The organism is Dactylosporangium sp. NBC_01737 (assembly GCF_035963215.1).
Taxonomy (GTDB): Bacteria; Actinomycetota; Actinomycetes; order Mycobacteriales; family Micromonosporaceae; genus Dactylosporangium.
Genome location: NZ_CP109153.1, coordinates 12298257 through 12413599 on the forward strand (window position 1 = coordinate 12298257; position 115343 = coordinate 12413599).

Genomic DNA, 115343 nt, shown 5'->3' on the forward strand with positions numbered 1-115343 from the left:
CGTCATGCTCGTGGAGAAGGCGTTCTCCGAGGGCACTCTGCTCGATCGCATCCGGGCCGCACGCAGCACGGTCTGACTGAACCGCCTGACCCTGCATGCCGAGATCCGCAGCGACCGTCACGCACCCGAGCGCCACGCGCCTGACGACGGCTGCGCCCGCCGACCCAGCTCCCACGCGCTGAAGCAGCCGCACTGATCCTCGGCGTGGTGAGCCACCGTGTGCAACGGCAGGGGCCCAACGGCACGACATCATGAGTCCAATGCCTCCTGCCCACCGGACGTCGCAGCGACGACGCTGAATGCTGGCCATTCCGGCGCCCGACATTCAGGAGGCGGTCCATGGTGACGCGACGCATCATCGTGGGGTATGACGGTTCCGCGGCCGCCAACGCCGCCATGACCGCCGGGCCGCTGCTGATCCCCGACGCCCACGCGTGGGTCGCCCATCTATGGCAGCCGCCGTTCGCCGACGGCCAACTGCGCAAGCGCCTGTGGAGCGACCCCGGTCTCCTTGACGCGTTCGTCGACGCCGTCCGGCGGGAGGGTGCGTGGCGTGCCGATCAGCTGGCCACGACCGGAGTGACGCTCGCCCGGGCAGCCGGCTGGGACGCCGAGACGCTGGTCCAACCGGTGGACGGTGCGCGGGGCTACGGGCTGGCACAGCTCGCTCAGGCGATGGATCCGGATGTGGTGCTGGTCGGCACTCGTGGCCTCAGCAGTGTCCCCACCGTCACGGCGGTGCTCGGCGGTGTCTCCGGCGCACTTGTGCGCCACAGCCCGAAACCGGTCCTGATCCTGCCGTATCCGCTGTTCAGGTGTGAGCACGCTGCCCTGCAGGCCGGCCCGGTGGTGGTCGGTTGGGACGGATCACCCGGTTCGGAGGCCGCGCTCGTGGCGGCGAACCGGCTCCTGCCAGATCGGGACCTGCTGCTGGCATCGGTGCGCCGAGGCGGGGTCGAGCATGCCACCGCCGGTCTCTCCCCGGGCGGCGGCCGGAGCGTGGTCCCGGTGCGGGTCCGGCCCGGTCACGGGCCCCACGGCCGGACGGTTGCCGAGGCGCTCGCCGGATGCGCCCGGGACAATGCGGCGGCGCTGCTGGTCGTCGGTTCGAGGGGACGTTCGACCGCCCGGGAGATCCTGCTCGGCAGCGTCGCGATGGCCGCCCTGCACCACGCCCACCGCCCGGTCCTGATCGTGCCCCAGGAGGTCCCTGGGCGGGCGGAACACATGTCGCTAAAGGCTGGAGGTGACCGGCGATGACCCTGCGACCGGACGACGAAACCACCGGTACCTGGCTCGGTGCAGCGGTAGCCGCACCGTCGATCCACAACACCCAGCCCTGGCACTTCAACGTCCACGACGGTGGCATCGATGTGCGCGTCGACCCCGCCCGCAGGCTGCGGGTCATCGACCGCGACCACCGCTCGATGCTGCTCAGCGTCGGGGCCTGCGTCTTCAACCTTCGCCTCGCCATCGCGCTGGACGGGCGGCTGCCGGTGTTGCGGCCGTTCCCCGCCGACGGCCTGACCGTCGCCAGGGTCGAACCCGGTCGCCCCGGCAGACCGGGGCCCGGCCTGCAAATGCTCGGCACGGCACTGTTCCGGCGGCACACGAACCGCGGACCCTTCGCGCGGGCCGTCGTCCCGGCCCGCATTCTCGATGAGTTGCGGGCCGCGGCTGCCGCAGAGGGCGCCGAGCTGACAGCACTGGACCGGGTACGACGCGACGCACTGCTGGCACTCATGGCGACGGCGGACGCGGCACAGCGCCGCGACCCGGCCTACCGGCGCGAGCTTGCGACCTGGACGGCCGCAGACCCCTACCGCCTCGACGGGATACCCGCGGAGCTCATCGGTCCACGCGACGAGGAAGGCCGGCTGCCGTTACGCGACTTCGGCCTGGTGTCGGCCCGGCCCGACCGTCCCGCCGGACGGTTCGAGCCGCATCCGCAGCTGGTCGTGTTGAGCAGCCGCGCCGACAACCGTGCTGCGCGGGTGCGGGCGGGTCAGGCGATGCAACGGGTCCTGCTCACCGCCACGGTGCGGGGCCTGTCCGCCCAGCCGATGACCCAGGTGCTGGAGATCCCGCGGCTGCGACGGGCGATCGCCGACCCGGCGGATCCGTGGTTCCCGCAGATGATCCTGCGAATCGGCTACGGCATGCCCGTGCCGGGGAGCCCGCGAAGGGACTGGTCGGAGATGACGACGGTGTGAGCGCCTCCTCAGGCCACCGGCCGGCCGGTGGCCTCTTCGTCGACGGCTTTGGGCTGCACGTGGGCGTCGGGCCCGGGGAAGACGAGCGCCTCGTGTCCGTTGTCGAGCCACCGGACCGTGTACGGCGGCGTGTGGTCGCTGTGGTTGACCTCGGTGATGACACCGACCCGCCGGCCGTCGCCCACCCGGTTACCCTCGACGATAAGCCTGTCTCCGACATTCGCCTGCATGGCTGTTCCTCCTGCACTCGTTGCCCGCCGGTGGTCACCGCCGGGGCCTGGTGTTTCGTCAAATCGTGCGCAGGTGGCAGGGCCCGTACAAAGCCGCCCGCCCGGTCGTTGGACCGGATGGCTCTCGTGGTTGTCAGCCCGGTGTCAGACGTCGTGCTGCCGGTCGTCCGGATGCACCACTGCGACCGGGCACTCGCTGCGATGGGCCAACGCGTACGCCGCCGAGCCCAGAAGCACCCCGTGCAGGTCGCTGCGACGGTGTGAGCCGACGATGACGAGACCGGCGGACGCCGACGCTTCAACGAGGGTCCGGGCCACATCGAGGGTGTGCTCGACGTCCGCCAGGACTTTGACGGTCGGGAACTGCGCGGACCAGCCCGCGAGGACCTCGGCGAGGGCACGCTGCGCCTCCTCCCGTCCGGCCTCGAAGTCGTCGACGAACGGCCGGAACGGGTCGCCGTGTGGGTGATGGCGCAGCGTGGTCCAGCCGAACAGCGCTCGTAGTGGCACCGCCCGCAGCGCTGCCTCACGGAACGCGAAGCTCAGCACCGTGTCCGCCGGTTGCAACGCGTCGACTGCGGCGAGCACCTCCCCGCCTGGTTCGGGCACGCCGCGGACGATCATGACGGGGCAGCGGGCGTGGGACGCGACCTGTGAACTGGTGGATCCGAGCAGCAGGCCTGCGAACCCACCGAGGCCGCGGCTGCCGACCACCAGAAGACATGCCTCGGCCGAGATGCCGAGCAGCGTGATCGCCGGCGGCCCGTACCTGACCTGGGTGTCGACCAGCAGACCGGGTCGTTGTTCGGACGCGACGCCGGCGGCGTCACTGAGCACACGCCTCGGGTCCGGCGGCTGCCGGACCGGCGGGATGGGAACCCCCGCCAAAGCCGGATCCGCGCGGTCGACGACGTGGACGATCCGCAGCGGCCTGTGCCGTTCCGCTGCCTCGGCTGCGGCGACGACGACGGCTCCCATGCCGCCGACCGCACCGTCGACACCGACGACCACGGGCAGGTTCGTGTTCGCCATCACAAGCCTCCTCTGCTGTCTCCCATCATCAGCCTTGCCCGGTCGTGGCCGTTCCAGCAGGGCCGAAGGTCCCGGACCGGCCGGTTCGGGTCTGCCGGCGCAGGACGGCAAGGTCAGGTCCTTCGATCCGCCCCGGCGGGTCCAATGCCCTGCCTGCCACCGACCGCGGCGTGCTCTGCTGGAACAGGAGGAGAAGGAGGGCAATCATGCTGACCACCAGACTGCGCGCCACCCCGCTCATGTCGTTCGATCTCAACGGCCCGTCCTGGTTCCCGTTCACGGAGCCGGCGATCCGGATCGAGGACGACCTCGACGAGGACCGCTACACGGTGCGGGCGGAACTGCCGGGCATCGACCCCGCCAAGGACGTCGACATCACCTACGCCGACGGGACGCTGCGTCTGGCCGTCACCCGGATGGAGTCCCAGCGGGACAAGGGGCACTCCGAGTTCCGGTACGGCACGTTCCACCGCGCGATCCCGCTGCCCCCCGGCGCCAAGGACGAGACGCTGTCCGCGGTGTACAAGGACGGCATCCTCGAGATCACCGTCGCGGTCGGCGAGGCGCACCCCGTCGGCCGGCACATCCCGGTCGCCGTCGACACCGGCAAGCCCGTGAAGAAGACCAGCTGAGCGAACCCGCCCGGGCCCCGGCACCTGACCGGGGCCCGAACCGTGCCGTGCCGTAGTAGCGGCGCAGCGCTTCCCCCAGCGCCGTCGGGCCGCTTGGCCGTGTCTGGCGGGACCTTTGCCCTGACCGTCTGCGCCCGTCCGGCGGGATGGTGGAGATGAGGCCTCCGGGTCCGGACGGCGCTCGCGGCACGACGGAGGAGGTCGACGGCGATGGCCGAGGTGGAGCTCAACCATGTGAGCAAGCTGTTCGGTGCGGTACCGGCAGTCGACGACGTGTCGCTCCGCGTGCTCGACGGTGAGTTTCTCGTCCTGGTCGGACCGTCCGGTTGCGGCAAGTCCACGATCCTGCGCATCATCGCCGGCCTGGAGGAGGAGACCTCCGGGACGGTGTCGATCGGTGGTGCAGTGGTCAACGGCCTGCCGCCGAAGCTCCGCGACATCGCGATGGTGTTCCAGAACTACGCCCTCTACCCGCACATGAGCGTCGCAGAGAACCTCGGGTTCGCGCTGCGGTTGCGCAAGGTGCCGCGGGAGGACCGCGACCGCCTCGTCCTGGAGACGTCGCGGATGCTGGAGTTGGACGAGTTCCTCGACCGCAAGCCCAAGGCGCTGTCCGGCGGCCAGCGGCAGCGGGTCGCCATGGGCCGGGCGATCGTGCGCCATCCCCGGGTGTTCCTGATGGACGAGCCGCTGTCCAATCTCGACGCGAAGCTGCGGGTGTCCATGCGGGCCGAACTGCGCCGGCTGCACGGCCAGCACGCGAGCACCACCGTCTACGTGACCCACGACCAGATCGAGGCGATGACGCTCGGCGACCGGATCGCCGTTGTCGACCACGGCCGACTGCAGCAGATCGGCACGCCGCACGAACTGTACGAACGACCGGCGAACGTCTTCGTCGCCGGGTTCATCGGCTCCCCCAGCATGAACTTCACGCCCGCGCGGCTGCTGCCGGGCACTCCGCGGGTGCTCGCCGCCGGGCCGCTGCGCTGGCCGGTCGACGGCGACCTGGCGCACCGGCAGCCAGACCTCGCCGACGCCGGCGCAGGTGGCGCCGTCACACTCGGGCTGCGACCCGACGCCTTCGTCTGGCCGGCACCGACCGGCATGCCGAGCATCGAGGTGACCGCCGCCGGCGTGGAGGCGCTCGGGCATGAGAGCCACGTGCTGTTCACCCCGCCGGACGGCATGCCCGCATTCGACCCCGTCGACCCGCGCGGCGGCGAGGTGGCGCCGCTGTGGAATGCCAAGATCCGTGGACGGTGTGACATCCGGGTCGGCGACAGCGTCGTGCTCGGCGTCGACCTCGCCGGAGCGCACTTCTTCGACTCGACCTTCGGTGTCTCGCTCCGACCGGCGACCGGTGACCTGCCGGCCGGTGATCCGCTGCCGGCGCTGGCATCGTGACCAGGGACGGAGGACGGTCATGGGAACGCCACAACGGCCGGCGCGGCAAGCGCCGGCCGACCGGATCGGGGTCGGGTTCGCGGGTACGCCGGGTGGCCGCGCCGCGCTGGCTTGGGCGGTCGAGGAAACAGCCGCACGCAGCGCGACGCTGACGATCTGCCACGCCGGCAACGACGGGCACCCACACGTCGCCGCGACCGATCTCGTCGACCTCGAACTGCGCCGACCGGTGCTGGCGCGACAGCTCCGCGCCGCGCGGCAACGCCTCCACAGCCGCTCGTTCGTCGAGCTTCCGGCCGGTGACACGGCGGAAGCGCTGCTTGACCTTTCCCGGCGGGTGGACCTGCTCGTCGTCGGCGGCCACGACGGCGGCGATCCGCTGCACCACGCGGTGCCCACACGGCTCGCCGCACAGGCGTCATGCCCGGTCGTCGTCGTGCGCCCGGCGGTCGGACGTGGCCCGTTCGCCGGTCACGTCGTCGTCGGCGCCGACGGGTCCACCGCGGCCGCGGCCGCGCTGCGCGCCGGGTTCGCCCACGCTGAGCTGCACCACGTGCCGCTGGTCGTGGTCGAGGTCGACGGCCGCCGTCCCGGCGGCGACTTCTGGTTCGACGACCGCTTCCTCGAGACGCACTTCGCCACGGTGCCAGCATCGCTGGAAACACTGGCCGAGCAGGTCGAGCCACTGCTCACACGGCACCCCTCAGTCGCCGTGAAACGCGCGGTGTACGGCGGTGAACCGGTGACGGGGCTGCGCCGAGCCGCGGCGGGCGCCCGGCTGCTGGTCCTCGGGCGGCACGGCCGCAGGCTGCCCGCGGTGCTCCGGCTGGGCTCGGTGAGCAGAGCATTCGCCGAGCACGCCGACGGTGTCGTGGAGATCGTTCCCGACGACACCGCATGAGACCGGCTGACACCGCCTGCCCGCTCGACGCGCTCGCGCCGGAGTTCCTCGCAGGGCTCCGGCGCGCCGGTACATGATCAGCGTGGATGCTCGTCAAGGACCTCACGCAACCGGGCGGCGAACTTCAGCGACTCGCCGTGCTCGCGCTGCCAGATGTTCCGGCCGAAGATGAGGCCGGTGGCACCCGCCTGCATCGACTGCCTGGCCTTGTCGAGCATCGCCTCGTCGCCGGCCTTCTCGCCGCCGGAGATGAGCACGAGGGTCCGGTTGGCGGACCTGACCACGCCGTCGATCGCCTCCTGACTGGTGAAGGTGCCCTCGTAGGGCTTCTTGACCCCGTCGCGCTTCTCCGGGTGCGGGAAGTTGACCTTCACGATGTCCGCGCCGAGCTCGCTGGCGACCCGCGCGGCGTAGTCGACGGCGTAGAAGGAGTCCTTGCCGCCCTTCGCCTCGATCGCCGCACCCCGGGGGTAGGCCCACACGATGAGCGGCATCCCGAGACGCTGGGCGGCGCGCCGGACGCTCAGGTACTGCTCCAGGTCGCGGTCCTGCGCGGGGGTGCCGACGTACAGCGTGTAGCCGACGGCGTCCGCGCCGAGCCGGACCGCCTCCTCGACCTGCGCGTTCAACGGCGACAGCGCCGCCTCGTCGGACGGGATGTCGGTCTTGCCGTTGAGCTTGAGGATGAGCGGGACCTCCCCGGCGTACTCCCAGTAGAACTTCTCCGCCAGGCCGATCTGCACGGCGATGCCGTTGAACCCGCCCTCAACGGCCAGCCGCAGGATGTAGGACGGTGAGCCGGCCGAGGGGTTGGCGAAGAAGTCGCGGGGGCCGTGTTCCAGCCCCTGGTCGTAGGGCAGGAACAGCGCGGTGCCGTTGCGCGAGCCGTGCTGGTACAGGATCCGGTGCAGGCGCGCCTTCTTGCCCGTGCTCAGCCCCAGGTCACGTAGTGCGGTAGTCATGTCGGACTCCTTTCAGTCCGTGGTTCCGGCGGCCCGGGACCGGGCCGCCACGAGTACACCGGCCAGCGTCCAGACCGCCAGGACACCGAGATGGGTCCAGGCGACGCCGCCGCCGTCCGGTCCCAGGGCATCGAGCATCGCCCGGGACAGGTGCTTGAGGGGGAACACGTCCGCCGTGTACCGCAGAGCCGCCGGCAGCGGACCGCCGTTGCCGACGACGAACACGTCGGAGATGAAGCTCAGCGGCAGCAGCGTTCCCAGCGCGACCGCCGGCACGTACTGGCCGGCGCGCAGCGACGCCGCGAGTGCGAAGCCCAGGGCGGAGCAGCAGGCGACACCGGCGGTGAACGCGAGCACCGCGGCCGGCAGCCGTGCCGGATCGGGCCGGTAGCCGTTGGCGAGGGCGCCGGCCGCGACCAGCAGCACGGCGGTGCCGGCGGCGGTCACCGCGGCCGCGACGGCCCGGCCGGCGTAAAACGTCCACAGCGGAGCCGGGCTGCCGCGCAGCCGGTCCAGGACGCCGTGGTCACGCGCCTGCGCCACCGCCGCAGGCAGGTTGACATACGTCGCGACCGCGATCGAATAGGCGATCATCGACGGCACCATGAACTCGCCGAGCGGGACGCCCTCGAACCCGGCATCCGGGAACACCGCCGGGAACAGCAGCAGGAGCAGGACGGGGAACACCGCGGCGAAGAACACGGCCAGGGTGTCGCGCCGCATGGCGATGAACGCGGCCCGCGCCTGCACGCCGACCATCCGGGCCGGGCCCGGCTCGACGGGTCGCACGACGGCCGCCGTCAGACCGTACGCAGCCCCCGTAGCCGCGGCGACGCCGTGCCGTGCCTGCGGCGTATGGGCGCCGCGGCGTGGCTCCCAGCCGAACCACCGCACTGCCACCACCGCACCCGCGGCTCCCCAGGCCGCCATAACCGCCAGGTCGGCTGGCCGGAACCCGGATCCGGCGGCGGCCGGGTCGAACGTGGTGGCCACGGCGTCGGCGAAGTGCCGCAGCGGCAGGACGCGCCCCGCCCACGCCAGCGGTGCGGGCAGGTCGGCGCCGACGATGAAGACGTTGGAGACGAATGCCAGCGGGATGAGCAGGCCGTTGCTCAACGTCTGCGCCGCGAGCACGCTGCGGGTCAGCCCGACCAGCGCCAGGCCGAGCGCCGCGAAGCAGGCGACGCCCACGAGCAGCGCCACCACCGCTGCCGGCACCTTCCGCCACACGATCTGCACGTCGTAGGCCAGCACGCCGACCGCGACCAGCAGGGCCACGGACGACAGGGCCACCAGGACGGCGGCGCAGACCCGGGCGGCCAGCACGCTCCATGCCGGGACTGGGCTGCCCCGCAGCCGTTTGAGGACGCCGCCTTCGCGCAGGACAGCCAGGTCGATCGCCAGGACGCAGAAGACGGCCTCGACGGTGCCGAAGACCGCGAACGGCGCCACGAGGAACTGGCTGACCCGCACCGCACCGTCCTGGTCCACCGGCGCGTCCCCGACGATCGTGTTGACGATGAGGAAGAACGACAGCGGGAACGCGACGGTGAAGAACGCCGACATGGGGCTGCGGGTGAACGCGCGCAGCGCGTGGAGGGTCAGCGCGGCGGTCGTCCCCGCGCCGGAGCGGTCCCGGGAGGGGGCCAGTCGTGCCGGCGACAGTTCAGCTGTCGTCATCGTCGCCGCCGGTGAGCTTGAGATAGACGTCCTCGAGCGTGGGCCGGGTCAATGTCAGCTGCGGCAGCGCCACCCCGTGCTCGATCGCCCACCCGGTCACGGTGTGCGTGTCGCGCAGCGGGTCACGAGTGTGCACGACCACCGCCGCGTCGTGCCGCTGCACTCGTCCCGACAGCGTCGGCAGGTCACTCCATACCGTGCCTGCCGGCAGGGCGAAGCGCAGCACGTGCTCCGCAGCAGCGCCTCCGAGCTCGTCGGGCCGGCCCAGCGCCACCAGCCGTCCGGCCTTGATGACCGCGACCCGGTCCGCGAGGTGCTCGGCCTCGTCCATGTAGTGGGTGGTGAGCAGCACCGTCGTGCCGAGCTCGCGCAGCCGCCGGATGAGCGCCCACGCGTGGTGCCGTGCCGCAGGGTCGAACCCGGTCGTCGGCTCGTCGAGGAACAGCAGGTCCGGCGCGCCGATAATGCCGAGCGCGAGGTCGAGCCGGCGCCGCTGGCCGCCGGAGAGGACCTTCACCCGTGCGTCGCACTTGTCGGTCAGGCCGACGAGCTCGATGACCGCGTCGGTGTCGTGGACCCGCGGGTACAGTCTGCGTTGCAGGCCGACAAGCTCGCGCACGGTGAAGTCTTCCTCGAACCCGGCACTCTGCAACACGACACCGATGCGCCGGCGGTACGCGCGGCCACCGGTCTGCGGGTCGAAGCCGAGGACCCGGACGTCACCCGAGGTGCGGCGCCGGTGGCCGGTCAGGATCTCCACGGTGGTGGTCTTGCCCGCACCGTTGGGACCGAGCAACGCGAACAGCTCGCCCTCGGCGACGTCGAAACTGAGCCCGTCGACCGCTGCCAGGGCACCGTACTCGCGGCGGAGGTCCTGCACGACGATGGCGGCCATGACCCCACGCTGCACCTACCAGCATCGATGTCCCAGGGTCGGACGGCACAGTCGGGCAGGACCTTCTCCCCTGCCGTCAGCCGGGTAGGGCGGCAAAGGTAGGTGATGCGACACCCGCTGCACGGCGCAGGGGTCACGGCGAGCGGAACACCCGGGCGGCGGGTCGGGCCGCCAGGTTCACCATCACCAAGATGGTCACCGCACCGGGCTCCCCCTCGCGGCGGGTGTCGCTCTGCCGGCCGCACCGCAGACCGGGCGCGGCACGGCCGACCGACCGACCGACGGGAGACGTGATGCAGCACCGGGTGGGAGTCCTCCGCGAGTCCGCGGCCGCCGAACGTCGGGTGGCGCTGCCACCAGGCCTGGTCGGCAAGGTCCGCGCGCTCGGGCTGGCCGTCGCCGTCGAACGCGGGGCCGGCGAACGGGCGTGGTTCTCCGACAGCGCCTACCGGGAGGCCGGCGCTGCGGTGCTGACCGCCGAGGAAGTCATCGACAGCTGCGACACGCTGCTGTGCGTCGGTCCACCGGCGGTCAGCCGGCTCCGGCCGGGGCGGCTGCTGATCGGGCTGCTCGACCCGCTCCGCAACACCGATCTGGTCGCGGTGTGCGCCGCCCGCGGCGTGACCGCGGTCAGCCTCGACCTGCTCCCCCGGACACTGAGTCGGGCCCAGCCGATGGACGCGCTCACGTCGCAGGCGGCGATCGCCGGGTACAAGGCCGCCGTGCTGGCCGCCGACACGTACGGCGGCTACTTCCCGATGCTGGTCACCGCGGCCGGCACGGTGCGGCCCGCGACAGTCCTGGTCCTCGGCACCGGGGTGGCGGGGCTCGCCGCCATCGGCACGGCACGGCGGATCGGCGCGATCGTGACCGGCTACGACATCCGCCCGGAGGCCGCCGATGAGGTGCGCTCGCTCGGCGCCCACTTCCTCGACCTCGGCCCGGCCCCGCACGGCGGCGGCACCGGCGGCTACGCCCGGGCGCTGTCCGCCGGTGAACGCGCCGCGCAGCAGGACGCCCTGCAGGAGCGGGTCGTCGGCTTCGACATCATCATCACCACGGCACGGGTGCCTGGACGCACACCGCCGCTGCTCGTCACAGCCGAGGCGGTCAAAGGCATGCGGCCCGGCTCCGTCGTCATCGACCTGGCCGCCGGCGCCGACGGTGGCAACGTCGAGGGATCGGTGCCCGACACGAGCCTCATCGTCGGCGACGGCGTCACGGTGATCGGTGCCGGGAACCTGCCGTCGGCGATGGCGCCCGCCGCGACGGCGGCGTACGGCCGCAACATCCTCGCCGTCCTCACCCATCTCATGCAGGACGGAGCGCCGGTCATCGACCGCTCCGACGAGATCCAGGCGGCCATCGTCGTGCACGGTGCCGCGACCACCGATCGGGAGATCACCGCATGAGCACCCAGCTGATGTTCGCAGTGACCGTGTTCGTCCTCGGCGTCCTCGTCGGGTTCGAGGTCATCAGCAAGGTCCCGGCGACGCTGCACACGCCGCTGATGTCGGCCACCAACGCCGTGCACGGCATCATCCTCATCGGCGCCATGCTGCTGGCCGGGACCGTGCAAACCTGGCCCGGGTACGCGCTGGCATTCACCGCCGTAGCGTTCGCCACCGCGAATGTCGTCGGCGGGTACGCGGTCACCGGCCGCATGCTGAAGATGTTCCGGCGCCGCACCCCGGACGCCGGACACGCCCCGCCGCGGGCGGGACGACCGTCATGAGCACCTGGCAGACCGTCGAATGGGCCGCGTACCTACTGTCCACCGTCGCGTTCGTGGCAGGGCTGCACCTGATGAACGCCCCGGCGACCGCGCGCCGCGGCAACGTGGTCTCCGGCGCCGGCATGTCGCTCGCCGTCGCCGTCACCGCCGTGCACCTCGGCCGGGCGTCGACCATCACCGCCACCGGCGTCGTGGTGCTGGTCGCCGGTGCGCTGACCGGCGCCGGAGTCGGGCTGTACGCGGCCCGGCACGTGGCGATGACGGCGATGCCGCAGCTGGTCAGCGTGTTCAACGCGGTCGGCGGCGGTGCGGCGGCGATGGTGGCCGTCAACGAGTTCGCCGGACACGGCGCGGCACTGCCCGTCAACGGGGCCGTGACCGGCGCGGTCGACGTGCTCATCGGCGCGCTCACCTTCTCCGGCTCCCTGATCGCGGCCGGCAAGCTCCATGGGCTGGTCCCGGGCGGTCCCGTCGCCGTCCCCGGCGGCCGGTTCCTTGCCGCCGCGTCCGCCGGGTGCGCGGTGGGCGCCGGTGGCTGGCTCGTCGCCGCACCGTCCAGCGCCGGTCCGCTGGTCATGCTGGCCGTCTCGGCGCTCGCCTTCGGGACGCTTGCGGTGCTGCCGATCGGCGGCGCCGACATGCCAGTCGTGATCTCCATGCTCAACGCGCTCACCGGTACTGCGGTCGCAATGGCCGGATTCGTGCTGAGCAGCCTGCCGCTCATCGTCGCTGGGGCGCTGGTCGGGGCGTCCGGTGCGATCCTGACCCGGCTCATGGCAGTCGCGATGCACCGTTCGGTCGGCGCGATCCTGGCCGGCGGCTACGGCTCGGACGGCGCTGGTCCCGTCCTCGCCGGCGGGCCGGTCCGCGAGGTCGGCGCCGACGACGTCGCGATGCAGCTCGCCTACGCGTCCAGCGTCGTCATCGTCCCGGGCTACGGGCTCGCCGCCGCCCAGGCGCAGCGCCAGGCCGCAGAGCTCGGCGAACTGCTGCGGCAACGCGGCACCGCCGTGTCCTATGCCATCCACCCGGTCGCCGGCCGGATGCCCGGACACATGAACGTACTCCTCGCCGAGGCCGACGTACCATACCCGCAGATGCGCGAACTCTCCGACGGCAACGCCGACCTCGCACACGCGGACGTCGCGCTCGTCGTCGGCGCGAACGACGTCACGAACCCAGCCGCCCGCCGGCCCGGCAACGCCGTGTCCGGCATGCCAATCCTCGACGTCGACACCGCCCGCAGCGTCGTCGTCATCAAACGGTCCATGGGCCACGGCTACGCCGGCATCGACAATCCCCTCTACCACGATCCGCGCACCGGCATGCTGTTCGCCGACGCCAAGCAGGGCCTCACCGACATCATCGCCTCGGTGCGCTCGTTCGTCGGCTGAGCGTCCGGCCACCGCCCCGGAACACCGGGACCATCGGCCCTGCTCACCTCGACCCCGGAGGACGACGCTGGGGGACACAAGCAGCGCGGCGCCGACGGCGCACCGACCCCTGGAGGCATCGACATGACGAATCAGCGGTACGCCGGGCGGGTCGCCCTGGTCACCGGAGCAGGCTCCGGCATCGGGCAGGCAACCGTCCTGAGACTGGCGGCGGAAGGCGCGATCATCATCGGCTGCGACATCGACGCGGCCGGCCTCGAAGCGACCGCGAAGCTGCTCGACGCGGACGGGCACGACGCCGCACTGCTCACCGCGGACATCACGGTCCAGGCCGACGTCGACCGGGTCGTCGCGGCGCTGCAGGGCGCACCGGTCGACCTGCTGGCGAACGTCGCCGGCATCATGGACTACTTCCTACCCGTCACCGACCTCGACGACGCCGTGTGGGACCGGGTCATCGCCGTGAACCTGACCGCCCCGATGCGGCTGTGCCGAGCGGTCATCCCGGCGATGCGCACGGCCGGCACCGGCGCCGTGGTGAACGTGTCGTCGGTCGGTGGGCTCACCGGATCCGTCGCCGGCACCGCGTACACGTCGGCCAAGCATGGCCTCATCGGACTGACCAGGTCGCTGGCCTTCCTGTACGGACCGGACGGCATCCGCGCCAACACGGTCTGCCCCGGCGGTGTGCACACCAACATCGGCAAGACCGCGTTCGCCAGGTCGCAGTGGGCGTACGACCGGCTGGAGAAGTCCTTCCACCGGGCAACCCGGATGGCCGAACCGGACGAGATCGCCACCCTGATCGCTTGGCTGGGATCCACGGAGGCCAGCAACGTCAACGGCGCGATCGTCACCGCCGACGGTGGCTGGATGTCATGACCACCGTCGAACGCCCCCGCCGCGACAACCGCCCGGTGCTGCGGCTGCTCGCCTCACCCCTGCACCCCCTGCTGAGCAGCCGGGTCTGCACATTGTCATACCTGGGTCCCCGCACCGGCACCCGGCACGTGCTGCCGGTCGAGTACGCCCGGGACGGCGACCGGATCGTCGTCCTGGCCGCGGACGCCTCAACGAAACGCTGGTGGCGCAACTTCACCGGCGCCGGACGCACCCTCACGGTCACCGTCCGCCGGCACGCACACGCCGCCCACGCCGTGGCGCTCTCCCCGGGCGACCCCGGCTACGCCGATTCCCTGACCGCCTACCAGCGCCGCCACCGTGCCCCGCAGAACGCCGATCACCGCCTGGTGGTCCTCTATCTGCTGGGCGTTTGAGGGCCACCGCCGATCGGGCGATCTGCCGGAGTCGCGTTGCCGCTTCGGCAGGCCGCCCCGAACCTGTCCCCCTGGGCCGTTTGGCCCTGCCGACCTTGGACTACACAGGCGCAACCTGGATTTGATCGACTGCTTCCGATGCCACCGTCACAGTCATCTTCGCGTTGCGCGGCGGCGAACCGGCCAGGCACGCGCCTGCACCGTCGGCGTCGGCACCCGAGACCACCGTCGCGGCCGGCGACCTGGCGCTCGACCCTGCGGTCGACGGATTCCTGCACGGCACCGTCGCGGTGAAGTTCACGTATGTCCGAGATGCCCGGCCGGTCAGGATCGCGTTGAGCATCACCCACCCGCCCGGCCTCGAGCGCGACGGAACCGCATGGCCTCCGGTACGCGGCGACGCGCACACCGCATACATCGTCGATCTCGCTGCGCCACCTGCCCGCACCATGGTGTCGTACACCTTCGCCTTCAAGGGACCCGCGACGACCGACGGCCGATCACTGCAGCTGGACATCACTGCCCTGCGCGCCGACGGCGTCGGACTGAGCGGGGCCAACCCGTTCGACAACAGCATTGCTGTCGCCATCAGGACGGTCCAGTAGACCTGCCAGTGCAGCACGGTTGATGTCGTCCGCCGGCTACGGAACAGGGGCTTTCGGCTCTCGCCGTGATCAGCCCAGTCGCAGGACGCTGGACGTGTGGAGACGAGGGGAGGGACCATGGGATACCGATACGGTCCCGTCGTCGTCGGCATCGACGGATCGCCGACAGTATCGGCGCGCTGCGCTGGGCCACGGACGAGGCCCGCCGGCACGCCAGGGAACTTCACGCCGTGCACGTGCTGCATCCAGGCGCGCCTCCGGACGAGACCTCACGCGGCATTGCGGGCAGCGCCGCAGCAGAGGCCAGCCGATGGCTGCCTGGCGTGTACGCGACCGGTGTGACTGACACCGGTGACACCGTCGAAGTGCTGCGGCGTCACTCGCAAACGGCCCGCCTGATGGTGATCGGCAGCCACGGCACCGGCGGGGTCGACGGGAAACCGGTGGGTGCTGTCGCTGAAGCGCTGTGCCGTGCGGCGCACTGCCCGGTGCTGATCGTCCAGGCCGGAGGGCGGTGGGCCGATCCGTTCTCGGCGCTGCCCCGCACCGGGCCCGTCCTGGTCGGGTTCGACGGCTCCGACCCGGCCCGGCGCGCGCTGCGGCTGGGCTTCGAGGAGGCCGCCAGCCGGCGCAGCCGGCTCGTCGTCATCCAGGTCTGGCAGCACCCGGGCATGTGGCGACCCGGACATCACCGACACGGTCTCGACCTAGCCGCCGAACAGTCCGCCATTCATGCGGCGCTGCTTGAGACCGCCAGGCCGTTGCAGGCCAGGAATCCGCTTGTCGAAATGGAATTGCGCAGCGACCCGGGCGAACCGGCCGACGCATTGAGCGTCGCCTCGCAGTGGGCCACACTCCTGGTCCTCGGCCCCGGCCGGGCCGGAGACCCCGTCCGCGCGGCCGACCCGTCGGTGCTGCGCCAGGTGCTCAGGCACATGGCCTGCCCAGCACTCATCGCCCACGATCCCGGCCGGATGCCGACCGCACGGCCATCGATGCCACACACACCGCCGGATCAGTCACCCGTCCACCCGTTGCAGGAGGTCCGTCATGGAGAACCAGTTTGACGTCGTCGTCGGTGTGGACGGCTCAACGGAGAGCATGGCGGCCGTGGAGTGGGCCGCCTCAGACGCCGCACGACGGCACCGCCGGCTCCAGATCGTCCACGCCTACGCATGGCCGGTCGTCTACCCGCCGCTCGGCGCCCACCCGACGCCCGCACTGGACCAGGCGGCCCGGCAGGCCGCGGAGCGCATCGTGAACAGTGCGGTGGCGCATGCCCGCGCGGTCTCGGCCGAGTTGTCGATCACGACCGCCACCCCGATCCAACTGGCCGCCGCCGCACTGCTCGACGCGTCGCAACGGGCCGACACCGTCGTGGTCGGCAGCCGTGGACTTGGCGGCTTCAGCGGCCTGCTGCTCGGATCCGTCGGCGTGCAGCTGGCCGCCCACGCCGGCTGCCCGGTCGTCGTGGTCCGCCGGGACGCACGCGCCGGCGGACCTGAGGCGGGCCGCGTCATCGCCGGCGTGGACGGATCCCACGACGCCGACCGGGCCATGCGGTTCGCGTTCGAGCAGGCGTCGTTCCGTGGCGCCGGACTGACCGCGGTCCACACGTACCTGTGGCCCGACGCCACCGGTCCGGGCGACACGCTGCCACTCGTCTACGACGAGGACGACCTGCGCGACGACGAACAGCGGCTGCTCGCCGAGTCCGTCGCCGGCTGGACCGACAAATTCCCAGACGTCAACGTACGCCGGCGCATCGTACGCGGCACCCCCGCGGGGGTCCTCACCCGCCTGTCGCACGATGCCGAACTGCTGGTCGTCGGATCCCGCGGGCGCGGCGGCTTCACCGGGCTGTTGCTGGGCTCGGTCAGCCAGGCGTTGATCCACCACGCCGCGTGCCCGGTCGCGATCGTGCGGTAGCCCCCGGGCCGGTGGCTGGCCTCGGCTGCCACCCGCCCATACGAGGAGACGGTGACCTGCAGCGGGTGCTCCCGCGCGAATGCCAGCTCGTCGTGGCGAGTGGTCGCGGTATCGCTGCGCACGGACCGTTCCTGGAAGATGCGGTCGGCGTAGCTCAGCATCGGGATGTCGGTGAGGCGGATGCCGGCCACCGCACGCGTGCCGCTCCAGAGCCGGCAGCGCGACCGGCACCAGGTCACCCACGGAAGCGAGCAGGATCGCGGCGTCCCGCGGCTCCGGAGCCGCGGCCGCCACGTTGCCGGCCGACGCGGCCCCGAGATCCATCAGGGGCTCCTGCCCTGCAGTTGCGCGCCCCACACCGCACCGCGGGACGTTGGTCCTGCATGGTCTCGTGCTTTGTACCTTAGCAACGCTCCCACGCAGCGAGCACGATGGATGCGAGAGGAGCTGTCATGAACACCTCGTCCATCGCCGCCACCGCCGTAGTCGTCGGTGTCGACGGCTCAGCCGACAGCCTGCGGGCAGTTCGGTGGGCCGCCGGCGACGCCGCACGCCGGCACCGGCCGCTGCACCTGCTCCACGCACACAACTGGCCGGAGTTCGCATACCCACCCGCGGGCCTGGCGTTGCCGGTCGCCTACGAGAGCGACGCGCAGGAGACCGTGACTCGGATGCTCACGGACGCCGCCGCGCAGGCCCGCGACGTGAGCGAAGACCTGCAGATCAGTACCGAGTCGACCACCCGGCTGTGCGTGCCGGCGCTGCTCGCCGCCTCGCGGCGGGCCGCGCTCGTGGTGGTCGGCAGCCGCGGCCTCGGCGGTTTCACCGCGCTGCTGGTCGGCTCGACCGGCGCCGAGCTCGCCGCGCATGCCGCGTGCCCGGTGGTGATCGTCCGAGACGTGGACCGGACCGACGGACCGAACATCGGGCGGGTCGTCGTCGGCGTGGACGAATCCCACGACGCCGACCTGGCCCTCGCCGTCGCGTTCGAGCAGGCTGCGTTCCGGTCGACCGGACTGACCGCGGTCAACGCCTGTCAGTGGCAGGTCGCCGGTCAGCGGGACGGCGTCGCCTCGCCCATCTACGGCGAGCAGGACGCGCTCGCCGGCGCGCAGCGGGCACTGGCTGAGTCGCTCGCCGGCTGGCAGGAGAAGTACCCGCAGGTCGACGTCCGGCTGGACGTCGTCCCGGGCCGTGCCAGCAGCGTGCTTGTCGACGCCTCAGCCGGTGCGGAACTGCTCGTCGTCGGCGCTCGAGGTCACGGCGGATTCGCTGGGCTTCTGCTTGGTTCGGTCAGTCAAGCCGCGCTCCATCACGCCCACTGCCCGGTCGTCATCGCCCGCCGGCCGAGCTGAGGTACCACCCGGACCCGGCGCCAGCAACGGTTCGCAGCGCCGGGTCCGTACGACGTCTCAGCTTGACTTTTAACCTGCCAGGTCGACGATCTTCGATCATCGGTGCGGATCTGGCGTGTCGTAAGAGACACGGGTACGGCCACCCGTGATCCTTCGGAGTGCTGAAGCTTCGAGGGAGGGTGGCCGTGGGGCCTACTATGCCAGGTTTGCGTGCTGTGTCGGTGCCGGACCCGGTGGCGTGTCGTGGGACGTTGATCGATTTCCGGCGGAGTCTGTACCGGTGTTTCGGGCGTCGGGCGGACGCGTTGTTCGAGTTGGTGGACGCGGTCCTGACCGCGGATGCTCCGGTGTCGTCGTTGGTGGAGTTGTCGCTGGAGAAGGCGTTCCGGCGTGGTCATGGCGCGTTGTATGACGCGTTGGCGTGCGGCGAGGTCGATGTGGTGGCTGTGGCCGGGTTGCTCGCCGAGTCGTGGGAGCCGGTCGATGACGGGCCGGTGAAGATCGCGGTGGATGTGTCGCCGTGGCCTCGGCCGGACGCGGTCACGTCGGCGGGGCGGTGTCATTGCTACACGTCGTGCCGGCGGGGCGGTGTCATTGCTACACGTCGTGCCGGTGTGACGGGGTGCGGAAGACGATCCCGGGTTGGCCGTTCTCGTTCGCTGCAGGGCTGGAATGGGGTGCCTCGTCGTGGACGGCGTTGCTCGACGCGGTCCGGGTCGGTCCGGACGACGACGCCACGGTCGTGAGCGTGACGCAGATCGGTGCGGTGGTCGCTCGGCTGGCGGCGGCCGGGAGGCCGGCACCGGTGTTCGTGTTCGACGCCGGCTACGACCTGACCAGGATCACCTACCTGGCTGCCGATCACGGGGTGCAGGTCCTGGGCCGGGTCCGCAGCGATCGGGTGTTCTACGCGCCGGCGCCGAAGCGGCTGCGTGACGGCCGCCCGGGCCGGCCGAGGATCCACGGCAACCGGTTCGAGTTGTCGAAACCGGTGTCGCTGCCGTCGGCCGAGGAGCAGTTGTCCGCGGACAGTCCGCGCTACGGCGCCGTCGTGGTCAGTGCCTGGCACGGGCTGCACCAGCGGTTGTCCAAGCAGAGTGGCTGGGCCGGGTTTGTCGGCCCGGTGCCGGTCGTGCCCGGCACCGTGATCCGGATCCAGGTCGAGCGGCTGCCCGGTGACCGAGCCGCACCGCCCGGTGCGGTCTTCGACCTGGACCTGTTGTGGAAGACCTACCTGCGCCGGTTCGACCTGGAGCACACGTTCCGGCTCCTCAAGCAGGTGCGGGACAGCGTTTCGAGCGCCGCGTCCAAGTCGCCGCTCATGGCGAGCAGCCGCACAGCCGCCGGGCCGACGCATCGCCGCGCCATCGCATGAGCTCGCACCGCACCTGCTACGTAGGAGACTCCGCTGCCCCTCGTCATGACTGCACCCTCCCGGCGGCAGCACCGGCGTGGCAGGACTGAAGGGCCCGCCCGCACGGGCCCAACGGCCCTGCCCGCAGGGCACGGCGCCGCCTAGCGTCGCACATGCAGGATCCGATCGGTGGAGGTGGATACCATGGTGCCGACGATGATCTTTACCGCCCTTCTCGCGCTGACGTACGTCGTGTTGATCGCCCGCCAGCTGCGCTCACTGGGCGACGGCGGCGAACAGGCCGCAGGTGCGGCACCCCGACGAACGGTCTGGCTCGCCGCACGTTTCGGGCAGATGCCGGAGGCCGTGCCCGTCGACCGACGCCGGGCCCGCGCCGAGAGCGACGCCGTGCAACTGCTGGTGCGGGGTGAACTCAGCCAGAGCGGGTACCTGGCCGCGATGGCCGAACTGGCCGCCCGCGACGCCGTCGAACACCCGCTGGACGTGCCCACGTCCCGGTAGCGAACCACGACTGGACCGCCCGACGTCGACCTGCCGGCGCCGCCACCGGAGCGCGCGCCCGCCGGCGGCGCGGCACTGGTCGAGCCACCGCGGCCTACCGTGAGGCGACGCTCGCGGCGGCACGCCACGCGGCGGCCGCTGCGGCGCTGCGGGCGCTCGACACCGAGTTGGCCACCACCAGACAACGGGTCCGGGCGATCGAGCGGCATTGGATCCCCCGAGTGGAATTGGCCCTCGCGACGGTGTCGCTGCAGCTGGCCGAGCTCGAGGATGGCGACGCGGCCAGCAGACGGGCGGCTCGGTGACGCCCGGTGTCGCAGCGCACAGTACTGAGCCATCGTCCGCCGTGCAGGGGTTCGGCCAGGCAGGCGGGACCTCCGGCCCTATCCGGGGTGAGCGTGCGTGGACGAGAGTGATCGCAGACGTGCACCAAGGAAAGGTCGGGGTGTCCCTGATGAGCGGACCACTGACGGACCGGTCGATCGCGACCGGTCTGAGCGCCGCGATCGCTGCGCCGTCCATCCACAACACCCAGCCGTGGCGGTTCCGGATCCGCGACGGCGGGTTCGACGTGCTGGCAGATCACGACAAGGGCCTGGACGTGATCGACCCGGACCGGCGGGCGATGTACCTGAGCCTCGGCGCAGCCGTGTTCAATCTGCGGCTGGCGCTGGCGGCCGCGGGCCACACACCGCTGACGGTGCCGGTGCCGGTTGACGACCATCGGGTCGCCCGGGTCGAATTCGGCTCCCGCAAGATGCCCGCGCAGGGCACCCGGCTGCTGGCGGCCGCGATCCCGCGCAGGCGAACCAACCGGCTGCCGTACCAGGGTGCGCTGGTCCCGGCCGGGACCGTCGAGGAGCTGTGCGCCGCCGCGGCCGGCGCCGGCGCCGGCGCCGGCGCACAGCTGGCCGCCCTGGACCCGGTCGGGCGCAACGCCGTGCTCGGACTGACCTGGACCGCCGACGCGCGGCAGCGCAGTGATCCGGCGTACCGGCGGGAGATCGTGGCCTGGACGGCGCCGACCGGCGTCCGGCACGACGGAGTGTCCTCGGAGGCGTTCGGGCCGCGGCCGGCGATGTCAGCCGTCTCCGTGCGGGACTTCGGGCTGGGCCTGCCACCGGACGAACGTCCAACCGCCCGGTTCGAGACCGACCCGCAGCTGCTGATCCTGCGAAGCCTCGGCGACGACCGTGCCGCATGGCTGCGCAGCGGCCAGGCGCTGCAGCGCGTGCTGCTGACGGCCACCGTCCGCGGCGTCGCGGTCCAACCCATGACGCAGGCCCTGGAAATGCCGGACCTGCGCAGGACCCTCATCGGTCCGGACGGCCGCTGGTGGCCCCAGATGATCCTGCGGATCGGATACGGCCAGAGCGTGCCGAACAGTCCTCGACGCCCGATCTCCGCGTGTGTGGAGCCACGGCCGTGGCAACGCCGCCGGGTGTCCGCCGTCGCGGGGTGATCCAGTGCTCTCCGAGGTGACCGAGACCGTCCTGCAGCGCCCCGCCGCCGGGCCGGAGGTCCCCGTCGGGGCGGATCGTCCGCCTCTGTTCCGTCGGCAGGCATGGTCGCACGCTGACGTCGGATCCCCGAGGAGGATGCGATGGACGCACAGCGGATCATTGTCGGATACGACGGATCGGTCGAGGCCCGTGACGCGGTCGACTGGGCCGCCGCGGAGGCCGAGCGGACGACGTCCCGGCTGCACATCGTGTACGCCTACCAGCTGACCTGGCTCGGCACGCAGTACGACGGACCGGTCGCGGACCTGGCGGCCGAGGCGCAGGAGCGCGGCGACCGTCTTGTCGCCGGCATCGTCGAGCAGGTCCGCCGGCGGGGCACCGGCATCGATGTCGTCGGCACGGCCCTGCACGCGGCGCCCGCGCCGACCCTGATCGGCCTCGGCGATGCCGGGGCGAACCTGCTCGTCGTCGGCAACCGAGGCGGCGGCGGGATCACCAACCTGCTGGTCGGGTCGGTCAGCCAGCAGGTCGCCACCCACGCCCACGTACCCGTCGTCGTGGTCCGCGGACGGCACGACGCCGCGGCCGGCCCGGTCGTCGTCGGCGTCGACGGCTCCGCCAGTTCCGACGCCGCGCTCGGCATCGCGTTCGAGGCCGCGCGGCTACGCGGCACCGGCGTCGTCGCCGTGCGCGCCTTCGTCCCCGCCGCCGTCACCGCCCTGCCGTACAGCGTGATCGAGACATCCGAACGGGCATTGCTGGACGCGTCGGTGACCGGATGGCAGGAGAAGTATCCGTCGGTCAAGGTCGAGGCGCTGCTCGCGGACGGCCGCACGGCCGAGGTGCTGGTCGGCGCCTCGCACACCGCCCAACTGGTGGTCGTCGGCAGCCGGGGCCACGGCGGCTTCACGGGGCTGCTGCTGGGCTCGGTCGGTCAGCAGCTCATGCACCACGCCGAGTGCCCGGTGCTGATCGTGCACACGCCGAAGTCCGCCTGACCTCGGCGCCGGCGCAGGGCCTCACCGCCCTGCGCGTCGCGGAAACGGAGCAGCACATGACCAGCATGACCACCGCCGGGTCCGGCGCGATGGCGGCCCAGGACCCCCGCGAACCTCTGGACCTGCTCACGCGCGACCTGCGCTGCGGGCTGAATGGGCTGTCCTCACGGGAGGCGTCGCGCCGGCTTGTGGTGTACGGACCGAACGAACTGACCCGCCACGACGGCCGGCGCTGGTGGCGTGAACTCGCCACGCAACTGGTCCATCCGCTCGCGCTGCTGCTGTGGCTCGCCGCGGCCCTCGCCCTGGTGTCCGGCAGCACCGCGCTCGGTATCGCGATCGTGGCAGTGGTCGTGGTCAACGCGCTCTTCGCGTTCGTGCAGGAGCAGCAGGCCGAACGTGCCGTCGAGGCGCTCGCCGCGTACCTGCCGCAGCACGCGAACGTCATCCGCGACGGACGGCACACCGCCGTGGCCGCCAGGGATCTGGTGCCCGGCGACGTGCTGGTCGTCGAGGAGGGCGAACGCGTCTGCGCCGACGCCCGGTTGATCTCCGGCGCCGTCGAGGTCGACCTGTCCACGCTCACCGGCGAGTCGTTGCCGGCGTACCGATCGACGGACCAGGCGCCCGCCGCCGGGCCGGTCCTGGATGCACGAGACCTGCTGTTCAGCGGCACCACCTGCACCGGTGGTGAGGCACGGACACTGGTGGTCGCCACCGGGATGCGCACCGAACTCGGCCGGATCGCCGCCTTGTCCCAGCGCGTCGGCCGCGAGGAGAGTCCTCTCGAGACGCAGGTCAAACGGGTCGCATGGTTGATCGCGCTCGTCGCGGTGACCGTCGGAATCGCGTTCCTGCCGCTCGGCACCCTGGCAGCGCATCTCAGTCTCGCCGCGGCGTTCAGCTTCGCCATCGGGCTGCTGGTCGCCAACGTACCCGAAGGCCTGCTGCCGACGATCACCCTGGCCCTGGGCATGGGCGTGCGGGAGCTGGCCCGCGGCGGCGCGGTCGTGAAGCGGCTCAGCGCGGTGGAAACCCTCGGCTCCACCAGCGTCATCTGCACCGACAAGACCGGCACCCTGACCATGAACCGGATGCGGGTCACCACCGTCTGGACCCTGCCACAGGTGATCGACCTCGAGCCGGACGGTATCGTCACGGCGTTGCCCGTCGCGGCGAGGCTGGCGTTGGCCTGCTGGGCCTGTAACAACGCGACCCTGGACCTGCAAGACCCGGAAACCGCCACTGGTGACCCGACCGAACTCGCCCTGCTGCACGCCGTCGCCGCGCTCGGCGGACCGGACCGCGGCGGCGACCGTGGCCGGGATCAGCGCCGCCAGTTCCACTTCGACCCGGCCCTGCGCCGGATGTCCACGGTGGACGTCCGCAACGGTGCGCTGTGGCTGCACACCAAAGGAGCACCCGAGGAACTGTTGCCGCTCTGTACGCGCGTCGCGGACGCGGCCGGCGACCGGATCATCGAACCCGCGGACCGGGATCGCGTTGCCGCGACCGTGGAGGAGCTGGCCGGGCGCGGGCTGCGGGTGCTGGCCGTCGCGGAGCGGCGGTTGCCCGGTGACGCGGTCCCGGACCGCCGCGAGGAGGCCGAGCAGGAGCTGACCCTGCTCGGTGTTGTAGCGATGTTCGATCCGCCGCGGCCCGAGGTCGCCGGCGCCGTCGCGCGGTGCCACACCGCCGGGATTCGGCTCATGGTCGTCACCGGCGACCACGCGCTCACCGCGGCTGAGATCGCCCGGCGAGTCGGCATCGGCGGCGTGGCGCCGACCGTCGTCACCGGCACCGAGCTCGACGCGATGAGCGAGCAGCAACTGGACCGGATGCTCGCCGACCATCGGGAGCTCGTCTTCGCCCGCAGCTCACCGGAGGCCAAACTGCGCATCGCCGACGCGCTGCGCGCGCAGGGCCACGTTGTGGCCATGACCGGCGACGGCGTCAACGACGCGCCGGCCCTGCGCCGCGCCGACATCGGCATCGCGATGGGCCTGGCCGGCACCGACGTCGCCCGCGAGGCGGCCACCATGGTCCTCACCGACGACAACTTCGCCACGATCGTCACCGCCGTGCAGGCGGGACGGCGGGTCTACGACAACGTCCGCAAATTCATCCTGTACATCTTCGCCCACGCCACACCGGAAATCGTGCCGTTCCTCGTCTTCGCGCTGTCCGGCGGGGCCGTGCCGCTCCCGCTCACCGTCCTGCAGATCCTCGCCATCGACCTCGGCACCGAAACCCTGCCAGCACTCGCCCTCGGTCGCGAGCCGGCCGAACCGGGCCTGATGGACCGCCCGCCCCGCACCCGCGGCCAGAACGTCATCCACGGGCGCATGCTGTGGCGGGCCTGGGGGCTGCTCGGGCTCGTCTCGGCCGCGCTCGTCATGGCCGGATTCTTCGCCACCCTGCAGTCCGGCGGGTGGCACCTCGGCGCCCCCACCGGCCCCGGCACGCCGCTGCACCACGTGTGGCAGCAGGCGACCACCATGTCGTTCCTCGGCATCGTCGCCTGCCAGATCGGCACCGCCTTCGCCGCCCGCACCCAGACCGCGTCACTGCGGGCGGTCGGCGTCCTGACCAACCGGCTCCTGCTGTGGGGGGTCGCCTTCGAGGTCGCGTTCTCCGCCGCCGTGGTCACGCTGCCAGTTCTGCAGGACCTGTTCGGCACCGCGCTGCCGGACTGGCGGCAGCTGCTGATGCTCCTGCCGTTCCCGCTCGTTGTCTGGGGCGCCGACGAGTCCTGGCGGGCGTGGATGCGCCACCGCGACGCCCGACGGTGACACCGTGATCACGTCGATGCACGACCGTGTTGTCGACTTGCCCACCCGGAGCGTCACAGGGCCGTAAGTCCCGGGCTTGCATGGCCCAAGCCTCTACCCAGATGCGGATCAGGCCGGTTGGCTGGACGCAGGCACCACGACACCAGGCGGAGGTGAGTTCGATGATCACCGCACACGATCTGCTCTCGGCGCATCCGTTCATGGCCGGTGTTCCGGACCGGTTCCTGGAGCGAATGGCGCACTACTCGCATCGTGTCACGTTCCACGCCGGCACCCGCGTCTTCAACGAGGGTGGCCGGGCCGACCGGTTCTGGCTCATCCGTGACGGACTCGTCAACCTCGACACGCACCTGCCCGGCCGGGGCGACGTCGTGCTGGAGACGATCGGGCCCGGGCAGGTGCTCGGCTGGTCGTGGATGTTCCCGCCGTACCGCTGGCATTTCGGCGCCACGGCCGAGACCCCCGTCCCCGCGATCAGCTTCGACGGTGCCGGCATCCGCGCGATGTGCGCCGCGGAACCGGAGCTCGGCTACGAGCTGACCAGGCGGCTCATCGAGGTGGTCGTCGAACGCATGCAGGCAACCCGGATGCGGATGCTCGACCTGGACGCCGAAACGGGATGACCGTCACGACGACACCAGGTCCGCGACCGTCAGGTGAGCGTACCGGTGAGGAACGCGACGACTCGCTGCTCCCACTCGTCCGGGTGCGTGCTCAGCGCCTTGGTGTGCCCGGTGTTCGGGACCTCCCAGAGCTGCACGTTGGCGTTCCCCCGTTGAATGTGGCGGGCCGCGTGCGCCTCGTCGGGCACGTCGCCGGCCGTGATGAGCAGGAACTGCCGTGGGGCCGCGGCGGATGCGGCTGCGCGGAGCGTCACTGGCGGGCCAGCGTCGGTGAGCTGGTCCGTGCACACCGTCGTCAAAGCGTCGACGCGCTGCTGGATCCAGCCGTTGACGCCGTACACGTCGGGCAGGAACGCCTTGTCCGCGGCGATCCTGGTGGTGGCGCCCTCGGCGATGACGGCGCGGATGCCGGTGTTGGTCGCGGCCGCGCCGATCGCCTCCTCGCCGCCCATCGACATGCCGATCGCGGCGATCCGGTCGCTGTCGACGTCCGCCCGGGACTGCAGGAACGCCACCGCGCCGGCCAGGTCCTCGTCGCCGTACCAGCCGAAGTCCATCGCCCGGCCGCCGCTGCGTCCGTGTCCCCTCGCGTCGAAGAGCAGCACCCCATATCCGTGCCCGCTCAGCACGACGGCGTGGGCGAGCACGTCGGAGCGGGTGGACCCGGCGCCGTGGACGAGCAGGACCGCGGCCCGGTTGGTCGACGGGAGGTACCAGCCCGACAGGCGGACCCCGTCTGGCGTCTGGAGCCGCACGTCCTGATAGGTGCGACCCCGGTCCGCTGGCGTGGCCGAGCCGATGGCGGTGGCTGGCACATTCGTCGCGGCCACCGCCTGGACGCCTGACCACAACGACACGTACACGACGGCGAGCAGTGCCGGCGCCACCAGCAGTCGCCACCACCGGTGCGTGCGGCGCACGACGATGCCCGCGCCGGCGACCAGGAGGACCGCACCTGCACCGAGCGCGGCCAGACCGGCGAGCGTGACTGCTGACCAGCCGGTCTTGGCGAGGTGCGGCAGGCCGAACCCTGCCCCCGTCGCGGCGGCGGCCACGCCGGTGAGGAATGCAATGAGGCCGCACAGCCAGTCGGCTCCGCGGCGGATGACGCAGATCGCCGCCGCGGTGGCCGCGACGGTGATCAGGACTCGCACACCCTGCCAGATCGGCGTCCCGTCCCGGCCGGTCAGTACCCCGATGGACCCGCCCACGGCTACGACGGCGACCGTCAGCACGTCTCGCATCCGAAGCCGCTGAGCCGCGGGCATTCCCGTGCCCGCCGATGAGGTCATGATGGCCTCCTGCCCTACCCCTGTGCCAACCAGTCCCGGCATCGACGCTGCGCCCGGAAGGCGCGCTTGCGCAAGGCCGAAGGTCCCAGCCGCTGGATGCCATCAGCCGCAGCCGGACTGAGATCGCGACGCCACGGACTCGCGCATGCAGAACGAGTCAACCGGCCCTGGTACCGCCGGGATCTGCGGGGGACGCTCAGCACGGGACGTGAGACGCCCCGGCGTCCGCGAGGTCCGGCAGCCCAATGGATACACGCACGAGAGGAGTACCGCCATGACGTCCGAAGCACGGGGCCGGCGGCCGGGCATCGCTGCGCGACGGTTCGGCTACGCCGTCGCCGTCATCGTCAACCTCGTCATCATGTACCTGCTCGATGTCCGCCCGGGGTGGCAGGCCGCTTCGCCGCTGACCGATGCGACGACACAGGTGATCGGACTGGTGAACCTCTCGCTGCTGGCCGGCATCGTCGCCAACACCGTGTACGTCTTCGCCGACGGACCGGGGGTGAAACACCTCGGCGACCTCACCACGACGACGATCAGCATCGTCGTGCTCGTCCGGATCTGGCAGGTGTTCCCCTTCGACTTCGGCGCCTCGACACTGCCCTGGGGCGCCGCCACACGGGCCCTGCTGGTCGTGGCACTGGCCGGCAGCGGCATCGCCGTGCCCGTGCACGCCGTGACGCTGGTTCGCCTCGCGGTCGAACGGCTCGGTCACCCTGGTCCCGGTGGCTCCGGTCAGCACGCGCTCCGGTGACCGGCCGGGACCTTCGCCTCTGGGCCGGCCGGCCGCGGCGGTGGACGCTGGTGCCATGGTCATCCTCGCGTCCACCGGTTCGGTACCGATCGCGGCCCTGGCCCCGATCGCGATCGTCGCGATCGGCTTCGCCGGATACTGCCTGTACGACCTGAGCCGGTCCACTGTGCGCTATCTGCCGAAGTGGGTGTGGGCACTCATCTGCGTCGCGTCGATTCCGGTCGGCGGAATCGTGTACCTGCTGATCGGCAGGGATCAACGATGATCCTGACGACTGCCGGGCTGTCCAAGCGATACGGCGGCCATGTCGCCCTCGACGCGGTCGACCTCGCTGTGCCGGAAGGCGCCGTCTACGGCCTGGTCGGGCCGAATGGGGCTGGCAAGACCACGCTGCTGGCCATCCTGGCGGGCCTGCGCCGCCCGACCGCAGGCACCGTGTACTGTGGACGGTCGCGCCGGCGGGTCGCGCTGTTGCCCGACACGCCGCAGTTCGACCCATGGCTCACCGGCCGGGAGGTGGTCGCCCTCGCCCGGCACCTCGTTGCCCCGGAGGGGCCCGCGTCCCGCGTCGACGTGGTGCTGCGCGACACCGGCCTGGCCGACGCTGCCGACCGGCGGGTCGGCGGCTACTCCCGCGGCATGCTGCAACGCCTCGGCCTCGCCGCCACCGTGGTCGGCGACCCGGAGCTGTTGCTGCTCGACGAGCCGGCGTCCGCGCTCGACCCGGCCGGACGGCGCGAGGTGCTCGACCTCATCGGGCAGCTGCGGGTGCGGGCGACCACGCTGCTGTCCAGCCACATCCTGGCCGACGTGCAGGAGGTCTGCGACACCGTCGGGATCCTCCGCGCGGGCCGGCTGCTGTACCAGGGCACCCTCGACGCTCTGCTCGTCGGCCGGGCCGTTCCGGCGTACCACGTGCGCCTGCGCGACCCGGTGCGTCCGGTGGTCGACCGGCTGCGCCGCGAGGTGTGGGTCACCGGCGTCGACGAGCACGCCGGACCGTCCCTGCTCGTCGGGGTGCGGTCACTGGCCGAGGCCGAACTGCGGCTGCCGCAGGTCCTTGCCGCCTGCGACGCACGGGTGATCAGCCTCGCGCCCCGGGCCGCCGACCTCGAGGACGTGTTCCTGGAGTTGACCTCATGAGCCTCTGGCACCTCGAATGGCTGCGCCTGACCCGGACCCGCCGGCTGGTCGCGCTGCTGGGCGTGTACGTGTTCTTCGGCCTCACCGGGCCGCTGACCGCGCGGTACCTCAGCGAGATCCTCGGCTCGTTGAACACCGACGGCGTACGCGTCGAGCTGCCCGACCCCACACCGGCCGACGGGATCGCCCAGTTCGCCGGCAACGCCTCCCAGATCGGCGTGCTCGTGGTCGTCCTCATTGCCGCCTCCGCACTCGCCTTCGACGCGCGCCGGGAGATGGCGGTGTTCCTGCGCACCCGCATCACCGGTGTACGGGCAGTCATCATCCCCGCGTACACGGTTACCACCGGCGCGGCCGTGGCGGCGCTACTGCTCGGCACGCTCGCCGCCTGGTACGAAACGGAGGTGCTGCTCGGTCCGCTGCCGGTGGCCAGAGTGCTGGCCGGGATCGGGTTCGGCGCGGTGTTCCTCGCCTTCGCGGTCGCCGCGGTCGCCCTGGCCACTGCCGTCGTCCGCGGTGTCCTCGCCGCCAGCGGCGTCACGCTGGCCGTCCTGCTGTCCATGGCGATCGTCGGTGGTGTCGACGGCGTCGGACGGTGGCTGCCGACGACACTCTCCGGCGCGCTGGCCGGCATTGTCGGCGGCGCGGCACCGAGCTCCTACCTGCCGGCAACCGCAGTTACCGTCGCGTGCACCGCTGCAGCCCTCACCGGTGCGATCGTCCTTGGCGGGCGCCGCGAACTCTGAACTGCCAAGGTTCGCGGAATGACATGACGAACCGGCCGACCGATGGCCGGCCGCAGCGCCGCCACTGCGGTCGGGGAGCGAGAAGGTTCGGCATCCTGCGCGGCCTCGGGCGCTGGATGCGTGGGGCTACGTGGCGAGCGGTGGCCAAACCCCCCGACGTCCTACTGGAGCGTGGTCACACGCGGCTCACGGACGGCACAGGGTTCAGCACTGCCACCGGACACGCAGCACCGAGCATCGCGAACCGGGTGACAGGGCCGAGGAGCAGGTCGCTGCGAGCCTCGGACGACCGTGCGCCGACCACGAGCACGGCGGCACCCGCCGCCTGCCGGACCAGCTCCTCGCCCACGTTGGCGGCCAGCACCACTCGCCGCTCGACCAGGACGTCGGGAAACTTCTCCGACCAACCGGCGAGCCCTTCTGCAGGCACCCGGTCCGCCTCTGACCGCGCCACGGCGAGGTCGTACGCGAACGGATCGACGGTCGACAGCCCAGTGGCGGGCAATCCCGTCCAGACGTGCACGGCGACCAGCGGTACGCCGCGCAGCGCCGCCTCCGCGTAGGCAAAGTCCGCCGCTGCTGCTGAAAGGGTCACCCCGTCGACGCCGAGAACGACCGGCCCGCCGGCCTGGTAGCCGTGCCGGACCAGCACGACCGGCGCGAGGCAATGGCCCGCTATGCGCTGCCAGGCGTTGGTCGGGCCGCCTTCGGCGACGACCACGAGGGCGGCGTTACCGGAGCGGGCGATCAGCGTGTCAGCAAGGTCGCCCATCACCAGCGCCGTCTGGACCGACAACTGCGAGTGCCCGACCCTCACCGCGGCGACGGCGTCGACGAGCCGGCGGTGCGCGGCGGGTGCGCGGCGTCCAAGCCGCCGCCCGGCGCACATCGTCGGGTGCGGCCGGAAAGCGGCCACCAACTCAACAGGGTTGCCGCGCAACACAGCCTCCGCGCCGGCGAACCGCACAGCAGCCAAACCGGCTTCGGACCCATCGACTCCAACAATCACAGCACGGTCACGATGTCGCATCATGGCAGCCTCGCAATCAGGTCTCGACCTCAACTGGTGGGAGTGGCGCCGACCATGTCCACCCCAGCGCGCACTCGCACTCCGTCGTGAGACGGCGGCCTACCGCGCAGACCCGTGGCACTGAACCAGTCGTCACACATTGAGACTTGCCGAGGCAGCGCAGACCTGCCAGGGCCGAACGGCCCGGACGAAGCGGATGGCCTCGTCAACGGCAGGACGAGCAGCGTCGCAGCCGCCACGGGACTCGTCCATGCGCGCGAATTCCTGACCTCCAACCTTCTGATGGCGCCGGCGGGCGGGCATGTCCGGGGTGATGCGGACGCCACGCGATCAGTACGTATCAGACCTCGAGGAGCACCACGGAGAACACCGCGATGTAGACACCGACCGGACACGTAGAGACCCAGGCCGGCCATGTCCGAGACGATCGGCTTGCCTCTCCTGTCCGGCGACTACACGTTGTTCGGCGTAGCGGTCGTTGTCGCCGGGACCGCAATCATCAGCGCCGGCACGGATCTCTTGCTCCACAGCTACACCGTGCTCGGCGCAGCGGGCGTTGTCGGTGGGATTGCCGTTATCTGCGGCGGCATCACCATCCCGTATCGCATCGGTGCTATCGCCAAGGCCCGAGACGGCTGAGCGCGCTTACCCGGGAACCGACGAACGGCACCACGCCGCCCGCACGCGCTGTGCCACTGGGACCTCATCGCCGGGGCGGCCGACTGGCTGCGTGCAGGCCGTCGTTGGCGGCCTGCACGCGTCTTTTCGCGGTACCACGTGAACTGAACTGCCCTGCGCTGCCACCCGATCGGTGGTGCTTCGAAACTCAGGCCGGGCGACAGCTGCGGTGTCACCCGGTAAGGTCGGCGCGCGCCTGGGCGCCGCCGTTGGCGGTGACCGTCTTGGCCGTGGGCGGGGTGATGGCGGGGACCGGCCGGGAGGCGGCGGCCGCTTCGCGGGCGAGGAAGGTGCCGAGTTCGCCGATGGTGCTCATCAACGGTGCGGGGAACACGACCGTGGTGTTCTTGTCCACACCGATCTCGACGAGGCTCTGCAGGTTGCGAAGTTGCAAGGCGAGGGGGTGGGCCATCATCGTGTCGGAGGCGTCGCCGAGGGCCGCGGCGGCGAGGGACTCGCCTTCGGCGTTGATGATCTTCGCTCGCTTCTCGCGCTCGGCTTCGGCCTGCCGGGCCATCGCGCGTTTCATGCTGTCGGGCAGCTGGATGTCTTTGAGCTCGACCAGCGTGACCTCGACGCCCCAGTCGACGGTGGTGATGTCGAGGATCTCGCGGATGTCGACGTTGATCCGGTCGGTCTCGGACAGGGTTTCGTCGAGGGTGTGCTGGCCGACGACCTTGCGCAGGGTGGTCTGGGCGATCTGGTTGATCGCGGCGTGGACGTTCTCGATCGCCACGACGGACTTGGTCGCGTCCACGACGCGGAAGTAGGCGACGGCGGAGACGTCGACGCTGACGTTGTCGCGGGTGATGATGCCTTGGGACTGGATCGGCATGGTGACGATCCGCAGCGAGACGCGGTGCAGTTGGTCGACGATCGGGATGAGCAGCCGCAGCCCAGGCTCCCGCGCGCCGATCACCCGGCCGAGCCGGAACAGCACACCCCGCTCGTACTGCTTGACGATTCGGACCGCGAGGGCCAGCACCAGCAAGGCCACGACCGCCGCGATCACGAGGACGGTGACGAAGGTGTTCATTGACGCGCTCCACTTCGGTGTTCGCGTCCGGTCCGCGACCTGCGGGCACGGTAGGTGTGCGGCGCGGTGACCGGCGAGCGGGCCGTCCGCCAACGGTCCGGCCGCACGGTCAGCGCGCGCCGCTGCGACGTCCGGCACCGCGCCGCCTATGGGCGTCCTGTTCGCCGGACCTGCAGCCGGAGGGATCGACGTCTGACGGTCCTTCCAGGCCTCTACCGTCACTCGTGAGGACCAGTTCCGGCAGAGGCGAAGGTCCCGAGGCGACGGCTCACCTGACCGCCGCCCTCGGCCCGGGGCGGACAGCGCCGAACTGCCGCTTGTCGCACGTCGCGGCCGTCCGATCGGGCGCGTCCAGGCGCGCAGGCGGTAGCGTGGGAGTGCTGCCCCAGCCTTTGGCAGTCCGTCGGGAGCCCTGTCGCCTGCCCGGTGGAGTTTGAATTTGCCAGACTTGTGCGCGGCTCGCCGGCGTCGATGCCGGCGGTCAGGATGTGTCCGTCATGCGCGACTTCGGGATCGATGACCAGCACCACCCAAGCGCCGAGCAATTCGATGAGGATGCCGTAGGTGCGGTGACGTTCTCACAGGACGCCCGGCTGGAGCTGGATGATCTGCTGGAGGAGTTGATGCTGCGGGCGCGCGACGTGCAGGACACCCAGGGCCGGTTGCGTGGCCTGTTGCGCGCGTTCCTGGCTGTGGCTCGCGCCGACAGTCTCGACTCTGTCCTGCGGCACGTGGTCGAGGCCGCGCGGGAGCTGGTCGACGCCCGCTGTGCCGCCCTCGGCGTGGTCGACCGCGGCAGACTGACCCGATTCGTGCACACCGGCATGGACACCGACGTGGTGAGCAATGTCGGCCACCTGCCGGACGGCAAAGGACTGCTCGGCCTGCTGGTCGCCGCCGGACAGGACCGATGTCTCTCGATGGTGCCGCCGGTCACGGCGATGTTGGCGGGGGAGGGTCCCGAGGACAAGGAGGGCACGATGAAGCGAAGTGCTGCCGGCTGGTTCCTGGCTGAGTTCGGCATCGCGTTCGTCGCCGGCGTCGTCGGCGCGATGATCGCGGCACATCGGCACGCTGGAGCGGACGGTGCCGAGCATCACGGCACCAGGGCACTCGCGCAGGAGGCGGAGCCGGACCTGCTGCTGGTGTCCTGAGGCGCAACCGCCCGCGTTGCCCCGACAATGGCACCGGGCCCTGTTCGACGGCGTCTGTCCGGTGGCGGCCCGGCGAGGCAGCAGCAGCCGGCTGACGCTGTCATCGGATCAACGCCGGCTTGCTCCGCTCGCCGGCCGACCAGCCACGTCCCATTGGGGGGCGCGCCGTGTCGGCGGCGGCTCGTGGGTGTCGTCGTTTGCGTACGCGATCCGGTCGACGACGCCGACGACACCCGGCACCGCACGGGCGAGTTCCGACACCATCTCCGCCGTGCTACGCCGATCAGTCGAGCCTGTCAGCGTGACGACGCCATCGTTCACGTCGACCCGGACCTGCGGCGCCGTGTGCGCCAGGACCCTGCGCAGGACCGGCCCGGCCAGTTCGTCACGGCCAGCCCGGTCCGGCGCCGACCATGACTGCCGGACCTGATGACGGGTCAGGGTGCCGACAAACTTCCCGTCGCTGGTGACGACCGGCAGCAGTTCGAGTCGCGTCGCGTCCATGAGCCGGGCGGCGGAGAGCACTGACATCTCCGGAGCGACCGTCACCGGCACCGTGCGAGTCATCACGTCCCGCACTGTAAGCGCAGCCATCTCACCATCCCCGGGGCAATCCTCGACAAGTCAGCCTAATGTCCAATGTGGACGATATGACGCGAGCGTGCGGAGATAGTTGGCGCGCTCGTATGCCGCGGGGTCGCTCGTCCGGTCGCGCCGCGCAAGACCTCGCAGGCCGTCCACCGAGTCGTATCCGCGCTGAAGCATCCAGGCGGTCAGTTCGGCCTCCACCGTGCCGATGTATGCGGGGCCGTGGCGCAGGAGCGCGGAGGCCATCATCACCACGTCCGCACCCGCCAGCAGCACCTTTGCCGCGTCCTGCCCGGAGTGCACGCCGGTGGTGGCCGCGAACGACGTTGCCGGCAGGACCGGGGTGAGCAGAGCCAGCCAGCGCAGCGGAAGCCGCAGTTCACTGGGGTCGGACAATGCCACCCGTGGACGCACGTCGAGCGTGTCGAGGTCGATGTCCGGCTGGTAGAAGCGGTTGAACAGCACCAGGCCGTCAGCGCCTGCTTCGACCACCTGCCGGCAGAAATGCGCGGTGGCCGACAGATACGGGCTGAGCTTCACCGCCAGCGGCACCTCCACCGCGCCACGCACGAGGCGCACGACGTCGAGGTACCCCTCTTCGACACGGCTGCCGCTACGCCACGGGTCGGCGGCCACGGCGTACAGATTCAGCTCGATTGCGTCCGCGCCGGCCTGCTCCAGCTGCTGTGCGCACGACACCCAACCGCTCGGCGTCGTGCCATTGAGGCTCGCGATCACCGGGATGTGCAATGCTGCCTTGGCGCTCGCGGTGAGCTTCGCGTAGCGGGCAGGACCGCCGCCCTCGAACTCCAGATCCGGCAGGGAATCCGGGCGTACGGCGTCCGGGTCTGGCCATGTCGTCTCGTCCGCCTCCTCCTCGAACAGCGACGGCAGCACGACCGCCGCGGCGCCGGCGTCCTGCAACGCGAGCAGCCCGTGTAGGTAGGCGGTTGCCGGCGACGCGCTCGCCACGAGCGGCGAACGCAGCGACAGTCCGAGGTAGGTGGTGCGCAGGTCTGTCATGGCTCACCTATCGACCCTTCGGCGGCCGGCTGCCGGCGGCGCACATGTTCCGGCTCGCCCTGCGGCAGCCACGGATGAACGGCACCCGCCGCAGGGGCAACCGGACGGGAGTGCGGGTCCGTCCTGACAGCGGCGGACCGATGGTCCGATGCCTCGTGGACCACGTTCGCGCTCACCGCTTCCACCTCGTTCGCCATGTCGCGGCAGGTGCCGCATGCCCTAACCTCGCACAGCCCCCAGGACGGCGTTACGGCTGAACGTCCCGAACCGTATGGGACCTCCGGCACTGGCACGCGCGGCGGACCGGCATCGCAGATGACACGACTGCCGGATGCGGACCGCGACCAGTGACGATTGACCCCTGGACCCCGGGCGGTCCGGCCCTGCCGATCTGGCGGCTCGTGGCGTGTGATGTACGGCGGAGGAGGAGCCGTGACTGCATATCCCGTTCACGTGCGCGCCCGGCCAGATGCACCCAGCCGCTGGCTGTGGCTGATCAAGTGGCTGCTGCTCGTTCCGCACTACATCGTGCTGGCGGTGCTGTGGGTGGCCTTCGTCGCGATGACACTGGTCGGCTACATCGCCGTACTGTTCACCGGCCGCTTCCCACGCGGCATCTTCGACTTCAACGTCGGAGTGCTGCGGTGGAGCTGGCGCGTCGGGTACTACGGCTACCAGGTGCTCGGCACCGACCGGTACCCACCGTTCAAGCTCGCCCAGGACCCGGACTACCCCGCGGACCTGTACATCGACTACCCCGACCGTATTCCCCGCTACCAGCCCCTGGTCGCCTGGCTGCTCGCCCTGCCGCACGCGGTCCTGCTGGGCGCGATCGCAGGCTCCACCTGGCAGGTGTACGACAACGGGAGCTGGGTCGCCCAGACGCGGATCAGCCTCGTCGGCGCCGCGGTCCTGATCGCCGGCATCGGGCTGGCCGTCACCGGCGAGCACCCGCGCGGCCTCTACAACCTGCTCACCGGCGTCGCCCGATGGGGCCTGCGGGTGGTCGCCTACGTCGCGCTGCTCACCGGGCGGTATCCACCGTTCCGGCTGGACCAGGGCGGCGACGAGCCAGTGGATCGGGACGCGCCTCCGCCGGCAGGAACCGGCACGGTCGCGCCGTGGATCTCACCCACGGCACCGCAGCCCCCGCCGCCGACGCCGGCACCGGGATCCGCGGCCACCATCACCCGGGTGTTGGCGCTGTGCGTCGGCGTGCTGGTCATGCTGGTCGGTCTCGTCGCAGGTCTCGGCGGTGGCGTGCTGCTGACCGTCGATGCGGCCCGCAACGCCGACGGCTACGCCACCACCAGCAGCCTGACACTGACCACCCCGACCGCGGCGGTGACCAGCTCGGATGTGACGATCGAAGGCACAGACACGTGGCGGTTGCGCTGGGGCGACTTCGGCAAGGTCCGGGTCACCGCGACCGGGCAGGGCGAGACGCCGCTGTTCCTCGGTGTGGGCCGCGCTGCGGACGTGGAGCGGTGGCTGTCCGGCACTGGCCGCGACGAGCTCACCCGGGCCTGGGGCCAAGGGGACACCGCGGCCTACCGCCGCGTCGGCGCAGATGTGCGCCCGCTGAGCAGGCCGGGCGACCAGACGTTCTGGGTGAGCCAGACCAGCGGGACGGGAACGATCCAGCTGGAATGGGATGCGCTTGCCTCGACCGGCAGCTACGTCTTCGTGCTGGCGAACGCTGACGGCAGCCTCTCGGTCGCCGCCGGAGCCCAGCTGGGCGTCAACGTCCCCGCGCTGGTGCCGCTGGGCAGCGGCCTGCTGGTCACCGCCGGGCTGTTCATCCTCATCGGCTTCGCACTGATCTACGGCGGGGCCTCCGGCCTGGGCCGGCACCACAGTGGATCCCCGGCGGCGGTCGTCCCGACGCCGCCTGCGGGACCGACGGGCACAGCCACGGCCGGCCCCCCGGTCGGCACGGCCGAAGCGACCGCACCGAAAGCAGCCCCGTGACCGAAGGTCGGTCGGAGGACGCCGCACAGGCGGCCGGACGTGCGATGCGATCAGGGTGGCGGGCAGGTCATCGACCAGCCCGCCATCCCGCTGAGGATCAGCGCGCCTGAGCCCGGGACGCGGTTTGGTTCGTCGTTGTCATCGTCGAATTCCATGGATGCTCCCGTTTCGTTCGTCGCCGTGCAGCACCAACCGCGACCACAGATGGCCGTCTCACGGGCGGCAGCGACTGACGCGTCCAGCGAAAGGGCTCCGGTCGGCGGGCAACCGGCGTCAGGGTTGATGGGTCGCCGCTGGGTGCGTCGCCCCGGCGGCGGTTCGCTGTCTCACCCGGGGCGGCACGGCGGTGCGCGGCCGGCGATCGGCGAGGCCCACCAGCGTCGCCACAACCGCACGTAGCGATGCATCACCCGGCTCCGCTGCGGCCCGGACGCGCGATCGGGCGGGACGGACCCGGCCGGCTGGCGGACGCCTTCGAGCCAGCGCCACCACAGCAGCCCTTCCCCGGCCCCCGATACACACGTGCGCGGCGATCCCGGCGAGCAGCAGTGGCGAGGACGGCCGCGTCGCCGTACTGGCACCGAGCGGCACCCGGTCGATGACGACGAACGCGATGATCGACAGCCCGCTCGCCCACATGACGGCCGCGCGGGTGGCACCGCGACGCCCGGCCGCCGCGACGGCAGCCACCAGGGAGACCAGGACAAGGCATCCGGCTAGCGCGGACGCGGCGACCCGGTCGTGGACGTGCGGCACACCGGCGGCGATCCCGTGCGCGGCGTCGTGGGTGTGGGCCAGCAGCCGGCCTGTCAGCAGCTGGGCACCGAGGCATCCGAGCACACCGGCGGTCAGCGCCGGTGCCGCATGCAGGTACCGGGCAGCACCGTGGACGTACCTGCTGGTGGCCGTCACACGTCGCCCCTCAGGGTGGTCGGTCTGCCGAACGCACGTCGTAACCGGTACCTGACGGACAGCCGCCATGACCGAGGCGAGCCGCCTGCCGGATCAGCCGCCCGGTCCGTGGCCGCCGGGCGCGGTGCGCAGCACCTGCAGGCGGCGGGTGTACTCCTCGTCGTCGATCTCGCCGCGGGCGAACCGGTCGGCGAGCACCTGCTGCGGTGCGGGTGTCTGCCCGCCCGCCGGGCGAGGCCGCCCGATATAACCCATGGACCGTGCCAGCACCACGACGCCGGCGATGATCAGACCCCAGAACAGCAGGCCGCTGACGGACATGAAAAGCATGCCCCAGCCACCCATGCCATTGCCCCAGTACATCACGGCGATCCTCCATCCACCTGTCGGGCCGGCGCGCTGCGACCCGGGATCCCCGTCGTGGGGACACCTTCACCGTGCGCCCATCGATGCAAGCCGGGTACGGGCGGACGGCACGCCCGGCAGGGCCGAAGGTCTCCACCCCGCGGAAACCTTCATATGTGAGCGCGCCGCAGCAGGCGCGGGCGAGGCGGTGGCGACTGTATCTGTCGGCAGCCTGGCCGAGGTCGGTGGCTTACGAGGCGCCGGACCTGCCGCCGAGACCTCGGCCCCAGGCCGGCGCCTCGCCACGGCCAAACGGCCTGCCGGTTCGGGAATCCCGGCCCTGACCGGCCGCCGTGGCACGCGGGAACCTCAGCATGTGGCACCGGCGCGGTGCCCGTCCTCCGATCACCCGTGAAGGGTTGCCATGACCGTCGACGGCAACGAACACGCCCCAGGACTCCACAGCACTACGGCAACCGCGAACCACAAGATCGACGCGGCGGTTGCGAGCCGGGTGGCGGACACCATCCAGCGGCGTCAGCGCGTCATCGCGGCACTCGATCGCGCGGAGGCGCACGGCCACGCGGTCAGCATCGCCGAGATCACCAGGGTCGCCGCCATCCACCGGGTTTTCCTGTACCGGCACCGCGACCTCCTCGACCGCTTACGGGCGATGCAGACCGCGGCGCCGACCACCTGAGACCCGCTCGGACGGCGGCGGTGTCACGCACTCCACAGCGCGTGCTGTGCCCACACCGCACGCATCGCCTCGAGCACGGTCGTCACAGTGAACCAACCGACCGCCAACACGCATACCGTCAGCAGACACGCTCCGACGAGCGTCGCCGGTCCCGGCCTGCGCCGCGGCGAGAGCAACCACCAGACCAGGGTCAGCACCACGAGCAGCAGCGCCAGCGACACGAGGCTCAGCGCGTCGGCCTGGGCGGTGTGCGCCCGCACCGCTGCGGGCAGCGCCTGGCCGGCCGCGTCGGCACGGCCCTCCAGGTCTTTGAGCAGTTCCGCGCCGGTCGTCCCGGCCGCGAACGCCAGCGCCGCGTTCAATGCCGCGATCACCACCAGGGGCCAGCGCATACCGGCCCGCAGTTGCGGCAGCCATGCGTAGCCGAGCGCCAGCACCGCGGCGAGCGGGGCGGTGACGACCACGAGATGCCCCATGACGACATGCAACGGCATGGCGTTCACACCTCCTGTCCGTGGAGCGACCCTGCCAGCTGCCGGCCCCAGTCCATGGCACGTTGCTCCTCACCGTCGGCGAGCGGCCCCGCGGTGCCGGTGACGTAGAAGCTCGGGCCGCGTTCGGCACCCCGGAACCCCCGCCGGGTCAGTGCCTTGACCGCCGCCTTCGATGCGGATCCGAACGAGAACCTGCTCCGCACCGACGTGTCGAACGTGGCCACCCGAAGGTCCGGCCGCGGCGCGACCCGCGCTATCCACTCCCGGATCCCGGTGCCGTCGCCGCCCACTGCGCCGAGCTTTGCCGCCTGCTGGCGCGTCTGGTCCTTCGGCAGCGAGTACTCGTGGGTCGGTGCACCGACGACCAGCAACCGGAGCCCGGCCGGGATCTCGGCCGGAGCCGCACCGGGCCGCACGACGGTCACCAGACCCGCCGCGGACGTCTCGTTCAGTCCGGCCGCGACTGCCTGAGCGACGATCAGGGTGTTGCCGAACGCGGACTCCACCACAATCAGCACACTCATGCCGTCACCCCGTCCAGACCCGCCGGCGTCGCGGCAACCTGCCGCCCGCCTGTGCAGTGCTCCTCCACGTAGGCGAGGCACTCCGACCGCGTTCCGGCGGCCGCGGCCGCGAGCCAGCCCGGCGGAACCGCGGCGAACAACGGCCAGAGGCTGTACTGCCCTTCTCCGTTCACCAGCACGGTGTAGCTGACGCTGGGGTCCTCGAATGGTCCACTCATGACGCCCGTCCTTCCCATGTCATGTCGTCGAGTGCGTCGATGGCTGCCATCTTCGCGAGAAGCAATGCCTCGATGTCGAGGTCGTCGACGCCGGAGAGGTCCGGCGCGTCGTCCAGGACGGCCGACAGCGCGGACCCTCCGGCTGCGTCGACGGTGGCCGATGTCCGGTCACCCGGTTTGCCGGCTGCGCCCACCTGCGCCGGCGCCCCGTCCTGGTGTGCCAGTGCGATACCCATGCGCTCGGCGAGGAACGGCACGATCGCGTCCACGGTGGGATAGCGCCAGGCGAGCGTCGCGGGGAGTTCGACGCCCAACGTCCCCTCGAGGCGCTTCCGCAGATCCAGGGACATCAACGAGTCGAATCCCAGGCCCGCCAGCGGCGCGTCGTTGTCGACGGTAACCGGATCCAGTTTCAGCACGCTCGCGATCGTCTGGCGCAGATGCGACGTCAGGATGTCCCGCCGACGCCGCCCAGGTTCCACCGCGAGCATCCGGTCCCGAACCTGCGAGGACGGTTCGGCGACCTCGGCGGGCTCAGGCACGCCTGCCAGGTCCGCGAGCAGGTCGGGCAGCAACCCCAGAGCGGCTGCTTCGCGAAGCCTCACCCGGTCCAGGGCAAGGACCGCAACCTGCGCCGAGTTGGACCCGAGCACAGCGTCCAGCGCGGCGACGCCGTCCTGCGACGCGATCCCGGCGATCCCGCTGCCCGCCAGCTGACCGGCGCGGTCCGGCCGGGCCGCGAGCCCCTCCTCCGACCAGGGGCCCCAGTCGATGCTGAGGGCCGGTAGCCCGCATGCCCGGCGGTAGGTCGCCAGCCCGTCCAGGAACGCGTTGGCCGCCGCGTAGTTGCCCTGCCCCGGCGAGCCGAGCAGGGCCGCGGCCGAGGAGTACAGGACGAAGAAGTCAAGGTCCCGGCGCATCGTGGCGCGGTGCAGGTGCCAGCCGCCGTCCACCTTCGGTGCCAGGACCGCCTGGAGCCGCCGCCGGTCCAGTCCGCTGAGAATCCCGTCGTCGAGCACCCCAGCCGCGTGGACGATCCCACGCAGCGGCGGCAGGTCGCGGTCGATGAGGGCCATGACCCCGGCCACGTCCTCAGCCCGTGTGACATCGCCCCGGAACACCGTCACCGCGACCCCGCCGGCCCGCAGATCGTCGAGGTCCGCGGCCACCGAGTCGGCCGGCTCCGATCGGCTCATCAGCACGATCTGCCCGGCACCACGTCCGGCGAGGTACCGCGCGGTCCGCCGCCCGAGCGCGCCCAGGCCGCCGGTGATGAGATAGGTGGCGTCGGGCCGCACCGGCATCCGGCCGTCCGCGGCCGGCACCGTCTCGTCGCCGGTACGACGCAGCACGAGCTTGCCGATGTGCCCGGCCCGCATCATCAACGTGCCCGCCACCGCGGCCTCGGACAGGTCGAACACGGTGGACAGCGGTGCCGTGAACGCCCCGGAGGCCAGGCCGTCACCGAGCCGCCGCAACAGCTCGGCCACATGCGCCGGTTGATCGGCAAGACACGCTTCGAGGTCCACGGCGAAGAACGAACGGTTGCGTTTGAACAGTTCCAGGCCGAGGTGGCTGTTGGCGTATATGTCCTGCTTGCCGAGTTCGACGAACCGGCCGCCGGGTGCCAGCACAGCGACGCTGCGGCGCAGCGCGGCGCCGCCGAGGCAGTTGAGCACGACGTCGACACCGCGGCCACCGGTGTCCCGCATGATCTCGCCGGCGAAGCGCAGGGACCGGGAGTCCATGACGTGCCGGACGCCCAACGAACGCAGCAGGTCCCGCTTCTGCTCGGTTCCCGCCGTCGCGTACACCTCGGCGCCGGCGCGTGCGGCGACCTGCAGCGCGGCCAGCCCGACGCCGCCGGTTGCGGCGTGGATCAGCACCCGTTCGCCGGGCCGGAGCCGGGCCAGATGCTCCAGGGCGTGCAGCGCCGTCAGGAACGCGATCGGGCACGCGGCCGCCTGCTCGTGACTGAGGCCCGCCGGCCGGTGCACCACCAGATGCGCCGGCGTCGTCGCGTATGCCGCGAAGCTGCCCGCGGCGACCGCCAGCACGGGGTCTCCGGGGCCGTAGCCCTCGACCCCGGCGCCGACCGCGGCCACCTCGCCCGCGCATTCCGCGCCCAGCGCGACGCCTGGCGCTGCGGTGCTCACGCCGGGGTACAGGCCCGTCGCCTTGAGCACGTCGCTGAAGTTCAGCCCGGCCGCGTGGACCCTGATCTGGATCTCACCCGGCCCGGGCGGGCGCCGGTCGCACCGCGACGGCAGCAGACCCTCCAGCCCGGCCGCGCTTGCGACCAGCTGGAAGTTCCCGTCCGCGGCCTCGTCGAACAGCCTCCGGTCGGTGGCGTCGTCCGCGACCGCGCCATGCCCGTCCGGCTGCGGTCGGCGGACCAGGCTGGGGTGCAGGCGCCGACCGGCCCGCAGGCACACCTGACCGTCCCGCGGCACGGGATCCGCCCGCAGCAGCTCGTCCACCACCTGCTCCGTCTCGTCGCCGACGGGCCGGGGGTCGAGGTCGACGACCGCCGGGTGCAGCTCACCGTGCTCCAGCGCGATCACGCGGGCCAGGCCCCACAGCGCGGACTGGGCCACGCGTGGCACCCCGTCGGCGTCGGTGGCGCGCTGCGCGCCCCTGGTGAGCAGCAGCAGACGAGGCACGTCACCGAGCCCGCCCGCGACGAGTTCCTGCACGAGATGCAGCAGCGAGCCGCAGCCGAGATCCTCGACGGAGCGCACCTGCAGCGCCGCGTCGGCGTCGTCGAGACCGTCGTCGAGACCCGCGTCCAGCGCCCAGCCGTGCACGACGCCCCGCCAGCCGCCGGTGTCACCGTCTCGCAGCTGCCGGAGCAGGGCCGCGAGGTCCTCGCGGCTACCCGGATCCGCCTCGTACCGGTCGGTGGCGAGGCGGCGCAGCGAGCGGCCGGTCCGGACCGTCACACAGCTCGCGCCGCGGGCGGTGAGTGCCGCGGACAGCCGGTTCGCGACGCCGCCGGCGTCGGCGAGGATCAGCCAGCGGCCCGCGGCGTCCGACCGGGCGGCGGCGTCCGGTGCTGACTCGACCCAGCGCACGTCGAACGCGGTGGCGGCGACGCTGTCCTCGCCGGCGCCGTCGAGCCGGCGCAGCAGCAGACCGTCGACCTCACCCGCCCAGGCTCCGGTGTCGTCGTAGAGCACAACCCGCCCGGTGAGCGGATCGCCGGGCGACGTCGAGGTGCCGGTGACGCTCGCCGAGGCCCACCCCAGCCGGGGCCGGCCCGTTACCAGCGAGCAGCGGCCCACGGCCACCGGGACGTAGGTGTCCGTGGCCTGGGCGCCGACGGCTGCGGCCAGCACCTGCAGACAGCTGTCCAGCACCGCCGGGTGCACGGCGTACACGTCATCGCCGACGGTATGCCCGGCCGCTGCGCGGAGCCGCGCCACGGCCTCGCCGGGTCCTTGCCACAGCGCGTCGATGCCCCGGAAAGCACCGTCGTACTCGAGCCCAGCCGCCCGCAGCCGATCGTAGTGCGCGGCGACATCCTGCATGCCGGTGCACCGGGACCGGGCGGCGTCCAGGATCTCCGCGGGCGGCTCGGCCGGTGCCGCGCCGTATGTGCCCCTGGTCAGCGTGGTCCAGGTGGTGTCCGCGGCGTCGCCGTCCCGGCCGTACACCTCGAACGACCCGGTTGCGCCCGCCTCCGGTGTCACGACCAGTTGCAGCGTCTCCGCCGCGGCGTGCTCAGCCACGGTCGCCATCCGCACGAACTCGACGTCGTGCAGTTGGACCGTGTCGGCGCCGACGACCCGCCGGGCCGCGACCAGCGCCGCGTCCAGCATCGCGGCCGCGGGCAGCACCGCGGTCCCGCGGACCCGGTGGTCCCGCAGGTAGGGCAGTTCGTCAAGGTCGATGCGGGCCGACCAGTGGTGTGCCTTCGGTTCGTCCGCAGCCAGCAGGTGCCCGTGCAGCAGCGGATGCCCGTCGGCGGCACGGCGCGGGCGGACGACGACATCCTGCAGCCAGTACCGCTCCCGCTGCCACGGGTAGGCGGGCAGCGCAACCATCGCCGTGGCGGGCCCGTGGACGCGGTGCCAGTTCACCGGGAAGCCGGCGCAGTAGAGCCGGCCGAGCTCGGCGAGGAGCTCCGCCCGCACGCCGCGTTCACGGCGGACGGACGCGACCACCGCACCGGCGACGTCGGTGTCGTCGTCCTGCGCGGCGAGTTCGAGGCGTTCGCCGAGTGCCTCCTGCAGCATCGGGTGCGGCGAGATCTCCATGAAGGTGTCGTGCCCGCCGGCCGCCAGCTCCGCGACCACCGGGTCGAACAGCACCGGCCGGCGCAGGTTCTGCGCCCAGTATCCGGCGTCGAGTTGGTCTCCCGCGACGACCGCGCCGGTGGCGGTCGACCACATCGGGATCGCCGCCGGATGTGGGCGGAGCCCGGCGAGGCGGCGTTCCAGTTCGGTGCTGAGCGGCGCCATCATCGGGCTGTGCGACGCGAACGTCACCGATTCCAGCCGGCGGGCGAAGACGCCGTCCTCGTCCAGCGCGGCGACGACCCGGTCCAGCTGGACGGCGTCGCCGGACAGCACGGTGCTCGTCGGCGCGTTGCTGGCCGCCACCCAGACCGCATCGGGTCCGAGCCGGTCGAGCAGCTCCCGGGTGCGTTGCAGGGACAGACCGACCGCGGCCATGCCGCCTCCGCCGCCGGCCTGGCCGATCACCTGGCCGCGGTGCACGGCGACCCGCAGGGCGTCGGTGAGGTCGAGGGCGCCGGCCACGTGTGCGGCGGCGATCTCGCCGACGCTGTGCCCGACGACCGCGGCCGGTTCCACGCCCCAGGAACGCCACTGCGCGGCGAGGGCGATCTGCACGGCGGCCAACGCCGGTTGTGCGACGGCCGGTTCACTCAGACTGGACCCTTCGCCCGCGGCCAACTGCTCCAGCAGCGACCAGCCGACGTGCTCGCGCAGCACCGCGTCGCACCGTTGCAGCGTGTCGGTCAGGACCGGGGACGCCCGCAGCAGGTCCGGTCCCATCGGCCACCATCGCGCGCCCTGCCCGGTGAAGACGAACACCGGGCGCGGCCGCCGTCCGACCCGCCGCGCACCCCAGGACAGGCCCGGTCGGTCCTCGGCGCGGGCGAACCCGGCCAGCGCTTCCCGCAGTTCCTGCGCGGAGCCGCCCACGCAGGCGAGGCGATGCTCGTGATGGGTGCGGCGCAGCGCCGCAGCGGCAGCCAGCGATCCAAGGGCACCGGGAGTTGTGGGGATCCTGGCGAGCTGCTGGCCGTACCGCGCCGCCAGGTCGCGCAGGGCGGCCGGCGTCCGGGCGGAGATGGTGAGCAGCTGGACATCCGTGTCGGTGTCGTCACCGGCAGGGACCGGTGCGGGTGCGGGTGCCGCGCCGATGACGAGATGGGCGTTGGTCCCGCCGAATCCGAACGAGCTGACCCCGGCGACCGCCGGCCCTTCGACCGGCCACGGCTGCGGCGCGGTCACGACCCGGAGCCCGAGTTCGCCGAACGCGATGTGTGGGTTGGGCCGCTCGTAGTGCAGGCTCGCCGGGATCGTCCGGTGCCGCACCGCCAGCAGCGTCTTGATGAGTCCGGCAACGCCGGCGGCGGCCTCCAGGTGCCCGATGTTGGACTTGACCGATCCGATGAGGCACGGCCGGTCCGGGTCACGGTCCCGCCCGATCACCGCGGCCAGCGCCTTGGCTTCGATCGGGTCGCCGAGCAGCGTGCCGGTGCCGTGCGCCTCGACGTACCCCACCGCGTCGGGCCGCACACCCGCGTCGGCGTACGCGGCGCGCAGTACCGCCTCCTGCGCCGTCGGGTTCGGCGCCATCATCCCGTTGGTGCGGCCGTCCTGGTTGATCGCGCTGCCCAGGATCACGCCGTAGATCGTGTCTTGATCGGCGATCGCCCGGCGCAACGGTTTGAGCACCACGACGCCGGCGCCCTCTGCACGGACGTAGCCGTCGGCGCGGGCGTCGAAGGACTTGCAGCGGCCGTCGGCGGCCATCGCCCCGGCCTTGCTGAAGTTGATGGCCAGGGCGGGCGAGAGGATGACGTTCACACCTCCGGCGAGGGCCAGGGTGCAGTCGCCGGCGGCCAGGCTCGCGCATGCCTGATGGACCGCGACCAGCGACGAGGAACAGGCGGTGTCGACGGCCATGCTCGGGCCGTGCAGGTCCAGCAGGTACGACAGGCGGTTCGCGGCGATGCTCGCGGCGTTGCCGGTGCCGTAGTGGGCGTCGATGCGGGTGTAGTCGTCGAGTTGCAGCAGCGCGTAGTCGTTGGTGGCGATGCCCACGAACACTCCGGTCGCCGAGCCGGCGAGGTCCTCGGCCACGAGGCCGGCGTCGTCGAGCGCCTCCCAGGTGACCTCCGCGAGCAGCCGCTGCTGCGGGTCCATCCGTTCGGCCTCACGCGGCGAGATGCCGAAGAACTGGGGATCGAACCGGTCGACGCCGTCGAGGAAGCCACCCCACCGGGTGGTCGTCTTGCCCGGGGCCGCCGGGTCCGCATCGACGAAGTCTGCGATGGACCAGCGGTCCGGCGGGACCTCGGTGATGGCGTCGCGCCCGTCGTGCAGGAGTTGCCAGAACTGGTCGGGGCCGTCCGCGCCGGGGAACCGGCAACCGATCCCGATGACCGCGACCGGCTCCGCGGCGACGGCCTGCTGCTCGGAGCCGTGCCGGACCGACGCACCAAGAGGGTCGGCAGGCTCGGCAGGGATGTTGCCGTCGGTGGCGAGGAACGCGGCGACGGCCTCGATCGTGGGGTATTGCCAGATGAGTGTTGCCGGCAGTTCCCGGCCGACCATCGCCTCGAGCTCGCCGACCAGGCCGACCATCTCCACGGACGGAAGGCCGTAGGTGGCGACCGGGCGGGTCACGTCGATCTGGTCGGCCGTCACGTTCAGTCGCGCGGCGAGTTCCCGCACCAGCCGCCGTTCGATCTGGGTCCTGGTCGCCCCGTCCTGCTGGGGCGCCGGGGCACGTACGTCGGACATGGGGATCACGCCTTCCCACTCGCGGGACCGTCGCGCCCGGGGTCGCCGGGACGTGCGGTGATCATGATGACGGCGAGCAGCGCGGCGAGCACGAGGATGCCGATTGCCCACCAGGTCGCGACGGCGAAACCGTGCACCATCGCCTCGAGCCGCAGCGCCTCGGACGGGTCCGCCCCGCCGGTCCGACGCGTGCCGAGGTACGTCGCGGTGGCGCCCGCAGCGATGCTGTTGAGCAGCACGGTGCCGATCGACCCGCCGACCTCCTGGACGGCATTGACCATCGCCGAGGCGACGCCGGTGTCGCGCGGCTCGACGCCGAGTGTGGCGACACTCATCGCGGGCACGAACGCCGCGCCCAGGCCGAGCCCGATCAGTACACCCGCTGGCAGCAGCACCGACGGATAGGCGCTGCCGACCTGCAGCCCGGTGAGCAGCCACATGCCCGCCGCGGCGATCAGGAACCCGCCGCTGATCAGCACCCTCGGCGGCACGTGGGCCAGCAGGCGCCCGCCGAGCTGGGTGGATCCGACGACCATGCCGGCGACCATCGGCAGGAACCCGAGCCCGGCGACGACCGGTGAGTATCCTTTGACGGTCTGCAGGTAGTACGTCATGAACAGGAACAGCCCGAACATGGTCATGACCGACAGGCCGAGCGCGAGATAGACGCCGGCACGGTTGCGGTCACCCACCAGCCGCGGCGGCAGCAACGGCGCCCGGCCGCGCCGCTCCACGACGGTGAAGGCCGCCAGCAGGACCACCGCGGCGCCGGCGAGGCGTAGTGTGTGCCCGTTCGCCCAGCCGTCGCTGTCGGCTGCCGCGAACGCCAGCACCGTCAGCACCAGTCCGGTGCCGACCAGCGCGGCGCCGGGCAGGTCGAGCGGGCCGGCGCGCCGGCTGCGGACCGGTTCGCGCACGACGGCGACGGCACCGGCCGCGGCGACGACGGCGAACGGGATGCTGATGTAGAACGCCCACCGCCAGTTCAGGAACTGGGTCAGGACCCCGCCGAGGATCAGCCCGGCCGCGAGGCCGCTGCCGGCGACCGCGTTGTAGATCCCGAACGCCTTGCCGCGTTCCTTCGGTTCGGTGAACATCACGGTGACCATCGCGAGGGCCGCCGGTGACAGCAGCGCACCGAAGGCGCCTTGCAGCGCCCGGGCGGTGATGAGCATCGCGCTGCCGGTCGCGGCGCCGCCGAGCGCGGACGCCGCGGCGAACCCGGCCAGCCCGATGAGCAGCGCCCGTTTGCGGCCGAGCACGTCGGTCACTCGGCCGCCGAGCAGCAGCAGCCCCCCGAACGCCAGCGTGTACGCCGCGATGATCCATTGCCGGTCGCCGTCGGCCATGCCGAGATCGGCCTGGGTGGACGGGATCGCGATGTTCACCACGGTGGTGTCCACGACCACCATCAGCTGTGCCACGGCGATGAACAGCAGCGCCGTCCACCGCCGCGGGTAGCGCTCCGCCGTCTCGGACGCATCGACGACCGCGCCCCTTCCGCTGCGCTCCGGTCCGCTCATGAGAAACCGCCGTCGACGGCGAAGACGCCACCGGTGATGTAGGCCGCCCGGTCGGACACGAGGAACGACACCAGGTCGGCGACGTCGTCGGGCCGGCCGAAGCGGCGCAGCGCGATGTGCTCGACCGCGTGGTCGAGGAGACTCTCGGGCAGCCCGGCGAGCTGGCTGGTGGTGATGAAGCCGGGCGCGACGACGTTGGCGCGGATGCCGTAGCGGCCGACCTCCTGAGCCAGTGACTTGGTGAAGCCGATGATCGCCGCCTTGGAGGCCGCGTAGTTGGTCTGCCCGGCGTTGCCGCGCAGGCCGGCCAGCGACGACATGGTGACGATCGTGCCCTGCCGCCGTTTCAGCATGTCCTCGACCACCGCCCGGCAGACGTGATAGACGCCGTCGAGGTTCACCCGAAGGACGGTGTGCCAGTCGTCGGCCTCCATGAGCGCCAGCGGCCGGTCCCGCACCACCGCGGCGGATGCGATCAGTGCCGTCACCGGCCCGAGCGCGTCCTCGACGCCGGCGACGAGCGTCGTCACCTGCGCGGCTTCCGCCACGTCGGCGCGCCGGACGTAGACGCCGCAGCCGAGGTTGAGCAGTTCCTTCTCCAGTTGCTGGGCCGCGGAGGCGTCGTTTGCGTAGCACAGCGCGATGTCGAAGCCGTCCCGGGCCAGGTGCAGGGCGGTGGCCCGGCCGATGCCGCGCGACCCGCCTGTGATCAATGCGACCGGCTTGCTCATGGTGTCATCTCCTCCGTCCCCGGGTGCACCGGGCTTGAGTGGTCAGGTGGCCGGGACCACGATCTTGAGGTGGTCATCGACGGTGTCCTCCACCGCCCGCAGGATCTCCGCTGCGGCGGCGTTCAGGTAGAAGTGGTCGCCGGGGAACATCTGGAAGCGGCAGCCGGCGACGGTCTGCGCCTGCCAGCCCCGCAGGTCCGCGGGTGCCGTGATCGGATCGGCCCGCCCGCCGAACACGGTCATGGGCACGGCGAGCGGGGCGGTCCGACGGTATTCGTACGTGCCGAGCGCGGTGTAGTCGGCGCGCAGCACCCGGGCCGTCATTGCCATCAGTTCACGGTCGGCGAGCAACTCCGGTGGGGTGCCACCGAGGTCTCGCAGTTCGTCGAGGACCTCCTCGTCGCTGGCCCGGTACAGCGCGGTTCGGTGCGGTGGCCGGGCCGGCTCAGCGGTGGCGGAGATGAACAGGTGCGCCGGTTCTTGCCAGCAGCGCTCGCGCAGGGTCCTGGCCAGCTCGAAGGCCACCAGCCCGCCCATGCTGTGGCCGAAGAACGCAAACGGCCGGTCCAGCAGCGGCCCGATCTGGTCGGCGAGGTGGCGGACCAGGCCGGGCAGGCTCATGAACGGCTCCTCGTCGAAGCATGTGCCCCGCCCGGGGTACTCCACGCCGCAGACCTGCAGGCGGGGCGACGCGAGCCGCCGCCAGCTCTGGTACGCCGTGGCGCTGCCACCGGCGAACGGGAAGCAGAAGAGCCGGAGCCGGACGAGTGGACCCGTCTGTGGGCTGATCAACCATCTGCGGTTCACCGGGCATGCTCCTGTCGGTTGTCGGTGGCCTGCGGGCGCACGAGCCGCCGCAGGTCGGCGAGCGGGATGTTCGGGTCGCGGACGACCAGGTCGAGCAGGACCCGCCACTGGCGCATCAGCACGGTCATCACTCGGGGGTCGATCCGCTCCGGCTGGAACAGCCACAGGCCGCCGAGCTGTCCGTGCTGTTCGTGCATGATGAGGTACAGGTCAAGGTTGTACGGCTCCATCGCGGTCACCATCCGAGGGATGACCACGTCGTCGTCGCCGGCGCCGGAGGGCAGCGGTGATGCGTGCACGCCGCTGAGGTCCAGGGTGATGTCGGGGTAGTTGACCAGGTTGAACATGATGCGGAACGGGTCGTAGCCCGCGCCGACGCCACCGTCGAGGCTGCGCAGCGGCACCTGCTGGTGGGTGTGCGCGTCGAGGGTGCCGTCGCGCACCTGCGCCGCCAGGTCCAGGAAGGTCCGCGTGCGGGCCTGGTCGGTGCGCACCACGACCATGTTGATGAAGTAGCCGATCAGGTGCTGCGCCTCGGGCCGTTCCCGGCCGGCCACCGGGAAGCTGACGGAGATGTCGTCGCTGTCGCTGTACGCCGACAGCAGCGCCTCGTACGCCGACAGCAGCAGCATGAACAGGGTCACGCCGCAGCGGCGTGCCGTCTGCCTGAGCTGTTCGGTGAACGCCGCGTCGAACACCACCCCGTGGGTGTAGCCCTGCGCCGGTGGGACCTCGTCGAGGTCCGCGGCGGTGAACTCCGGTCGCGCCGGCAGGTCTCTCAGGGTCCGCCGCCAGTAGGCGACGTGCTCGTCGAGCGCCCCGCTGTCCAGCCGGCGGTGCTCCCAGGCGCCGAAGTCGGGGACCTGCACCGGCAGGTCGGGCAGTTTCGGCTCGCGGTCCTCGCACCTGGCCGCGTACAGCTCGGCGAGCTCCCGCTCAAGCTGCGTGTACCCCCACGGGTCGATGACGATGTGGTGCATCACCAGCAGCAGGACATGCTGTGCCGGTGCCGTGCGCACCAGGGTGGCCCGGACCAGCGGGCCGGTGGCGAGGGTGAACGGGCGGTGCTCCTCGTCGCCGATCGTGCGGCGCAGCCGCTGCTCGCGGGCCGGCCCGTCAAGGGTCCGCAGGTCCACGGCGGTCATCGGCCAGGTGCCGTCCGGGTCCACGACCTGGACCCAGGAGCCGTCCCGCCGTACGACACCGACCCGCAGCACTTCGTGCCGCCGCACGATGCTGTCCAGGCTGTGGCGCAGCGCCGCCTCGTCCAGGTCGCCGTCCAGCACGGTGGCGGAGATGACGTTGTGGTGTGCGCTGTCCGGTCCGACCGGCTGGTACACGTTCTCCAGTTGCGCGAAGGTCAGTGGCAGTCCCCCACCACGGGGCACGACCGGGATGGCATCGCGCTCGTCGACCCCGTCGAGGGTCTGCTCCTGCGCCGTCAGGGCCATGCCGGGACGGTCGGCGCAGGCGGTGAACGCCCGCAGGACGGTGAACCAGCGCTCGGCGAGGGCCGCGATGTCCGGGTCGTCCAACAGCCCGGCCGCCCAGGTCCAGTGCGCCACGAGCTGCGGGCCGTCACCGTCGTCGTAGGTCACGGCGTTGAGCTCCAGTGGGTGGGTCAGCAGCGTTCCGGCTCCGGACCGGGCCTGGTCCACCGCTGCGCTCGCCATCGGCTCCCAGGTCCTGGCGTCGGGGTCTGCGCCGCCCCCGGAGAACCGGCCGAGGTAGTTGAACGCGACCTGCGCCGCCGGCAGCGCCGCGAGCCGCGGGCCGGTGTCGGGGTTGAGGTAGCGCAGCAGCCCCCAGCCGAGGCCGTCAGCCGGCAGGGCACGCAGCTGCTCCGTGAGGCGGGCGACCGCGTCGCGCAGGTCGGCGCCGGCGTCGCGGACCTGGGACCAGCTCAGCGGTCCCGGGTCCAGCTGCACCGGTGCGATGCTGGTCAGCCAGCCGACGGTGCGGGTGAGGTCGGTGCCGGCGGCGAGTTCCTCCCGGCGTCCGTGGCGTTCGACGTTCACGGCGAGGGTGCCGTCGCCGCCGCGGTGGTCGCGCTGCCAGCCGGCCAGGGCGATGCCGAACGCGGCCAGCATCACGTCGTTGACGCCCGCGGCGAAGTTCGACGGGACCCGGGCCAGCAGCGGCGCGGTGTCTGCGATGGGCAGGGTCAGGGTCAGCCGGCCGCGCTCACCGGCCGGGTCGTGCCGCCCGGCGGTCAGCGGCTGCGCGTCCTGCAGTGCCGCGGACCAGGTGGCGAGTTCGGCGAGCCGGGCGGGTGAGGTGGCCTCGGTGGCCAGCAGACCGGCCCAGCGCCGCATCGACGTGCCGACCGGCGGCAGCGTGACCGGCCGTCCGGCGTCCACGGCGGTCCAGGCCGTGGCGAGGTCCGGCAGCAGGATCCGCCACGAGACGCCGTCGACGGCGACGTGGTGCACGACCAGCAGCAGCCGTCCGGGCCGCTGTGTCCCGGCGTCGAACCACACGGCGTCGAACATCACGCCCGCGTACGGGTCGAGCCGTCCGGACGCGGCGGCGGTCTCGCTCGTCACCAGTGCACGCAGACGGTCCTCGGGCAGGTCGGTGACGTCGACGCGGCGCAGCCGCCCGCCGGTCGTCCCCGCCGCGGGTGCTGGGATCTGCAGCGTCCAGCGGCCGTCAGCGCCGGCCACCAGCCGGGCGCGCAGCATGGCGTGGTGCTGCGTTACCGCGTCCAGCGCCGCGGTCAGCGACGCCGCGGTCGCGGTCGGCGGCACGGGCACCACCGCCGACTGGCTGAATCCGTGGATCGGCGTGTCCAGCCCGCGCAGCCATTCCATGACCGGCGTCGCCGGCATCTCGCCGTCGCCGGTGTCGTGGACCGTGACGGTCCCGGCGGTGCCGGTCGTCGCGGCCACGGCCGCGAGGCCGGCGGCGCTCTGGTGCACGAAGACGTCCCGTGTGCTGATCGCCAGGCCGGCGGCCTGGGCCCGGGAGACGAGTTGGATCGCCTGGATGCTGTCGCCGCCGAGGTCGAAGAACCGGTCGTCGGCGCCGACCTCGGGCAGTGCGAGCACCTGCGCGAACAGGTCGCACAGGATCTGCTCGACCGGTGTCGCGGGACGGCGGGCACCGACGGCGGCAGTGAAGTCGGGCGCCGGCAGTTGTTTGCGTTCGACCTTGCCGTTGACGGTCAGCGGCAGCTCGTTGAGGACCACCACCGCGGCCGGCACCATGTAGTCGGGCAGTGTCTCGCCGGCTGCCCGGCGCACCGCGGCGGGGTCCAGCGACTCGGCGACACCGGCGGCGGAGCGGGCCGGGGTCACGTAGGCGACGAGCTGCCGGCTGCCGGGGGTGTCCTCACGGGCCACCACGACCGCCTTGCCCACGCCGGCGCAGGCGGCGACGACGGCCTCGATCTCGCCGAGCTCCACCCGGAACCCGCGGATCTTCACCTGGTCGTCTGCCCGGCCGACGAACACCAGTTCGCCGTCCGCGGTCCAGCGGACCACGTCGCCGGTGCGGTACATCCGGGATCCGTCTCCGGTGAACGGGTCTGCGACGAACCGCGTCGCGGTCAGCGCCGCACGACCCAGGTAGCCGCGGGCGACGCCCCGGCCACCCACGTACAGCTCCCCCGGCGTGCTGGCCGGGACCGGCTGCAGGCAGCCGTCCAGGACGTACAGCCGCAGGTCGGACAGGCCGCGCCCGATCACGCTGACACTGCTGCCGGCGTCGGTGCGGGACAGTGCCCGCACCGTGGTGTGCACGGTGGTCTCGGTGATGCCGTACATGTTGACCAGCTGCGGCGCCCGGTCGTCATGCCGTTCGTACCAGCCGCGCAGCCGCGACGGGTCCAGGGCCTCGCCGCCGAAGACGACGTACCGCAGCGCCAGACGCGCGCCGAGCTCCGGGTGCTGCTCGTCGGCCTGGATGAGTGCCTGGAACGCCGACGGGGTCTGGCTGAGCATGGTGACGCCCTCGTCGGCGAGCAGCCGCAGGAAGTCGACCGGCGAACGGGACACCTCCTTGGACACCACGACGACCCGGCCGCCGCTCACCAGCGCACCCCAGATCTCCCAGACGGAGAAGTCGAAGGCGTACGAGTGGAAGAACGTCCACACCTGGTCCGGTCCCGGGTGGACCTCGGGCGCGAGCGCCTCGAACAGCCGGGTGACGTTGCCGTGCGTGACGATCACGCCCTTGGGGCGGCCGGTGGAGCCCGAGGTGTAGATGACGTACGCCGCGTCGCGCGGGTGCAGCGGTCCGCGGCGGTCGGCGTCCAGCACCGGGCCGGCGTCCTGCCCGGCGATCAAGTCGCGGACCGGTGCCGCGTCCAGGGCCAGCGCTGCGACGTCGAGGCCGTCGAGCTGGTCGGCGTGCGACTCGGTGCTCAGCAGCACGACCGGGTGCGCATCGCTGACGGTGTAGGCGATGCGGTCCGCCGGGTACTCCGGGTCGATCGGCAGGTAGGCACCGCCGGTCTTGAGCACGGCGAGCATCGCCACGATCATGTCCGCTGACCTCGGCAGCAGCAGCGCCACCAGGTCCTCGGGGCCGACACCGCGGCCGATCAGCAGCCGGGCGAGCCGGTTCGACGCCGCGTCGAGCTCGGCGTAGGACAGGGTCCGGGCACCGTCGGTGACCGCGGGCGCGTCCGGGTCCTCCGCCGTCCGCGCCGCGAACAGCAGCGGCACGGTCGTCGGTGTGGTGGCCGCGCCGGAGGCGTTGAACTCCTCCAGGATCCGCACCCGCTCCGCCGGTTCCAGCAGGTCGATGTGCGAGATCGGTGCGTCGGGGTCGCTCGCCACGGCGTCGAGGATCCGTTGCCAGCGCTCGACGAGCGTGGCGACGGTGGCCGCGTCGAAGACGTCGGTGTTGAACTCGGCGATCCCGTCGACGCGGGCGCCGGTGCCGTCCGACTCGGTCCGGCGGGTCAGCGTGAACGCCAGGTCCATCCGGGCGGTGCCGATGGTGACCGGCACGAGCTCCTCGCGCAGGCCGGACAGGCCCATGGTGACGTCGGTGAAGTTCTGCCACGCGACGAGCACCTGGGTCAGCGGGTGGTGCGCCATCGACCGGGTCGGGTGCAGCGAGTCGACGAGCACCTCGAACGGCAGGTCCTGGTGCTCGAAGGCGTCCAGGCTGCGGCCGCGCACCCGGGACACGACCTCGCGGAACGCGGGCCGGCCGGCGGTGTCAACCCGCAGCACCAGCGTGTTGACGAACGATCCGACCAGATCGTCGACGGCCACGTCGGTACGCCCGGCGACGGCCGTGCCGATCGGGATGTCGTCGCCGCCGCCGAGCCGGCTCAGCAGCACGGCGAGGGCCGCGTTGACGATCATCGACTCGGTGACCCCGCAGTCGCGGGCGAGCGTGGCCAGCCGCGCCGGCAGGTCGCCGCCCCAGCGGAAGCCGATGCTCGCGCCACGTTTGGACGCCTCCGGCGGGTGCGGCCGGTCGGTGGGCAGCGCGATGCGCTCCGGCAGGTCCGCCAGCGCGGTCCGCCAGTAGGCGAGCTGGGCCGCGGCCAGGCTGCCCGGGTCGGTGTGCTCGCCGAGCACCTGCCGCTGCCACACGGCGTAGTCGGCGTACTGCACCGGCAGCCGGGGCCAGTCCGCGGGACGCCCGGCGCACTGGGCGGTGTAGGCGGCGGCGAGGTCCCGCTGCAGCGGCGCGAGGGACCAACCGTCGGCGGCGATGTGGTGCACCACCAGCACCAGCACGTGCTCGTCTGGGGTGATGACGAACAGGTGCGCCCGCAGCGGGGTCTCGCGGGCGAGGTCGAAGCCGTGCCGGGCGGCCTCGTCGACCCGCTCGGCGACGTCGGCCGCGCCGATCCGGGTGACAGCCAGGTCGGGCCGGCCGGCGGCCGGGGCGAGGATGTGCTGGTACGGCACGCCGTCGCGGTCGGGGAACATGGTGCGCAGCACCTCGTGCCGGTCGGTGAGGTCACCGACGGCGGCGCGCAGGGCGTCGACGTCCAGCGGCCCGCGCAGCCGCACCGCCATCGGGATGTTGTACGTCGGTGACGGGCCCTCAAGGTGGTAGAGGAACCACAGCCGCTGCTGGGCGAAGGACAGCGGCACCCGGTCCGGCCGGGGCGTCGGCACCAGTGGCGCGTGCCCGCTGCCGCGGTACCGGCGGACCTGCTCGGCCAGGCCGGCCGCCGTCGGCGTCTCGAAGACGGTGCGGACCGGCAGCTGGACATCGAGGGCGGCCCGCACGTGCGCGATCAGCCGGGTGGCCAGCAGCGAGTGCCCGCCGAGGTCGAAGAAGCTGTCGTGCACCCCGACCTGCGGCACCCCGAGGACCTTGCTGAACAGGCCGCACAGGGCCTCCTCGGCCGGGTCGCGGGGGGCGACGTAGACGCTGCGCAGCTCCCGGCGGTCCAGCCCCGCCGCCGGCAGCGCCGCGCGGTCGATCTTGCCGTTCGGGGTCAGCGGGAACGCATCGAGGAAGACGAACGAGGTCGGCACCATGTAGTCCGGCAGCCGTTCGCCGAGCGCGGCGCGCAGCGCCGGGGTGAGGCGCCGCGACAGCCGCAGGCCGCTGCCGTTGACCAGGTGCCGCAGCTGCGGCACCGACTGACCGGCGTCAGCGGCGGGCAGCGCACACACCGGCTCGCCGTCGTCCCCGCGCCGACGGGCGATGAAATCGACCGCGCCGTCCTCGCCGTGCCGGGCCCAGTCCAGGTCGATCCGGTAGCCGGTCTGCTCCGCCAGCGCCCACAGCACGGCCGGGTCGACCGAGTCGCGGTCCGTGCCCGCACCGCCGGTGAGGCGGCCGACCACATCGGCGAACCGCTGGACGCGGGCGTTGGGCACGCCACGAACGGCGAGCAGGTCGGGCCGCTCCCCGGCGAGGCGGGCGCGCACGGCGTCGACGGTGAACCCGCCGGCCTGCCAGTCCAGCCAGGCGTCGTCGGCGGCGGGGGGCACCGGGCTGCCCGCGGTGAGCACCACGTCGTAGCGGAAGCGGGTCATCTCGTTGTCCGCGGCGGCCGGTTTGGGCATCACCCGGACCTCGGTGAGCTGCGGGAAGCGGTGCGGCAGCGCGGTGAAGAACCGCGGGTCGAGCACGAGTTCCTCGTCCTCGCCGGCGTGCCGCAGGACCCTTGCCCGCAGTTGCGCCGCCGGCAGGTCCGGCTCGGCGCGCTGCGACTGCACCGACAGGTGGAACGCCTCCAGCAGTGGCAGGCTGCGCACGTCGCCGATGAACAGCGACCCGCCCGGCGTGAGCCGGGCCACGGCCGCCTCGATGACCCGCAGCAGGTACTGCTCGTCCGGGAAGTACTGCACCACGGAGTTGAGCACGACGGCGTCGAAGCGCTGCTCGGGCAGCCGGCCGATGCCGTCGGCCGGGCAGTCGAAGAATGTGACGTTCGCCGGACCGTGCGCGTCAAGGTGTGCCTGGAGCCGGCCCAGCGCGACCGTGGAGATGTCGGTGGCCCAGTAGCGTTCGCAGTGCGGCGCGACCCGGCTCAGGATGAGGCCGGTCCCGCAGCCGAGTTCCAGCACCGAGCGGGGACTGCCGGCGAGGACCCGTTGTGCCGTCTGCGCCGCCCACTCGCGCATCTCCTCGGCCGGGATCGGTGCACCGGTGTAGCTGCTGTTCCAGCCGCGGAAGTCGTCGGCCGGGTCGCCGGGCTCCGCGGCGGGGTCGTAGGCGGTGTCCCAGATGTGCCGCCACTGCTCGACCCGGTCCGGCCATTCCGGGGACCGCGGGTCCATCTCGGTGCCGGTGTCGTCCTGCTCGCCGGGAACCACGTAGGCGACCAGCCGCTGGTCGCCGGGGGCGTCCTCGCGGACCATCACCACGGCGTCCTTGACGACGTCCTGGCGGACCAGTTCGGACTCGACCTCGCCGAGTTCGATGCGGAACCCGCGGAGCTTGATCTGGTGGTCCAGCCGGCCCAGGAACTCGATGCTGCCGTCGTTGCGGCGGCGCACGAGGTCGCCGGTGCGGTACAACCGCTCGCTCAGCTCAGGTTCGAAGGGCGCCGGCACGAATCGTTGCGCGGTCAGTTCCGGCTGGCCCAGGTAGCCGTTGGCCAGGCCGGCGCCGCCGATGTACAGCTCCCCCGGCACGCCCTGCGGCACCAGCCGCGCGGCCTCGTCCAGGATGTACAGCTGGGTGTTGGCGATCGGCTCGCCGATGGAGATCGGCCCGTCGCCGACCTCGGCCACCGCCGACCAGATCGTGGTCTCGGTCGGCCCGTACATGTTCCACAGCGGCAGGCCGACCGCCCGCAGCCGGCTGGCCAGCCCGGCGGGCAGTGCCTCGCCGCCGGCGAAGGCCCGCAGGCCCGGCTGGCCCTCCCAGCCGGCTTCCAGCAGGATCCGCCACGTCGACGGGGTCGCCTGCATCACCGTCGCGGCGGTGTCGTCGAGCAGTGCCGTCAGCCGGGTGCCGTCCGCGGCGACGTCCCGTGGCGCGACGACGACCCGGGCGCCGACGACCAGCGGCAGCAGCAGTTCCAGCATCGCGATGTCGAACGACAGGGTGGTGACGGCGACGAGGGTGTCGGCGGCCTCCAGGCCGGGGCGTTCCTGCATCGCGTGCAGGAAGTTGCCGAGGGCGCGGTGCGGGACCTCGACGCCCTTCGGGCGGCCGGTGGAGCCCGACGTGTAGATGACGTAGGCGGCGTCGGCCCCCTCGACCTGCTCCTCGACCGGTCCGGACGGTTCGGCGGCGAGTTCGTCGCGCAGTTCGTCCAGGCACAGCACGGTGGCGCCGACGTCCGTGAGGTGCTCCAGTACCGGGCGGGTGCTGATCAGGACCGGCAGGCCGGAGTCGGCGAGCATGTAGGCGATGCGGTCGGCGGGGAACCCGGGGTCCAGCGGCACGTAGGCGGCGCCGGTCTTGAGCACGGCGAGCAGCGCGACCAGCATGTCGACCGACCGCTCCAGGCAGATGCCGACCAGGACGCCGCGGCGCGCGCCGTGCCGGCGCAGCCGGTGCGCGAGCCGGTCGGCACGCAGGTCGAGCTCGCCGTAGGTGACCGCGTCGGCGCCGCAGCGCACCGCCTCGGCGTCCGGGGTCCGGCGCGCCTGCTCGGCGAAGCGGCGGTGCGCGAACGACGGCGCCGGCCAGTCGCGGACGGTGGCGTTGTGCGCGTGGCGCAGCCGCAGTTCCTCCTCGCCGGTCAGCATCGGCGCGTCGTCGATGATCGCGTCGGGGTCCGCGACGAGTTCCTCCACGAGCCGACCGAGGTGCGTCGCCATCCGCTGCACCGTGGCCACGTCGAACAGGTCGGTGTTGTACTCGAACCGGCCGGTGAGCGCCGGCCCGTCGAAGACCTGCAGTTCCAGGTCGAACCTGGCCGAGGACGCCTCGACCTCCAGCGGTTGCAGCGTCAGGCCGCCGGCGGCGAACGTGGGCATCTCGATGTTCTGGAAGATGAACGAGACCTGGAAGATCGGCGTGCGTGACACGTCGCGGTGCGGCTGCAACACCTCGACGAGCCGTTCGAACGGCAACTGCTGGTGGGCGAATGCGCCGAGGCACGTCTGCCGCACCCGCGCCAGCAGGTCACGGAACGACGGCGCACCGGACAGGTCGGTGCGCAACGCGAGCATGTTGACGAAGTAGCCGATCAGGTGCTCGATCTCCGGCCGTCCCCGGTTGGCGACCGGGACGCCCACGACGATGTCGTCGGCACGGCTGTACCGGTGCAGCAGCACCTGGAAGGCCGTCAGCATCGTCATGAACGGGGTGACGCCTTCGCGCCGGCTCAGCGCGCGCAGCTCGTCCATCGTGCGCTCCGGCAGCCGGAACGGCACCGACGCGCCGCGGGTGCTCTGCACCGCCGGGCGGAGCCGGTCGGTCGGCAGTTCCAGCGCCGCCGGGGCACCGGCGAGCGCACCCGACCAGTACTCGAGGTCGGCGGCGACGGCGTCGCCCCCCATCCGCTTGTGCTGCCAGGCGGCGTAGTCGGGGTACTGGATGGACAGTTCCGGCAGCACCGCCTCGGTGCCCTCGACGGCGGCGCCGTACAGGGTGACGAGCTCGTTGAGGAAGACCGACGTGGACCACAGGTCGCCGGCGATGTGGTGGATCGTCAGCAGCAGGATGTGCTCGTCCGGGGCGAGCCGGAGGAACTTCATCCGCATCAGTGGCCCGGTCCGCAGGTCGAACGGGCGGCTGAACTCGGCGCGCGACAGCTCACGCACCGCCCCGTCCTCCTGCGGCCCGCGCAGGTGCTCGCAGTCCACGACGGTGATCTCCGGCTCGGCGGTGGCGCCGACGATCTGCATCGGTTCGCCGTCCACGGCGCGGAACGTCGTGCGGAGCGACTCGTGGCGCCGGGTGATCTCCGTGACGGCGCGGCGCACCAGGTCGAGGTCGAGGTTGCCGTGGACGCGGGCGGCGCCCGGCACGTTGTAGGCGGTGTTCCCCGGCGTCAATTGGTCGAGGAACCACATCCGTTGCTGCGGGAACGACGCGGGGAAGCGCCGCTCGAGCTTCTGCCGGCGCAGCCGCTCGGCCAGCAGCGCCCGTTTCTGCTGCGCTGACAGGCGCTGCGTGTCCTCGACGTTCATCGTGGCATCCCCTCGTCCTCGGCCAGCAGCTGCTGCAGCTGTGCGTCAACCTCGTCGTCGGTCAGGGCGTCCAGGTGCGCGTCGAGCTGGGCGTCCAGCTCGGACAGACCCCCGCCGGGTTCGTCGCGGCGCACCGTCTCGATGACGTCGCCCACGACCCGTTCCTGCGCCGCCAGCAGTGCGGCGGTGTGCGCGACCGTCGGCGCGTCGAAGAAGGCGCGCAGGTCCAGTTCCACACCGAACCGGCCGTGGATCCTGGTGCCGATCTGCACTGCGGCGAGCGAGTGCCCGCCGAGGGCGAAGAAGTCGTCGTCGGTGCCGATCGGCTCGACACCGAGGATCTCCTGCCAGATCTCCACGACGGCGCGTTCGGCGTCGTTCGCGGGTGCGACGAACGCGGTGCCGAGATCCGGCCGTGGGTGCGTCGTCGCCGGCGGCGGCAGCTGCGCGATTTCCTGCGCCAGCGACGCCGGTGTGATCGACACGGCCAGCCGGTGCCGCGCGGCGAAGTCGCCGGGCGCGACGATCAGGTGCGCGGGCAGTGCCGCCGCGGCCAGGATCCGGCCGAACGCGGCCCGGCCGTCCTGTTCGCTCATCCCGGCGCTGAGCGCTGCGAGCGCACCGTCCGCGGGCGCCGGGCGTTCCGGTTGAGGCTCGCTCGCGGCGCGTTCGATCTGCTCCAGCAGCGCGGGGATGTCGTTGATCCGTTTCACGCTGAAGTCGGTGATCTGCACCAGCAGCCGGCCGTCGTCGTCGAGCAGGTCGATGTCGCAGGTCAAAGTCTCGCCGGTGGCGTCCGGTGCGTGCTTGATCTGCACCGCGCAGTGCACGGTCGCGGTGAGCGGGCGCACGACGCGCAGCGTCCGGTAGGTCAGCGGCAGGTAGTACAGGTCCTCGGCGTGCATGCGGAACACGCCGCCGGCCATGTCGAGGATCGCGGGGTGCAGGTCATAGCCGTCGAGGTCGGCGCGGAACGCCTCGTCCAGGCGCAGCGTGGCAAGCATCCGCCGGCCTCCGGTCTGCACCTTGCGCAGCAGTTGCCAGCGCGGCCCGAACCCGAACTCGAGCGGGCCGGCGCCCTTGGCGAACCGGTCCGTGCGGAACCGGCGGCGCAGTTCGTCCTCGGTGTCGACGACCTCGGTGACCTCGCACCGTGCCAGCACCTCGGCGAGGTCCCGCACGGTGTCCGGGCCGCGGCCGGTGAACGTCGCCCCGCCGGCGGCGTGCTCCTGCCACCCGGTGCCGTCGGCGGTCCGGCTGCGCACCGTGAACCGCAGCCGCCCGTCGTGCCGCTCGACCGTCGTGTACACGGTGCGGGTCTGCCCGTCGGGAACGATGACCGGCGACATGAACATGACGTCGTGCAGCTCGACGACCTCGTCGCTGGCCTGTTCGCGCAGCGCCGCGTAGACCAGGTCCAGATAGGCCGTGCCGGGCACGAGCCCGTGACCCATCAGCCGGTGGTCGTCGACGATCCAGTGCTCGGCGGTGCTGAACGTCGTCACGTAGGTCCACCGGTCCTGTGCCGCCTCGACTTGGCGCAGCAACGGGTGCCGGGTCGGCGTGCCTTGCCTGCCGGTGTCCGGCAGCGCGCCGCCGGCGGCCATCCCGATCCCCTCCCAGGTGCCCCACGCCACCGCGGTAACGGGCGCCCCCTGCTCGGTGCGGGCCTGCGCGTAGGCGTCCAGGAACGCGTTGGCGGCGGCGTAGTCGCTCTGGCCCGGTCCGCCGAGCACGGCGGTCGCGGACGAGCACAGCAGCAGGAAGTCCAGCTGCTCGGCGGGGCACACCCGGTCGAGCACCAGCGTCCCGTCGACCTTGGCGGCGAACACCGCGTCGGTGTCGCCCGCCGGCCTGGTCGCGATCATGCCCGACGCGGGCAGTCCCGCGGCGTGGATGACACCGTGCAGGGCGCCGAACTGTTCCCGCAGGTGCTGCACGTGCCGGGCCGTGGCCGGCTCGTCGGTGACGTCGCCCTGCAGGACGACGACCCGCGCGCCGAGCCCCGCGATCCGCTGCAGCCGCCGGATCCGGGTGCTGGTCGGGTCCTGCGCCGGGTGGGTGTCGAGCCACCCCGGCCAGTCCGGCTCCGCCGGGAACGCCGAGCGGCCCGACAGCGCAAGGACGGGCCCGGTGCGGTTCGCGGCGATGTGCTCGGCCAAGGCGAGGCCGATTCCGCCGAGGCCACCGGTGATGAGGTAGACGCCGCCGTCGCGGAGCCGGGTCGCGCCGTCCGGCAGGGCCACCACGGGCGCCCGGTCGAACTCGCGCCGCCACCAGCGCCGGCCGCGCAGGGCGAGGGTGCGTTCCTCGGTCTCGCGGGTGAGGATCGTGTGCACCGCCCGGACCTGCGCGTCGCCGGGGGCCTGCGGGTCGGTGCCGGACACGTCGAGCAGCCGGCACACCGCGTCGGGCAGTTCCTGGGCCAGGACGGTGGCCATCCCGGTGAGGGTGGCGTGCTCCGGTTGCGGGGACTCGTCGCCGGTCACGGTGTGGACGCCGTGGCACAACACGTCCACCGTCACCGGGACGCCGATGCGCGCGACGGCGAGCGTTGCCGCCACTGCCCGCAGGCTGTCGAAGCCGAGGGTGCGGGCCTCGCGGACCCGGCGGCCGTCCAGCCAGCCGGACGGGTCGCGGTCCGGCAGGTCGAGGCTGCGCAGGTGCACGACGTGCAGGCGGTGCACGGCGTCGGTGATCAGCGCCGCGAGCGTGTCCTGGTCGGCGCCGGGGCTGACCCGCACGGTGGTGGCGCCGCCGTCACGCAGCCGCTGGGCCAGCGCGGTGGCCAAGCCGGACTCGCCGAGCACCAGCCAGGCCTGACCGGCCGGGTCGGCGGCGTCGCCGGTGACGTCCGGCAGCCGCTTCCAGCCCGGGGTGTGGCACCATTCGGTGCCCGCCGGCGCGACCGGCGCGGCGGGGGCGGGCTGCGGCTCGACCCAGAAACGCTGCCGCTGGAACGTGTACGCGGGCAGCGGCACGACCCGGCCGGGACCGGGAGCGATCGCGGGCCGGTCGATCGGGACGCCGGACTCCCACAACGCGGCCGCGGCGCGGGTGATGACCACCCGGTCGTCGGCCATCTCACGGGGGTGCCGCAGCGACGCGACCACGGTCGGCGAATCCTGTGCCCAGGCGCCGTGCTGGCGCAGCAGGCCGCTGAGCGTGGTGCCCGGCCCGACCTCGACGAAGACCAGCGAGGCGTCCTCCAGCAGCCGGCCGGCCGCGTCCGCGAACCGCACCGGGCGGCGCAGGTGTCCGCCCCAGTACTCGGGGCTGGTGGCCTGCTCGTCGGTGATCCACGTACCGGTGACGCCGGAGATGAACGGGATCGCCGGTGCGTGCAGCATGACGGCACGCAGCTCCTCGACGAACGGACCGACGGCGTCGTCCATGCTCGCGGAGTGGAACGCATGCGACGTGTGCAGGCGGCGGCAGCCGACCCCTGTGGCCTTCAGATGCGCCTCGAGGGCGTCGATGGCGCCGGTCGGGCCGGACACGACGCTCAGCCCGGGCGCGTTGACGGCGGCCAGTTCCGGTCCGTCGCCGCGGCGCCGCTCCAGCAGCCGCACGACATCGTCCTCGGGCAGCAGCACGGAGAGCATCGCGCCCGGCGGCATCGACTGGACCAGCCGGCCGCGGGCCGCCACGACACGGACGGCGTCAGGCAGGGTGAAGACACCCGCCAGGCAGGCCGCCACGTATTCGCCGATGCTGTGCCCGGCCATGGCGGCCGGGCGCACGCCCCACGACGCCCACAGGTGGGCCAGCGCGTACTCGACGAGGAACAGGGCAGGCTGGGTTGTCCGGGTCTGCTCCAGCGCCGCCGCGGCGGCCTTGTCGGTGGGCGGGGCGAACAGCAGGTCGCGCAGGTCGACGCCGAGATGCGGCAGGAACAGCGCGGCGCACCGGTCGACCACCGCGGTGAACACGGGCTCGTGCACATACAGGTCGCGGGTCATCGACACGTACTGGGCGCCCTGGCCGGGGAACAGGAACGCGACGCGGGCGTCGCGCTCGGCGGCGGTCACCGCGTCGGCGGGTCCGATGCGCCGCAGCGCGGCCACGGCCTCCTCCCGGTCCTGGCACACGACCGCCTTGCGCTGCCCGAAGTCCGTACGCCGGTGGGTGAGGGTGTGCGCGACGTCGCCGAGCGGCAGGTCCGGATGGGACTCCAGGTGTGCCGCGAGCCGCTGGGCGTTGCCGGCCAGGGCCGCGGGTGTCTTCGCCGACAGCGGCAGCATCAGCAGCGGCCGCTGCGGCGCCGCGGGCGCGGATGCGGGTGCCTCCTGCAGGATCAGGTGCACGTTGGTGCCGCCGATGCCGAACGAGCTGACGCCGGCCCGGCGCGGTTCAGGCCCGCGCGGCCAGGGGCGCAGTTCGTCGTTGACGTAGAAGGGGCTCGTCGACAGCCGTAGTTCGGGGTTGGGCCGCTGGTAGTGCAGCGTGGGTGGCATCGCCTCCCGGTCGAGCATGAGCACGGTCTTGATGAGCGCGGTGACGCCGGCGGCCGCGTCGAGGTGACCGACGTTGCTCTTCACCGAGCCGATCGCGCAGCTGCCGACGCCGTCGGTGTCCTGCCGGAACGCCCGGGTCAGCGCGGTGAGCTCGATCGGGTCGCCGAGCACCGTGCCGGTGCCGTGCGTCTCGACGTAGCCGATGCTGCCGGCGGTTACCCCGGCGACGGCGAGCGCCTCGGAGATGACCGCGGCCTGGCCGTCGACGCTCGGTGCGGTGTAGCCGGCCTTGAGCGAGCCGTCGTTGTTGATCGCGGTGCCGAGGATGACCGCGACCACTGTGTCGCCGTCGGCTTGCGCGTCCTCCAGCCGGCGCAGCACGACGACGCCCGCGCCGTTGCCGGGCACCGTGCCGCCGGCGTCGGCGTCGAAGGGCCGGCAGTGCCCGTCGGCAGACAGGATGCCGCCGGATTCGAAGGTGTAGCCGTGCCGCAGCGGGGAGCTGACCGCCACCCCACCGGCGATGGCCACGTCGCATTCGCCGTTGAGCAGGCTCTGGCAGGCGAGGTGCACCGCGGTCAGCGAGGTGGAGCAGGCCGTCTGCACCGTCAGCGACGGGCCGGTGAGGCCGAGCTTGTAGGAGACCCGGGTGGCAAGGAAGTCCTTGTCGCTGGCCAGCATGGTCTGGTACCGGCCGGCGGAGTCCACGACGGCGCGGTTGGCCATGAGGTTGTGCAGCAGGTAACTGTTGAGCCCGGTGCCGCCGAAGACCCCGATCCTGCCGTCGAACCTGCCCGGCACGCACCCGGCCGTCTCCAGTGCCTCCCAGCAGCATTCCAGGAACACGCGGTGCTGCGGGTCCAGCAGCTGCGCCTCCCGCGGGTTGTAGCCGAAGAAGGCGGCGTCGAACTGGTCTGCGCCGTCGAGCGTGCCCTTGGCCTTGACGTAGTGCTCGGCATCGCGCGTGGCGTCGTCAACGCCGGCCGCGGCGAGTTCCTCGTCGGTGAAGGCGGCGATGCCTTCCACGCCGTCGCGCAGGTTCGCCCAGAACGTGTCGACGTCGGGCGCACCGGGGAACCGGCCGGCCATGCCGACGATCGCCACCTGTTCGGTGCTTTCGCGCAGCTCGGACATCAGGTCACCTGCCGTTCGGTCTGTCGGGATCGGGCGTCCGCCAATTGACGGCGCCGCTGGTGCGACCGGCGACGGTGTTCGGCGCGTTCCCGCGCGTCGTCCAGTGCGGTCTCGGGCGCGTCCGCCGCCTGCCGGAGGAATCCGGCGAGGGAGCCGACCGTGGGGTGCTGGAACAGTTCGACCATCGTCACGTCATGGCCGGTCCTCGCCGCCAGTTCGGCGCGGAGCGTCGCCATCAGCAGTGAGTGCCCGCCGAGGTCGAAGAAGCTGTCGTGCATGCCGACGCGTTCGACGCCGAGGATCTCGCGCCACAGCCCGGCGATGGTGTCCTCCAGGTCGTCACCGGGTGCCACGTACTGCGCGGCGAGGTCCGCGCGGAGACTCGCGGGCTCCGGCAGCGCTTGGCGGTCGGCCTTGCCGCTGGAGGTCAGGGGGAAGGCGTCGAGGACCTCGAAGCAGGCCGGGACCATGTACTCGGGCAGCCGCTGCCGCAGCAGGCCGACCAGTTCGGCGGTGCTCGGCGGTACATCGCCGGCCGGAGTCAGGTAGGCAACCAGCCGCAGGTCGCCGGGGCGGTGCTCGCGGGCGACGACGACAGCCTCGTGCACCTGAGGGTGCACGGTCAGGGCCGCCTCGATCTCGCCGAGCTCGATCCGGAAGCCGCGTAGCTTCACCTGGTGGTCCAGGCGCCCGAGGAACTCCACGGCGCCGTCGGCGCGGAATCTGGCCAGGTCACCGGTGCGGTACACGCGGGCGCCGGCGGCCTCGTCGAACGGGTGCTCGACGAACCGCTCCGCGGTCAGGTCAGGCCGGTCCAGGTAGCCGCGGGCGACGTTCCGGCCGCCGATGTACAGTTCACCGGCCACACCGGTGGGAACGACCTGCCGGAACCGGTCCAGGACGTAGATCTCGGTGTTGGCGATCGGCCTGCCGATCGGCACCGGCCCGTCCGGTTCGTCCGGGCGGCACGTCCAGTGGGTGACGTCGACGGCTGCCTCCGTCGGACCGTACAGGTTCACCAGCTGGGCGGCGGACCTGGCCAGGAACCGGTCGCGCAGGTCCCGTGGCAGTGCCTCGCCGCTGCAGATGACCCGTCGCAGGCTGGTGCACTCCTGCACCGGCTCCTGCAGGAACACCTGGAGCATCGAAGGCACGAAGTGCACGGTGGTCACCCGCTCCGCCTGGATGATCCCGGCGAGGTAGGCGGCGTCGCGGTGCCCGCCGGGGCGGGCGACGACAAGCGTCGCGCCGGTCATCAACGGCCAGAAGAACTCCCAGACGGAGACGTCGAACGAGAACGGCGTCTTTTGCAGGACACGGTCGACGGGCGTCAGCCCGAATTCCTCCTGCATCCACAGCAGCCGGTTGCGGATGCCCGCGTGGACGTTCATGACGCCCTTGGGGGTCCCGGTCGACCCGGAGGTGAAGATGACGTAGGCGAGGTCCTCGCCGCCGACCGCGACGCGCGGGTCGCCGTCCGGTTCGGCGTCCAGCGCGGCGCCGAGTTCGTCCAGGCACAGGACCTCGGCGCCGGTGACCGGCAGGGCCTCCAGGATGTGCTGCTGGGTGAGCAGGACCGGCACCCGCGCCGCGGCCATCATGTGCTCCAGCCGCGCCTTGGGGTACTCGGGGTCCAGCGGGACGTACGCACCGCCGGCCTTGAGCACGGCGAGCAGCGCGACCACCAGCTCCGGTGAGCGTTCCATGGCGACGCCGACGAGCACGTCACGGCCCACACCGGCGCGGATCAGCCGCCAGGCGAGCTGGTTCGCCCGGCGGTTCAATACGGCGTAGGTCAGGCCGTGACCGTCGAAACGCACCGCTTCGTCGTCGGGCTGCTCGGCGGCGCGGCGTTCGAAGCACTCGTGGATCCAGCCGTCGCTGTCCGGCCACGTCCGCGCCGGCCCCAGCGACGTGGCCAGCAGCGAGTTGCGCTCCTCGGCACCAAGAAGGTCGAGCAGGTCGATCGGCTGTCCCGGGTCGGCGACGACCTGCGCGATCAGGCGCTGGAAATGCCCCGCCATGCGCACGATCGTCGACTCGTCGAACAGGTCGCGGTCGTATTCGAACCAGCCGCCGAGCGCGCCGTCCCGGTCGAATGTCTGCAGTTCGAGGTCGAACCGCGCGCCGCCGCTCTGCACCCAGATGCGGGTGAGTTCCGTGTCGCCGAGGGCGAACGTGGGTGCGGGTTCCCGCCCGTGGGAGAAGCTGACCTGGAAGACCGGTGGGCGACTCAGGTCCCGGATGGTCTGCAGGTCCGCCACGATGACGTCGAACGGGACGTCCTCGTGCGTGTATGCGGCGAGGGTGGCGGTCCGGACCCGGTTGAGGATCTCAGTGAAGGGCGGATTGCCGCGCAGGTCGGTCCGGATGGGCAGGGCGTTGACGAAGTACCCGATCAGCGACTCGATCTCCGGCCGGCCGCGCATCGCGATCGGCATCCCCACCACCACGTCGTCCTGGTTGCTGTAGCGGTGCAGCAGGACGGTGAAGGCGGCGAGCAGGGCCATGTAGGTGGTCGCACCATGCCGATGGGCGAGTTCGCCCAGCCTGCGCAGGAGCGGCTCCGGAACGTGGACCGGAACGAAGGCGCCGTTGAAGCCCTGCACGGCCGGTCGTGGCCGGTCCGTCGGCAGTTCCAGTGCAGACGGTGCGCCGGCCAGGTGCTGCCGCCAGTATGCGAGGTCCCGGTCCCACTCCCGGTCCCGCAGTTGTGCCTGCTGCCAGACGGCGAAGTCACCGTACTGGATCGCCGGCGCCGCCAGCGTCGGGGCGCGTCCCGTTTGAGCCGCCTCGTACAGCTCGGCGATCTCGGACATGAGAATCGCGATCGACCACCGGTCGGAGATCAGATGATGCAGCGCCAGCACGAGGACGGCCTCGTCCCGGCCGGTCTGCAGCAGCTTGAGCCGCAGCAGCGGGCCTTGTTCGATGTGCATGGGCTCGCCGAGCGCCTCGCTCACGATGCGTGCCTCGAGTGCCGCGCCGGTGGGAACGGCCGGCCGCAGGTCGATCTCCGGCAGCTCCAAGGGCATGCTGGCATGCACCACCTGTTTCGGCTTGCCGTCACGCAGTTCGAACGTCGTGCGCAGTGCCTCATGGCGGCGCACCACCTCGTTGGCCGCGTCGAGCAGCGCCACCCGGTCCAGTGGTCCCCGGATGCGCAGCGCGCCGGGCACGACATAGGCGGGGTTGTCCGGTCGGAGTTGTTCGAGGAACCACATGCCCTGCTGCAGCACCGACAGCGGGAAGAGGTTCTCTTGCAGTGCGGTCGCCTGCGGTCGCAGGCCGGAGTCCAGCATGAGCTGCTCGAAATGGGCCCGCTGTTGCGGTGTCAGTGAAGCCAGCCGGTCTGTCAGGTCAGACATTGCCGAGCTCCGTCCCGCTGGCAGCAGCGCCCACCATCGCCTCAGGCGTCTGCTCGACGACGGCGAGTAGTTGTTCGGCCAGGTCCTCGACCCGCGCCACCCGGCGGATCGCCGTCGTGCCGTCCGGGGCGCCGGTCGGCGACGCCTGTCGCTGCTCGACCTGCGTGATGATCTGCTCGGAGACGCTGCGGATCGTGGCCCCGCTCAGCAGCCCGGCGATCGGGATCGACACCTCGAGCCGTGCCTGGATTTCGTTGCGGAGCTCCACCGCCATCAGGGAGTCCAGGCCGAGGCCGGACAGCGGCGCTTCCGGGTCCACGGTCGCCGAGCCGGCGCCGAGTGCGCGCTGGACGCTGCGGAGCAGTTCGGTGATCATGGCGCCGGTCCGTTCTGCGGGCTGGGCCCTGAGCAGGTCCTCGGCGGACGGCAGCGAGCTCGCCCAGCCGCGGACCGGCACTGCACCCGTGCGTCCCTGCTTGGGCAGGTCCGGGGTGTTTCCAGCGGCCGGCGTGGGTGCCGCGCCCGCAGCGGCGAACGGCGTTGCCGTGCCGAAGTCGTGCCAGCACCGGACCTTGTCGAACGGGTAGAGCGGCAGCCTCGCCCGGGCACGGGTGTAGTCCTTGTCGAAGCCGGCCCAGTCGATGTCGGCGCCCTGCACGTACAACCGGCTCACGCTGTCCAGCAGGACATTCCAGTCGCCCGCCCTGGGACGCAGGCTCGGCAGCATCAGCATGTTCGAGCCGGACGGCACGATGTCGCCGAGCAGACCCAGCAGCGTCGGTGCCGGTCCGACCTCGAGGAAGGTCCGGTAACCGAGCTCCAGCAGCGCGCCGACGCCGTCGGCGAACAGCACCGGCCGGCGGGCGTGCTGGCACCAGTAATCGGCGTCCAACGCCTGATCCCACGGCCACAGCCGGCCCGTCAGGTTCGACACCAACGGCACGCGCGGTGTGCTGAACCCCACCGCCGACAGCGCCCGCCGCAGCGGCTCCAGCACCGGTTCGACGAGCGGGGAGTGTGACGACGTGGAGATGTGCAACCGCCGGACGTCGACGCCGCGGGCCGTGAACGCCGCGCAGACGTCGGTGACCGCCTGCCGGGTGCCGGAGATGGTGGTGTTCGCGGGCCCGTTCGCGGCGGCGATCGCGACGAGGTCCGGGTCGTGCCGGTCGAGCTCACGCTGGACCTCGTCCGCGGAGGTGAAGACGGCGGCCATCGTCCCGGTGTCGGCGAGTTGGTGCAGCAGCCTGCCGCGCTCGGCGACGAGGCGCAGACCGTCGTCGAGGGGCAACGCTCCGGCGAAGCATGCCGCGGTGTACTCGCCGAGGCTGTGCCCGAGCACGGCGGCCGGCTCCACGCCCCATGAGCGCCACAGCTCCGCGAGGGCGTACTCGACGGCGAACAGGCCAGGCTGCGCGTAGGCCATGTCGTTGATCAGGTCGCAAGCCGGGTCCTGGGGGTAGATCGCTGACAGCAGCGGCTCATCCAACACGGGGCGCAGCACCTCGTCGCAGTGATCGAGCACCCGGCGGAACGTCGGCTGGGTCTCGTACAGTTCCCGGCCCATCCCGGCCCGTTGCGGTCCTTGCCCGGTGAACAGGAACACCACGTCGGATGCGGCGGCGTCGGCGGCCCGCCCGGACAGCACCCCGGCAGCCGGCTCGCCGCGGGTGTAGTCGGCGAGCCGCGCCGCGAGCTCCTCGGCGGACCCGCCGACGGCAGCGAGCCGGTGCGGGAAGTGCGCGCGACCGGTGTTGGCCGAGAAGCACAGGTCTGCAGCCGGGACCGGGGTGCCTGCCGTCAGCCTGCGGTGGTAGCGGCCGGCGAGTTTGACCAGCGCGGTCTCGGTCTTCGCCGATAGGGCGAGCACTGAGCGCGGCCGCCGGTCGTCGGGCGCCGGGGCGGCGGCCTCCGGGGCCTGTTGCAGGATCACGTGGGTATTGGTGCCGCTGAACCCGAAGCTGCTCAATCCCGCGAACCGTGTCCCGGTGACCGGCCACGGACTGCGGACGGTCGGCACGGCGAAGGTGGTGCCGTCGAAGGAGATGTGCGGGTTGAGCTGATGGAAGTGCAGGTTCGGCGGGATCTCCCCGTGTTCCAGGCACAATGTCGCCTTGATCAGCCCGGCGATGCCGGACGCCGCCTCCATGTGGCCGAGGCTCGACTTCACCGCACCGAGGTAGAGCGGGGCGCCCTCGGACCGGCCGTACACCTCGGCGAGTGCCTCCACCTCGATCGGGTCACCGAGTTTGGTGCCGGCGCCGTGCGTCTCGATGTAGCCGACCTGCGCCGCTTCCACCCCGCTGACCTGCAATGCCCGCCGGAGCACCGCGCGTTGCGCAGCGCCGTTGGGCGCGGTGAGGCCCGAGCTTCGCCCGTCCTGGTTGACGGCGGAGCCGCGGATGAGGGCATGGATGCGATCCCCGTCGCGCACCGCGTCGGACAGACGCTTCAGCACCACTACGCCGCAGCCTTCGCTGCGCACGAAGCCGTCAGCGGCGGCGTCGAACGTCTTGCACCGGCCGTCGGCGGCAAGCATCTCCGGGAACTGCGAGAACGAGATGCTCAGATGCGGCTGCAGCACCACGTTGACCGCGCCGCAGATCGCCATGTCGATGTCGCCGAGCCGCAGCGCCTGTCCGGCCTGGTGAACTGCGACGAGTGAGGAGGAGCAGGCCGTGTCGATCGACACGCTCGGGCCTTTGAGATCCAGCAGGTACGACACCCGTCCGGTCGCGATGCCGTGCGAGTTGCCGGTGCTCGCGTGCGCCTGGATGCCCTCCGCGGACTGGAACACCTGGCTGGAGTAGTCGCTGCTGCACAGTCCCATGTAGACGCCGGTGGCGCTACCGGCGAGACCGCGTGGAGGCAGGCCGGCATCTTCCAGGGCCTCCCACGTCACCTCCAGGATCAGCCGTTGCTGCGGGTCCATCATCACGGCCTCGCGGCGGGAAATGCCGAAGAAGTCATGATCGAACCGGTCGACCCGGTCCAGGTATCCACCCCACCGGCTGATGGACTTCCCGGCCCGGAACGGCTCCGCGTCGTAGTACCTGTCCACATCCCACCGGTCTGCAGGGATGTCGCCGACGGCGTCGCGGCCGTTGCTGAGCAGATCCCAGAACGAGTCGGCGTCCACCACGCCGCCGGGGAACCGTGCGGCGAGCCCGACGATCGCGATCGGCTCGGACCTGGCCCGCTCGTGCTCCGCGATCCGCTGCTGGAGGCGTTCGATCGTCGCGTACGCCCGGCGCATCGTCGCCGTCTGCGGCGGCTCGTTCGCCGGCGCGGGCTGGGGAAGCGGTGCCGGCGCAGGACGCGGCGCGGACTCAGGAAGCTGCGCAGGCCGGGGAGGCCGGATCGGCTCGGGCTCGACCGGTTGCGGTGCGGGCCGTTCGGGCGCCTGGCCGGCGGTCACGCTCCATGCGGCCACGACGTCCAAGGCATCGTGCAGGAACGCGTCGCGGCATGCCCCGCGTTGGAGCTTGCCGCTCGAGGTCTTCGGGATGGTGCCCTGCTTGATGAGTACGATGTCGTGCACGGCCAGTCCGTGCTGGACGGCCACCGCGGCCCGGATAGCTGCGACCGCCCGGTCGGGGTCCAGCCGGGCCCGGTTGCCGGCCACCTCCTGCACGACCACCAGTTGCTCTTCGCCGTCGCGCTCGACGGAGCAGGCCACGCCCGAGCCCGGTCGCAGCGCGGTGTCGCTCTGCTCGACGGTGCTTTCGATGTCCTGCGGGTAGTGGTTCTGCCCGGCGATGATGATGACGTCCTTGCTCCGGCCGGTGACGAACAGTTCGTCGCCCACCATGCAGCCGAGATCTCCGGTGCGCAGATACTGGCGGTCGTCGCCGCCGGTGACACGGGCGCGGAAGGTTGCCGCGGACTCGTCCGGCTTTCCCCAGTACCCCTGCGCCACGCTCGGCCCCGACACCCAGATCTCGCCGACCTGCCCGGCAGGCAGCCGTACACCGGTCTCCACGTCGACGATGGCGACGTCATGGCCGTCGGCCGGCTGGCCCGAACCGACGACGGTGCGGGATTCCTCGCCGGCTGCGGCGTCGACGGCGAGATGCCGGGTCAGCGCGCCTGCCTCCAGGTGCCGGACCGTCGGTCCGGTCAGGCCGGCGTTGCCCGTGACGAAGAGCGTTGCCTCTGCCAGGCCGTAGCACGGGTAGAACGCGTCCCGACGGAACCCTGCCGGTGCGAACGCCTCGACGAAGCGCTGGACGGTGTCCGCACGGACAGGTTCGGCGCCGCAGAACGCCTGCCGCCATGTGCTGAGGTCCAGTTCGGCGCGCTGCTCCTCGGTGATCTTGGCGGTGCAGAGGTCGTATGCGAAGTTCGGTCCACCGCTGAGCGTCGCACGGTGGTCGGAGATCGCCTTCAGCCATCGCAGCGGTCGTTTCAGGAACGAGACCGGCGACATGAAGGTCACCGGGAACCCCCCGTACAGCGGCTGCAGCATCCCGCCGATGAGGCCCATGTCATGGTACGGCGGCAGCCAGCTGACCAAGTGGGTGTCCTCGGCCCCCCGCACGAACCTCCGGTTGGTGACATCGAGATTTGCCACCAGGTTGGCGTGGTTGAGCACCACACCTTTCGGGCTGCCTGTCGAGCCCGAGGTGTATTGCAGGAACGCGATGTCACCGGCCTCGAAGGCTGGGCGCGTCCAGTCGCCGGCGAGGTCCGCGCCGACCTGGTCGACCGCCTCCCAGCGCAACGCCGCAAGGCCGGGTGCCTGGCGGGCGATCTCGGCGGCCATTGCCGTCACCGCGGCCGGCGCGAGTACCACCGCCGGTCGGGAGTCCTCGATCACGCTCACCAGGCGTGGCAGGGTTCGCTTGAGCAGCACCGGGTTCGGCGGGTACACGGGCACGGCGACGACTCGCGCATACAGGCAGGCGAGGAACGACGCGAGGTAGTCCACGCCGGGCGGGCAGACGATCAGAGCCCGGTCACCGGCGTCCACGTGCTGACGGAGGCGGACCGCGAGGGCTCGGGCGCGCAGGTCGAGGTCACGGTTGGCGATCCCGGCCGGCGCACCCTCGCCATCGGCCAGGAACCGGTAGATCTGCGCGTCCGGCGCTGCGGCCAGCACCGCCTGGAAACGATCGACCAGCGCCGAACGTCCGGAGGTGTCCCCCGCTACCGAAGCCGAACTGCTCATGAGTTGCTCCTCCTGACATTCCCGCCGTGCCGCAAACCGAACAATCTTGCGGACACATTCGATTCGAAGTCGAGGCGGTGTCCCGGCCGGTCGCACACCGAACCCGTCCCGTTGTTCATTTCAATTCTCCAGAAACGCAGATCCAGTCCTGGAGCACGATGATCGACGATTTCCATCGTCGCCCGCATCAGTCCGACCACCATGCTGCACAGCCCGTGACAGCAATGTCAACCATGGCAAATTGTCAATATCTTGAGTGTTCCCTGGCATCATTGTCGGCCGATCTCGACATTCGTCCTGCACGCGGGCGAACAGTGCCACTCAAGCCACTGAAAAGGAAAACGTGCGCAACAAGATCAGATATCCATCGAATCAACCGTTCGGCCGATACCACCCTGACCTGACCGTCAAATCGTCCGGGTACAGTGCCCCCTGACATTCATGACCTGCCCAGACGCCACGCGTGCCGAACGCCTCTTGACAGACGCGCAAATGCCCGATCCGGCGGAACGGTCCGGGCGCGCACGGGAAGAAATAGACGCCAAACGGCGGAGCACGAGTTTTCGGGTTTCCAGGAAAGCGGCGCCATGCGCACTACAGTTCCCGGACGTCGGCAATTCTTCCAACGCGTCGGCCCAAAGGATACGGTCCGGCCCGCCACCCGGCTCAAAATACGTCTGGAAGACTACCGGACGTCGATTCCTGGGCTGTCCCGACCGGCCGCACGCAGCATCCGCCATCAGATGACTCCGGCCTGACGGTCAACCTCCATGCAGAGGTCCGCAGGCGACCGGGCCACGCGGGGCACACATTCGGCCAGGACGATCCGCGCGTCCAGGGGCGACATCGCCACGGACCGACGTATGCCGTAGGCCGCCCATTGACGTGGCGGCGGGTGGGCGACGCAACGCATGCCGTGCCGCAGGAACCTCCCGGCCGCAGGTCCCTGGCACGCCGCGACATCGGTAGCGATCTGCTACAACCGGAGGGCTCCCTACCGGTGACCGTCCGGTGACACCGGCCGCGCCGGCCCCCGGGATGGTGCCGGCGCCGCTCATGCCTCGGCAGCCGGACTCCGTCTCCGCACCGCAGCGAGCTCGTCGTCCCGCAGTTGTTCCAGATCACGATCGGTCACCGCGGCGGCGTCGCGGCCCCGTCCGGCGAGCCGATCGATCCACCGTGGGAGGTACCACGTGCGGTCGCCGAGCAATGACAGGATCGACGGCAGGAGCACCGCGCGGACGACGGTCGCGTCGAGCAGGATGGCGACCGCGAGGCCAACTCCGAGCTGCTTGAAGTCCTGCATGGACAACGAGCCGAGGACGGCGAACACGCCGACCATGATGATCGCGGCGCTGGTCACGACTCCCGCTGTACTGCGGATACCGGCAAGAATCGCGGCACCGGTGGGCATGCCGCTGTCGTGGGCCTCGCGGATCCGGGACACCACGAACACGTGGTAGTCCATCGACAGCCCGAACAGGATGACGAAGGCGAAGAGCGGGATCCAGGATTCGACAGCCCCGACGCCGGTGGTCCCCACGAGGCCGGCACCCCAACCGTGCTGGAAGATCGCCACCAGCACGCCGAACGCCGCACTGACCGAGATCAGGTTCAGCACGATCGACACCACTGCGATGGTGAGCGACCGGAACGCGAAGAGCATGACCAGGAACGCGATGCCCATGACGAACCCGAGCACCGGCACGATGCTGCGGCCCAGCTGGTCGTTGAAATCCGAGGAGAAGGCCAGGTCGCCGGCGACGTACGCGCTGACACCCTGCACATTCGTGAGGGTTGCGGGAATGACGTCCTTGCGCAGCACGCGCAGCGCCCGCACGGACGTCGCGTCGGAGCCGCTGCCGGCGAGCGGAACCTCGATCTCGGTGACACCGGACGGGCTGCTGGCCACGACCCGGATCGGCGCACGGAACAGGCCGGTGGCCGGCGCGGCCGCTGTAAAGTCAGCTATCGCCTGTTGCACCTTGGCCGTGTCGACGCCGTCGGCCCGCACGACAACGCGTGCCGGCGCCGGACCACCGGGAAACGTCCGGGCGATGTTGTGGTAGGTCCGCACGATTGGCGTGTCTGCTGGAAGCTGCTTGTCGAACGACAGTTTCTCGGTGCGCATCCCGACCATCGGCGCGGCCAGCACCAGCAGAAACAATGTCGAGGCAATGGCCGATGCCCACGGTCGCGCCAGCATCGCCTCCCACACTCGCGACGCGCGGCTGCCCTTGCGGTTCTTCTGGCGGCGGCGCAGTCCGGGAATACGGCCGAGGTCGACCTTGGCACCGAGCACCGACAGCAGCGCCGGCAGGACGGTCACGGAGCCGAGCATGGCGATGAGGACGACGCTGATGGTCGCCACGGCGAAACCGTTGAACAGCAGCATTCCCGACAGGAACATGCCGGACATCGCGACGACGACGGTCGCGCCGGAGACGAGCACCGCCCGCCCGGAGGTCGCGGCGGCCACCTGGAGCGCTGTTGCGGGATCCTTGCCGGCCTCCCGCTCCTCCCGCTCCCTGCGCAGGTAGAAGAGGCAGTAGTCGACGCCGACCGCCAGCCCGACGAGCAGCATCACGGAACTGGCCGTGCTGTCCACGTGCATCCGGTGACTGATGATCGCGAGCAGGCCGTTGGCGGCGAAGAACGCGGTCATCGCGAGGCCGACGGGGAGCACCGCGGCCAGCAGCGCCCCGAACGCCACAACGAGGATGCCGAGAGCGAGTGGGATAGCGGTCCACTCGGCACGGTGGAAGTCCTTGAGCACGGTGTCGTTGAACCAGCGACCGGCACTGGCCTCGCCGAACTGCTCGACTGTCACCTCAGGATGCGCCGCTCGGACCGCGGCCACGGCGTCCAGAATCGGCTGCACACGCTCCCAGGCGGTGTCGGAGCGGCCGGACATCGAAAAGCGGATCAGCGCGCTGTGCCGGTCCGCCGACAACAGGCCCGCCGCATACGGATCGATCACGTTGGTGACCTGACCGGTCTGCTGGACGGCGGACGCGAGCTCACGGACCGCGCCCTGGAACGCGACGTCGTCCACGGTCATGGCGGCGCTGCGCACCATCACCATCTCGCCGGCCGGCTGGCTGATGCCCGCCTGCTCCAGGATGCGGATCGCCTGCGCGGACTCACCCGCGGCGTACTCGTCCACGGTCATCTGCCGCTGTCCGGCCACCGAGCCGAGGATCGTGGTGACGACCACGACGACGAGCCACCCGCCGATCGCGGCGACGCGATGGCGCACGCTCCAGCCGCCGAGCACGGCGGCAAGGTTCCGTCCTGCGGTCATCGACCCGTTCCCCTCGTTGGAGTGTGTGCTGCCACACCTACCCTCGCCCGCTCGGCATCGACGCACATGAGGCTCAGGTCCCTGTTGCGGCGGGACTTTCGGCCCTGCGCGGCGCGGACCGGTTTCGGCTCGCCGCCGTCCGCGAGGGCGCTGTGCGCACGAGTTCAAACCGGGATACTCGTCGCCATCAGCTTGGCGGCCGGGCCGGTGGTCGAGTATGAAGGGCGGCACAATTCGGGGTTATCTGCTCGACGATCACGAAGTGGTCCGCTTCGGCCTGCGCGAGATGCGCGGAAGCGAAGGGCGACATTGGAGTCGTCGGCGAGTCCGGATCCGCGGTCAACGCAACGCACCGTATCCCGCGCTGAAGCCGGCCGTCGCCCGTCCTTGACGGTCGCCTCCCGGACGGGAGTGGTATCGACGTCTGCCGTGATGTCGTTCGGTCGACCCCTTGATCAAGCGCTCATCTTGACGTCGTATGACGACGGAGCCCTCTTCGCCGCCATCATGGCCGCTGCGGAGCTCCTCGCCCGGGTCGGTGCGGTGGTGTCCAGCCGTGGGCGGCTCCAAGCGTTGCTCCATGCAGTCGTCGGGATCGGCTTCGACCTCGGCCTGCACCGCACCCTCGACCGCATTCTTCCTGCCCAGCAACGGCGTCCGCGAGCACCCTGCCGGCCGTCTGGGCCGTTACGGGATATAGCGCTCGTAGTAACGCGATCCCGATCGCCATTCCGATGCATTGAGCGCCGACGAAGGCCGCCACCGAGCCTGCGGCGATGCCGGACGAGGTGTCAGTAAACACGCGTCCGACCGTGACGGCGGGATTCGCGAATGAGGTGGACGACGTGAACCAGCAGGCTGAGCCGATATAGGCCCCGACCGCGGCCGGCATCGCGGCGGCTCGGCCGGCACGGGCCAGTGCAAAGACAAGCAGAATCAACCCAGCGGTGGCCACGACCTCGCCCAGCCACAGGTTCTTGGCCAAGCGATCTGTTGCGGACAATTGCACGGCAGGCAGACCGAACATCAGGTTGGCAAGCACCGACCCGCACACCGACCCGGACACCTGTGCTATGACGTACCAGGCCAGATCGCCTCCGGCGAGGCCGACACGAGTACCGCGACCGAGGAACCAATCGGCCAGAGACACCACCGGGTTGAGGTGCGCACCGGAGATCGGCCCGAGCACCAGGACCAGCGTAGCCAGCGCGAGCGCGACGGTGGTTGAGCATTCAAGCAGCTGCAGCCCGGCATCGAGCGGGGACAGTCTCGACGCCATGACGCCGGAACCAACGACGGCGGTGACAAGCGCCGCTGTACCGACGAACTCAGCGGACAACCGTCGCCACAGCTCAATTGCGATCATGGAAGGTGCTCCGGTCCGCTCTATGGCCTGAGTTGCGGTGGCTGCTCAGGATTGTTCAGATTCGGCCGCCTTCACCCTGACAGCCGGCGCCAAGGCTGGCTGGTGCTGAATGTCCCGTCCAGGACGGGACCTCTGACCCAAGTCCGTCCCATCCGAAGGCCCACCTACTCGGCGTCGCCGCAAAGGTGTGGCGTTCGCCGGCCAACAATGCTGCTTCTGCCACGGTTGCGCGGGGCAAAGGTCCCGTGCGGTACAACCGTCTGTCCCCTGGCCGTCAGACGCGCCGACGCCGACGCCGAGACGGCAATGGTCAGAACAATCGAGGACCGGGCCACGGAGGCCCGCCGCCTGCTCGACCTCGCCCGCAACTACCTGTACCACCAGCACAAAAGCCTGCGGGTTCAGGTGTACATCGCCGACCGGCCGGCCGACGCGTTGCTGATCGGCGAGGCGCACGCCGCCGACCTCGTCGTCGTCGGCCGCCGCGGCCGGGGTCGCCTGCCGGTCCACCTCGGGTCGGTGAGCGCTCAAGTGGCGCGGCACGCCGAATGCCCGGTCGCCGTTCTCGGCGCCACCCCACACCATGCCGGAGGCCCGGTCGTTGTCGGCGTCGACGCCGCAGCGCCCCTCCGACGCAGCGATCGGATACGCCTTCGACACCGCCGACCGGCACGGCAGCGACTTGCGCGCCTGCTACATCACACCGGCGCAGCCCGGTGACCGGACAGCGCAGGGTCTGCTCGACGAGGTCCTCGCCGCCTGGCGAGCGCGGTATCCGTATGTCACTGTCCGCAGCGACGTCGTTCACGGCGCCGGTCCGGCGCGCCTGCTGCTGCTGGAGGCAGCGGACGCGTCGTTGCTGGTGGTCGGCTGCCGCCGGCAGGACGGCCTGCAACGCCTGCTGGCCGGATCTGTCAGTCACACCTTGGTGCACCACTCGACCACGCCGCTGCTCGTTGCCTCCGCCCGTGCCACGACGCCCGTCGCGCACGCCCCGACGGGGACCTGACGTCTTTGTCTCCTGGGCGGGTTCCTGCGGATCCAGTTGGCAAGCGAGTTCCTTGGCATCCCTCGTAGGTCGGTTCCGGCCGGCAGGTAGCTCCTGGCGAGTGCGGCCAGGCCGCGGCGCCGTCACCGCCGGCGGCCGGCCGGGCGATCAAAGCGGGCCAGTTGTCGGGCCATGCGGCGGCAGGGTCCGAACGGGACCTTCATGAGGTCTCCGCAGCTCGTGCCCGTGCGGCAAGCAGGTCGAGCAGACAGGTAGCGATCGCGTTGACCGTCGGATGGTCCCAGGCCAGCGTCGGATCCACCACGAGGGCGTACTCGTCCTCGATGTCGCCGCACAGGGACAGGGCATACACAGAGTCCAGTCCGTAGCCGACGAGCTTGGCGTCAGGGTCGATCTCCGCCGGTGTCCGCTCGATGTAATAGGCGACCCGGCTGAGCACCCAGGTGCGGATGTCGTCCAGCTGGGGTACGGCCCCCGGCCGCGAGGCAGTCGTCCCGGTCATCGCGTGGCTCCGATCATTCGGTGGTCAAACTGGCGATGTGTGGTGCTGACGGCTCGGCCGACGAGGTCGAACGCCCGCCCGTGCTCGTACCGTTCGAAAACCTCCGTGGCAACCCCGTCCGGCAGGTCCGCCGCGCCGGTCGGCCGGCCGATCCGGCGGGCGAGGCGGCTCAGCGCGGCCACCACCCAGATGTCGTCGCGGAAGAACGGATCGGGATGCGTCCGGTTGTGCTGCCAGACACCCAGGCACGCGGCGGCGGCCAGCACCATGGCGTACCGGTGCGCGATGGTGAACGCCCCGGGCCCGGCGAGCGGACCCTGGTCGCGTGGGGCGAGCGCGGCGCAGCGGCCCTTCAGCTCGCCGATCTCGGCGACAAAGGCGTCGCACAAGCGGCGCAGTGTCCCGTCCGGCGGTAGCGCGTCCCGCAGCTGCCAGAGGGTGGCCAGCACCGCGTCGTCGCCGGTGGCGATGACCGACAGTCCCGGCAGGTCCAGGTCCGGCAGCGGGGCGTCGAGCCCGAACAGCTCCGGGCCTGCCGCTGCGGCCCGCAACCATGTGCGGCTCAGCGAGCGCAGCTGTGGAATCATCGTCGCCTGGCAGACCGTGCCGCCGGCGTGGACCAGCGCGGCGACCGGCAGGTCCCGCAGGTGCTTCTGGAACACGGCGTGCGGACCGGACCGCAGGAACGACCGTGCGCCCAGCACGACGGCGAGGTCGTCGACGGCGTCGCGCAGCAGCAGCGGCACCGCGTATTTCACCGCCGCCGAGTACATGGCGGACTGGTGTGGCAGCACGTGGACGGCCCGGCACGCCGTCGTGGCGAGACTGTCGCAGATCAGGGTGTCGACGAAGGCGCCGGCGAGCACCGCCCGGGCATGCGGCAGGTCGGCGACCCGCCGGCCGTACAGCCGCCGGGTCGCGCTGAAGGCGGCCACCGTCCGCAGTGCCGAGTCCATGCCGCCCAGCGCCGCCGACGGCAGCACGGCCCGGGTCACCTGGAAGGCCCGCAGGATCGTCTCGAGGGCGTGACCCGGCTCGCCGACGATACTGCTGGCCGGCACGGCGCAGTCACGGAAGGCCATGCCGCCGAGGTACATCGCGCGTACCCCGGCGGTCCGGTAGCGCGGCAGCAGTTCGTAGCCGTCGCGGGGCAGTGCCGCCCGGTCCAGCAGCAGCAGGCTGTGGCTGCGGCTGCCCGGCTCCTCACCGGTTCTGGCCAGCACGGTGATCGCCTCGGCGCGGGCGAGGTTGTTGATGATCTCTTTCCGGCCGTTGAGCAGCAGCTGGTCGCCGTCACGGCGGGCGCTGAACGCGGAGCGGACGACGTCGTTGCCGGTCGCCAGGTCGGTGTACGCGGCGCTGACCCGGCCACCGCCGAGCAGCAGGTGGGCGAGGCCCCGCTGCTGCTTGCCGGACCCGTCTGCCCAGACGTTCACGGCGCCGACCAGGTTGCTGGCGCCGTAGCCGAGGGCGAGTGCGGCGTCGCGGCTGAACACCGGCCGCAGCAGCCGCCCGAGCCGGTCCAGGCCGGCCAGCCGTCCGCCGAGGCGCTGCGGCACGAACTCGGCGTTGAGGGCGTACGCCGCGAGGAGGCGTTCACCGGCCGGCAGCAGTTCGCCGCGCTCGTCGGCGTCCAGGAAGGCCGCGTCGCCGAGCGGATTCGCCGGGTCCGCGGAGTCGCCGAAGTACTCCTCCAGCGGATCGGGGCGCTCCAGCATGTCGAAGATCGGCAGGACCCGGTCAGCCACGGTCATCACTTCCGATCCTCGGGTAGGGCAGCAGAGACGCCGTCAGGCCCGCGGCATGCTGCGCCTGCAGTGCAGCGATGAGACGCTCGTAGACGTCGCCGCCGGGCTCCGTGCCCGGCTCGAGCTGCTCGCGCAGCCGGGTGAGCACGGCCTCCAGCCACAGACCACCGGACCACAGCGGTGCGGTCGGACCGGCGCCCACCGGGCCGCGGTTGGCCGCCCACAGGTGCCCGGCCGCGGCCGCTGCCAGGCATCGGGCGAAGTCCTCGGCCAGCCGGAACGCCGCGGGCGGCTGGTCCCGGGCGGTCGGCCGCAACGCCTGCATGGCGGCGGACATCTCGCCGGCCCGGGCGGCGACCGCGGCGGCATGCGCCGCCGCGGCGGCCGTGCCCGGATCGCCGGTCAGCCGTTGCGTGAGCGCGGGCAGTGCATTGACGAGACTGCAACCCTGCCGCGGCAGCAGCACCAGCAGCCGCGGGTCGAACGCCGGCAGGTCCACGGCCAGGTCGGTGGCCGCGGTCAGGCCGGCGGTGTCGACCCGGTCGCGGTGCCGGACGAGGAACGGGAACTGGGTGATCAGCGCGTGCAGGTTGACCACGGTGCTGCCGTCGAAGATGCCGACCAGCCGATGGTCGCGGCACAGCTTCTGGAACCGGCCGTCGGCGAACGTGTCGTCCGACAGCAGCGAGCGGGCGCCGAGCACGTCGCCCAGCGCGGTGAGCATCCTCTGCACCACGGTGGGCACCAGATACTTGACGGCCGCGGAGATCGGCGCAAGCTCGGCAGGCAGCGCGTGCACGGCTCGGCCGGCGACGATGGTGACCGCCTCCACCAGCAGCAGGTCGGCGGCGGCGCGCCCGAGGATCCGCCGGGTCTGCGGCAGCTCTGCCAGGGTCCCGCCGAAGCGCCGCTGCGTCCGGGAGTACTGCATGGCGAGGCCGAACCCGTGGTCGGCTGCGCCCAGCGACAGCCCGGTGCACAGCACCCGCGTCAGCTGCAGCGTCTTCAGCACCAGCTCCAGGCCTTCCCCGGCGCCGCCGATCAGCGCGTCCGCAGCCACCCGGGCACCGGTGAACCGGATGCCGCTGATGTCCGCACCACGGATGCCGTGCAGCCGTTCGGCAGGCAGCGGCTGATGGCTGCCGTCGGGCAGCGCACGCCTGTCGACCAGGACGACGCTGAAGGAGCGCGGCCCCGGTTCCGGTCCGGCCCGGGTCAACACGCAGACAAGGTCGCCGCGCGTCGCATTGTTGATCAGCCACTTCTCGCCGGTCAGGCGGTAGCCTCCGGGCTCCGGCACCGCGGTCACCTCGCCGGCGAGCAGGTCGCTGCCGTGGTCGCGTTCGGTCAGCGCCCACGACACCACGGCACCGCCGGCCACCGCCGTGCCGAGGTCACGTCGCTGCTGCTGCGAGCCGCCGACCCAGACGCAGGCCGCCCCGAGAAACGTCTTGCCATGCCCGATCGCCACGGTGAGGTCACGCCGGGCGATCACCCGCAGCATCTGCAGGGCACGGTCGTATCGGTCCAGGGCACCGCCTGCCTCGACCGGCACGTAGTATCGCGGGACCCCGAGCCGGTCCAGCTCGCGGCAGGCGTCGGCGGGGAACTCCTCGTGGGCGTCGAGCGCCGCGCAGCGCCGGTAGGAGAGGACCTGGGCTGGGTCGCCGGGGTCACCGAGGCTGCGGTCCAGCTGCAGCGCCGCAGCCGACAGCGGGTGGCTCATGCGGACCTCCCGGCGTCGCAGCGGGCCCGCACGCCGGCGGTGAGGTCCTGGTAGACGATGCGGAGCTGTCCGGCGAGGAACAGTTCGCGCGTGCTCAGCCGCTCCACCTTGCCGCTCGTCGTGCGGCGGACCGATCCGGGCGTCACCAGGGCGACGTTCGCCACGGCGACGCCGAGACGCTCGGTCAGCGACTCGCGGATCGTGCGGGCGAGGACCGGCAGCTCCGCGCCCGGGACCGCCGCTGGGCGCAGCTCCTGCACGGCGACGGGTTCTTCGCCCTGGCCGGAGACGGAGAAGAAGCAGCCGTTGAGGCCGTGGAAGCCGGCGTGCAGGTCCCGCATGAGCCGTTCCGCCTCGTACGGGTAGATGTTGCGGCCGTGCACGATGACGACGTCCTTGCAGCGGCCGGTGATGAAGAGTTCCCCGTCGTGGAAGGCGCCGAGGTCGCCGGTGCGCAGGAACGGTCCGGCGCCGTCAGCGGTACGGGCACCGAACGTCGCGGCGCTCAGCTCCGGCTGCGCCCAGTAGCCGGATGCGAGGCTGGGGCCGCGGGTCCAGACCTCGCCGACCCGGCCGTCGTCCAGGACGACGGAGGTGTCCGGGTCCACCACCAGCACCTGCATGCCGTGCGGCGTGCCGCTGCCGACGAGTGTGACGCGCCCGCCGGGAGACGTCTGCGCCGCCGCCGGCAGCAGCTGATCCCGGCCGAGCGCCGGCGCGTCGGCGACAATCGTGCGGTACCGCCGGCCGCGCGGTGTCGCGGTGACCAGGAGCGTGGACTCGGCCAGGCCATAGGCGGGCTTGAGTGCCCGCCGGTCCAGGCCCGAGCCGGCGAACCGGTCGGCGAAACGCTCGATGGTGCGCTCGTCGATCGGCTCCGCACCGTTGAGGATCACCCGGAGGCTTGACAGGTCCAGTCCGGCGGCCTGCTCGGGCGTCACGCGCTTGCAGCACAGGTCAAGGGCGAAGTTCGGCGCCGCTGTGTAGCCGGCCCGGTACCGCTCGATGAGCTGCAGCCAGCGCAGCGGATGGCGGATGAACTGCGCCGGGGACATCATCACGGTGGTGCCGCCGCCGTACAGCGGGGTGAGCAGCTGCCCGACCAGGCCCATGTCGTGGTGCAATGGCAGCCAGCCGCAGAACACCTCGCCGCCGCGCCCGCCGGTCAGTCCGAGAATGGCGCGGGCGTTGTCGGCCAGCGCGCCATGGCTGATCATCACGCCCTTCGGCGCGCCCGTCGAACCGGAGGTGTACTGCAGGAAGGCGAGTGCGTCCGGGACGACCGGCGGCGGCTGCCATCCGGGCGTGGCGTCGTCCGCGTCGGCGCTGTCGGAATCGCTGCCGGAATCGCCGGCGGCGTCGGTGACGAGACACGGCGTGCCGCCGTGGGAGCACGCCCGCAACAGTGCTGCCGTGCTCTGCCACCGGCTCGCAGCGGTCAGCACGACAGCCGGCCGGGCGTCGCCCAGCACCGCCGCGGCGCGCTCGATCTCGTGCGGGCGGCCGTGCACCGGCAGCGCCGGATTGAGCGGCACGACGCTGGCATACAGGCAACCGAGGAACGCGACGACCTGATCCATGGTGTCGGGGTAGACCAGCAGCGCCCGGTCGCCCGGTGCACAGTGCCGCCCCAGCCGGGCGGCGAGAGCGCCGGCGTCGCGGTCGAGCTGCGCATACGTCAGCTCGGCGGTTGATGGTTCGTCTGCGCCGTAGCCGACGATCCGCACCGCGACCCGGTCCGGGGTGGTGAGGGCGTGGCGGCGCACGGCGGCGACGACGGTGTCCGGCCGGTCGTGGGCGGTCATGTCGCACCGCCCGGCGCCGCGGCGCGGGCGCGGACGCTGATCGGGCGGAGATCGGTCCACACCGCAGCGATCTGGTCCAGACACGCCTGCCGGTCCGCGGGCGGGCCGACCGCGGTCCAGCCGGCCGGCAGCGGCAGATCCTGCCACCACACGGAGAACTGGCCCTCGTCGTTGCGTACGACCAGGAACGTGTCCTCGAAGTTGTCGGCGATGTCATCGTGCACCGTCATGATCGGTCCTTTCCACAAGGTCGGATCCGTTGCCGCGCATCAGCTCTGCCAGCTCCGCCGCGTCGAACAGCGGTGTGCGCATGACGGCCCGGTCGGGTTGGGCGGCGGCAGCCGCGAGCAGCCGGCGGTAGGACTCAGCCAGCCGGGCCACGGTCTCCGCCTCGAACAGGGCGGTGTCGTAGCGCAGTTCGACGCTCATCGAGTCGCGGCCGTGCTGGATGTGCACGGCGAGGTCGAGCTGACCCTCCGACTGCGGCACCGTAAGCGGCTGCACGAGCAGGCCGGCGTAGGGCACCGGCGTCGTGGTGCTGTCCGGGTCCAGCAGCAGGCGCAGCAGCGGCTCCGGGTGCGCGGTGCCGATCAGGTTGAAGGTGATCCGGCACAGGACCGCCGCACCTGCGGATCGGGCCGGTCGCACCACCGGGGGCAGCAGCGCGAACGGGAACCCGGACGCGCGCACACCAGCACCGACCTGCTCGTACGCGGCGGTCGCCAGCTCCAGGAAGGTGGTGCGCCGGTTGATGTCGGCCCGGAACAGCAGGGTGTTGACGAAGTTCCCGGCGACGTCGCGGCTGCCGGCGGTGTGCCGCACCGAGGTCGGGCAGCCGAGCAGGAAGCTGCGCTGCCCGCCGTAGCGCGCCACGAGCGCCTGGAAGCAGCCCAGGAGGAAGGCGAACAGGGTCACCTCGGCGCCGGCGGCCGCGCTGCGCAGCGCAGCGAGCTCCGCACCGGTGAGCCTGATCCGGTGGGTCGCACCGACGCCCGGCCGGGCCGGGCGGCTGTGGTCCACCGGCAGCTCCCCGGCCGGCACACCTGCGCAGGTGCGCTGCCAGTAGGCCGCCAGGTCGGTCCGCCGCGCAGACGCGAGCAGGGCCGCCTCCCGGGCCACGAAGTCCTGGTAGGTGCCGGCCGCAGAAAGGTCGGCGGGTTCGCCGCACCGCTCCTGGCGGTACAGCTCCAGCAGGTCACGGATGAGCAGCCAGTTCGACCAGGCGTCGGTGGCGATGTGGTGCGCGGCCATGACGAGCAGGAAACGCCGATCGTCGAGGTGGACGGCCACGAACCGGAATGCCGCGGCGTCGAGTTGGAACGGCCGGTTGACGAGCCGCTGGGCCAGGCTCCGCACCGCGGCGTCGTCATGGTGGTCCGCGCGGGACACCTCCAGCCGCACGGACGCCGCATCCTCGAGCACGCAACGGATGCCGCTTTCAGGGGCTGCTGCGGTCTGCGACCCGATGTCAGCGCTGAGGTCCGCGCCGGCAACGGTGAACGTGGTGCGCACCGTATCGTGGCGCCGGGCAAGGCGGGTCACGGCCCGCTGCAGCGCCGCCGCGTCCAGCGCGGCCTGCACCACCAGTGCGGCGCCGGTGTGGTAGGCCGGGCTCACCGGGTCGAGCCGGTGCAGCAACGCGAGCGCCTGCTGCGCGTGGGAGACCGGCAAGGTGTTCACAACAACCTCCGCAGCGCCGCCGCGTCGACCTTGCCGTTGGCGGTCAGCGGAATGCCGGGAACGTCGAGCACGGAGGCCGGCACCATGTACTCCGGCAGGACCCGCGCCAGGTACGCCCGCAACCGGTCCGGTTGCACCCGCGGCCCGGGCACCGTGACGATGAACGCATGCAACACGGTGCCCGGCCCGGCCCGGCTCGCGAGCACCACCGCGTCGCGGACCTGCGGATGGCCGCACAGCGCCGCACGGATCTCGCCCGGTTCGATCCGGTAGCCGCGGATCTTCACCTGGTCGTCGGCACGGCCGAGGAACTCCAGGGTGCCGTCCGGCAGCCAACGGGCGACGTCGCCGCTGCGGTACAGCCGCGCCCCGGGCGCGCCGTACGGGTCAGGCAGGAACCGCTCCGCGGTCAGATCCGGACGCCCGAGGTAACCGCGGGCGACACCCACCCCGCCGATGAAGATCTCGCCGGGAACGCCGACCGGGACCGGCTCGAGCCGTTCGGTGAGCACGTACATGCTCGTGTTGGGAATCGGCGCGCCCAGCGGCATCAGCGACGTGCGCCGGTCCACGCCGACCGGCTCGCCCGAGTTGCCCACCGTGATCTCGGTCGGACCGTACTCGCTGGCCAGCCGGGTCCCTGCCGGCCCGGCCAGGGCGATCCACCGCTGCACGAGTGACCTCGGGAAGGCATCACCCGCGGCGATCACCAGACCGGCCAGGTCCCGCGCCTGCTCCGCGGTGAGCTGATGGGTCAGCAGGTCCAGGTGGCCCGGAGTGAGCTTGATGAAGCTGTACGGCCCGCTGGCCGCGAGGCGGCTGCCCAGCTCGGCGACGTCCAGCGGGTCCGGGAGCAGATGGACCGGCTGACCGATCAGCAACGGGGTGAACAGGTTCGGGATGCCCAGGTCGAAGCCGATGGAGGAGAAGACGGGTGCGCCGCCACGGCGGCCGGCATACGTCCGCACCGTCCAGCGCAGGTAGTTGAGCAGTCCCCGGTGCTGCACCATGACGCCCTTCGGCGCACCGGTGGAGCCGGAGGTGTGGATGACGTACGCCAGCTGATCCGGATGGACCCGGGCGGGCCGTAGAAGCGGCTCCCCGGGATCCCCCGCGTCGTCGCCGTCGTCGAGCAGCACCAGCGTGCCGCCGAACACCCCGGCCAGCAGCGGCACCTGCGGCGACGCGCTCACCACGACGGAGCAGCCGGCGCCGGTCAGGACCCGGCCGAGCCGTTCACCGGGCAGCTGCGGGTCGAGCGGTACGTACGCTGCCCCCACCTGCCAGACACCCAGCAACGCCGGCACCAGGTCGGCACCGCGGCGCAGGCAGACACCGACCAGCGACTCCGTGCCCGCCCCGCACGCGCGCAGCCGCGCGGCGACCTGGGCGGCACGGCGCACCAGGTCGCTGTAGGTGAGCGTCACGCCGCCCACCCGGATCGCCGGTGCGGAGGGCGTCGCCTCCGCCTGACGGAGGATGACGTCCAGGGTCGTGTCGTCGCTGGGTGCGGTGACCGGCCCGCGCGCCCACGCGCCGAGCACCCGCTCCCGCTCGGTCACGGGCATGTCGACAATCTGGGCGTCGCCGGCCGCGAGCGTTGCGTGCACGTCGTCGCTGTGGTCCGGCCGACGCGCCTCGCTCAGCACGAGGGGCACCGCGCCGTCGGGGATCACGCCGGGCTCCCGGCCGGCTGCGCGCCGGCCGGCAGGAGCAACTGCAGGTATCGGTCGAGCAGCTCCGGGCCGACCACCGGGCAGTCGATGCCGGACCCGGCCAGCGCCGCTCGCGCGCCGGTCGCGTCGTAGCGGCGGGCCGGCAGGATCCGTTCCTGGTCCGGTGTGTCACCGACGAGCGTCGCGGCGGGCAGGGCTGCGCTGTGCGTGCCGTCCCGGCGGGCCGTTGCCGCCAGCCGAAGAGCCCACTGCTGCGGTGACACGTCCTGCAGTTCGACGCCGGCCGCCCGGGCCCGGTCCAGGACCGAGCTCAGCCGGGTCGGCACCGGGTTGACCAGGTGGTACGTGCGCCCTTCGGCGTTGTGGTGGGCGCACAGGTAGATGATGGCGCGCGCGACGTAGTCGACCGGCACGAGGTCGGCGGTCGCGGTCTGCCATCCCGGTCCGTCCGGCACCGCCCCGGCCTCCATCGATCCGCGCAGTACCGTCCAGAAGGCGTCGTCGCGGCCGCAGATGCCGTTGACGGTGTCACCGCTGATCCGACCAGGCCGGTAGACGGTGACCGGCAGGCCGCGTCCGGCAGCCGCCCGGACCAGTTCCTCAGCGGCCCACTTCGACCGCACGTAGCCGTAGGGGCCGACCTGCGCGGCGTCGAGCCGGTCCGTTTCGCCGCGCAGTGGCGGTGCGGTCCCCGAGCCGGCCAGTACCGCCGTGCTGGAGACGAAATGCACCGGGACCGCCCGCGGCGCCGCCAGCCGCAGGATCTCCTGCGTGCCGGCCACATTCGGGCCGTACAGCTGCTGGAAAGGCTCCACCAGGTTGATCCGCGCCCCGTTGTGCAGCACCAGATCGAGCGATCCGGCCAGTGCGTCGAACTCCTCCTGGGACAGTCCCAGCCGCGGCCGCGCCAGGTCCCCGACGACCACCGTCACCCGGTGCCGGTGTGCATCGGTCCACTGCCGGTAGTGGCCGGCCGCCTCGTGCAGCCGGCGCCACGCCTGATCCCGGTCCGTGGCCCGCACCAGGCAGATGACGGTGCTGTCCGGCCAGGTACGCAGCAGCTCCGCGAGCAGGAAACTGCCGAGGAAGCCGGTGGCTCCCGTGAGCAGGATCCGCCGCGGTGGCCGTGCCGGGACCGGCGCCCGGGTGTGCACGACGATCGCCGGGTCGAGCGTGGCCCCGGCGACCAGTTCGGCCTCGCCCGTGGGTGCGGGGTCCGGGGACGGCTGCGCACCGGGGTCGAGCAGCGCGGCCTGCTCACTGAGCGTCGAGGCGCGGAACAGCGCGGCGAGCGGGACGTCAGCACCAACAGCCGACTGCAGCCGGCCGGCCAGCGCCGGGACGAGCAGGGAATAGCCGCCCAGCGCGTAGAAGTCGTCACCGGCCCGGCTCGGCCGGACCCCGATCAGCGCCGACCATGCCTCCGCGACCACGAGCTCACCGGGGGTCAGTGGCCGGTCGTCCTTCGCCGGGACCGCGGTGGCCGGCGTCGGCGACGGTGCCGGGGCGTCCAGCACCTGCAGGGTGCCGTCGGCGAGCCAGCGCGCCCGGGCCACGACACCGAGCATCCGGCTGCCGGGCGAGCCGAACGGGTCCGGCAGCAGGTGTCCGGCGTTCGTCGGCGCGTCGCCGTCCACGGCGAGCGGCACGCAGCTGCCGCCTGCGAAGAGCTCGCCACTGACACCCGGCGGGACCGGTGACCCGTACTCGTCGAGCACCGCCAGCCGCACCCCGTCGACGGGACGGCCGATCACCGCTCCGTCACGCGACGGACCGTCCAGACGGCGGGCGGCCAGCACGACCCCGGCCTCGGCGAGCCCGTACAGCGACCACTCCGCCAAATCCGCACCGGCACCGGCACCGGCACCGGCACCGGCAGAACCGTGCCGGTGCAGCACGAGCCGCACGGGACCGGTCGTCGGCACCGTGACGCCGGCCGGGGGTGCCACGATCGTCGCGCGCTCCACGCGGGCCGTCTCCGCGACGTCGGCCAGCGGCGGCGCCCAGACCACGCAGGCCCCACCCGCCAGGGCCAGGAAAGCGTCGAAGCACAGCTCCGCCGGAACGGTCGAGGTGCACAGGACCCGGTCCTCGGGCGTGACGGACCAGCGCCGCAGTGCCCAGGACACCTGGCCGGCGAGGGCCTGATGGCCGACCACGACGCCGGATGAGGACGGCGTCCGGTCGACGAACGCGGCACCCGCAGGCACGGTGCCGCCGGTCCACGACAGCAGCTGCGGCGCCCCCCAGACGGCGACCGCCCCGAGCCGCCACACTGCCAGGACCGCCACGACCATCTCCGCCGCGGGACGGGCCGGGACGCCGACCGGGTCACCGGCTGCCACGCCCGCGAGGGCCAGCCGCCCGGTCTCAGCCTGCACCGCGGCGTCCAGCTCAGCGTAGGTCAGCCGGCCCCCGGCACCGGCGCAGGCCCAGCGGTGCGGCGCCTGCTCGCGGCGCGCGTCGAACAGCTCGAGCAGCGTTGGCGACACGTCGGGTTCCTCTCGAAGACGGGACACAGCATGTGGACGGTCACGGCGCCGGCGCGAAGACCAGCGTCGCGTTGTGACCGCCGAAAGCGAACGAGTTGCTCATCGCGGCCGCCGGTTCCCAGAGCCGCGGCGCGAGGACGACGTCGAGGTCGATCAGGGGGTCGACCTCGACCGTGCCGGCAGTCGGCGGGAGGGCACGGTTGGCGTACGCGAGCACCAGCGACACGGCCTCCAGCGCACCGGAGGCGCCCAGCGCGTGTCCGGTGACGCCCTTGACCGAGGTCACCGCCGGCCGCAGGCGACCGAAGACAGCGGCGATCGCCTGCGCCTCGGCCAAATCGTTGAGGACGGTCGACGTGCCGTGGGCGTTGATGTGGGTGACGTCCTGCGGACACAGGCCCGCGTCCTGCAGCGCTATGCGCATGCACCGGGCCGCGCCGACGCCCCCGGGAGCCGGCGCCGTCATGTCGTATGCGTCGGTGCTCGAGCCCGCACCGACGATCTCGGCGTAGACGTGGGCGCCCCTGGCACGGGCATGCCGCGCTTCCTCGATCACCAGCACGCCGGCGCCTTCGGAGGCGCAGAAGCCGTCGCGTGCGACGTCGAAGGGCCGGGAGACGCCGGTGGCCGACAGGGCGCGCATGTTGGCGAAGGCGGCGAGCGGCGTATCGGCAAGGCAGGCTTCGGCGCCTCCGGTGACTGCCAGGTCCGCTCGGCCGGTGGCGACGGCCCGGGCCGCGGCGGCGATCGCGTGGGTGCTGCTGGCGCAGGCGGTCGCGACGGCTTCGCTGGGCCCGAACAGCTGCCAGCGCAACGCCACCGCGGCCGGTGCGGCGTTCGGCATCACCATCGGCACCATGCGCGGCGACACCGCGCGCGGACCGAGGTCCCGCCGCTTGCGCGCCTCGGGTTCCCACGTCATGACGCCGCCGATACCGGTGCCGAACACGGTGGCGCACCGCTCGCCGTCGACGCCGTCGAGTGGGCCGGCGGCGTCGGCACGGTCGATCAGTCCCGCGTCGAGCAGCGCGCCGGCTGCCGCGGCAAGACCGAGCAGGGTGAACCGGTCCATTCGTCGGCCCTGTACCCGGCTGACGCCGTACAGCTCGGGCTCGAGATCCAGGACACGGCGGACCACGGCCGGCTCCACGTGTTTGGTCAGGCCGGTCCAGTAGTTGCCCAGACCGGTGCCACACGGTGCGACCACTCCGAGGCCGGTCACCACGACCCGTCGTCCATGCTGGGACTCGCGCATCTCGCCTCCACCCGGCCGTCACGCCCGGACATCGATCATGATGAAGATTTACATGCCCACAGGTTCCCGACGCACGCCGTGAACGGACAGTGCCGGAAGACCCTCCGGACGAGGGCCTTCCGACACTCCGGCGACCGACCGGCACCGGCATACGCTTCGATGGATGTCGCTCGTCCCCAGGTGACGTCCGTCCGCGCTGTCGCGTGGACGCGCCGACGAACCGAGGTCCCCATGATCGAGCGGAAGCACCCATCGCACGTCCGATCCCTCGCCTCGAGGGTGGGCCGGCATGTTCGTCGCCTGGCGTGACCTCAGATCCGCAAAAGGCAGATTCGCGCTGATCGGCGCGGTGGTCGCACTGATCACCCTGCTCGTCGGGTTCCTCTCCGGCCTCACGGCCGGGCTCGCCGACCAGAACATCTCCGCCGTCACCGCGATCACCGCGGACCGCATCGTCTTCTCGAACGCCGGGTCGCAGACGCCGCCCAGCTATGCGGACTCGTCGGTCACCCCGGACCACGAGGCCGTGTGGGCCGCCCGGCCCGGCGTCGAAACGGTGCGCCCGTTGGGGATCAGTCAGATCAAGGCTCACGCCGGCGGCCGGCAGACCGGTGTGGCCGTGTTCGGCGCCGACGCCGGCTTCAAGGGTCGGCCGCCCATCGCCGACGGGCACGTCACGTTGCCGCGGACGGCCGCCGACGCGCTGCGGGTCGGCGACGGCGGGACAGTGACGCTGGGCGGATCGAGCTACGTGGTCGACTCGGTGACCGCCGACACGTGGTACTCGCACACCGCCGTGGTCTGGATGACCCTGCCGGACTGGCGGACGGTCGCCGCGAGCATCGGCAGTTCCGGCGCCTTCGCGACCGTGCTGGCCGTCACCGCGAAGGGGACGGACTTCGCGGCAGCCGACGCCGCCGCCGGCACCACATCGGCCGGTGTCCTGGCGTCGCTGACCGCGTTGAGCGCCTTCCGCTCGGAGATCGGCTCCCTGCTCCTGATGGTCGCCCTCCTGTTCGGCATATCCGCCCTGGTCACCGGCGCCTTCTTCACCGTGTGGAGCATGCAGCGTCAGCCGGACGTGGCGATCCTCAAGGCCCTCGGGGCGTCCAACAGCATGCTCGTCGGCGATGCCCTCGGCCAGGCCGCCGTGGTCCTGCTCGTCGGCGTCGTCGCCGGCATCGGACTCACCGCACTGTTCGCGGCGATCCTGGGCACGGCACTGCCCTTCGTCCTCAGCCCACTCACCACCGTGCTGCCCGCCTCGGCGATGGTCATGCTCGGCCTGGCAGGTGCCACGGTCGCCCTGCGCTCCGTCACCCATGCCGATCCGCTCACCGCGCTCGGGAGCAACAGATGATCCAGCTCGACGACGTCACGCTCACCTTCGCCGACGGCGACAGCCGGGTCACGGCCGTCGACGCCGTCACGCTCGGCGTGGAGCGCGGCACCGTCGTGGGCATCACCGGCCCGTCAGGCTCGGGCAAGTCGAGCCTTTTGGCGGTCGCCGCCACCCTGATCAAGCCCGACAGCGGAACGGTCGTCATCGACGACGTCGACGTCACGCGGATGAGCCTGTCCAGGCGTGCCACCTTGCGCCGGGAGAAGCTCGGCATCGTCTTCCAGCAGTCGAACCTGTTGTCGGCCTTGACGGCCCAGGAACAGCTGATGGTGATGGGCGAGCTCGGCGGCCGCGGCCGGCGCCGGACGCGGCGCGACACCCGCGACCGCGCGCTGGAGTTGCTGGAAGCCGTCGGCCTGTCCGACCATGCCGCCAAGCCCCCGGCACGCCTTTCCGGCGGTGAGCGCCAGCGTGTCAACATTGCTCGCGCGTTGATGAACCATCCGACCGTGCTGCTCGTCGACGAGCCGACGAGTGCGCTGGACAGCGAACGCGGACGGAGCATCCTCGACCTGATCGTGCGCCTGAGCACCGAACAGCACACGGCGACCCTGCTCGTCACCCACGACCCGCACCTGCTCGCCCGGGCGTCCCGGTCGTACACAATGGCCGACGGCACGGTGACACTCCACCCCGCGGCCGCGACCGGCACAGCAGATCCCGCAGCGGCAACCCGGCACAGGCACACTGCCGCCGACACCCCCGTGGCGTGACCGCACGAGGCTCCAGCACGTGGCCGCGGGACGAAGGACGGGCCGAAGGCCCCCGGCGGCGTAGTTCCTTCGCTCCTCCCCCACTCATGAACTCATGGACTCGACTGGAGCCGGTGGAGAAGCACTGCAACGGACTTTGCCGCCCGGGGAAGCGGGGCAGCTGGACGCGGTTGCTGTGCAGGTCAGGCAGTGAGCCGGGGGTGCGGTCGGGCCGAAGCGGTCCGACCGTGCCCGTCATCGCCACCGGTACGGCACGACGATGTCCGCGATCGTGGCTGTCGGGTCCCTGCGGCATCCCGTCCGGTGGTGTTCCCAGCTCGATCCGGTCGAGCGGAAACCCCTGTCGGACAGCCACCCGCGGAGCGCGGTGCCGGCGTCTTCGAGCTCGTGGCGACGCAGCACGTCCACCGCCATGATCGCGGGGCCACCCGGCAACCCGGACGCGACGACGTCGCCCGGGCGGACCCTCGGGTCACGTGGATGGGCACCGGCCGCGATCCGCACGATCGCCGGAACCGGCGGGACGGCGTAGGTGTGCTGCACGGATGCCGGCCCGTCGTGGGGCCAGTCCCCTTGTAGTCGACCCGCGGACAGATCACCCCCGTTCCCGGTGCCCCGTGGTTCTGGTCGTACCGGGACTGCGATGTCGGCGGCGTCGGCGGCAGCGATTCCGTGGTCGGCGTCGTCACGACCGGTGCGGATGCCCCGGCGTCGGCTGATCGCCCTGGTTGCGACTTCGCGCATCCGACGGAGGCGATCAACGCCACTGTCAGCGCCGTAACGACTGCTGGGGTACGCAAGATGCGCATGAGATGTTCCCATCTGCGCATATTGATGCTGCACTCCCATCACACGCCGGCTGCAGCCTCACGGTCAGAGACGACCTGTCCATGGTGGAGAGCCGTCCGCCCTCGTCACCGGCGACGCACCGGACCCGGGCTCCCAGTGGGAGGCCCGGGTCGGGTGGATCGCGTCGGGTCAGGCGGTGACGAGTTCCTTCGCGCCCGGCTCGGGGACCGCGAAGCCCTTCGTCCCAGGGGTGGCGGCGGCGTGGACGAGGCCAGCGGCGCCGAGCAGGAGGAGCAGGCCGGCGGCGAAGTAGGCGACGAGCGCGGCCTGGCCGGCCTTGACGCCGAACTCGCTGAACCCGTACGAGGTGAGCAGCAGCCCACGCAGCGTCTCGCCCTTGAACACGGTCTCCCGCGCCGCGGTCATGTCGGTCAGCTGCTTCTGCAGGTCGGTGACGGCCGGGTCTTCCTTGGGCAGCGCGGCGATCTGGGCCCGCAGCCCGGTCTGCACGTCGCCGATCTGGGCGTAGGTCTTGCCACCGGCGATGGACTTGAGGTGCAGCCCGATGAACTCGTTGGCGTAGCACTCCGCCTGTTTGCCGGTGGTGAGCTGCTGCCCGGCGTACCTGACCAGGCACGCGGACTGCTTCTCCTCCGCGGTCAACGTGTCCGCGGTCTTGAACGTGATCTGCTGCTGGCCGAGCTGGTCCTTGACGTAGTCGTTGGCGAAGTTCGCGTTGCTGGTCAGCACCAGACCGGCGACCAGCAGCAACCCTGCCAGGACGACCAGACCGAGACCGACGAGGATGTCGAGCGTCTTACGCTTCATGGCGTGCCCTCCAGGGCTTCTGATCGTTCCGCTGTGTGATGTCAACAGCGTCCGGCACCGGACCGAACAGCCGCAGAGGACAACCACCCATGTCGACGGGACCTTCGCCCCTTCGCCCCTGGGACCTCCGGCACCCTCGATCGCAGCGCGTAGGCGGGCCGGCTTGGACGGGGCGGCGGCTTGGTGGCCACGCTCGCCTGGCGGGCCTCGGGCCGAACGGCCCTCCCCGTGCGAACTTCCGGCCCGGTCGGCGGCGCCCCCGATCCGTCACGCTTGACCCATGGGCACAGCGATCGTATTGCGTGAGTCGTCCACACCGCCGGACGTCGTCGTGCCGGACGGTGTGAACGCCAGCGATGACGTGTTCGACAATGCTGCCCGGCGTCCGGAGCACATCGTCCTGCAGCGCAAGGCCGGCGGTCGATGGCATGCGGTCACCGCGAAGCAGTTCGCCGAGGAGGTCACCCGGCTCGCCGGTGGCCTGATCGCCATCGGCATCCAGCCCGGTGAACGGGTCGCGCTGATGTCGGCCACTCGATACGAGTGGGCGCTGTGCGACTTCGCGATCCTCGCCGCCGGTGCGGTCACGGTGCCGATCTACGAGACCTCCTCCACGGAGCAGGTCGCCTGGATCCTGCGTGACAGCGGGGCCGTCGCCGCCTTCGTCGAGGACGCCGGTCTCAGCGACGTCGTCGGCGCCGCGGGCCCGGCCTCGCTACGGCATCAGTGGACCATGGAGCACGGTGGACTTGATCCGCTCATGGCGGCCGGGGCACTGGTCCCCGCCGAGTCGGTGCGGCAGCGGCGCCGGGCGAACGCCGACGACCTGGCGAGCATCGTCTACACCTCGGGCACGACCGGACCGGCAAAGGGCTGCATGATCAGCCACCGTAACCTGGTGTCCGAGGTCCGCAGCGTCTGCGGTGCGGCCGGGGTCACCGAGTCTGTGCTCACGGACCGGGCCAGGATCCTGCTGTTCCTGCCGCTTACCCACATCCTCGCCCGGGTCGTGCAGCTGGCCGCGATCCACAACGGCGCCCGGATCGCGCACACCAGCGACATCCGGCACCTCGCCGCCGAACTGCGCGACGTGCGACCCACCGTCCTGCTCGCCGTGCCTCGCGTGTTCGAGAAGGCCTACAACACCGCCCAGCGCACCGCGATCATCGGCGGGCACGGCCGGCTGTTCCGAGCCGCCGACGCCACCGCGACCGCCTACAGCCTGGCGCTGGACCGCGGCGGGCCGGGCTGGTGGCTGCGGGCACGACGACGGGTCTTCGACCGGCTGGTGTACTCGAAGCTGCGCGCCGCCATGGGTGGCGACGTCACCCACGCGGTCAGCGGCGGCGCGGCACTGGGCGCCCGGCTCGGTCACTTCCTGCGGGGTGCCGGCTTGACCGTCCTGGAAGGTTACGGATTGACCGAGACCAGTTCCGGCGTGACGCTGAACCTGCCTGCGGCCCAGCGCGTCGGCACCGTCGGGCGCCCGCTGCCCGGCTGCTCCGTACGCATCGCCGCCGACGGTGAGGTGCTCGTCAAAGGCGTCGGCGTCTTCGCCGGCTACTGGCGCAACGGGCAGGCGACCGCCGACGCGTTCGACGAGCAGGGCTGGCTGCACACCGGCGATCTCGGCGGGCTCGATGACGGTTACCTGTGCATCACCGGCCGCAAGAAGGACCTGATCGTCACCGCCTCGGGCAAGAACGTCGCCCCGGCCGTCCTCGAGGACCGGCTGCGGGCGCACCCGCTCGTCGACCAGTGCGTGCTCGTCGGCGACGGGCGGCCGTACATCGCGGCGCTGCTCACCCTCGACCAGGAGACCGTCGCGCAATGGACGGCCGAGCACCGCGGCCCGCACGGCGTCATCCCTGCGGCGCTCCATGACGACCGCGACCTGATCGCCGCCGTCCAGACTGCCGTCGACGAGGCCAACCGTGCGGTGTCCAACGCCGAAGCCATCAAGCGCTTCCGCATCGTCGCCGGACCGTTCGCGGTCGGCGAGGAACTGACCCCGACGCAAAAGGTCCGCCGCGGGCTTGTGCTGACGAAGCTCGCCGGTGAGATCGACGCGCTGTACGCCGGATGACCGGGCACCGGGTGGGGACTTTCGACCTTGTGGTCGTCGGGACCTTCAGCCCTGCACCCGCCTATCGGCACACGGCAAGCTCGACACCGTGACGAGGCCCGAGCTTCCGGGCCGCAGCGATAGGGCCATAGACACATGCGGGTAACTGGGACCGGTCACGCCGGCATGCTGATCGAGACGGCGGCGGGCAACGGCTGGAAGTTCGACCTGCCGACCGGCCGGTGCGAGACCAGCGCGGGTCATCCCATCCGAGCCCGGCGCATCAACGAACCCCCGGCGGCCGGATGACCCCGGCACGGCTCAGCTCTGTCGCGCCACCAGCACTGGTACATCGGCGTGTTCGAGGACCTGCCGGCTCACCGCACCCAGCCGCATCCCTTCGAATCCCCCGCGTCCGCGGGCGCCGAGGACCACCATGAGCGCGCCCCGTGCCGCGTCGAGCAGCACCGGCACGGATGGGCAATGCTCGACCCGCAGGTCGACGGCGACGCTCTCGTACTTGGCCTGCCACGGTTCCAGGTCGGTCTCGAGCTCGCGCCGGGTGTTCGCGGCCAGGACGGTGCGCCCGGCGGAGAGCCCCCACCGGTGCTCGGGCTCGTGCCAGGTCCGGACTGCGACCAGTGGCACCGTCCGCGCGGCCGCCTCGGCGAACGCGAGTCCCAGCGCGAGCTCGCCGTCGGCGGACCCGTCCGCGCCGACGACGACCGGCCGGCCGTACGGCAGCGACGACTCCGGACCCGACCACCGCTCGGCGTGGTGCACGACAAGTGCCGGGCAGTGCGCATGACCGGCGAGGTGTATCCCGACCGAACCGACCAGCAGCGAACTGAACCCTCCGCTGCCTCGACTGCCAACGACCACGAGGCGGGCGTGCCGGGACAGTTCCACGAGCACCCGGGCCGGCTCCCCGTACCAGGAGGCGGTGGTCACGTGCAGGCCAGGGCTCAAGTGGCGGATCTCGTTGGCGGCGTCGATCGCGAGCCCATGCTCGTCGACGTCCTCCTCGAACGGGCCGTGCATTTCCAGGGCGTGAACGATCTTCAACGGCAGGCGCAGGCGCACCGCCTCGTCGGCCGCCCACCGGACCGCGCCGAAGCTGGCGGGCGATCCGTCGATTCCCACGATCACTGGTTGACGGTTGGTGGCCATGACGCCCTCCTGATGCAGGAACGGGTCCTTCACGTTCACTCTGCCCACTCGAAGGCTGGCCGGGGAGGGCGCATCGTCCCTACCCGAAGTGACCTTCGGCGGGCCGCCGCACGGCAAGGGAGCGCCCGCGAACGGCCACCGCGAGGTGACCTTCGGCTCTGGTATTCACCTCTTGTCCGGAGCACCGTGAATTCGAGGAGGTGAATGCAATGAAACTTCACCTGCGCGGTTACATGACGACGCTCCGCCACGCGCTGCACCACCGCCAGACAGCGGTCCCAGTCGCAGAACGACTGCTCGAAAAGCACCGGGACGAACTGCCGCCGCGGTTGTACGTCAGCTGACGGCATCCGCCGGACGGCTCGCAATACGTCCGTGTGATCTCCAACGAAACCCGGGTCCGCCTGATCGTGCGTCCGGCGTTCTGACGGGTGTGGCGGCAACGCCCGTCAAGTTCCATCACCGCGACTCGTCGCGTCACGGCTGGGTGCGATGTCCCGGCACACCAGCCGGAACCGGGTCGCCTGCATACGCTGCAGCATGACCGCCAGGAAACGACTCGTCAGGTCATAGCCGAAAGCCAACTCCGTGTCGCACAATCCGCGAACCTTCGGCCCGTCCAAGGCGATCGCGAGCACCGGCTCGACGGCAACCGCACTGAAGTGCCAGCGACACGGCGGGAACAACCACGACCAACCGAGCACCTGACCGGGACCGATGGTGTCCACCACAACCTCACCGCGATCGGCGATCCGGACGGTCAGGTCGACATAGCCCTCACGCAGCAGGTACCAGGTGCCGGCGGGCTCGCCCTCACGGATGAGCTGCTCACCGGGACGGGCCGTGGCCCGTCGCGCGAATCCTGCGAGCCGTTCCACGAATCTCGGCTGGACACCGGCCAGGAACGGGTGAGCGGCGAGGAGGTCGACGTCGGTCAGCATGACGTCACCGTGCAGACCCGCTGCACACACGCCGCGCTGGAATGCATCATCCCGCACCTCGCTTCGCCCGCCGGAATCTCATGCCCCCGTGCCCGGGAGCATGACGCCGCGCGGCCCAGCGCGCCAGGGCTGGAGTACCTGCTCCTGACATCCTTGTGGCATGACCTGGCCTTCCGCTGTGCACCGTCATGTCGCAGGACAGGACTTGTGGCACTGTCTGCCCGGCTGCCAGACACGCGACGGTGATGACATCCGATGTACCGGAGGTGAGCGACATGACGACCGCATTGATCGTCCTCGGTGTCGTCGTGGGCATGTACGGCCTCGCGGCCGTCGTCGCGCTGGGCGCGGAGCGCAGGCTGCATCCGCAGGAGGCCGTGCCGACCAACCGCAGGCTGGCCGGTCGCGAAAGCGATGCAGTCCGGCGGTTGATGGACGGCAGCCTTGATCGTGCCGTCTATCACGCGAGCATGGCCTCGATCGCGGCGCAGGACGCCGCCGAATATCCACTCGACGTGCCGAAGCTGCGACAGTGATGCAGCGGCAGGCGGGCCCCACGCAGGGTCCGCAGCTGACGGGACCTACGGCCCTGTTGGCCCGGCGGGGACAGAGCAGACTCGGAACGCGAGCAGGCACCCACGGGCGTTGGATGCGTCGGCCCGCACAGCTGTGGCACAGGGAGGTGCAGGGATGCGTAGCGTGATCCGGACCTGGGGGCTGACGAAGCAGTACGGCCGGCGGCCGGCGCTCGTCGACCTGGACCTCGACGTGCCGCCGAATGTCGTCTTCGGCTACCTGGGCCCAACGGCGCGGGTAAGACCACGACGATCCGGCTGCTGGCCGGTCTGATACGCCCCTCGCGCGGCCGGGCCGAACTGTTCGGGGCCGACACGGTCCACCAACGCGAGTCGGCGCAGCGGCACATCGGATACCTTCCCGGCGAGTACGTGGCATACCCGAATCTGACGGCAGGCCAGTACCTGACCTACCTGGCGCGGCTGCGCGGCGGTGTGGACACCGGCGTCGTGCACAGCCTGGCCGAGCGGCTCGGCCTCGACCTCAACGACCGGATCGGCGCGATGTCGCACGGTACACGGCAGAAGGCCGGTCTCGTGCAGGCGTTCATGCACCGACCCGATCTGCTGATCCTCGACGAACCCACCAACGGTCTCGACCCACTGATGCAACGCGAGTTCCAAGCGCTGGTACGCGAGACCCGCGAGGCCGGACGGACCGTGTTCCTCTCCTCGCACATGCTCAGCGAGGTGGAGGCGGTCGCCGACATGGTCGCGATCCTGCATGCCGGCCGGCTCGTGGTGGTGCAGTCCGTGGACAAGCTGAAGGCGCAGGCGCTGCGGCGGATCGAGCTGACGTTCGACACGCCGGCGCCGACGGACGCGCTGCGAGGCGTCGCCGGTGTGCGGGAGTGCACCGTCAGCGGGGCCACGGCCCACCTGGTGGTCGAGGGCTCCACCGCCGAGCTGCTCGCGGTGGCAGCCCCGCACCGGGGCAGCACCATCGTCACCCACGAGCCCGACCTCGAGCAGATCTTCATGGCCTACTACGGCGCGGACGGAGCGTGACGTCATGCTATCGACCGTGATCCGCAAGAGCCTGCGCGACCAGCGTCGCGCGCTGATCGGCTGGGCGACCGGCATCACCTCGATGGTCGCGCTCATGGCGGCCGTCTGGCCATCGTTCCGCGATATGCCGAACCTGGACCAGTTCCTGGAGAACTACCCCGAGCACGAGGAGAGCCTGTGCCTGCGGATCCCCGATCCGCGCGGCAGCCTCACAAGGCCCGAACGGCTGCGGTTCGCCGCCGTGCACCCCGGCACCGCCCGGCCGCGGCTCATCCAGGCCACCGGCCTGCACCGACCTGTGCAGCCATTGGCTCGCCTCATGCGTCCCATCGTCTGGTGCGCCGAGACGGACCGGGTCCGCGACGTCGCCGAACGCATCGGCGCGGCCGGGCTGTCGTGTGCGCTCGTCCGCACCGACGGGCGCATCGGCATCGTGACCGACCTCGACTTCCGCCGGAAGGTCGCAACGGGCCAGGTCGGCGTCGACGCCCCGGTCACAGCCCTCGTCACCGTGCCCGCGCTGACCGTCGAAGACACCGCCACGCGGGCCCAAGGGCTGCTGCGCATGATCGAACGTGGTGTGCACCACCTCGTGGTGGTCGACCAGACAGGCCGACCGGTCGGCGTGCTCCGCGCGGTCGACCTCGCCGGCGCCGAGGTCCGCGACCCGTTGCTGATCCGGTCGGCGATCGACGAGGCCCGCGACCTCGAGGAGCTGGCCGCGGCGTGCCGGCTGCTGCCCAGCATGCTCGGCGAGCTGTGCGACGACGCCGTGCCCGCAACACACATCGGGGCCGTCCACGCCGCCGTCGTCGACGCCGCGATCCGGCGTATCCTGCGCCTGCAGCAGCATCCGGTACTCGACGGCGTGCGGCACTCGTGGGTCCTGCTCGGCTCCCTGGCCCGGCGGGAGCCGCTCCCGCTGTCCGATGTGGACACGGCGCTCGTCTGGGCCGACCCGCCCGCGGGAGGCTCCAGCTCTGACCCGGACAGCGCCGACGGCATCCGCGCCGAGGCGCGCGAGGTCCTCCGCGGGCTGCAGCGCTGCGGGTTCACGCTGTGCGCCAACGGCGCCAACGCGCACAACCCGGTCTTCAGCCGGGCGCGTTCCGGCTGGATCGCGGCGGCCCGCGACTGGCAGCACGACCCGACCCAGGAAAACGCCCTGCTGCTGTCGCCATGGTCGTCGACAGCCGTCCGCTGACCGATCCGCAGCTCGGCGGCGCGCTCACCCAGAGCATCCGGTCGCACACCCGCACCAGCCAGTTCCTGCGCGCACTGCTCGACGAGGCGTTGGGCTGGCGCCCACCCGCCGGGTTCATCCGCGACTTCGTCGTGCACCACAGCGGTGAGCACCGCGGCCAGCTCGACCTCAAACCCGGCGGCCTGACCCCGGTCGTCGCCCTCGCGCGGTGGATCGCCATCGCCGCCGGCGACGCCAGCGGCACCACGGTCGAACGGCTGCACCGCGGCACCGCGCTCGGCCTGCTCACCACCGACGAGGCCGACACCCTGGCAGGCGGATTCGACAACGTGTACGGGCTGCTGCTGCGCCACGAGGTCCGGGCGCTGCGCGCCTCAGGTACGCCGACGAGCACATTCATCGCACCGAAGGACCTGGACTCGCTCACCCGCCGGCACCTGCGTGAGACGTTCCGGGCGATCGCCCTCGTCCAGTCCCGGGTGGACCGGGCATGGCTCACCCGACTGCCCGGCTGAGCCGTGATGCGACCGCGCCGCCGTGTGTCGCTGGCCGGCGTCGGCCCGCGCACTCCCTGGCGGGAAGCGGAGTTCTGCGTCGTCGACGTCGAAACGACCGGCCTGGACCTGCGCCGCGACGACGTCATCTCCTACGGCGCGGTGATCGTCCGGCAGGCCCGGATCCCCTGCGGGCAGGTGGTGTACCGGGAGCTACGGCCGACCCGCCCGATCTCGGTGGCCGCGATGACGGTGCACGGCCTGCGCAGCGCGGACCTCGCGGACGCCCCACCGATCGGCGACGTCCTCGACGAGCTCATCGACCTGCTGGCCGGCCGTGTGCTGGTGGCGCACGCGGCCTGGGTCGAGCGGGCCTTCCTCGACCGGGCCCTGCGGCCGCGCGGGCGCCGGCTCGGCCGGACGGTGATCGACACCGCGGCACTGCTGCGTGCCTGCCGCCTCGCCGATCCCGGCGCCGGGCACGAACCGAATCTTGAGGCCGCGGCGAAGCGGCTGGGGTTGCCGGTCCACACGCCGCACTACGCCCTGGGCGACGCGTTCACCACAGCGCAGCTGCTCCTGGCCCTCGCTACGCGCCTGGAACGCGCCGCGGGCGACCGCCCACCGCAGCCGCTCACTGTAGGCGATCTCTACGCCCTGTCCCGGCACCACAGGCGTTGAACCACGCAGCACACCGGGAAGCACGGTCTCACCAATGCCCACCGAACCCGCCGGCGCCGCGCCGCTCGACCCGGCTCGTCATCCGCCGCGATCATGCCCGGGCCGCCACCGCCGAACGGCGCCGCCAGGTCGTCCATCTCGACGCACACCCCCAGTCTCTACGTGGCCCGCCGCGTTCGCCTGGCTGGACAAATCTGACGCATCTCCAGTTGGCGCTGGCACGCAGATCGCCGACACCTTATTCTGCTTGGCAAGACCGGCATCTCCCCCCGTGGATGCCGGTCTCCAAACTTGGCTGGCGGTGGCGGTCGCCGGACACCTGATCGGACAGGCGTGCGCCGGCGCGATCCGGTGCGGTCCTCCGACCAGGCCGCCCGCGGGCGGCGCGTGCCGCCGACATCCGCCCTGACCGCGGCAGCGGGCATCCCGTGGGCACCGAAACCGGTGCCGGCTGCTCCGACGGCGTACACGACCGGCCGTTCAAAGAACCTGCCCAGCATGGCCGCTACGATCGCTTTGCCTGGGTCGCTGACGTACGCGCGTGGCCATTCGACTGCCGGTGCGCGGCCGCGGCAATGACCAGCCGGCACCTGAGTCAAGCGTGCTGGGGAAGGCGGTCAACCCGGGTCAAAACGTCCGGATCGATGTCGAGGGTCGCCAGCAGGCTGCGGTTCCTGCCGATATCGACAATCTCAGACAGCTCACGTTCGAACCAGTCTGCTCGCGCGAGCTTCCCCCTGGATCGCAGAATCGACACGATTTCAGCTCTGCTGACCTGCGCGGTGATCATCGCCGGTCCTCCTCAATCTCTTGGTGCGTCCGGCGCGTCCTTGCGCACCGAAACCATCACGGCCGGCCGATGTCCAGCCTGCCGGGCGCTCCTCCCATTCCTACTGACAGCGTGCGCCGAGCCGGTCGCAACAGGCAGAGTCGTTCGACCCGCAACGCCGGGACATTTGAGGCAACCATCGACGCACCAGGGCTTCGGCCACTTGGGGTGACTGGCAACGGAGACCGGGTGCTGGGCGAGGGCCATGGCTGGCTCGGCCCTTCCGGCAAGACCCCTCACGCCACGATCGAAGCCAGGGTCCTCGCCGGCCGCGCCAGCACAGTACATGCCGAAGTCATACGGACTTTCGCCATCAACTTGGCGGCCAACCGACGTACGAGTATGAAGGACAATATGATTCGGGTTTACCTGCTCGACGACCACGAAGTTGTCCGCTTCGGCCTGCGCGAGATGCTCGAACGCGAAGGCGACATTGAAGTCGTCGGCGAGTCCGGATCCGCGGTCGATGCCACCCACCGCATCCCGGCGCTCAAGCCGGACGTCGCCGTCCTCGACGGCCGCCTCCCCGACGGCAGCGGCATCGACGTCTGCCGGGATGTCCGCTCCGTCGACCCGTCGATCAAGGCTCTTATCCTCACCTCCTACGACGACGACGAAGCCCTCTTCGCTGCCATCATGGCCGGCGCCTCCGGCTATGTCCTCAAACAGATCCACGGCAATGACCTTGTCGATGCCATCCGCCGTGTCGCCGCCGGTCAATCGCTGCTCGATCCCACCCTCACCGCCCGTGTCCTGGAACGGATCCGCAACGGCCCCCAGCAGCCCGACGAATTGAAGAACCTCACCGACCAGGAGCGCAAGATCCTCCAGCACATCGCTGAAGGCTGCACCAACCGCGAAATCGCCGAACGCATGTTCCTCGCCGAGAAGACCGTCAAGAACTACGTCTCCAGCCTCCTGGCCAAACTGGGCCTCGAACGGCGAACTCAGGCCGCGGTCCTCGCCTCCCGTCTGCTCAACAAACACTGACCCGCATACGATCACCGGTGTGACTGACGATCAGGCCAGCTGGCAGCCTTCGTTGCCGTCGCTGTCCCGGGTGGACCTCGACGCGCTGCTGCAGGAGCTTCTCACCCGTGTCGGTGAGGTGATGACCAGCCGCGAACGGTTGCGGGCGCTGCTGGACGCGGTCGTCGGGATCGGCTCCGACCTGGACCTTCGCAGCACCCTGGAACGCATCGTGCAGGCCGCCTGCCAACTCGCCGACGCGCGGTACGGGGCGCTGGGCGTCATCGGTCCGGACCGGATGCTGGTCGAGTTCATCAACCACGGCGTCACGGCACAGGAGCGCGCCGAGATCGGCGACCTGCCCCGCGGCCACGGCGTGCTGGGACTGCTGATCGAGGAACCGCGCCCGATCCGCCTCGAGGACATCACCAAACACCCGCGCGCCTACGGGTTCCCGCCCAACCATCCACCGATGCACAGCTTCCTCGGCGTGCCGGTCCGCATCCGCGACCAGGTGTTCGGCAACCTGTACCTCGCCGAGAAACGCGGCGGCGGACAGTTCACCCAGGACGACGAGGACCTCGTCGCAGCCCTGTCCGTCGCGGCCGGCGCCGCCATCGACAACGCCGGCCTGTACGCGCAGGCCGAACGGCGGCAGCGCTGGCTCATGGCGGCCGCGGAGATCACGTCGGTGCTGCTCGGCGAGGTCCGCCGCACCGAGGCCCTCGAGCTCGTCGCCACCCGCGCGCGGGACGTCGCCGACGCCGACCTGGCCATGGTGCTGCTCACCGACGAGCCGGCGGAACGTCTCACCGTCGAGGTCGCCGTCGGCGGACCCGACGACTCGGCTGGCTGGTCGGTCGCCGTGGACGGCAGCGAGTTCGCTGAGGTGCTCAACAGGCAGCAGCTGTCCGTGGTCACCGACCTCGGGGCGGCCGCGAGCTGGCCGGTGCTGCTGTCGACCGGCACGGCGCTGCTCGTCCCCCTTGCCGTCGGTGGTGTCGCCCTCGGCGTGCTCGTCGTCGCGTACCGCAAGGACAGCGTCCCGATTGCCGAAGGGTTGGAGCTGGCGATGGTGGAGACGTTCGCCGGGCAGGCGGCCCTCGCCCTGGAACGCGCCCGCGCCCAGGACGAACGGGAGATGCTCGCCGTCGTCGGCGACCGGGAACGCATCGCCCGCGACCTGCACGACGTCGTCATCCAGCGGCTGTTCGCCGCCGGGATGCAGCTGCAGGGAGCCACCCGCCTGTCCGGGCAGCCCGACGTACAACAGCGCATCGACCGGGTGGTCAACGACCTCGACACCACCATCCGCGACATCCGCGGCGCGATCTTCGAACTGCGCGGCCCGGCCCAGCACAGCTTCCGCACCGAGATCCGCGACCTCGTCGACGAGGCACGCGAGGCACTCGGCTTCCGGCCCGGGCTGCGCATCGACGGGCCCGTCGACACCGCCGTGCCGGACGCTTCGCGCACCGCGCTGCTCGCGGTCCTGCGCGAGTCGCTGAGTAACGTCGCCAAGCACGCACGGGCCCGCACGGTGAACGTCACGGTCGCCATCGCACGCGGCAACCTGTCGCTGGTGGTCGAGGACGACGGGCGCGGCATCGCGACCGGCACCGCCGAGCCGACCGGTCACGGGCTGCCGAACATGCGGGCCCGGGCCGCCGACCTGCGCGGCGACTGCACGGTCGAGCCCGCCTCGCCCGGCACCCGCGTCACCTGGCACGTGCCACTCTGACGCCGCGACCGGATCAGCCGACCGCATCCGCGACGATGACGTCGGCGACCGGCCGCCGGTTGGTGTAGCAGGTCGTCGGTGCGTACCCGAAGCGCAGGACGAGCTGCGGGCTGTGGGCCCGGCGCACGGCCAGCCGCAGCCGTTCGCGTACGACCGGCATCTCGATCGGCTGGGAGTACATGGCCACGGCGAGCCCGAGGTCGGCGGCAAGCAGCAGCAGCCGCTGCAGCACGATGCCGGCCCGAATTTCGTCGACGGCGTGGTCGCCGTGCACGCCGAACACGGCAACCGCCGGGCCGCGGGTGGGGTCGCGGGTGTCATCGTGTTCCGGCCCGCCGAAGTCCCGTCGGGGCATCAGCTCCGCCGGATGCGGGGCTGCGCCGGCGGCCTGCCGCCCGACTCCCTCCACGGCCAGGTCGGCCGACTCGCTCCAGGCCCGCAGTTCGGCGACGTAGCGGGGGTTCACGCGCAATTGTGCGTCGGCCTGCCTGGTGAGCGCCGCAAGGGAGGTCAGCGTCGGCTCGTCGGCGGCGAAGTCCAGCCAGCCGCCCTCCCGGGCCACCGCCTCTTCGAGCTGCGTCACGACACCTGCATCGACGTGGGTCTCGGCGAACGGGGCTCGGTTGGTGTGCCGGCGCCGGATCTGCCGGTGCAGACGGCGTTCCAGTGGGGTGGCCGCCCGGCCCACGTCCCGCGCCAGGTGCACCGACGCCCCGCCCGGGCGCACCGTGCAGACGGCGGGCGCTCCGGCGACCGCGAGGGCAAGACCGAGGTTGAATACGGTGGCACCGCACGACACCCGCGCAGCGCGTCCTTCGGGGTCACTGACCGGCAGCACCCGGCGCTGATCGACCAGTACGTCGACACCGTCCTCAGTGCGGCGGAACCGCCATGGCTGGCTGTTGTGGATCGACGGCGCCCACACCGCGTCGCCTACTGCAGCAGCGAAGGTTTCCTGGTCCCACGTCGCAGGGCTGTTCATGATGACTCCGGCGTGCCAGGTGGAGGGGTGACGGCCGCCGGGGGCAGCGTGGCCGGCCGGGCGCCGACCCGGCCTGCGACGCCGACCCGGATGGCTGCGGCGGGATACCCGTCGGCCGTCGGCTGGTGTGACGCCCCGTGCCGGGCGATCGCCGTCACGTCGCTGACCGCCGCTGTGGCAAGACCGGCCGCGACGGCAGTGAGCAGCACCGCCGAGACAGCTTCACCCGCCGTCACCCAGTCATTGGTGGCTGCACCCGGTGTGGTGATGACGACGTACGCGGTGTCGTCCGCGCTTCCGGGAAGGTCTTTCCCGGTCACCGTGTACGCTGCGGCACCGACCTGCTCCGCCGCCTCCCTGAGGAGGGTGAGGTCTCCGCCGGGCATGTACCCACCGGCAAACGGACGTCGGTCACTGCGCCGGACGGCGATCGCCCGGAACAGCGCCCCGCTCCCTGGGGCCCGCTCGGCCGGCCCGGTGTACCGCAGCTCGGCCAGCAGATCCGGGTCGCCGGAATCGGGAAAACGCAGCACGTCGACGCCCACGCCCTCGGCCGCCAGCGCCACGCGGGTGTGGTGCAGGGCCGCGCCACAGCTCATCAGCAGCAGCCGTCCGTCCGGGTCGATGTCAGCCAGCCGGCGCCTCCAGTCGGCGTGCAGCTCGATGCGGTCCTCGTCGATACGCCACCGCCACGGCTGCGTGTCCAGCACGGACGGCGCGCTGAGCGCGGCGAACGTCGCCTGTGTCAGGGACCGGCTGACCGCGCCGGCCCGGGCCACGGCACCGCCAGCGGTGTAGTGGATCGTCACCATGGCGCTCCTCAAGGACTCACATCGTCAGATACCCACCACGGTCCCGGAAAACCGCCGTCATCGGCAGGGACGAAGGTCCTCTACGGCCGTGCCCAGCGGTACCGTTCCCGCCATCGCGGCCCGGTCGGCCCTGCCCCAGGTGACCTTCGGCCCGTGCGGGTGGGCTCACCCGCGGGTGATGGTGAGAGCGATGGGGCCACTGCGGTCCCACGGCCGGGGCACCAGGAGGACGCCATGACATACCGGATCGCCATCAACGGATTCGGCCGGATCGGCCGGGACTTCATCCGGTGTCTCGTCGAGCGCCGCCTGCTCGGCGACGCCTACGCCGTCGTCGCGATCAACGACCTGTACGACGCCGGAACGCTCGCCCATCTGCTCCAGCACGACTCGACCTTCGGCCGGCTGCGCGCCACCGTGGACCTCGACCCGTCCGGCAGCGGCATGACCGTCGACGGCCAGTACATCGAGGTGCTCCGCCAGCGGGATCCGTTGTTCCTGCCATGGGCGGACCTCGACGTCGACCTGGTCATCGAGTCGACCGGCAAGTTCCGCGGCCGTGACGACGCGGCGTCGCACCTCAAGGCCGGCGCCCGCAAGGTGCTCATCTCCGCGCCCGGCAAGGACGTCGACGCCACCGTCGTGCTCGGCGTCAACACCGGCAGCTACGACCCGGCGCAGCACGACGTCGTCTCCGCCGCGTCCTGCACCACCAACTGCGCGGCCCCGATGGCGAAGGTCCTGCACGAGGCGTTCGGCATCGAGCAGGGGTACCTCACGACCGTGCACGCCTACACCAACGACCAGATGGTCCTCGACGCACCGCACAAGGACCTGCGGCGGGCCCGCACCGCGGCCGTCAACATCATCCCGACCAGCACCGGCGCGGCGAAGGCGATCGGCCTGGTCCTGCCGGACCTCGCCGGCAAGCTCGGCGGCGTCGCGCTGCGGGTGCCGGTCGAGAACGGTTCGATGACCGACCTGACCGTCCGGCTGGCACAGCCCGCGACGGCGGAGCAGATCAACGCCGCGTTCGCCGCAGCCGCCGCCGGGCCGCTGGCCGGCATCCTGCGCTACAGCGAGGCGCCACTGGTCTCCCGCGACATCATCGGCGACCCCGCCTCGTGCGTCTTCGACGCCGGCCTCACCGCCGCCGACGGCCACCTGGTGAAGGTCTTCGGCTGGTACGACAACGAGTGGGGCTACACGAACCGGCTGGTGGACCTGGCCGAGCTGTTCGCCGGGACGAAACACTGACCGGTGACGATGCACACGAAGACACCGCGACCGGCAGACTGACGCTCGGATGAATCGCCGCCGACGGCACCGGGCGGAGTGTGGAGACGGGGATGGACGACAACGCAGGCGCGGCCATGCCCGATCAGGACCGGACGGATGTCCGGTTCGCCGGTGTCGCCCGACTCGAGCTCGACGAACTCCTCGAGCAACTCGTCGAACGGATCCGGGACGTCCAGGGCACCCAGGGACGGCTCCGCGGGCTGCTGCGGGCCAACCTCGACATCGCCCAGGGCGTCGACCTCGAGCACGTACTGGCCGCGCCCTCATTGCTGGCGGTCTAGGCGTAACGCCGTGACCCTCGGCTAGCCTCACGCGTTCAGTAAGGGTGCGGCGGAGCAGCATCCAACGCGAAAGTGCCCTCTGATCTGGGAAGATAGGACTTGTCTAGGGCCTTATCCATCCCGGCGCAGGGGGCACTTCCAAGGTGGAGGTTACCGGTTCACGTCCGAAGATCGTGGTCAGTGCTGACGGCCGGGGTGTCGTCGGGCATGCCGGTGCTCGCCTCCTCGCTGACCTGGCCGACGCCACGGGCCTGACGTCCGCGTTCAGTGATGCGCTCGCGGGATTGCGGGTGCGGGAGTCCGGTCATGACCCGGGCCGGGTCGCGGTCGACCTCGCGGTCCTGCTCGCCGATGGCGGTGCTGCGCAACGAACCCGGCCTCTTCGATCCCGTCGCGTCGGACCCGACCGCATGGCGGGTGCTGTCCAATGTGGACGGCGCTGGGCTGGCCCGGCTGCGTGACGCCCGCGCCCAGGCGCGGGAACTGGCCTGGGCGCAGGCATCGGAGACCCGAACAGGGCTGCCGGCCTCGACGGCGGCGGGACAGCCGGTGCCCGGCATCGTCCTGGATCTGGACGCCACGATCGTGATCTGCCACCCGGAGAAGGAATCCGCGACCCGGACCTGGAAGAAGACATTCGGCTTCCACCCACTGCTGTGCTTCCTGGACGGCTCCCGCGAGGCGCTGTCCGGCCTGCTCCGCGAGGGCCGGGCCGGGTCGAACACCACCGCCGACCACATCACCGTCCTGGACCGCGCCCTGCACCAAATCCCCGACGCGCACCGGCACGGCACCCCGATCCTGATCCGCAGCGACTCAGCCGGCTGCACCCAAGGATTCCTCACCCACATCCGCAGCCTGCGGAAGGACGGACTCGACACCCGGTTCTCCGTCGGGATGGCGATCACCGAACCGGTCCGGGCCGCGATCCGCCATGCCACCGACTGGATCCCCGCCCTCGACGCCGACGGCGACTTCCGTGACGGCGCCGAGATCTGCGAACTCACCGGCCTCGTCCCGGACAACGGCTACCCGGCCGGGACCCGATTCATCGCGCGCCGGGAACGGCCGCACCCCGGCGCCCAACTGTCCCTGTTCGATACCATCGAAGGCCTCCGCCACCAGGTCATGGCCACCGACACCCCACCCGGCAACGGCAACATCCAGTTCCTGGAAGCCCGCCACCGCGGCCACGCCCGCGTCGAGGACCGAATCCGCACCGGCAAAGACTGCGGCTTCGGCCGGTTCCCATCCCGCGTCTTCGCGATCAACCAGGCCTGGCTCGAACTCGCCCTCACCGGCATCGACCTCCTCGCCTGGACCCAGCACCTGCTCCTGGACGGTGAACTCGCCACCGCAGAACCCAAGAAGCTGCGCTACCGGCTCCTGCACCTCGCCGCCCGCATCACCCGCACCGCCCGGCAGACCCGGCTCCGGATCACCGCAACATGGCCCTGGGCAACAGACCTCGCCACCGCGTTCACCCGCCTCACCGCACTACCCCGCCCGATCGGCTGACACCCGCGCTGCATCGCGTCGACACCGCACGGAGGGACCCGGCCAGCGCGCCGGGTCATCAACACGCCACCTCCACATCAGCAGACCAAACGAAGATCAACAGGCATCCAGCTGCCATGATCGACTACTAGCGAATGAGCGAGGTTAGCGGAAACCAGGCAAGATCTTGAGTCTTGCCTGGTCAGCCATGGTCGGGACGGCGGGATTCGAACCCACGACCCCTTGACCCCCAGTCGTCGGAGGCCCCAGCGACGTGCTCAGGCACGTTCTCCCAGGTCGTCCTCATCATAAACCTGCCGAGTAAAGGGGTCGGTGTCAGAAAAGCTGCGCCTACGCCGCTTCGGCCTGGCTGCCGAACCGACCGGCGACGACCTTCCGCAGCACCTCGAGCGCTTGCTGCGCGTCATCAGGTCCTACCGCCGCCGTCTGCTCCCTGATGTAGGACGCAAGCGCCTCCCTGACCCGCATCCGCGGCGGCGCGGCCCGACCCCCGCCGCACGCGGCGAAGAGCGCCTCCTCGCCGCGTGCGCCAGGCCTTGGACCGCCGCGACCTGACCACGGTGAAGATGGCCCCGCACCAGGCTCTGGACGCCTGCACCCGCCTGCGCCGCGCTTCGTGATTCGCGCACCGGTAGCGGCACGACCACGCCCACGAGTGGAACTCGCCGGCGACTGACGCCGTCCGGGTGCCTCGGCGGCACTCGGCCGGGGCACTATTGGGCTACACCAGGCCGGACATGCGCGCTATCGCGCCCGTCTGGAAGCGGCTCGACGCCCCGATTGCATCCATGATGTCGGAAATATGCCGCCGGCAGGTCCGTACGGAGATGCCCAGCCGCCGTGCCACCAGCTCGTCCTTGGCACCGGTCGCGAGTAGCCGCAGGATGGCCCGCTTGACGTCGTCCAGCACGTACGCCGGCTGCGGCTCGACGGCCTCGAACGGCACCGCCCGGCTCCACGTGCTCTCGAACAGGTCGGCGAGCACCGAGACAAGCAGCGGCTGGCGGACGACCACCGCCATGGCCGGCGGCGGCCCGCCGGGCGATGCCGGCCCGTCCGAGGCGATCAGGACAGCGCTCCTGTGGTCGAAAATGAACAGCCGAAGCGGCAGCTCGTCGACGGTACCGAGCTCCGCGCCGGCACGTGTGAGCATCTCCA

General features: G+C 71.6%; 86 protein-coding genes and 5 pseudogenes (2 of these 91 cut by a window edge). 49 read left to right on the forward strand and 42 right to left on the reverse strand.

Annotated elements, in window-relative coordinates; genetic code table 11:
- From OHA72_RS56700 to OHA72_RS56710, 3 genes are all read left to right on the forward strand, one after another.
- Nucleotides 1–76: the end of a response regulator gene (locus OHA72_RS56700; RefSeq protein ID WP_327004396.1), read on the forward strand. It extends 332 nt beyond the left edge of the window; only the last 76 of its 408 coding nucleotides appear in the window; the start codon falls outside the window, past its left edge; it ends in the stop codon at nucleotides 74–76.
- Nucleotides 77–339: 263 nt separating this feature from the next.
- Nucleotides 340–1260 (forward strand): universal stress protein, encoded by a 921-nt coding sequence (locus tag OHA72_RS56705; RefSeq protein ID WP_327004397.1) that lies wholly within the window; start codon nucleotides 340–342, stop codon nucleotides 1258–1260.
- The gene (locus tag OHA72_RS56710) at nucleotides 1257–2213 is read left to right on the forward strand and encodes an Acg family FMN-binding oxidoreductase (protein WP_327004398.1); all 957 of its coding nucleotides are present in this window, start codon (nucleotides 1257–1259) and stop codon (nucleotides 2211–2213) included. The genes OHA72_RS56705 and OHA72_RS56710 overlap by 4 nt, the downstream gene beginning before the upstream one ends.
- Nucleotides 2214–2221: 8 nt before the next feature.
- On the opposite strand, the gene OHA72_RS56715 is transcribed toward OHA72_RS56710, so the two are convergent.
- Both OHA72_RS56715 and OHA72_RS56720 read right to left on the reverse strand, forming a co-directional pair.
- Nucleotides 2222–2398, reverse strand: coding sequence for a DUF1918 domain-containing protein (locus OHA72_RS56715; RefSeq protein ID WP_327004399.1), 177 nt, complete (start codon nucleotides 2396–2398; stop codon nucleotides 2222–2224).
- A 189-nt stretch (nucleotides 2399–2587) separates the two neighbouring features.
- Nucleotides 2588–3475 (reverse strand): universal stress protein, encoded by an 888-nt coding sequence (locus OHA72_RS56720; protein ID WP_327004400.1) that lies wholly within the window; start codon nucleotides 3473–3475, stop codon nucleotides 2588–2590.
- Nucleotides 3476–3681: 206 nt separating this feature from the next.
- On the opposite strand from OHA72_RS56720, the gene OHA72_RS56725 reads away from it, so the two are divergent.
- The 3 genes from OHA72_RS56725 to OHA72_RS56735 all read left to right on the forward strand — a co-directional run bounded on the left by OHA72_RS56725 (nucleotide 3682) and on the right by OHA72_RS56735 (nucleotide 6415).
- Nucleotides 3682–4107: an Hsp20/alpha crystallin family protein gene (locus OHA72_RS56725; RefSeq protein ID WP_327004401.1), complete on the forward strand. Its 426-nt coding sequence runs from the start codon at nucleotides 3682–3684 to the stop codon at nucleotides 4105–4107.
- A 210-nt stretch (nucleotides 4108–4317) separates the two neighbouring features.
- Nucleotides 4318–5514, forward strand: a complete 1197-nt coding sequence (locus OHA72_RS56730; RefSeq protein WP_327004402.1) for an ABC transporter ATP-binding protein — start codon at nucleotides 4318–4320, stop codon at nucleotides 5512–5514.
- A 19-nt stretch (nucleotides 5515–5533) separates the two neighbouring features.
- Nucleotides 5534–6415, forward strand: a complete 882-nt coding sequence (locus OHA72_RS56735; protein WP_327004403.1) for a universal stress protein — start codon at nucleotides 5534–5536, stop codon at nucleotides 6413–6415.
- Nucleotides 6416–6492: 77 nt separating this feature from the next.
- On the opposite strand, the gene OHA72_RS56740 is transcribed toward OHA72_RS56735, so the two are convergent.
- The 3 genes from OHA72_RS56740 to OHA72_RS56750 are packed head-to-tail and all read right to left on the reverse strand — an operon-like array spanning nucleotide 6493 to nucleotide 9952.
- Nucleotides 6493–7377, reverse strand: a complete 885-nt coding sequence (locus tag OHA72_RS56740) for a class I fructose-bisphosphate aldolase (protein ID WP_327002187.1) — start codon at nucleotides 7375–7377, stop codon at nucleotides 6493–6495.
- Between the two features lie 12 nt (nucleotides 7378–7389).
- Nucleotides 7390–9057 carry an ABC transporter permease gene (locus tag OHA72_RS56745; RefSeq protein ID WP_327004404.1) on the reverse strand — a complete coding sequence of 556 codons (1668 nt, stop codon included), beginning with the start codon at nucleotides 9055–9057 and terminating at the stop codon, nucleotides 7390–7392.
- Nucleotides 9044–9952, reverse strand: coding sequence for an ABC transporter ATP-binding protein (locus OHA72_RS56750; RefSeq protein ID WP_327004405.1), 909 nt, complete (start codon nucleotides 9950–9952; stop codon nucleotides 9044–9046). Before OHA72_RS56750 ends, OHA72_RS56745 begins: the two co-directional genes overlap by 14 nt.
- A gap of 305 nt (nucleotides 9953–10257) precedes the next feature.
- Here OHA72_RS56750 and OHA72_RS56755 point away from each other — a divergent pair, with 305 nt between their 5' ends.
- From OHA72_RS56755 to OHA72_RS56825, 17 genes and pseudogenes are all read left to right on the forward strand, one after another.
- On the forward strand, nucleotides 10258–11364 hold the full coding sequence (locus OHA72_RS56755; RefSeq protein ID WP_327004406.1) for an NAD(P) transhydrogenase subunit alpha: 1107 nt from the start codon (nucleotides 10258–10260) through the stop codon (nucleotides 11362–11364).
- On the forward strand, nucleotides 11361–11687 hold the full coding sequence (locus OHA72_RS56760) for an NAD(P) transhydrogenase subunit alpha part 2 (RefSeq protein ID WP_327004407.1): 327 nt from the start codon (nucleotides 11361–11363) through the stop codon (nucleotides 11685–11687). The genes OHA72_RS56755 and OHA72_RS56760 overlap by 4 nt, the downstream gene beginning before the upstream one ends.
- Entirely contained in the window at nucleotides 11684–13081 is a 1398-nt protein-coding gene (locus OHA72_RS56765; RefSeq protein ID WP_327004408.1) for an NAD(P)(+) transhydrogenase (Re/Si-specific) subunit beta, read from the forward strand. The genes OHA72_RS56760 and OHA72_RS56765 overlap by 4 nt, the downstream gene beginning before the upstream one ends.
- A gap of 123 nt (nucleotides 13082–13204) precedes the next feature.
- A complete protein-coding gene (locus OHA72_RS56770) occupies nucleotides 13205–13963 on the forward strand; it encodes an SDR family NAD(P)-dependent oxidoreductase (RefSeq protein ID WP_327004409.1) in 759 nt (252 codons plus the stop codon).
- A complete protein-coding gene (locus OHA72_RS56775) occupies nucleotides 13960–14358 on the forward strand; it encodes a hypothetical protein (protein WP_327004410.1) in 399 nt (132 codons plus the stop codon). Before OHA72_RS56770 ends, OHA72_RS56775 begins: the two co-directional genes overlap by 4 nt.
- A gap of 164 nt (nucleotides 14359–14522) precedes the next feature.
- The gene (locus OHA72_RS56780) at nucleotides 14523–14963 is read left to right on the forward strand and encodes a hypothetical protein (protein ID WP_327004411.1); all 441 of its coding nucleotides are present in this window, start codon (nucleotides 14523–14525) and stop codon (nucleotides 14961–14963) included.
- Nucleotides 14964–15193: 230 nt separating this feature from the next.
- Nucleotides 15194–16030 carry a universal stress protein gene (locus OHA72_RS56785; protein WP_327004412.1) on the forward strand — a complete coding sequence of 279 codons (837 nt, stop codon included), beginning with the start codon at nucleotides 15194–15196 and terminating at the stop codon, nucleotides 16028–16030.
- Nucleotides 16014–16892 (forward strand): universal stress protein, encoded by an 879-nt coding sequence (locus OHA72_RS56790; RefSeq protein ID WP_327004413.1) that lies wholly within the window; start codon nucleotides 16014–16016, stop codon nucleotides 16890–16892. The genes OHA72_RS56785 and OHA72_RS56790 overlap by 17 nt, the downstream gene beginning before the upstream one ends.
- Before the next feature lie 452 nt (nucleotides 16893–17344).
- On the forward strand, nucleotides 17345–18247 hold the full coding sequence (locus OHA72_RS56795) for a universal stress protein (protein ID WP_327004414.1): 903 nt from the start codon (nucleotides 17345–17347) through the stop codon (nucleotides 18245–18247).
- Nucleotides 18248–18444: 197 nt separating this feature from the next.
- Nucleotides 18445–18735 (forward strand): annotated as a pseudogene (locus OHA72_RS65370) (transposase); the annotation flags it as partial.
- A gap of 134 nt (nucleotides 18736–18869) precedes the next feature.
- Nucleotides 18870–19622, forward strand: coding sequence for a transposase (locus OHA72_RS56800; protein WP_327004415.1), 753 nt, complete (start codon nucleotides 18870–18872; stop codon nucleotides 19620–19622).
- Between the two features lie 195 nt (nucleotides 19623–19817).
- Nucleotides 19818–20123, forward strand: coding sequence for a hypothetical protein (locus tag OHA72_RS56805; protein WP_327004416.1), 306 nt, complete (start codon nucleotides 19818–19820; stop codon nucleotides 20121–20123).
- Nucleotides 20124–20263: 140 nt separating this feature from the next.
- Nucleotides 20264–20428, forward strand: a pseudogene (locus tag OHA72_RS65375) (V-type ATP synthase subunit D); the annotation flags it as partial.
- 149 nt (nucleotides 20429–20577) lie between these two features.
- A complete protein-coding gene (locus tag OHA72_RS56810) occupies nucleotides 20578–21585 on the forward strand; it encodes an Acg family FMN-binding oxidoreductase (RefSeq protein WP_327004417.1) in 1008 nt (335 codons plus the stop codon).
- A 141-nt stretch (nucleotides 21586–21726) separates the two neighbouring features.
- Nucleotides 21727–22584: a universal stress protein gene (locus OHA72_RS56815; RefSeq protein WP_327004418.1), complete on the forward strand. Its 858-nt coding sequence runs from the start codon at nucleotides 21727–21729 to the stop codon at nucleotides 22582–22584.
- 56 nt (nucleotides 22585–22640) lie between these two features.
- Nucleotides 22641–25376 (forward strand): cation-translocating P-type ATPase, encoded by a 2736-nt coding sequence (locus OHA72_RS56820; protein WP_327004419.1) that lies wholly within the window; start codon nucleotides 22641–22643, stop codon nucleotides 25374–25376.
- 161 nt (nucleotides 25377–25537) lie between these two features.
- Entirely contained in the window at nucleotides 25538–25999 is a 462-nt protein-coding gene (locus OHA72_RS56825; protein ID WP_327004420.1) for a Crp/Fnr family transcriptional regulator, read from the forward strand.
- A 29-nt stretch (nucleotides 26000–26028) separates the two neighbouring features.
- Here OHA72_RS56825 and OHA72_RS56830 read toward each other — a convergent pair whose 3' ends face one another.
- On the reverse strand, nucleotides 26029–27243 hold the full coding sequence (locus tag OHA72_RS56830; RefSeq protein WP_327004422.1) for an alpha/beta hydrolase: 1215 nt from the start codon (nucleotides 27241–27243) through the stop codon (nucleotides 26029–26031).
- Nucleotides 27244–27565: 322 nt separating this feature from the next.
- Here OHA72_RS56830 and OHA72_RS56835 point away from each other — a divergent pair, with 322 nt between their 5' ends.
- Genes OHA72_RS56835 through OHA72_RS56850 form a run of 4 tightly spaced genes read left to right on the forward strand, consistent with a single transcriptional unit; the run spans nucleotide 27566 to nucleotide 29937 of the window.
- The gene (locus OHA72_RS56835) at nucleotides 27566–28048 is read left to right on the forward strand and encodes a hypothetical protein (protein WP_327004423.1); all 483 of its coding nucleotides are present in this window, start codon (nucleotides 27566–27568) and stop codon (nucleotides 28046–28048) included.
- Between the two features lie 55 nt (nucleotides 28049–28103).
- A complete protein-coding gene (locus OHA72_RS56840; protein ID WP_327004424.1) occupies nucleotides 28104–28313 on the forward strand; it encodes a PLDc N-terminal domain-containing protein in 210 nt (69 codons plus the stop codon).
- Nucleotides 28310–29191, forward strand: coding sequence for an ABC transporter ATP-binding protein (locus tag OHA72_RS56845; protein WP_327004425.1), 882 nt, complete (start codon nucleotides 28310–28312; stop codon nucleotides 29189–29191). Before OHA72_RS56840 ends, OHA72_RS56845 begins: the two co-directional genes overlap by 4 nt.
- A complete protein-coding gene (locus tag OHA72_RS56850) occupies nucleotides 29188–29937 on the forward strand; it encodes a hypothetical protein (protein ID WP_327004426.1) in 750 nt (249 codons plus the stop codon). Before OHA72_RS56845 ends, OHA72_RS56850 begins: the two co-directional genes overlap by 4 nt.
- 175 nt (nucleotides 29938–30112) lie before the next feature.
- On the opposite strand, the gene OHA72_RS56855 is transcribed toward OHA72_RS56850, so the two are convergent.
- Nucleotides 30113–30967, reverse strand: a complete 855-nt coding sequence (locus tag OHA72_RS56855) for a universal stress protein (RefSeq protein ID WP_327004427.1) — start codon at nucleotides 30965–30967, stop codon at nucleotides 30113–30115.
- Nucleotides 30968–31381: 414 nt separating this feature from the next.
- Between OHA72_RS56855 and OHA72_RS56860 the strand changes: the two genes are divergently transcribed.
- Nucleotides 31382–31606 (forward strand): hypothetical protein, encoded by a 225-nt coding sequence (locus OHA72_RS56860; protein WP_327004428.1) that lies wholly within the window; start codon nucleotides 31382–31384, stop codon nucleotides 31604–31606.
- A gap of 211 nt (nucleotides 31607–31817) precedes the next feature.
- Here the strand turns inward: OHA72_RS56860 and OHA72_RS56865 are convergent, their stop codons facing one another.
- Nucleotides 31818–32681, reverse strand: a complete 864-nt coding sequence (locus OHA72_RS56865; protein WP_327004429.1) for a slipin family protein — start codon at nucleotides 32679–32681, stop codon at nucleotides 31818–31820.
- Between the two features lie 497 nt (nucleotides 32682–33178).
- Here OHA72_RS56865 and OHA72_RS56870 point away from each other — a divergent pair, with 497 nt between their 5' ends.
- Nucleotides 33179–33835: a hypothetical protein gene (locus tag OHA72_RS56870; protein ID WP_327004430.1), complete on the forward strand. Its 657-nt coding sequence runs from the start codon at nucleotides 33179–33181 to the stop codon at nucleotides 33833–33835.
- 108 nt (nucleotides 33836–33943) lie between these two features.
- Here OHA72_RS56870 and OHA72_RS56875 read toward each other — a convergent pair whose 3' ends face one another.
- Both OHA72_RS56875 and OHA72_RS56880 read right to left on the reverse strand, forming a co-directional pair.
- Nucleotides 33944–34402, reverse strand: coding sequence for a BON domain-containing protein (locus OHA72_RS56875; RefSeq protein WP_327011864.1), 459 nt, complete (start codon nucleotides 34400–34402; stop codon nucleotides 33944–33946).
- Between the two features lie 57 nt (nucleotides 34403–34459).
- The gene (locus OHA72_RS56880; protein WP_327004431.1) at nucleotides 34460–35446 is read right to left on the reverse strand and encodes a dihydroorotate dehydrogenase-like protein; all 987 of its coding nucleotides are present in this window, start codon (nucleotides 35444–35446) and stop codon (nucleotides 34460–34462) included.
- A 432-nt stretch (nucleotides 35447–35878) separates the two neighbouring features.
- Here OHA72_RS56880 and OHA72_RS56885 point away from each other — a divergent pair, with 432 nt between their 5' ends.
- Complete coding sequence (locus OHA72_RS56885; RefSeq protein WP_327004432.1) at nucleotides 35879–37417, forward strand: DUF4389 domain-containing protein; 1539 nt, start codon at nucleotides 35879–35881, stop codon at nucleotides 37415–37417.
- A gap of 273 nt (nucleotides 37418–37690) precedes the next feature.
- Here the strand turns inward: OHA72_RS56885 and OHA72_RS56890 are convergent, their stop codons facing one another.
- Both OHA72_RS56890 and OHA72_RS56895 read right to left on the reverse strand, forming a co-directional pair.
- Entirely contained in the window at nucleotides 37691–38329 is a 639-nt protein-coding gene (locus OHA72_RS56890; protein ID WP_327004433.1) for a hypothetical protein, read from the reverse strand.
- A gap of 93 nt (nucleotides 38330–38422) precedes the next feature.
- The gene (locus OHA72_RS56895; protein ID WP_327011865.1) at nucleotides 38423–38692 is read right to left on the reverse strand and encodes an SHOCT domain-containing protein; all 270 of its coding nucleotides are present in this window, start codon (nucleotides 38690–38692) and stop codon (nucleotides 38423–38425) included.
- Between the two features lie 406 nt (nucleotides 38693–39098).
- On the opposite strand from OHA72_RS56895, the gene OHA72_RS56900 reads away from it, so the two are divergent.
- Nucleotides 39099–39374: a hypothetical protein gene (locus tag OHA72_RS56900; RefSeq protein ID WP_327004434.1), complete on the forward strand. Its 276-nt coding sequence runs from the start codon at nucleotides 39099–39101 to the stop codon at nucleotides 39372–39374.
- Between the two features lie 23 nt (nucleotides 39375–39397).
- Here the strand turns inward: OHA72_RS56900 and OHA72_RS56905 are convergent, their stop codons facing one another.
- The 13 genes from OHA72_RS56905 to OHA72_RS56965 form a co-directional block, all read right to left on the reverse strand.
- Nucleotides 39398–39877, reverse strand: coding sequence for a hypothetical protein (locus OHA72_RS56905; RefSeq protein WP_327004435.1), 480 nt, complete (start codon nucleotides 39875–39877; stop codon nucleotides 39398–39400).
- Nucleotides 39874–40392: a flavodoxin family protein gene (locus OHA72_RS56910; protein ID WP_327004436.1), complete on the reverse strand. Its 519-nt coding sequence runs from the start codon at nucleotides 40390–40392 to the stop codon at nucleotides 39874–39876. Before OHA72_RS56910 ends, OHA72_RS56905 begins: the two co-directional genes overlap by 4 nt.
- Nucleotides 40389–40610, reverse strand: coding sequence for an MbtH family protein (locus tag OHA72_RS56915; RefSeq protein ID WP_327004437.1), 222 nt, complete (start codon nucleotides 40608–40610; stop codon nucleotides 40389–40391). Before OHA72_RS56915 ends, OHA72_RS56910 begins: the two co-directional genes overlap by 4 nt.
- Nucleotides 40607–47611, reverse strand: coding sequence for an SDR family NAD(P)-dependent oxidoreductase (locus tag OHA72_RS56920; RefSeq protein WP_327004438.1), 7005 nt, complete (start codon nucleotides 47609–47611; stop codon nucleotides 40607–40609). Before OHA72_RS56920 ends, OHA72_RS56915 begins: the two co-directional genes overlap by 4 nt.
- Before the next feature lie 5 nt (nucleotides 47612–47616).
- Nucleotides 47617–49134: an MFS transporter gene (locus OHA72_RS56925; RefSeq protein ID WP_327004439.1), complete on the reverse strand. Its 1518-nt coding sequence runs from the start codon at nucleotides 49132–49134 to the stop codon at nucleotides 47617–47619.
- Nucleotides 49131–49865 carry a 3-oxoacyl-ACP reductase FabG gene (fabG, locus tag OHA72_RS56930; RefSeq protein WP_327004440.1) on the reverse strand — a complete coding sequence of 245 codons (735 nt, stop codon included), beginning with the start codon at nucleotides 49863–49865 and terminating at the stop codon, nucleotides 49131–49133. Before fabG ends, OHA72_RS56925 begins: the two co-directional genes overlap by 4 nt.
- Before the next feature lie 42 nt (nucleotides 49866–49907).
- Complete coding sequence (locus OHA72_RS56935) at nucleotides 49908–50672, reverse strand: thioesterase II family protein (RefSeq protein ID WP_327004441.1); 765 nt, start codon at nucleotides 50670–50672, stop codon at nucleotides 49908–49910.
- Complete coding sequence (locus tag OHA72_RS56940; RefSeq protein ID WP_327004442.1) at nucleotides 50669–61192, reverse strand: non-ribosomal peptide synthetase; 10524 nt, start codon at nucleotides 61190–61192, stop codon at nucleotides 50669–50671. The genes OHA72_RS56935 and OHA72_RS56940 overlap by 4 nt, the downstream gene beginning before the upstream one ends.
- On the reverse strand, nucleotides 61189–66783 hold the full coding sequence (locus OHA72_RS56945; protein ID WP_327004443.1) for a type I polyketide synthase: 5595 nt from the start codon (nucleotides 66781–66783) through the stop codon (nucleotides 61189–61191). Before OHA72_RS56945 ends, OHA72_RS56940 begins: the two co-directional genes overlap by 4 nt.
- Nucleotides 66783–70151, reverse strand: a complete 3369-nt coding sequence (locus OHA72_RS56950; RefSeq protein ID WP_327004444.1) for a non-ribosomal peptide synthetase — start codon at nucleotides 70149–70151, stop codon at nucleotides 66783–66785. The genes OHA72_RS56945 and OHA72_RS56950 overlap by 1 nt, the downstream gene beginning before the upstream one ends.
- Complete coding sequence (locus OHA72_RS56955; RefSeq protein WP_327004445.1) at nucleotides 70144–75321, reverse strand: polyketide synthase; 5178 nt, start codon at nucleotides 75319–75321, stop codon at nucleotides 70144–70146. Before OHA72_RS56955 ends, OHA72_RS56950 begins: the two co-directional genes overlap by 8 nt.
- Complete coding sequence (locus tag OHA72_RS56960; RefSeq protein WP_327004447.1) at nucleotides 75318–75524, reverse strand: hypothetical protein; 207 nt, start codon at nucleotides 75522–75524, stop codon at nucleotides 75318–75320. Before OHA72_RS56960 ends, OHA72_RS56955 begins: the two co-directional genes overlap by 4 nt.
- An 851-nt stretch (nucleotides 75525–76375) precedes the next feature.
- Nucleotides 76376–78625: an MMPL family transporter gene (locus tag OHA72_RS56965; protein WP_327004448.1), complete on the reverse strand. Its 2250-nt coding sequence runs from the start codon at nucleotides 78623–78625 to the stop codon at nucleotides 76376–76378.
- A gap of 217 nt (nucleotides 78626–78842) precedes the next feature.
- On the opposite strand from OHA72_RS56965, the pseudogene OHA72_RS56970 reads away from it, so the two are divergent.
- A pseudogene (locus tag OHA72_RS56970) lies at nucleotides 78843–79144 on the forward strand (response regulator); the annotation flags it as partial.
- On the opposite strand, the gene OHA72_RS56975 reads toward OHA72_RS56970, so the two are convergent.
- Nucleotides 79131–79991 (reverse strand): aquaporin, encoded by an 861-nt coding sequence (locus tag OHA72_RS56975; RefSeq protein ID WP_442788445.1) that lies wholly within the window; start codon nucleotides 79989–79991, stop codon nucleotides 79131–79133. The pseudogene OHA72_RS56970 and the gene OHA72_RS56975 sit on opposite strands and share 14 nt — an antisense overlap.
- A gap of 207 nt (nucleotides 79992–80198) precedes the next feature.
- Between OHA72_RS56975 and OHA72_RS65380 the strand changes: the two are divergent.
- Together OHA72_RS65380 and OHA72_RS56980 are read left to right on the forward strand one after the other, a co-directional pair.
- A pseudogene (locus tag OHA72_RS65380) lies at nucleotides 80199–80495 on the forward strand (universal stress protein); the annotation flags it as partial.
- Nucleotides 80496–80574: 79 nt separating this feature from the next.
- Nucleotides 80575–81000, forward strand: a complete 426-nt coding sequence (locus tag OHA72_RS56980) for a universal stress protein (RefSeq protein ID WP_327004449.1) — start codon at nucleotides 80575–80577, stop codon at nucleotides 80998–81000.
- Between the two features lie 199 nt (nucleotides 81001–81199).
- Here OHA72_RS56980 and OHA72_RS56985 read toward each other — a convergent pair whose 3' ends face one another.
- Genes OHA72_RS56985 through OHA72_RS57025 form a run of 9 tightly spaced genes read right to left on the reverse strand, consistent with a single transcriptional unit; the run spans nucleotide 81200 to nucleotide 93884 of the window.
- A complete protein-coding gene (locus OHA72_RS56985) occupies nucleotides 81200–81502 on the reverse strand; it encodes an acyl carrier protein (RefSeq protein WP_327004450.1) in 303 nt (100 codons plus the stop codon).
- Nucleotides 81499–83256, reverse strand: a complete 1758-nt coding sequence (locus tag OHA72_RS56990; protein WP_327004451.1) for an acyl-CoA dehydrogenase family protein — start codon at nucleotides 83254–83256, stop codon at nucleotides 81499–81501. The genes OHA72_RS56985 and OHA72_RS56990 overlap by 4 nt, the downstream gene beginning before the upstream one ends.
- The gene (locus tag OHA72_RS56995) at nucleotides 83243–84976 is read right to left on the reverse strand and encodes an acyl-CoA dehydrogenase family protein (protein ID WP_327004452.1); all 1734 of its coding nucleotides are present in this window, start codon (nucleotides 84974–84976) and stop codon (nucleotides 83243–83245) included. The genes OHA72_RS56990 and OHA72_RS56995 overlap by 14 nt, the downstream gene beginning before the upstream one ends.
- Nucleotides 84973–86781 (reverse strand): fatty acyl-AMP ligase, encoded by a 1809-nt coding sequence (locus tag OHA72_RS57000; protein ID WP_327004453.1) that lies wholly within the window; start codon nucleotides 86779–86781, stop codon nucleotides 84973–84975. The genes OHA72_RS56995 and OHA72_RS57000 overlap by 4 nt, the downstream gene beginning before the upstream one ends.
- Nucleotides 86778–87011, reverse strand: coding sequence for an MbtH family protein (locus tag OHA72_RS57005; protein WP_327004454.1), 234 nt, complete (start codon nucleotides 87009–87011; stop codon nucleotides 86778–86780). Before OHA72_RS57005 ends, OHA72_RS57000 begins: the two co-directional genes overlap by 4 nt.
- Nucleotides 86995–88461, reverse strand: a complete 1467-nt coding sequence (locus tag OHA72_RS57010) for a condensation domain-containing protein (RefSeq protein WP_327004455.1) — start codon at nucleotides 88459–88461, stop codon at nucleotides 86995–86997. Before OHA72_RS57010 ends, OHA72_RS57005 begins: the two co-directional genes overlap by 17 nt.
- A complete protein-coding gene (locus OHA72_RS57015; protein ID WP_327004456.1) occupies nucleotides 88458–90137 on the reverse strand; it encodes an amino acid adenylation domain-containing protein in 1680 nt (559 codons plus the stop codon). Before OHA72_RS57015 ends, OHA72_RS57010 begins: the two co-directional genes overlap by 4 nt.
- Entirely contained in the window at nucleotides 90134–92629 is a 2496-nt protein-coding gene (locus OHA72_RS57020) for a non-ribosomal peptide synthetase (RefSeq protein ID WP_327004457.1), read from the reverse strand. Before OHA72_RS57020 ends, OHA72_RS57015 begins: the two co-directional genes overlap by 4 nt.
- A gap of 40 nt (nucleotides 92630–92669) precedes the next feature.
- Entirely contained in the window at nucleotides 92670–93884 is a 1215-nt protein-coding gene (locus tag OHA72_RS57025; RefSeq protein ID WP_327004458.1) for a beta-ketoacyl-[acyl-carrier-protein] synthase family protein, read from the reverse strand.
- 289 nt (nucleotides 93885–94173) lie between these two features.
- On the opposite strand from OHA72_RS57025, the gene OHA72_RS57030 reads away from it, so the two are divergent.
- Both OHA72_RS57030 and OHA72_RS57035 read left to right on the forward strand, forming a co-directional pair.
- Nucleotides 94174–95244 carry an ABC transporter permease gene (locus OHA72_RS57030; protein ID WP_327004459.1) on the forward strand — a complete coding sequence of 357 codons (1071 nt, stop codon included), beginning with the start codon at nucleotides 94174–94176 and terminating at the stop codon, nucleotides 95242–95244.
- Complete coding sequence (locus OHA72_RS57035) at nucleotides 95241–95999, forward strand: ABC transporter ATP-binding protein (protein WP_327004460.1); 759 nt, start codon at nucleotides 95241–95243, stop codon at nucleotides 95997–95999. Before OHA72_RS57030 ends, OHA72_RS57035 begins: the two co-directional genes overlap by 4 nt.
- 978 nt (nucleotides 96000–96977) lie before the next feature.
- Here OHA72_RS57035 and OHA72_RS57040 read toward each other — a convergent pair.
- Nucleotides 96978–97616, reverse strand: coding sequence for a hypothetical protein (locus tag OHA72_RS57040; protein WP_327004461.1), 639 nt, complete (start codon nucleotides 97614–97616; stop codon nucleotides 96978–96980).
- Nucleotides 97617–97896: 280 nt separating this feature from the next.
- Between OHA72_RS57040 and OHA72_RS57045 the strand changes: the two genes are divergently transcribed.
- Nucleotides 97897–99702: an AMP-dependent synthetase/ligase gene (locus OHA72_RS57045; protein WP_327004462.1), complete on the forward strand. Its 1806-nt coding sequence runs from the start codon at nucleotides 97897–97899 to the stop codon at nucleotides 99700–99702.
- A gap of 135 nt (nucleotides 99703–99837) precedes the next feature.
- On the forward strand, nucleotides 99838–99990 hold the full coding sequence (locus OHA72_RS57050) for a hypothetical protein (RefSeq protein WP_327004463.1): 153 nt from the start codon (nucleotides 99838–99840) through the stop codon (nucleotides 99988–99990).
- A 12-nt stretch (nucleotides 99991–100002) separates the two neighbouring features.
- Here the strand turns inward: OHA72_RS57050 and OHA72_RS57055 are convergent, their stop codons facing one another.
- Together OHA72_RS57055 and OHA72_RS57060 are read right to left on the reverse strand one after the other, a co-directional pair.
- Nucleotides 100003–100884 carry a universal stress protein gene (locus tag OHA72_RS57055; protein ID WP_327004464.1) on the reverse strand — a complete coding sequence of 294 codons (882 nt, stop codon included), beginning with the start codon at nucleotides 100882–100884 and terminating at the stop codon, nucleotides 100003–100005.
- Between the two features lie 416 nt (nucleotides 100885–101300).
- Complete coding sequence (locus OHA72_RS57060; protein ID WP_327004465.1) at nucleotides 101301–101792, reverse strand: cyclic nucleotide-binding domain-containing protein; 492 nt, start codon at nucleotides 101790–101792, stop codon at nucleotides 101301–101303.
- 275 nt (nucleotides 101793–102067) lie between these two features.
- On the opposite strand from OHA72_RS57060, the gene OHA72_RS57065 reads away from it, so the two are divergent.
- The 6 genes from OHA72_RS57065 (at nucleotide 102068) to OHA72_RS57090 (ending at nucleotide 105754) form a co-directional block, all read left to right on the forward strand.
- Nucleotides 102068–102328, forward strand: coding sequence for a hypothetical protein (locus tag OHA72_RS57065; RefSeq protein WP_327004466.1), 261 nt, complete (start codon nucleotides 102068–102070; stop codon nucleotides 102326–102328).
- Nucleotides 102329–102482: 154 nt separating this feature from the next.
- A complete protein-coding gene (locus OHA72_RS57070) occupies nucleotides 102483–102641 on the forward strand; it encodes a hypothetical protein (RefSeq protein WP_327004467.1) in 159 nt (52 codons plus the stop codon).
- Complete coding sequence (locus OHA72_RS57075; protein ID WP_327011866.1) at nucleotides 102638–103375, forward strand: ABC transporter ATP-binding protein; 738 nt, start codon at nucleotides 102638–102640, stop codon at nucleotides 103373–103375. Before OHA72_RS57070 ends, OHA72_RS57075 begins: the two co-directional genes overlap by 4 nt.
- 16 nt (nucleotides 103376–103391) lie before the next feature.
- Nucleotides 103392–104579: a DUF294 nucleotidyltransferase-like domain-containing protein gene (locus OHA72_RS57080; RefSeq protein WP_327004468.1), complete on the forward strand. Its 1188-nt coding sequence runs from the start codon at nucleotides 103392–103394 to the stop codon at nucleotides 104577–104579.
- Nucleotides 104555–105094, forward strand: a complete 540-nt coding sequence (locus OHA72_RS57085) for a putative nucleotidyltransferase substrate binding domain-containing protein (protein ID WP_327004469.1) — start codon at nucleotides 104555–104557, stop codon at nucleotides 105092–105094. The genes OHA72_RS57080 and OHA72_RS57085 overlap by 25 nt, the downstream gene beginning before the upstream one ends.
- A gap of 6 nt (nucleotides 105095–105100) precedes the next feature.
- Nucleotides 105101–105754, forward strand: coding sequence for a 3'-5' exonuclease (locus tag OHA72_RS57090; protein ID WP_327004470.1), 654 nt, complete (start codon nucleotides 105101–105103; stop codon nucleotides 105752–105754).
- A 595-nt stretch (nucleotides 105755–106349) separates the two neighbouring features.
- Here OHA72_RS57090 and OHA72_RS57095 read toward each other — a convergent pair.
- The gene (locus OHA72_RS57095) at nucleotides 106350–106544 is read right to left on the reverse strand and encodes a hypothetical protein (protein ID WP_327004471.1); all 195 of its coding nucleotides are present in this window, start codon (nucleotides 106542–106544) and stop codon (nucleotides 106350–106352) included.
- 393 nt (nucleotides 106545–106937) lie between these two features.
- On the opposite strand from OHA72_RS57095, the gene OHA72_RS57100 reads away from it, so the two are divergent.
- A complete protein-coding gene (locus tag OHA72_RS57100) occupies nucleotides 106938–107573 on the forward strand; it encodes a response regulator (RefSeq protein WP_327011867.1) in 636 nt (211 codons plus the stop codon).
- 10 nt (nucleotides 107574–107583) lie between these two features.
- Nucleotides 107584–109293: a sensor histidine kinase gene (locus OHA72_RS57105; RefSeq protein ID WP_442788790.1), complete on the forward strand. Its 1710-nt coding sequence runs from the start codon at nucleotides 107584–107586 to the stop codon at nucleotides 109291–109293.
- Between the two features lie 13 nt (nucleotides 109294–109306).
- Here the strand turns inward: OHA72_RS57105 and OHA72_RS57110 are convergent, their stop codons facing one another.
- Complete coding sequence (locus tag OHA72_RS57110) at nucleotides 109307–110275, reverse strand: Acg family FMN-binding oxidoreductase (protein WP_327004472.1); 969 nt, start codon at nucleotides 110273–110275, stop codon at nucleotides 109307–109309.
- On the reverse strand, nucleotides 110272–111087 hold the full coding sequence (locus tag OHA72_RS57115; RefSeq protein ID WP_327004473.1) for a hypothetical protein: 816 nt from the start codon (nucleotides 111085–111087) through the stop codon (nucleotides 110272–110274). The genes OHA72_RS57110 and OHA72_RS57115 overlap by 4 nt, the downstream gene beginning before the upstream one ends.
- A gap of 234 nt (nucleotides 111088–111321) precedes the next feature.
- On the opposite strand from OHA72_RS57115, the gene gap reads away from it, so the two are divergent.
- From gap to OHA72_RS57130, 3 genes and pseudogenes are all read left to right on the forward strand, one after another.
- Nucleotides 111322–112344 carry a type I glyceraldehyde-3-phosphate dehydrogenase gene (gene gap / locus OHA72_RS57120; protein WP_327004474.1) on the forward strand — a complete coding sequence of 341 codons (1023 nt, stop codon included), beginning with the start codon at nucleotides 111322–111324 and terminating at the stop codon, nucleotides 112342–112344.
- Between the two features lie 92 nt (nucleotides 112345–112436).
- Nucleotides 112437–112667, forward strand: coding sequence for a hypothetical protein (locus tag OHA72_RS57125; RefSeq protein WP_327004475.1), 231 nt, complete (start codon nucleotides 112437–112439; stop codon nucleotides 112665–112667).
- A 143-nt stretch (nucleotides 112668–112810) separates the two neighbouring features.
- Nucleotides 112811–114185 (forward strand): annotated as a pseudogene (locus tag OHA72_RS57130) (IS1380 family transposase).
- A 721-nt stretch (nucleotides 114186–114906) separates the two neighbouring features.
- Here the strand turns inward: OHA72_RS57130 and OHA72_RS57135 are convergent.
- Nucleotides 114907–115343 carry the final stretch of a helix-turn-helix transcriptional regulator gene (locus OHA72_RS57135; RefSeq protein WP_327004476.1) on the reverse strand. 583 nt of this gene lie beyond the right edge of the window, so 437 of the gene's 1020 nt are visible here — the last part of the coding sequence; its start codon lies off the right edge, out of view; it ends in the stop codon at nucleotides 114907–114909.

What these genes read in the sequence shown, in the direction of transcription:
- OHA72_RS57025 (WP_327004458.1), bottom strand. Translation starts at nt 93,884, where the DNA reads ATGCGCGAGTCCCAGCATGGACGACGGGTCGTGGTGACCGGCCTCGGA.
- OHA72_RS56815 (WP_327004418.1), top strand. Translation starts at nt 21,727, where the DNA reads ATGGACGCACAGCGGATCATTGTCGGATACGACGGATCGGTCGAGGCC.
- OHA72_RS56860 (WP_327004428.1), top strand. Translation starts at nt 31,382, where the DNA reads ATGTCCGAGACGATCGGCTTGCCTCTCCTGTCCGGCGACTACACGTTG.
- OHA72_RS56810 (WP_327004417.1), top strand. Translation starts at nt 20,578, where the DNA reads ATGAGCGGACCACTGACGGACCGGTCGATCGCGACCGGTCTGAGCGCC.
- OHA72_RS56770 (WP_327004409.1), top strand. Translation starts at nt 13,205, where the DNA reads ATGACGAATCAGCGGTACGCCGGGCGGGTCGCCCTGGTCACCGGAGCA.
- OHA72_RS56940 (WP_327004442.1), bottom strand. Translation starts at nt 61,192, where the DNA reads ATGAACGTCGAGGACACGCAGCGCCTGTCAGCGCAGCAGAAACGGGCG.
- OHA72_RS56805 (WP_327004416.1), top strand. Translation starts at nt 19,818, where the DNA reads ATGATCTTTACCGCCCTTCTCGCGCTGACGTACGTCGTGTTGATCGCC.
- OHA72_RS56710 (WP_327004398.1), top strand. Translation starts at nt 1,257, where the DNA reads ATGACCCTGCGACCGGACGACGAAACCACCGGTACCTGGCTCGGTGCA.
- OHA72_RS56745 (WP_327004404.1), bottom strand. Translation starts at nt 9,057, where the DNA reads ATGACGACAGCTGAACTGTCGCCGGCACGACTGGCCCCCTCCCGGGAC.
- OHA72_RS56910 (WP_327004436.1), bottom strand. Translation starts at nt 40,392, where the DNA reads ATGAGTGTGCTGATTGTGGTGGAGTCCGCGTTCGGCAACACCCTGATC.
- OHA72_RS56705 (WP_327004397.1), top strand. Translation starts at nt 340, where the DNA reads ATGGTGACGCGACGCATCATCGTGGGGTATGACGGTTCCGCGGCCGCC.
- OHA72_RS56820 (WP_327004419.1), top strand. Translation starts at nt 22,641, where the DNA reads ATGACCAGCATGACCACCGCCGGGTCCGGCGCGATGGCGGCCCAGGAC.
- OHA72_RS56795 (WP_327004414.1), top strand. Translation starts at nt 17,345, where the DNA reads ATGAACACCTCGTCCATCGCCGCCACCGCCGTAGTCGTCGGTGTCGAC.
- OHA72_RS56825 (WP_327004420.1), top strand. Translation starts at nt 25,538, where the DNA reads ATGATCACCGCACACGATCTGCTCTCGGCGCATCCGTTCATGGCCGGT.
- OHA72_RS57125 (WP_327004475.1), top strand. Translation starts at nt 112,437, where the DNA reads ATGGACGACAACGCAGGCGCGGCCATGCCCGATCAGGACCGGACGGAT.
- OHA72_RS56900 (WP_327004434.1), top strand. Translation starts at nt 39,099, where the DNA reads ATGACCGTCGACGGCAACGAACACGCCCCAGGACTCCACAGCACTACG.
- OHA72_RS56835 (WP_327004423.1), top strand. Translation starts at nt 27,566, where the DNA reads ATGACGTCCGAAGCACGGGGCCGGCGGCCGGGCATCGCTGCGCGACGG.
- OHA72_RS57060 (WP_327004465.1), bottom strand. Translation starts at nt 101,792, where the DNA reads ATGCTGACCGACGTCGACCTCCTCGCCGCTCACCCGTTCCTGGCCGGT.
- OHA72_RS56980 (WP_327004449.1), top strand. Translation starts at nt 80,575, where the DNA reads ATGCCGGAGGCCCGGTCGTTGTCGGCGTCGACGCCGCAGCGCCCCTCC.
- OHA72_RS56720 (WP_327004400.1), bottom strand. Translation starts at nt 3,475, where the DNA reads ATGGCGAACACGAACCTGCCCGTGGTCGTCGGTGTCGACGGTGCGGTC.
- OHA72_RS56840 (WP_327004424.1), top strand. Translation starts at nt 28,104, where the DNA reads ATGGTCATCCTCGCGTCCACCGGTTCGGTACCGATCGCGGCCCTGGCC.
- OHA72_RS56965 (WP_327004448.1), bottom strand. Translation starts at nt 78,625, where the DNA reads ATGACCGCAGGACGGAACCTTGCCGCCGTGCTCGGCGGCTGGAGCGTG.
- gap (WP_327004474.1), top strand. Translation starts at nt 111,322, where the DNA reads ATGACATACCGGATCGCCATCAACGGATTCGGCCGGATCGGCCGGGAC.
- OHA72_RS57030 (WP_327004459.1), top strand. Translation starts at nt 94,174, where the DNA reads ATGTTCGTCGCCTGGCGTGACCTCAGATCCGCAAAAGGCAGATTCGCG.
- OHA72_RS56895 (WP_327011865.1), bottom strand. Translation starts at nt 38,692, where the DNA reads ATGTACTGGGGCAATGGCATGGGTGGCTGGGGCATGCTTTTCATGTCC.
- OHA72_RS57095 (WP_327004471.1), bottom strand. Translation starts at nt 106,544, where the DNA reads ATGATCACCGCGCAGGTCAGCAGAGCTGAAATCGTGTCGATTCTGCGA.
- OHA72_RS56950 (WP_327004444.1), bottom strand. Translation starts at nt 70,151, where the DNA reads ATGTCTGACCTGACAGACCGGCTGGCTTCACTGACACCGCAACAGCGG.
- OHA72_RS56730 (WP_327004402.1), top strand. Translation starts at nt 4,318, where the DNA reads ATGGCCGAGGTGGAGCTCAACCATGTGAGCAAGCTGTTCGGTGCGGTA.
- OHA72_RS57090 (WP_327004470.1), top strand. Translation starts at nt 105,101, where the DNA reads ATGCGACCGCGCCGCCGTGTGTCGCTGGCCGGCGTCGGCCCGCGCACT.
- OHA72_RS56740 (WP_327002187.1), bottom strand. Translation starts at nt 7,377, where the DNA reads ATGACTACCGCACTACGTGACCTGGGGCTGAGCACGGGCAAGAAGGCG.
- OHA72_RS57035 (WP_327004460.1), top strand. Translation starts at nt 95,241, where the DNA reads ATGATCCAGCTCGACGACGTCACGCTCACCTTCGCCGACGGCGACAGC.
- OHA72_RS57000 (WP_327004453.1), bottom strand. Translation starts at nt 86,781, where the DNA reads ATGACCGCCCACGACCGGCCGGACACCGTCGTCGCCGCCGTGCGCCGC.
- OHA72_RS57085 (WP_327004469.1), top strand. Translation starts at nt 104,555, where the DNA reads ATGGTCGTCGACAGCCGTCCGCTGACCGATCCGCAGCTCGGCGGCGCG.
- OHA72_RS57110 (WP_327004472.1), bottom strand. Translation starts at nt 110,275, where the DNA reads ATGAACAGCCCTGCGACGTGGGACCAGGAAACCTTCGCTGCTGCAGTA.
- OHA72_RS56865 (WP_327004429.1), bottom strand. Translation starts at nt 32,681, where the DNA reads ATGAACACCTTCGTCACCGTCCTCGTGATCGCGGCGGTCGTGGCCTTG.
- OHA72_RS56870 (WP_327004430.1), top strand. Translation starts at nt 33,179, where the DNA reads ATGCGCGACTTCGGGATCGATGACCAGCACCACCCAAGCGCCGAGCAA.
- OHA72_RS56790 (WP_327004413.1), top strand. Translation starts at nt 16,014, where the DNA reads ATGGAGAACCAGTTTGACGTCGTCGTCGGTGTGGACGGCTCAACGGAG.
- OHA72_RS56735 (WP_327004403.1), top strand. Translation starts at nt 5,534, where the DNA reads ATGGGAACGCCACAACGGCCGGCGCGGCAAGCGCCGGCCGACCGGATC.
- OHA72_RS56995 (WP_327004452.1), bottom strand. Translation starts at nt 84,976, where the DNA reads ATGAGCCACCCGCTGTCGGCTGCGGCGCTGCAGCTGGACCGCAGCCTC.
- OHA72_RS56850 (WP_327004426.1), top strand. Translation starts at nt 29,188, where the DNA reads ATGAGCCTCTGGCACCTCGAATGGCTGCGCCTGACCCGGACCCGCCGG.
- OHA72_RS56875 (WP_327011864.1), bottom strand. Translation starts at nt 34,402, where the DNA reads ATGACTCGCACGGTGCCGGTGACGGTCGCTCCGGAGATGTCAGTGCTC.
- OHA72_RS57065 (WP_327004466.1), top strand. Translation starts at nt 102,068, where the DNA reads ATGACGACCGCATTGATCGTCCTCGGTGTCGTCGTGGGCATGTACGGC.
- OHA72_RS56725 (WP_327004401.1), top strand. Translation starts at nt 3,682, where the DNA reads ATGCTGACCACCAGACTGCGCGCCACCCCGCTCATGTCGTTCGATCTC.
- OHA72_RS56830 (WP_327004422.1), bottom strand. Translation starts at nt 27,243, where the DNA reads ATGCGAGACGTGCTGACGGTCGCCGTCGTAGCCGTGGGCGGGTCCATC.
- OHA72_RS57115 (WP_327004473.1), bottom strand. Translation starts at nt 111,087, where the DNA reads ATGGTGACGATCCACTACACCGCTGGCGGTGCCGTGGCCCGGGCCGGC.
- fabG (WP_327004440.1), bottom strand. Translation starts at nt 49,865, where the DNA reads ATGAGCAAGCCGGTCGCATTGATCACAGGCGGGTCGCGCGGCATCGGC.
- OHA72_RS56845 (WP_327004425.1), top strand. Translation starts at nt 28,310, where the DNA reads ATGATCCTGACGACTGCCGGGCTGTCCAAGCGATACGGCGGCCATGTC.
- OHA72_RS57040 (WP_327004461.1), bottom strand. Translation starts at nt 97,616, where the DNA reads ATGAAGCGTAAGACGCTCGACATCCTCGTCGGTCTCGGTCTGGTCGTC.
- OHA72_RS57100 (WP_327011867.1), top strand. Translation starts at nt 106,938, where the DNA reads ATGATTCGGGTTTACCTGCTCGACGACCACGAAGTTGTCCGCTTCGGC.
- OHA72_RS56955 (WP_327004445.1), bottom strand. Translation starts at nt 75,321, where the DNA reads ATGAGCAGTTCGGCTTCGGTAGCGGGGGACACCTCCGGACGTTCGGCG.
- OHA72_RS57045 (WP_327004462.1), top strand. Translation starts at nt 97,897, where the DNA reads ATGGGCACAGCGATCGTATTGCGTGAGTCGTCCACACCGCCGGACGTC.
- OHA72_RS56960 (WP_327004447.1), bottom strand. Translation starts at nt 75,524, where the DNA reads ATGGTGGTCGGACTGATGCGGGCGACGATGGAAATCGTCGATCATCGT.
- OHA72_RS56975 (WP_442788445.1), bottom strand. Translation starts at nt 79,991, where the DNA reads ATGATCGCAATTGAGCTGTGGCGACGGTTGTCCGCTGAGTTCGTCGGT.
- OHA72_RS57070 (WP_327004467.1), top strand. Translation starts at nt 102,483, where the DNA reads ATGCGTAGCGTGATCCGGACCTGGGGGCTGACGAAGCAGTACGGCCGG.
- OHA72_RS56915 (WP_327004437.1), bottom strand. Translation starts at nt 40,610, where the DNA reads ATGAGTGGACCATTCGAGGACCCCAGCGTCAGCTACACCGTGCTGGTG.
- OHA72_RS56985 (WP_327004450.1), bottom strand. Translation starts at nt 81,502, where the DNA reads ATGACCGGGACGACTGCCTCGCGGCCGGGGGCCGTACCCCAGCTGGAC.
- OHA72_RS56775 (WP_327004410.1), top strand. Translation starts at nt 13,960, where the DNA reads ATGACCACCGTCGAACGCCCCCGCCGCGACAACCGCCCGGTGCTGCGG.
- OHA72_RS56925 (WP_327004439.1), bottom strand. Translation starts at nt 49,134, where the DNA reads ATGAGCGGACCGGAGCGCAGCGGAAGGGGCGCGGTCGTCGATGCGTCC.
- OHA72_RS56855 (WP_327004427.1), bottom strand. Translation starts at nt 30,967, where the DNA reads ATGCGACATCGTGACCGTGCTGTGATTGTTGGAGTCGATGGGTCCGAA.
- OHA72_RS57005 (WP_327004454.1), bottom strand. Translation starts at nt 87,011, where the DNA reads ATGACGGTGCACGATGACATCGCCGACAACTTCGAGGACACGTTCCTG.
- OHA72_RS56765 (WP_327004408.1), top strand. Translation starts at nt 11,684, where the DNA reads ATGAGCACCTGGCAGACCGTCGAATGGGCCGCGTACCTACTGTCCACC.
- OHA72_RS56760 (WP_327004407.1), top strand. Translation starts at nt 11,361, where the DNA reads ATGAGCACCCAGCTGATGTTCGCAGTGACCGTGTTCGTCCTCGGCGTC.
- OHA72_RS56920 (WP_327004438.1), bottom strand. Translation starts at nt 47,611, where the DNA reads ATGTCCGACGTACGTGCCCCGGCGCCCCAGCAGGACGGGGCGACCAGG.
- OHA72_RS56945 (WP_327004443.1), bottom strand. Translation starts at nt 66,783, where the DNA reads ATGTCCGAGCTGCGCGAAAGCACCGAACAGGTGGCGATCGTCGGCATG.
- OHA72_RS57050 (WP_327004463.1), top strand. Translation starts at nt 99,838, where the DNA reads ATGCGGGTAACTGGGACCGGTCACGCCGGCATGCTGATCGAGACGGCG.
- OHA72_RS56880 (WP_327004431.1), bottom strand. Translation starts at nt 35,446, where the DNA reads ATGACAGACCTGCGCACCACCTACCTCGGACTGTCGCTGCGTTCGCCG.
- OHA72_RS56990 (WP_327004451.1), bottom strand. Translation starts at nt 83,256, where the DNA reads ATGACCGTGGCTGACCGGGTCCTGCCGATCTTCGACATGCTGGAGCGC.
- OHA72_RS56750 (WP_327004405.1), bottom strand. Translation starts at nt 9,952, where the DNA reads ATGGCCGCCATCGTCGTGCAGGACCTCCGCCGCGAGTACGGTGCCCTG.